General features: G+C 73.2%; 90 protein-coding genes, 2 tRNA genes and 1 pseudogene (2 of these 93 cut by a window edge). 59 read left to right on the top strand and 34 right to left on the bottom strand.

Annotated elements, in window-relative coordinates:
- The 3 genes from ACH4PU_RS17845 to ACH4PU_RS17835 form a co-directional block, all read left to right on the top strand.
- Positions 1–617: the 3' portion of a DeoR/GlpR family DNA-binding transcription regulator gene (locus tag ACH4PU_RS17845; RefSeq protein WP_398272539.1), read on the top strand. It extends 157 nt beyond the left edge of the window; 617 of the gene's 774 nt are visible here — the last part of the coding sequence; the start codon falls outside the window, past its left edge; the stop codon is at positions 615–617.
- The gene (gene pfkB / locus ACH4PU_RS17840) at positions 614–1,567 is read left to right on the top strand and encodes a 1-phosphofructokinase (RefSeq protein ID WP_398272537.1); all 954 of its coding nucleotides are present in this window, start codon (positions 614–616) and stop codon (positions 1,565–1,567) included. Before ACH4PU_RS17845 ends, pfkB begins: the two co-directional genes overlap by 4 nt.
- 75 nt (positions 1,568–1,642) lie before the next feature.
- Positions 1,643–3,631: a fructose-specific PTS transporter subunit EIIC gene (locus ACH4PU_RS17835; RefSeq protein WP_398272534.1), complete on the top strand. Its 1,989-nt coding sequence runs from the start codon at positions 1,643–1,645 to the stop codon at positions 3,629–3,631.
- Here the strand turns inward: ACH4PU_RS17835 and ACH4PU_RS17830 are convergent.
- Both ACH4PU_RS17830 and ACH4PU_RS17825 read right to left on the bottom strand, forming a co-directional pair.
- On the bottom strand, positions 3,628–4,743 hold the full coding sequence (locus ACH4PU_RS17830) for a P1 family peptidase (protein ID WP_398272532.1): 1,116 nt from the start codon (positions 4,741–4,743) through the stop codon (positions 3,628–3,630). The genes ACH4PU_RS17835 and ACH4PU_RS17830 overlap by 4 nt on opposite strands.
- An 87-nt stretch (positions 4,744–4,830) precedes the next feature.
- Positions 4,831–6,075 carry a low temperature requirement protein A gene (locus ACH4PU_RS17825; RefSeq protein WP_398272530.1) on the bottom strand — a complete coding sequence of 415 codons (1,245 nt, stop codon included), beginning with the start codon at positions 6,073–6,075 and terminating at the stop codon, positions 4,831–4,833.
- A 60-nt stretch (positions 6,076–6,135) separates the two neighbouring features.
- Here ACH4PU_RS17825 and ACH4PU_RS17820 point away from each other — a divergent pair, with 60 nt between their 5' ends.
- Complete coding sequence (locus tag ACH4PU_RS17820; RefSeq protein WP_398272528.1) at positions 6,136–6,306, top strand: hypothetical protein; 171 nt, start codon at positions 6,136–6,138, stop codon at positions 6,304–6,306.
- A 35-nt stretch (positions 6,307–6,341) separates the two neighbouring features.
- On the opposite strand, the gene mscL is transcribed toward ACH4PU_RS17820, so the two are convergent.
- The 5 genes from mscL to ACH4PU_RS17795 all read right to left on the bottom strand — a co-directional run bounded on the left by mscL (position 6,342) and on the right by ACH4PU_RS17795 (position 11,878).
- Positions 6,342–6,821, bottom strand: a complete 480-nt coding sequence (gene mscL / locus ACH4PU_RS17815; RefSeq protein ID WP_398272526.1) for a large conductance mechanosensitive channel protein MscL — start codon at positions 6,819–6,821, stop codon at positions 6,342–6,344.
- Between the two features lie 497 nt (positions 6,822–7,318).
- Positions 7,319–8,191 carry an S-methyl-5'-thioadenosine phosphorylase gene (locus ACH4PU_RS17810; protein ID WP_398272524.1) on the bottom strand — a complete coding sequence of 291 codons (873 nt, stop codon included), beginning with the start codon at positions 8,189–8,191 and terminating at the stop codon, positions 7,319–7,321.
- Between the two features lie 121 nt (positions 8,192–8,312).
- On the bottom strand, positions 8,313–8,627 hold the full coding sequence (locus tag ACH4PU_RS17805) for an FmdB family zinc ribbon protein (RefSeq protein WP_398272522.1): 315 nt from the start codon (positions 8,625–8,627) through the stop codon (positions 8,313–8,315).
- Positions 8,628–8,692: 65 nt separating this feature from the next.
- Positions 8,693–9,973, bottom strand: a complete 1,281-nt coding sequence (locus ACH4PU_RS17800; protein ID WP_398272520.1) for an MFS transporter — start codon at positions 9,971–9,973, stop codon at positions 8,693–8,695.
- Between the two features lie 279 nt (positions 9,974–10,252).
- A complete protein-coding gene (locus tag ACH4PU_RS17795) occupies positions 10,253–11,878 on the bottom strand; it encodes a potassium/proton antiporter (RefSeq protein WP_398272518.1) in 1,626 nt (541 codons plus the stop codon).
- Positions 11,879–12,337: 459 nt separating this feature from the next.
- On the opposite strand from ACH4PU_RS17795, the gene ACH4PU_RS17790 reads away from it, so the two are divergent.
- The gene (locus ACH4PU_RS17790) at positions 12,338–15,244 is read left to right on the top strand and encodes a penicillin acylase family protein (RefSeq protein WP_398272516.1); all 2,907 of its coding nucleotides are present in this window, start codon (positions 12,338–12,340) and stop codon (positions 15,242–15,244) included.
- A 37-nt stretch (positions 15,245–15,281) separates the two neighbouring features.
- Here the strand turns inward: ACH4PU_RS17790 and ACH4PU_RS17785 are convergent, their stop codons facing one another.
- Positions 15,282–15,878: a 5-formyltetrahydrofolate cyclo-ligase gene (locus ACH4PU_RS17785; protein WP_398272514.1), complete on the bottom strand. Its 597-nt coding sequence runs from the start codon at positions 15,876–15,878 to the stop codon at positions 15,282–15,284.
- 81 nt (positions 15,879–15,959) lie between these two features.
- On the opposite strand from ACH4PU_RS17785, the gene galU reads away from it, so the two are divergent.
- The 9 genes from galU to ACH4PU_RS17740 all read left to right on the top strand — a co-directional run bounded on the left by galU (position 15,960) and on the right by ACH4PU_RS17740 (position 22,885).
- Positions 15,960–16,862, top strand: coding sequence for a UTP--glucose-1-phosphate uridylyltransferase GalU (gene galU / locus ACH4PU_RS17780; RefSeq protein WP_171166786.1), 903 nt, complete (start codon positions 15,960–15,962; stop codon positions 16,860–16,862).
- Between the two features lie 13 nt (positions 16,863–16,875).
- Positions 16,876–18,216 (top strand): gephyrin-like molybdotransferase Glp, encoded by a 1,341-nt coding sequence (gene glp / locus ACH4PU_RS17775; RefSeq protein ID WP_398272623.1) that lies wholly within the window; start codon positions 16,876–16,878, stop codon positions 18,214–18,216.
- A gap of 63 nt (positions 18,217–18,279) precedes the next feature.
- Positions 18,280–18,771, top strand: a complete 492-nt coding sequence (gene moaC / locus ACH4PU_RS17770) for a cyclic pyranopterin monophosphate synthase MoaC (protein ID WP_398272512.1) — start codon at positions 18,280–18,282, stop codon at positions 18,769–18,771.
- Positions 18,756–19,262: a molybdenum cofactor biosynthesis protein B gene (locus ACH4PU_RS17765; protein WP_398272620.1), complete on the top strand. Its 507-nt coding sequence runs from the start codon at positions 18,756–18,758 to the stop codon at positions 19,260–19,262. Before moaC ends, ACH4PU_RS17765 begins: the two co-directional genes overlap by 16 nt.
- Before the next feature lie 2 nt (positions 19,263–19,264).
- On the top strand, positions 19,265–19,870 hold the full coding sequence (locus tag ACH4PU_RS17760) for a GNAT family N-acetyltransferase (RefSeq protein ID WP_398272618.1): 606 nt from the start codon (positions 19,265–19,267) through the stop codon (positions 19,868–19,870).
- Between the two features lie 151 nt (positions 19,871–20,021).
- A complete protein-coding gene (locus tag ACH4PU_RS17755) occupies positions 20,022–21,083 on the top strand; it encodes a hypothetical protein (protein WP_398272509.1) in 1,062 nt (353 codons plus the stop codon).
- A gap of 131 nt (positions 21,084–21,214) precedes the next feature.
- A tRNA-Ala gene (locus tag ACH4PU_RS17750) sits at positions 21,215–21,288 on the top strand.
- A 929-nt stretch (positions 21,289–22,217) separates the two neighbouring features.
- On the top strand, positions 22,218–22,643 hold the full coding sequence (locus ACH4PU_RS17745; RefSeq protein WP_398272507.1) for a hypothetical protein: 426 nt from the start codon (positions 22,218–22,220) through the stop codon (positions 22,641–22,643).
- The gene (locus tag ACH4PU_RS17740; protein ID WP_398272505.1) at positions 22,640–22,885 is read left to right on the top strand and encodes a hemopexin repeat-containing protein; all 246 of its coding nucleotides are present in this window, start codon (positions 22,640–22,642) and stop codon (positions 22,883–22,885) included. The genes ACH4PU_RS17745 and ACH4PU_RS17740 overlap by 4 nt, the downstream gene beginning before the upstream one ends.
- Positions 22,886–22,979: 94 nt before the next feature.
- Here the strand turns inward: ACH4PU_RS17740 and ACH4PU_RS17735 are convergent, their stop codons facing one another.
- Positions 22,980–23,369 carry a VOC family protein gene (locus ACH4PU_RS17735; RefSeq protein ID WP_398272503.1) on the bottom strand — a complete coding sequence of 130 codons (390 nt, stop codon included), beginning with the start codon at positions 23,367–23,369 and terminating at the stop codon, positions 22,980–22,982.
- Between the two features lie 84 nt (positions 23,370–23,453).
- On the opposite strand from ACH4PU_RS17735, the gene ACH4PU_RS17730 reads away from it, so the two are divergent.
- A complete protein-coding gene (locus ACH4PU_RS17730; protein ID WP_398272501.1) occupies positions 23,454–24,242 on the top strand; it encodes a TetR/AcrR family transcriptional regulator in 789 nt (262 codons plus the stop codon).
- A 54-nt stretch (positions 24,243–24,296) separates the two neighbouring features.
- Here ACH4PU_RS17730 and ACH4PU_RS17725 read toward each other — a convergent pair whose 3' ends face one another.
- Both ACH4PU_RS17725 and ACH4PU_RS17720 read right to left on the bottom strand, forming a co-directional pair.
- A complete protein-coding gene (locus tag ACH4PU_RS17725; protein WP_398272499.1) occupies positions 24,297–25,676 on the bottom strand; it encodes an aldehyde dehydrogenase family protein in 1,380 nt (459 codons plus the stop codon).
- A 2-nt stretch (positions 25,677–25,678) separates the two neighbouring features.
- A complete protein-coding gene (locus ACH4PU_RS17720; RefSeq protein WP_398272497.1) occupies positions 25,679–28,132 on the bottom strand; it encodes an aminotransferase class III-fold pyridoxal phosphate-dependent enzyme in 2,454 nt (817 codons plus the stop codon).
- Between the two features lie 546 nt (positions 28,133–28,678).
- Here ACH4PU_RS17720 and ACH4PU_RS17715 point away from each other — a divergent pair.
- The 6 genes from ACH4PU_RS17715 to ACH4PU_RS17690 all read left to right on the top strand — a co-directional run bounded on the left by ACH4PU_RS17715 (position 28,679) and on the right by ACH4PU_RS17690 (position 34,848).
- Entirely contained in the window at positions 28,679–29,263 is a 585-nt protein-coding gene (locus tag ACH4PU_RS17715) for a dihydrofolate reductase family protein (RefSeq protein WP_398272495.1), read from the top strand.
- Positions 29,264–29,719: 456 nt separating this feature from the next.
- Positions 29,720–30,319 carry a carbonic anhydrase gene (locus tag ACH4PU_RS17710; RefSeq protein ID WP_398272493.1) on the top strand — a complete coding sequence of 200 codons (600 nt, stop codon included), beginning with the start codon at positions 29,720–29,722 and terminating at the stop codon, positions 30,317–30,319.
- A 72-nt stretch (positions 30,320–30,391) separates the two neighbouring features.
- On the top strand, positions 30,392–31,867 hold the full coding sequence (locus ACH4PU_RS17705; protein WP_398272491.1) for a SulP family inorganic anion transporter: 1,476 nt from the start codon (positions 30,392–30,394) through the stop codon (positions 31,865–31,867).
- A 70-nt stretch (positions 31,868–31,937) separates the two neighbouring features.
- Entirely contained in the window at positions 31,938–32,195 is a 258-nt protein-coding gene (locus ACH4PU_RS17700; protein ID WP_398272489.1) for a DUF1963 domain-containing protein, read from the top strand.
- A gap of 138 nt (positions 32,196–32,333) precedes the next feature.
- Positions 32,334–33,197 (top strand): putative RNA methyltransferase, encoded by an 864-nt coding sequence (locus ACH4PU_RS17695; RefSeq protein ID WP_398272487.1) that lies wholly within the window; start codon positions 32,334–32,336, stop codon positions 33,195–33,197.
- A 175-nt stretch (positions 33,198–33,372) separates the two neighbouring features.
- Positions 33,373–34,848: a hypothetical protein gene (locus ACH4PU_RS17690; RefSeq protein ID WP_398272484.1), complete on the top strand. Its 1,476-nt coding sequence runs from the start codon at positions 33,373–33,375 to the stop codon at positions 34,846–34,848.
- A 113-nt stretch (positions 34,849–34,961) separates the two neighbouring features.
- Here ACH4PU_RS17690 and ACH4PU_RS17685 read toward each other — a convergent pair whose 3' ends face one another.
- A complete protein-coding gene (locus ACH4PU_RS17685; RefSeq protein WP_398272482.1) occupies positions 34,962–37,253 on the bottom strand; it encodes an alpha-N-acetylglucosaminidase in 2,292 nt (763 codons plus the stop codon).
- Between the two features lie 352 nt (positions 37,254–37,605).
- Here ACH4PU_RS17685 and ACH4PU_RS17680 point away from each other — a divergent pair, with 352 nt between their 5' ends.
- Both ACH4PU_RS17680 and ACH4PU_RS17675 read left to right on the top strand, forming a co-directional pair.
- Positions 37,606–38,076, top strand: coding sequence for a hypothetical protein (locus ACH4PU_RS17680; protein WP_398272480.1), 471 nt, complete (start codon positions 37,606–37,608; stop codon positions 38,074–38,076).
- 20 nt (positions 38,077–38,096) lie between these two features.
- Complete coding sequence (locus ACH4PU_RS17675) at positions 38,097–39,326, top strand: ATP-binding protein (protein ID WP_398272478.1); 1,230 nt, start codon at positions 38,097–38,099, stop codon at positions 39,324–39,326.
- A gap of 305 nt (positions 39,327–39,631) precedes the next feature.
- Here the strand turns inward: ACH4PU_RS17675 and ACH4PU_RS17670 are convergent, their stop codons facing one another.
- Both ACH4PU_RS17670 and ACH4PU_RS17665 read right to left on the bottom strand, forming a co-directional pair.
- A complete protein-coding gene (locus ACH4PU_RS17670; RefSeq protein WP_398272476.1) occupies positions 39,632–40,609 on the bottom strand; it encodes an alpha/beta fold hydrolase in 978 nt (325 codons plus the stop codon).
- An 83-nt stretch (positions 40,610–40,692) separates the two neighbouring features.
- Entirely contained in the window at positions 40,693–41,253 is a 561-nt protein-coding gene (locus ACH4PU_RS17665; protein ID WP_398272473.1) for a GNAT family N-acetyltransferase, read from the bottom strand.
- Positions 41,254–41,319: 66 nt separating this feature from the next.
- Between ACH4PU_RS17665 and ACH4PU_RS17660 the strand changes: the two genes are divergently transcribed.
- The gene (locus ACH4PU_RS17660) at positions 41,320–42,117 is read left to right on the top strand and encodes an exodeoxyribonuclease III (RefSeq protein WP_398272471.1); all 798 of its coding nucleotides are present in this window, start codon (positions 41,320–41,322) and stop codon (positions 42,115–42,117) included.
- Between the two features lie 146 nt (positions 42,118–42,263).
- Positions 42,264–42,611, top strand: coding sequence for a hypothetical protein (locus ACH4PU_RS17655; RefSeq protein WP_398272469.1), 348 nt, complete (start codon positions 42,264–42,266; stop codon positions 42,609–42,611).
- A gap of 434 nt (positions 42,612–43,045) precedes the next feature.
- On the opposite strand, the gene ACH4PU_RS17650 is transcribed toward ACH4PU_RS17655, so the two are convergent.
- On the bottom strand, positions 43,046–43,867 hold the full coding sequence (locus tag ACH4PU_RS17650) for a MerR family transcriptional regulator (RefSeq protein WP_398272468.1): 822 nt from the start codon (positions 43,865–43,867) through the stop codon (positions 43,046–43,048).
- Between the two features lie 363 nt (positions 43,868–44,230).
- Here ACH4PU_RS17650 and ACH4PU_RS17645 point away from each other — a divergent pair, with 363 nt between their 5' ends.
- From ACH4PU_RS17645 to ACH4PU_RS17635, 3 genes are all read left to right on the top strand, one after another.
- Positions 44,231–45,751 carry a flavin-containing monooxygenase gene (locus tag ACH4PU_RS17645; RefSeq protein ID WP_398272466.1) on the top strand — a complete coding sequence of 507 codons (1,521 nt, stop codon included), beginning with the start codon at positions 44,231–44,233 and terminating at the stop codon, positions 45,749–45,751.
- The gene (locus tag ACH4PU_RS17640; protein WP_398272464.1) at positions 45,748–46,662 is read left to right on the top strand and encodes an SDR family oxidoreductase; all 915 of its coding nucleotides are present in this window, start codon (positions 45,748–45,750) and stop codon (positions 46,660–46,662) included. The genes ACH4PU_RS17645 and ACH4PU_RS17640 overlap by 4 nt, the downstream gene beginning before the upstream one ends.
- A 77-nt stretch (positions 46,663–46,739) precedes the next feature.
- Complete coding sequence (locus tag ACH4PU_RS17635) at positions 46,740–46,916, top strand: hypothetical protein (protein ID WP_398272461.1); 177 nt, start codon at positions 46,740–46,742, stop codon at positions 46,914–46,916.
- 201 nt (positions 46,917–47,117) lie between these two features.
- On the opposite strand, the gene ACH4PU_RS17630 is transcribed toward ACH4PU_RS17635, so the two are convergent.
- Positions 47,118–50,402, bottom strand: a complete 3,285-nt coding sequence (locus ACH4PU_RS17630) for a S41 family peptidase (RefSeq protein ID WP_398272459.1) — start codon at positions 50,400–50,402, stop codon at positions 47,118–47,120.
- 184 nt (positions 50,403–50,586) lie between these two features.
- On the opposite strand from ACH4PU_RS17630, the gene ACH4PU_RS17625 reads away from it, so the two are divergent.
- The 7 genes and pseudogenes from ACH4PU_RS17625 to ACH4PU_RS17595 all read left to right on the top strand — a co-directional run bounded on the left by ACH4PU_RS17625 (position 50,587) and on the right by ACH4PU_RS17595 (position 58,923).
- Positions 50,587–51,189: a TetR/AcrR family transcriptional regulator gene (locus ACH4PU_RS17625; RefSeq protein ID WP_398272457.1), complete on the top strand. Its 603-nt coding sequence runs from the start codon at positions 50,587–50,589 to the stop codon at positions 51,187–51,189.
- Positions 51,190–51,337: 148 nt separating this feature from the next.
- Positions 51,338–53,578, top strand: coding sequence for an MMPL family transporter (locus tag ACH4PU_RS17620; RefSeq protein WP_398272455.1), 2,241 nt, complete (start codon positions 51,338–51,340; stop codon positions 53,576–53,578).
- A 189-nt stretch (positions 53,579–53,767) separates the two neighbouring features.
- Positions 53,768–54,964, top strand: a complete 1,197-nt coding sequence (locus ACH4PU_RS17615; protein ID WP_398272453.1) for a MarP family serine protease — start codon at positions 53,768–53,770, stop codon at positions 54,962–54,964.
- 341 nt (positions 54,965–55,305) lie between these two features.
- Positions 55,306–55,761, top strand: a complete 456-nt coding sequence (locus ACH4PU_RS17610) for a PDGLE domain-containing protein (RefSeq protein WP_398272451.1) — start codon at positions 55,306–55,308, stop codon at positions 55,759–55,761.
- A gap of 1 nt (position 55,762) precedes the next feature.
- Positions 55,763–56,502, top strand: a pseudogene (locus ACH4PU_RS17605) (CbiQ family ECF transporter T component); the annotation flags it as partial.
- A gap of 413 nt (positions 56,503–56,915) precedes the next feature.
- Entirely contained in the window at positions 56,916–58,091 is a 1,176-nt protein-coding gene (locus ACH4PU_RS17600; RefSeq protein ID WP_398272449.1) for a serine hydrolase domain-containing protein, read from the top strand.
- Positions 58,092–58,137: 46 nt separating this feature from the next.
- Positions 58,138–58,923, top strand: coding sequence for an SDR family NAD(P)-dependent oxidoreductase (locus tag ACH4PU_RS17595; protein ID WP_398272446.1), 786 nt, complete (start codon positions 58,138–58,140; stop codon positions 58,921–58,923).
- 179 nt (positions 58,924–59,102) lie between these two features.
- On the opposite strand, the gene ACH4PU_RS17590 is transcribed toward ACH4PU_RS17595, so the two are convergent.
- From ACH4PU_RS17590 to ACH4PU_RS17580, 3 genes are all read right to left on the bottom strand, one after another.
- Positions 59,103–59,954 (bottom strand): EamA family transporter, encoded by an 852-nt coding sequence (locus ACH4PU_RS17590; protein WP_398272444.1) that lies wholly within the window; start codon positions 59,952–59,954, stop codon positions 59,103–59,105.
- 133 nt (positions 59,955–60,087) lie between these two features.
- Positions 60,088–61,725, bottom strand: a complete 1,638-nt coding sequence (locus tag ACH4PU_RS17585) for a penicillin-binding transpeptidase domain-containing protein (protein WP_398272441.1) — start codon at positions 61,723–61,725, stop codon at positions 60,088–60,090.
- Positions 61,726–61,904: 179 nt separating this feature from the next.
- Positions 61,905–63,677, bottom strand: coding sequence for a dolichyl-phosphate-mannose--protein mannosyltransferase (locus ACH4PU_RS17580; RefSeq protein ID WP_398272439.1), 1,773 nt, complete (start codon positions 63,675–63,677; stop codon positions 61,905–61,907).
- Between the two features lie 99 nt (positions 63,678–63,776).
- Here ACH4PU_RS17580 and rsmI point away from each other — a divergent pair, with 99 nt between their 5' ends.
- From rsmI to galK, 13 genes are all read left to right on the top strand, one after another.
- Positions 63,777–64,679: a 16S rRNA (cytidine(1402)-2'-O)-methyltransferase gene (gene rsmI / locus ACH4PU_RS17575; protein ID WP_398272437.1), complete on the top strand. Its 903-nt coding sequence runs from the start codon at positions 63,777–63,779 to the stop codon at positions 64,677–64,679.
- 488 nt (positions 64,680–65,167) lie between these two features.
- Positions 65,168–65,647, top strand: a complete 480-nt coding sequence (locus ACH4PU_RS17570) for a hypothetical protein (protein WP_398272435.1) — start codon at positions 65,168–65,170, stop codon at positions 65,645–65,647.
- A 65-nt stretch (positions 65,648–65,712) separates the two neighbouring features.
- Positions 65,713–66,633 carry a TatD family hydrolase gene (locus tag ACH4PU_RS17565; RefSeq protein WP_398272433.1) on the top strand — a complete coding sequence of 307 codons (921 nt, stop codon included), beginning with the start codon at positions 65,713–65,715 and terminating at the stop codon, positions 66,631–66,633.
- Positions 66,634–66,733: 100 nt separating this feature from the next.
- Positions 66,734–68,341 carry a ubiquitin-like domain-containing protein gene (locus tag ACH4PU_RS17560; protein ID WP_398272431.1) on the top strand — a complete coding sequence of 536 codons (1,608 nt, stop codon included), beginning with the start codon at positions 66,734–66,736 and terminating at the stop codon, positions 68,339–68,341.
- Entirely contained in the window at positions 68,338–69,213 is an 876-nt protein-coding gene (gene rsmA, locus ACH4PU_RS17555; protein WP_398272428.1) for a 16S rRNA (adenine(1518)-N(6)/adenine(1519)-N(6))-dimethyltransferase RsmA, read from the top strand. Before ACH4PU_RS17560 ends, rsmA begins: the two co-directional genes overlap by 4 nt.
- Positions 69,214–69,336: 123 nt before the next feature.
- Positions 69,337–70,254 carry a 4-(cytidine 5'-diphospho)-2-C-methyl-D-erythritol kinase gene (locus tag ACH4PU_RS17550; RefSeq protein ID WP_398272426.1) on the top strand — a complete coding sequence of 306 codons (918 nt, stop codon included), beginning with the start codon at positions 69,337–69,339 and terminating at the stop codon, positions 70,252–70,254.
- 300 nt (positions 70,255–70,554) lie between these two features.
- Positions 70,555–73,086 carry an FtsX-like permease family protein gene (locus tag ACH4PU_RS17545; RefSeq protein ID WP_398272424.1) on the top strand — a complete coding sequence of 844 codons (2,532 nt, stop codon included), beginning with the start codon at positions 70,555–70,557 and terminating at the stop codon, positions 73,084–73,086.
- Positions 73,087–73,183: 97 nt separating this feature from the next.
- Positions 73,184–74,986 (top strand): ABC-F family ATP-binding cassette domain-containing protein, encoded by a 1,803-nt coding sequence (locus ACH4PU_RS17540; RefSeq protein WP_398272422.1) that lies wholly within the window; start codon positions 73,184–73,186, stop codon positions 74,984–74,986.
- Between the two features lie 292 nt (positions 74,987–75,278).
- Positions 75,279–77,240 carry a PQQ-binding-like beta-propeller repeat protein gene (locus tag ACH4PU_RS17535; protein WP_398272420.1) on the top strand — a complete coding sequence of 654 codons (1,962 nt, stop codon included), beginning with the start codon at positions 75,279–75,281 and terminating at the stop codon, positions 77,238–77,240.
- A 293-nt stretch (positions 77,241–77,533) separates the two neighbouring features.
- Positions 77,534–78,253: a response regulator transcription factor gene (locus ACH4PU_RS17530; RefSeq protein ID WP_398272418.1), complete on the top strand. Its 720-nt coding sequence runs from the start codon at positions 77,534–77,536 to the stop codon at positions 78,251–78,253.
- 185 nt (positions 78,254–78,438) lie between these two features.
- Entirely contained in the window at positions 78,439–79,764 is a 1,326-nt protein-coding gene (galT, locus tag ACH4PU_RS17525) for a galactose-1-phosphate uridylyltransferase (RefSeq protein WP_398272416.1), read from the top strand.
- Complete coding sequence (gene galE, locus ACH4PU_RS17520) at positions 79,761–80,738, top strand: UDP-glucose 4-epimerase GalE (protein WP_398272414.1); 978 nt, start codon at positions 79,761–79,763, stop codon at positions 80,736–80,738. The genes galT and galE overlap by 4 nt, the downstream gene beginning before the upstream one ends.
- Positions 80,735–81,874, top strand: a complete 1,140-nt coding sequence (galK, locus tag ACH4PU_RS17515; protein WP_398272411.1) for a galactokinase — start codon at positions 80,735–80,737, stop codon at positions 81,872–81,874. The genes galE and galK overlap by 4 nt, the downstream gene beginning before the upstream one ends.
- A 67-nt stretch (positions 81,875–81,941) precedes the next feature.
- Here the strand turns inward: galK and ACH4PU_RS17510 are convergent, their stop codons facing one another.
- Entirely contained in the window at positions 81,942–82,394 is a 453-nt protein-coding gene (locus ACH4PU_RS17510) for a GNAT family N-acetyltransferase (protein ID WP_398272409.1), read from the bottom strand.
- Between the two features lie 238 nt (positions 82,395–82,632).
- Here ACH4PU_RS17510 and ACH4PU_RS17505 point away from each other — a divergent pair, with 238 nt between their 5' ends.
- Positions 82,633–83,421: a response regulator transcription factor gene (locus tag ACH4PU_RS17505; RefSeq protein WP_224347122.1), complete on the top strand. Its 789-nt coding sequence runs from the start codon at positions 82,633–82,635 to the stop codon at positions 83,419–83,421.
- Here the strand turns inward: ACH4PU_RS17505 and ACH4PU_RS17500 are convergent.
- Positions 83,380–83,877: a MarR family winged helix-turn-helix transcriptional regulator gene (locus tag ACH4PU_RS17500; RefSeq protein ID WP_185942657.1), complete on the bottom strand. Its 498-nt coding sequence runs from the start codon at positions 83,875–83,877 to the stop codon at positions 83,380–83,382. The two genes, ACH4PU_RS17505 and ACH4PU_RS17500, sit on opposite strands and share 42 nt — an antisense overlap.
- Positions 83,878–83,988: 111 nt before the next feature.
- Here ACH4PU_RS17500 and ACH4PU_RS17495 point away from each other — a divergent pair, with 111 nt between their 5' ends.
- Positions 83,989–84,813, top strand: a complete 825-nt coding sequence (locus ACH4PU_RS17495) for a trans-aconitate 2-methyltransferase (RefSeq protein WP_398272405.1) — start codon at positions 83,989–83,991, stop codon at positions 84,811–84,813.
- 132 nt (positions 84,814–84,945) lie between these two features.
- The gene (locus tag ACH4PU_RS17490; protein ID WP_398272403.1) at positions 84,946–85,569 is read left to right on the top strand and encodes a Uma2 family endonuclease; all 624 of its coding nucleotides are present in this window, start codon (positions 84,946–84,948) and stop codon (positions 85,567–85,569) included.
- 48 nt (positions 85,570–85,617) lie between these two features.
- Here ACH4PU_RS17490 and ACH4PU_RS17485 read toward each other — a convergent pair whose 3' ends face one another.
- Both ACH4PU_RS17485 and ACH4PU_RS17480 read right to left on the bottom strand, forming a co-directional pair.
- On the bottom strand, positions 85,618–86,310 hold the full coding sequence (locus ACH4PU_RS17485) for a TetR/AcrR family transcriptional regulator (RefSeq protein WP_185942660.1): 693 nt from the start codon (positions 86,308–86,310) through the stop codon (positions 85,618–85,620).
- Positions 86,307–87,332: an acyl-CoA desaturase gene (locus ACH4PU_RS17480; RefSeq protein WP_398272400.1), complete on the bottom strand. Its 1,026-nt coding sequence runs from the start codon at positions 87,330–87,332 to the stop codon at positions 86,307–86,309. Before ACH4PU_RS17480 ends, ACH4PU_RS17485 begins: the two co-directional genes overlap by 4 nt.
- A 200-nt stretch (positions 87,333–87,532) precedes the next feature.
- Here ACH4PU_RS17480 and ppc point away from each other — a divergent pair, with 200 nt between their 5' ends.
- Entirely contained in the window at positions 87,533–90,274 is a 2,742-nt protein-coding gene (gene ppc, locus ACH4PU_RS17475; protein ID WP_398272398.1) for a phosphoenolpyruvate carboxylase, read from the top strand.
- A gap of 234 nt (positions 90,275–90,508) precedes the next feature.
- Here ppc and pth read toward each other — a convergent pair whose 3' ends face one another.
- The 6 genes from pth to ACH4PU_RS17445 all read right to left on the bottom strand — a co-directional run bounded on the left by pth (position 90,509) and on the right by ACH4PU_RS17445 (position 95,575).
- A complete protein-coding gene (gene pth / locus ACH4PU_RS17470) occupies positions 90,509–91,111 on the bottom strand; it encodes an aminoacyl-tRNA hydrolase (protein ID WP_185942663.1) in 603 nt (200 codons plus the stop codon).
- Between the two features lie 89 nt (positions 91,112–91,200).
- Positions 91,201–91,779 (bottom strand): 50S ribosomal protein L25/general stress protein Ctc, encoded by a 579-nt coding sequence (locus ACH4PU_RS17465; RefSeq protein WP_398272395.1) that lies wholly within the window; start codon positions 91,777–91,779, stop codon positions 91,201–91,203.
- Between the two features lie 181 nt (positions 91,780–91,960).
- Positions 91,961–92,938 (bottom strand): ribose-phosphate diphosphokinase, encoded by a 978-nt coding sequence (locus tag ACH4PU_RS17460; RefSeq protein ID WP_185942665.1) that lies wholly within the window; start codon positions 92,936–92,938, stop codon positions 91,961–91,963.
- 73 nt (positions 92,939–93,011) lie between these two features.
- Entirely contained in the window at positions 93,012–94,469 is a 1,458-nt protein-coding gene (glmU, locus tag ACH4PU_RS17455; RefSeq protein WP_398272392.1) for a bifunctional UDP-N-acetylglucosamine diphosphorylase/glucosamine-1-phosphate N-acetyltransferase GlmU, read from the bottom strand.
- A 116-nt stretch (positions 94,470–94,585) separates the two neighbouring features.
- Positions 94,586–94,657, bottom strand: a tRNA-Gln gene (locus ACH4PU_RS17450).
- Between the two features lie 12 nt (positions 94,658–94,669).
- On the bottom strand, positions 94,670–95,575 hold the full coding sequence (locus tag ACH4PU_RS17445; RefSeq protein ID WP_398272390.1) for a hypothetical protein: 906 nt from the start codon (positions 95,573–95,575) through the stop codon (positions 94,670–94,672).
- 156 nt (positions 95,576–95,731) lie between these two features.
- Here ACH4PU_RS17445 and ACH4PU_RS17440 point away from each other — a divergent pair, with 156 nt between their 5' ends.
- The gene (locus tag ACH4PU_RS17440; RefSeq protein WP_398272388.1) at positions 95,732–97,087 is read left to right on the top strand and encodes a sensor histidine kinase; all 1,356 of its coding nucleotides are present in this window, start codon (positions 95,732–95,734) and stop codon (positions 97,085–97,087) included.
- 161 nt (positions 97,088–97,248) lie between these two features.
- On the opposite strand, the gene ACH4PU_RS17435 is transcribed toward ACH4PU_RS17440, so the two are convergent.
- Positions 97,249–97,749 carry an SUKH-3 domain-containing protein gene (locus tag ACH4PU_RS17435; RefSeq protein ID WP_185942668.1) on the bottom strand — a complete coding sequence of 167 codons (501 nt, stop codon included), beginning with the start codon at positions 97,747–97,749 and terminating at the stop codon, positions 97,249–97,251.
- A gap of 5 nt (positions 97,750–97,754) precedes the next feature.
- Positions 97,755–98,306: a YwqJ-related putative deaminase gene (locus ACH4PU_RS17430; protein WP_398272385.1), complete on the bottom strand. Its 552-nt coding sequence runs from the start codon at positions 98,304–98,306 to the stop codon at positions 97,755–97,757.
- 549 nt (positions 98,307–98,855) lie between these two features.
- Here ACH4PU_RS17430 and ACH4PU_RS17425 point away from each other — a divergent pair.
- The 3 genes from ACH4PU_RS17425 to ACH4PU_RS17415 all read left to right on the top strand — a co-directional run bounded on the left by ACH4PU_RS17425 (position 98,856) and on the right by ACH4PU_RS17415 (position 103,738).
- On the top strand, positions 98,856–99,833 hold the full coding sequence (locus ACH4PU_RS17425) for an SMI1/KNR4 family protein (RefSeq protein WP_004952601.1): 978 nt from the start codon (positions 98,856–98,858) through the stop codon (positions 99,831–99,833).
- Between the two features lie 5 nt (positions 99,834–99,838).
- Entirely contained in the window at positions 99,839–102,640 is a 2,802-nt protein-coding gene (locus tag ACH4PU_RS17420) for an SUKH-4 family immunity protein (RefSeq protein ID WP_398272616.1), read from the top strand.
- Between the two features lie 195 nt (positions 102,641–102,835).
- Complete coding sequence (locus ACH4PU_RS17415) at positions 102,836–103,738, top strand: cellulose-binding protein (RefSeq protein ID WP_398272382.1); 903 nt, start codon at positions 102,836–102,838, stop codon at positions 103,736–103,738.
- A gap of 69 nt (positions 103,739–103,807) precedes the next feature.
- Here the strand turns inward: ACH4PU_RS17415 and ACH4PU_RS17410 are convergent, their stop codons facing one another.
- Positions 103,808–105,646, bottom strand: a complete 1,839-nt coding sequence (locus tag ACH4PU_RS17410) for a lytic murein transglycosylase (RefSeq protein WP_398272380.1) — start codon at positions 105,644–105,646, stop codon at positions 103,808–103,810.
- A 544-nt stretch (positions 105,647–106,190) separates the two neighbouring features.
- On the opposite strand from ACH4PU_RS17410, the gene ACH4PU_RS17405 reads away from it, so the two are divergent.
- From ACH4PU_RS17405 to mfd, 3 genes are all read left to right on the top strand, one after another.
- The gene (locus tag ACH4PU_RS17405; RefSeq protein ID WP_185942671.1) at positions 106,191–106,979 is read left to right on the top strand and encodes an ABC transporter ATP-binding protein; all 789 of its coding nucleotides are present in this window, start codon (positions 106,191–106,193) and stop codon (positions 106,977–106,979) included.
- Positions 106,976–109,540: an ABC transporter permease gene (locus ACH4PU_RS17400; RefSeq protein ID WP_398272377.1), complete on the top strand. Its 2,565-nt coding sequence runs from the start codon at positions 106,976–106,978 to the stop codon at positions 109,538–109,540. The genes ACH4PU_RS17405 and ACH4PU_RS17400 overlap by 4 nt, the downstream gene beginning before the upstream one ends.
- 383 nt (positions 109,541–109,923) lie before the next feature.
- Entirely contained in the window at positions 109,924–113,451 is a 3,528-nt protein-coding gene (gene mfd, locus ACH4PU_RS17395; RefSeq protein ID WP_398272375.1) for a transcription-repair coupling factor, read from the top strand.
- Positions 113,452–113,504: 53 nt separating this feature from the next.
- On the opposite strand, the gene ACH4PU_RS17390 is transcribed toward mfd, so the two are convergent.
- Both ACH4PU_RS17390 and ACH4PU_RS17385 read right to left on the bottom strand, forming a co-directional pair.
- On the bottom strand, positions 113,505–114,977 hold the full coding sequence (locus ACH4PU_RS17390) for a DUF2079 domain-containing protein (RefSeq protein ID WP_398272373.1): 1,473 nt from the start codon (positions 114,975–114,977) through the stop codon (positions 113,505–113,507).
- A 106-nt stretch (positions 114,978–115,083) separates the two neighbouring features.
- Positions 115,084–115,343, bottom strand: the end of a protein-coding gene (locus ACH4PU_RS17385; protein ID WP_398272371.1) for a hypothetical protein. Its footprint extends 451 nt past the window's final position; 260 of the gene's 711 nt are visible here — the last part of the coding sequence; the start codon falls outside the window, past its right edge — the gene reads right to left on this strand; it ends in the stop codon at positions 115,084–115,086.

Here is a 115,343-nt window from a genome sequence, read left to right as displayed (position 1 = left end):
ACGGCGGCGCGATCCCTGTCGGCCGGCTGGACTTCGAACCGGACCTCGCGGAACGCGAGGCCACGGCGGCGGACGAGAAGGACGCCATCGCCAGGGCGGCCCTGGCCGAGCTGCCCGCCGGCGGCAGCGTGATCCTGGACGCCGGGACCACGGTCGCCCGCCTCGCCGCGTTCTTCCCGCTGGACGTCGACCCCGGCGCCGAGCTGACGGTCGTCACGCACGCGCTGCCCGTCGCCGCCCGGCTGGCGGACCACCCGGGCATCGCCCTGCACCTGGTCGGAGGCCGGGTGCGGCACCGCACCCGGGCGGCCGTCGACGCCTGGGCGCTGCGCGCGTACGGCGAGGTCGCGGCGGACGTCGCCTTCGTCGCCACCAACGGCTTCTCGCCGGACGGCGGACTGACCACCCCGGACCTCGCCGAGGCGGCGGTGAAGCGGGCGACGATCGCCGCCGCCCGGCGCGTCGTCCTGCTCGCGGACTCCGGCAAGTTCGGACAGCGGCACTTCGCCCGCTTCAGCGACCTCTCCGACGTCGACCTGCTGATCACCGACACCGGGCTGAGCCCCGAGGACGCCCGGGAGATCGAACGCCGCGGCCCGGCGGTGATCCGCGCGTGATCCTCACCGTCACCCCCAACCCCAGCCTCGACCGCACCTACGAGCTCCCCGCGCTGCGGCGCGGCGCCGTCCTCCGCGCGACGGCCGACCGCGTCGACCCGGGCGGCAAGGGCGTCAACGTCTCGCGCGCGGTCGCGGCGGCCGGGCACGCCACCACGGCCGTGCTGCCGCTCGGCGGCGCGGAGGGCGCCCTGCTGGAACGCCTCCTCCGTGAGCAGGGCATCGACGTCGCGGGCGTCCCCGTCTCCGGCGCGACGCGGGTCAACGTGGCCGTCGCCGAACCCGACGGCACGCTCACCAAGGTCAACGCCGCCGGTCCCGAACTGACGGCCGCCGAGGCCGAGGCGCTGCTGGACAGCGTGGGGGAACGGTCGGCGGGCGCCGGCTGGATCGCCTGCTGCGGCAGCCTGCCGCGCGGACTCGCGCCCGAGTGGTACGGGCGGCTGGTGGCCCGCGCCCATGCCGCCGGGGCCAGGATCGCGCTCGACACCTCGGGCCCGTCCCTCACCGCCGCCCTGCGCGAACGCCCCGACGTCGTCAAGCCCAACACCGAGGAACTGGCCCAGGCCGTCGGCCGCCCGCTGGCGACCGTCGGGGACGCGGCGCGGGCGGCGCGGGAACTGCGCGGCCTCGGCGCGCGGTCCGTCCTCGCCAGCCTCGGCGCGGACGGCCAGCTCCTCGTCGACGGCTCCGGCACGTACTACGGAGCGGCCCCGGCGACGCGCGTCCGCAGCAACGTCGGCGCGGGCGACGCCTCCCTGGCCGGCTTCCTCGCCGCCGGCGGCGAGGGCCCGGCCGCCCTCGCGTCGGCCCTGGCCCACGGCGCGGCGGCCGTCCGGCTGCCCGGCAGCGCGATGCCCACCCCGGGCGACCTCGAACCGTCCACGGTGACGGTCACCCGGGACGTCCCGGGCGACCGCGCCCTGACCGAACCGGCGCCCGGCGTCTGACGCCGGCGGGTCACCGGTTCCTCCCACCCCCACCCGGCAGCCGGCAAGGCGCTACCGCGAGCAAGGGAGCCCGCGATGAGCAATGCGACGAGTGACGCGACGAACGATGCGACGAGTGAACTGATCACGGCGGACCTGGTCGACCTGGACCTGGCCGCCGACACCAAGGAGGCGGCCGCCCGGTCGCTCGCCGTCCGCATGCGAGACCTCGGCCGCGTCACGGACCTGGAGGGTTTCCTGGCCGACGTGGCGGCGCGCGAGGCCCAAATGCCGACCGGCCTGGACGGCGGCATCGGCATCCCCCACTGCCGCAGCGCCCACGTCACCGCGCCGACGCTCGCCTTCGGCCGCTCCGCCGCCCGCGTCGACTTCGGCGCCCCCGACGGTCCGGCCGACCTGATCTTCCTGATCGCCGCCCCGGCCGGGGCGGACAGCGACCATCTCACGATCCTCTCGGGTCTCGCGCGGCGGCTGATGAACGAGGAGTTCACGGGGGCGCTGCGCACGGTGGGGGACGCGGGGGAGGCCGCGGCGCTGATCCGGGGGGACGAACCCGCACCCGCCCCGCCACCTGCCGCCGACCCTGAACGCAAGCTTGAGCCCGCGCCCGAGCCGGAACCGGAACGGAGCCCCGAGCGCGCGTTCCGCATCGTCGCCGTCACCTCCTGCCCCACCGGTATCGCGCACACGTACATGGCCGCCGAGGCCCTGGAGCGCGCCGCGCGGGACGCGGGTGTGGAGATATCCGTGGAGACGCAGGGGTCGGCGGGGTTCACCCGGCTCGATCCGGCCGTGATCACGGCGGCGGACGGCGTGATCCTCGCCCATGACGTCGAGGTCCGCGACCGGGACCGCTTCGCGGGCAAGCCGGTCGTGGACGTCGGCGTCAAGGCGGGCGTGCACCGCGCCGCCGAACTCCTGGCGGAGGTACGGGAGAAGGCCGCCCGCGGGGACGTCCGCGCACACCGGCCCGCCGTGCCCATGGACACCGGCGCCGAGGGCGGTGACGGCTTCGGGACACGGCTCCGCAAGTGGCTGATGACGGGCGTGAGTTACATGGTGCCCTTCGTCGCGGCGGGTGGCCTGCTGATCGCCTTGGGGTTCGCCATCGGCGGCTACGAGGTCGACAAGGCCCCGTCAGTGGCCAAGCACTTCGTCTGGACCGAGTCCGCGAGCTGGGCCGCGCTCCTCTTCCAGACCGGAGGCGTCGCGTTCGGCTTCCTGGTGGCGGTCCTGGCCGGCTTCATCGCGTACGGGATGGCCGACCGCCCGGGGCTCGTCCCCGGATTCGTCGGCGGAGCCATCGCGGTGACGGTCAGCGCCGGCTTCCTGGGAGGACTGATCGCCGGTCTCCTCGCGGGCGGGGTGGTGATGGCCGTCCAGCGGGCGCGGGTGCCGGCCGTGCTGCGCGGGATCATGCCGGTGGTCGTCATCCCGCTGGTGTCCTCGGCGGTCGTCGGTTTCCTGATGTTCCTGGTGGTGGGCAAGCCGCTCGCCGCGCTCCAGTCCGCACTGACGGACTGGCTGAGCGGGCTGAACGGCACCAACGCCGTGCTCCTCGGCGCGCTGCTCGGCCTGATGATGTGCTTCGACCTCGGCGGCCCGCTCAACAAGGTGGCCTACGCCTTCGCCGTCGGCGGCCTCGCCGACCCCAACGACGGCAGCCTCAAGGTGATGGCCGCCGTCATGGCCGCCGGCATGGTGCCCCCGCTCGCCCTGGCCCTCGCGACGACCGTGCGCGGCCGGCTCTTCACCCCGGCCGAACGGGAGAACGGCAAGGCCGCCTGGGTGCTCGGCGCCTCCTTCATCACCGAGGGCGCCATCCCGTTCGCGGCGGCGGACCCGCTGCGCGTCATTCCGTCGGCGATGGCCGGTGGTGCCGTCACCGGCGCCCTCTCCATGGCCTTCGACTGCACCCTCCGCGCGCCCCACGGCGGCGCCTTCGTCGTCCCGCTGATCGGCGCCCCCTTCCTCTACCTCCTCGCCATCGCCGCCGGCACGGCGCTGAGCGCCGGCCTGGTCGTCCTGCTGAAGAGCGCGAACGCGGCAAGCGCCGCGCACTAGTCCCCGTACAGCTCCCGGTACGACGGAAACACCCCGCCCGGACCGTCCACGCTCTCGGCCGCGAGGACGGCCTTGGCCACGGCCCGGGTCAGGGCGTCCGCGCCGGCGGCGAGGATCTCGTTGAGGGCGATGAGGGCGGAGACATCGGCGGGGGCCGCGCCGTGGGCGGCGGGCAGGGGGCGGGCGCCCGTCGCCAAGGTGAAGACCGTGTCGCCGTCGGTGAGGAGGTGGACCGGGCGGACCGCGCGGGCCAGCCCGTCGTGGGCCGTACCGGCGAGCTTCTGCGCCTGGGCGCGGGTGAGGGCGGCGTCGGTGGCGACGACGGCGAGCGTCGTGTTCAGCGGCTGCCGGATCGAGCCCGCCGTCCGCCGGGCCGTCTCCTCCCGGGCGGCGGCCAGGGCGCGCTGGGCCGCCGCGTGGCGCGCGGGATCCGGATAACCGACCCGCTCGCCGGCGTACAGCCGCCCGTACAGCACCCCCGTCGCCGGATCGGCCGCCGAGCCCGCCGCGTTGACGGCCGCGAGCGCCGCGACGGTGACCCCCGAGGGGAGGACGACGCTCGCCGTACCGATGCCTCCCTTCATGCCCCCGACGACGGCACCCCTGCCCGCCCCCACGTTGCCCTGCGCCACCGGCGTTCCGGGGACCGTCCCCGCCGCCGCCTCGATCGCCGCCCGGCCGAGGGCCGCGTCGGGGCGGGCCCGCCAGACGCCACCGCGACCGAGGTCGAAGAGGGCGGCGGCGGGGACGACGGGCACGACCTGGGCCGGGTCGGGGCCGACCGGCACGCCCCGGCCGGCCTCCTCCAGCCAGGCCACCGCGCCGGACGCGGCGTCCAGCCCGAAGGCGCTGCCACCGGTGAGGACGACGGCCTCCACCCGCTGGACGAGGTTCCGGGGATCGAGCGCGTCCGTCTCCCGGGTGCCGGGGCCGCCTCCCCGGACGTCGACGGCCGCGACCGCGCCGCCCGGCTCGGTGAGCACCACCGTCGTTCCGGTGAGGGCACCCGGGCCGGCCATTTCGGCGTGCCCGACCCGGAGCCCGGGTACGTCGGTGAGCGCGTCCAGTGGTCCGGTCCGTACGGCATTCCGTGCGCTGTCGGTGTCGGTCATGGGCCTTGCGTACCACGACCGCCCCGGGCGGTACCCGGCTTTCGCCGGCCTTTTCCCCGTCTTCGGCCTCGTCCTCGTTTCCTCACCTCATCCTCTTTCGCGGCCCCCCTCGCTCCCACCCCCTCGTTCCTCCCCCTGCCCCAGCGCGGTCCCGCCCCGCGCCGTCAGGGTGACGCCCACGGTGACGGTGGCGGTGGCCACCGCCCCGGCCAGCAGGACGGCCCAGCGGCCCGCGAAGGTGCAGGCCAGGACCAGCACCGCCGAGACGGGGAGCACCGCCTGCTGTATCAGGCCGCGTTTCTGGTGCCGGGAGTGGATCAGCCACACCGTGAACAGGAAGAGCGCCACGGCCAGGGTGACCGTCCCGGAGGCCGCGAACGTGGAGACGTGAGCCTTGCCGGTGGCCTCCTCGATCGCCACCTCGATGCCGGCGCCGATCGCCGCGACCGAGCCGAAGACGAGGTAGTGCCCGTAACCCCAGAGGAACGCCTGGCGGTTGGAGATCAGGTGCAGGTGGATGGGGACGGCGAAGTAGATCCAGTAGGCGGCGAAGATGATCAGGAGTCCGCCCGCGGCGATGGGCAACAGGACGCCCAGCGCCTGGTGTTCGTCGACGGCGGACTGGACGGCCACGGTGGCGGCCGACACCGTTTCACCGAGCACGATGATGGTGAACAGACCGTAGCGTTCCGCGATGTGGTGCGGGTGCCAGCCGGTCTGGTAGTCGTGCTCGGCCCAGACCGGGACGGCCATCTCGCATATCGCCATTCCCAGGAACAGCCAGGGCTTCGCGCCGTCGGGCAGGAACAGCAGTCCCAGCCAGCCGACTTGGCAGGCGGACACCCCCGCCGCGTAGCGCAGCGCGGTCCGGCGCTCGTGGCCGGCCGTGGAGAGGCCGGCGCGCAGCCACTGGGCCACCATGGCCAGCCGCATCACCAGGTAGCCGAACCAGATCACCCGGAAGTCGCCGGAGTCGAAGGCGCGCGGGATCCCCGCCGCGAACACCAGCACGCCCGCGATCTGCACCAGCGTCATGCCGCGGAACAGCACGTCGTCCGTGTCGTAGGCGGAGGCGAACCAGGTGAAGTTCATCCAGGCCCACCAGATGGCGAAGAACATCATCAGGTAGCCCTGGACGCCGTGGCCCACGTGCGTCTCGGCCAGCGCGTGCACCAGCTGTCCGCCCGCCTGGGCCACCGCGACCACGAAGCAGAGGTCGAAGAACAGCTCCAGCGGGGTGGCGACGCGGTGTTCCTCGTCCCGGCCCCGGGTGGTCATCCGGCGCAGTACGCCCGAGCCCGCCGCGAGCCGCCGACGCGGCCTATCGCTCATGCGGCGATTGTCACCGCTCGCCGCGGGGACCGCGACCGGGGCCGCCCGTACCCTGGTGTCATGAGCAGCACCGCCCCCGAACCCACGCCCGCGTCCCTGATCTTCGACGATCCGCTGGACCGGCAGTCGACGGACGACACCGACCGCGGCTGGGGCGAGGCCCCCACGGACCGGGACTCCGCCGCCGACCTCGCCCGTTTCCTGGACGAGAAGCCGCCGCACCACATCTGACCGCGGCCGCCGCGCCGTGGGGGAGGCCCGGTGTCCTACCGCTGTGCCGGTACGGAGTCCGATCCGGGGCCGCGCCGCTGCTCGATGAGGGTGTCCCGGATCTGTGCGAGCAGCTCGATCTCGGTCGGCTCGGCCGGGCCGTTGTCCTCCGGGCGGCGGGCCGCCTGGCGCTCCTGCCAGCGCTTCATCGGCAGCAGCATCAGGAAGTAGACCACCGCGGCGGTGATCAGGAAGGTGAGCGAGGCGCTGAGCACCGAGCCCCACTGGATGTAGACGCCCTGGGCCACCTCGCCCGAGGCCTTCCTGACGCACGGGCCCTTGAGGCAGGACGCGTAGCGGTCCAGGTCCTTGGTGCCGAACGCGCCGACGATGGGGTTGATCACGCCCTTGACGACCGAGTTCACGATGTTGGTGAACGCCGCGCCGATGACAACGGCGACCGCCAGGTCGATCACGTTGCCCCGCATCAGGAACGCCTTGAAGCCTCCAAGGATCCCTGTCTTCTTCTCGCTCACCGAACGGCCCTTCTCTGTGCGTCTCTGTACCGGAATGGTGGGTTCCATAACATACGAGACGGTCCGGCCGGTCTGTCCAATCCGCCGCCCCGATCAGCGGCGTCAGCGCAGGCCGCCGTACGCGAGCAGTGCCCAGCACAGGATCACCGCCCCGGCCGTGAGCAGGGCCCGCCCCGCAGTCTTCCCCCACGTCCGCCGCCCCACCCGCACCGGAGCGAAGTGCGGCACCTCACAGGCGGGCGGCGGCGCCCACGACGGCCTGGGCCGGGCACTTCGCGGAACGGGCGGGGAGGGCGAGGACGGGGAGACGGGGGAGGGGGAGTGCGGGGGAGAAGGCATGGCAAGCACCGCCTAGCGTGGGGGAGTTCCAACCACCGACGCCCTCTACGATCCCGGGTTTCCGCACGCCCCGCTGGGGCCTGTGGACAAAACGCGAGGCTGTGGAAAACTTCGGACTCCGTGCGGGGTCGCACCACGCCGCCCGCGCGCCCCGCCCGTCAGGGCAGCGTGATCCCCAGCTCCCACCCGTCGTGCACGCGCACGCACAGGCAGTCCCGCTCCGCGGTCACCGGCAGCCCCCCGACCACGTCGAAGAGCACGCCGCGCAGCCGCTCCACGTTCTCCGCGAAGACCCGCAGCACCTCCTCGTGCGTCACGCCGTCCCCCGTCTCCGCCCCGGCGTCCAGGTCCGTGACCAGCGCCATCGACGTGTAACAGAGGCCCAGCTCACGGGCGAGCGCGGCCTCCGGGTGGCCGGTCATGCCGACGACCGACCAGCCCTGCGCCGCGTGCCAGCGCGACTCCGCCCGGGTGGAGAACCGCGGTCCCTCGATCACGACCATGGTCCCGCCGTCCACCGGCTCCCAGCCCCGGCCGCGCGCCGCCGCGAGCGCCGCCGCGCGTCCGGTGGGGCAGTAGGGGTCGGCGAAGGCGAGGTGGACGACCTCGGGAACGGTGCCGTCGGGGAGCGGCTCCCCGTCGAAGTAGGTCTGCGTCCGGGACTTCGTCCGGTCCACGAGCTGGTCGGGCACCAGCAGGGTGCCGGGCCCGTACGCGGGCCGCAGCCCGCCCACCGCGCAGGGACCCAGGACCTGGCGGACGCCCACGGAGCGCAGGGCCCACAGGTTGGCCCGGTAGTTGATGCGGTGCGGCGGCAGGTGGTGGCCCCGGCCGTGCCGGGGGAGGAAGGCGACCCTGCGGCCCGCGACTTCGCCGAGGAACAGCGAGTCGCTCGGCGGCCCGTAGGGCGTCTCGACGGTGATCTCGGTCACGTCGTCGAGGAAGGAGTAGAACCCCGAACCCCCGATGACCCCTATCTCCGCCCGCGCCCCGCCTGTCTCGCCCGTCTCGGGCATGCTCATGTTGACCATGGCGTCACCCTAGTCGCGCACCCCGCGCGCGCACCGGGCCTGGCGGAACACGACACGGAGCCCGCCGCCCCCTCTGCGGGGGCGACGGGCTCCGTGTGTGCTGTCCGGTTGAGTGAGTGCCTCAGGCGGCGGACGACGTCGTGGTCGTGGAGCCGCTGCCCGACGAGGACGAGCCGCTCGTCGACGACGAAGACGAAGAGGCCGACGAGGACGAGGACGTCTTCGAGGACGACGACGCCAGCGTGCTGCTGGACGACGAGCCGCGGCTGTCGTTCCGGTAGAAGCCGGAGCCCTTGAACACGATGCCGACGGCCGAGAACACCTTCTTCAGGCGTCCGTCGCAGCTGGGGCACACGGTCAACGCGTCGTCGGTGAACTTCTGCACCGCCTCAAGGCCCTCGCCGCACTCGGTGCACTGGTACTGGTAAGTCGGCACTTCTCCTCCTGGCACTCTCACTCAATGAGTGCTAACGATGCTCCATAGTGCAGTATTCCGGCGCCTCAGTCCACCGAGACGGGCTCGCGGTGACCGACCCCACGCCCGACGATCCGCGACGCGGTGGCCTCCGGGGCGAGCCGGGTGCGCAGCACCAGCAGCACCACCAGTGCCAGCGTGGTGCCGCACAACGGGACCAGGAAGCCGGTGCTGGCGCTGTGGGAGTCCACCAGGCGGCCGGCCGCCGTGGAGCCGGCGGCCTGGCCCAGGCCCACGGCGCCGGTCAGCCAGGTGAACGCCTCCGTCCGGGAGCCCGCCGCGACCAGCGACTCGACCAGCGTGTAGCCGGTGATCAGCGCCGGGGCGATGCACAGGCCCACGACCAGGCCCAGCCCGCCCAGCAGCGGCACCGCGTGCACCGCCCACAGGGGCGTCGTGGCCAGGGCCAGCAGCGGGTACGCGGCGAGCAGCCGGCGCTGCGGGGAGCTGCGCCAGACGACGGTGCCGCAGATGATGCCCGCGATCATGTTCCCGGCCGCGAACGCGCCGTAGAGCAGACCGTTGATGCCCGGCTCGCCGATCTCCTTGGTGAAGGCGGTCAGCGACATCTGCATGCCGCCGAAGACCGAGCCGATGCCCAGGAAGACGAAGATCAGCACACGGACGCCCGGCACCGAGAGGGCGGAGGAGCCCTTCTGCCGGCTGCCCGCCGCGGTGCGGTCGGGCTGCGGCTGGGTGCGCCGCTGGGTGGCGAACAGGGCACCGCCGACGACCGTGAGGACCGCCTCGGCGATCAGGCCGGCCGACGGGTGGACGCTGGTGCAGAGCGCGGTGGCCAGCACCGGACCGATCACGAACGTGAACTCGTCCGTCACGGACTCGAAGGCCGCCGAGGTCGCCATCAGCGGCGAGCCCTCCAGCTTGGCCGCCCAGCGGGCCCGCACCATCGGACCGATCTGCGGGGTGGACGCACCGGCGGGCACGGCCGCCGCGTACAGCGCCCACAGCGGCGCGTGGGACAGCGCCAACGTGATGAGCAGCGAGATCGCCGCGGCGTGCACCACGATGCCGGGAAGCAGCACCGCGGCCTGCCCGAAGCGGTCCGCGAGCTTGCCGCCCTGCGGGGCGAACAGCGCCATCGAGACGCCGGCCGTCGCCGAGACGGCACCGGCCGTGGTGTACGAGCCGGTGGTGTTCTGGACGAGCAGCAGGATCCCGATGGTCAGCATCGCGAACGGCTGCCGGGCCAGGAAGCCGGGGAGCAGGAACGTCCAGGCGCCGCGCGTGCGCAGCAGCCGGCCGTACCCGGGACGGGCCCCGGCGGAGTCATTGACCGTGGTCTCCACGGCCCTTGCCTTTCCGCCGCCTGGTAGCACGCCCCGTACGGGGAAAGCCGTCACGGAGCGCGCCGAGAGCTGTCCTCTCGCGCAGGACCGTGGTAGATGCCGATCCGGCCGCCTCGTGAATCGCGGCCACGGCCGCCGTGCGGTCGCGCCAGCTCTGCATCAGGCAGAGATGGTTCGGTGTGTTCAGTAGTGATACGTACGGAAAAGAGCAGGTCCTCCGGCCCGTGGGGGCTTGCCCGCCGGGGCCTCCGGCACCAGCCGGAGGATCGTACGAAGAACCTACTTTCTCCCTACCATACCTGGCGCTCGCTTCCGCACGCTCTTCGCTGAGGAATCGGATCCGCTGACGGCCGTGCCGGGGTCGGGCACCGCTCCCGGGCTCTTCCCGGCGGCCTGGCCGGTGGTCCCGGTCTTTCGGCCGGTCTCCGCCCTCCGCTTTCCCTTCCCGGCGGCCGAAGCGGGGCCCGGCACGGAAGCGGAATCCGTCCCCGTCCCCAGCCACCCGGCCAGCTTGCCGCCCTCGCCGACCGCGCGCAGCCGTTTCTCGGCCGCGTCCCGCACCGGGTCCGTGGCCACGACCAGCAGTTCGTCTCCGTACCGCAGGACGGTCGACGGGGCCGGGACGAAGCTCGTCTCCTCCCGCACCACGAGCGTGACGGCCGAGCCGGCCGGCAACCGGAGCTCGGAGACCTCGACGCCGTGCATCTTCGAGCCCTCGGGCACGGCCACCGACAGCAGGTGCCCGCGCAGCCGCTCCAGGGGAGCGGACTCGATCCCCAGGTCCAGGGCCTCGGCCTCGCCCAGGCCGAGGCGGCGGGCCAGCCAGGGCAGCGTCGGCCCCTGGACCAGGGTGTAGACGATCACCAGCACGAAGACGATGTTGAAGATCCGCCGGCTGTCGGGGACCGCCGCCACCATCGGGATGGTGGCGAGCACGATCGGCACCGCACCGCGCAGCCCGGCCCAGGAGAGAAGTGCCTTCTCCCGCCAGGGAGTGCGGAACGGCGCCGTGCTGAGGAAGACGGAGACCGGCCGCGCGATCACCGTCAGGACCAGGCCGACGACGAGCGCGGGGACGATGTCGTCGCCGAGTTCGTGCGGGGTGATCAGCAGGCCGAGCAGGACGAACATTCCGATCTGGGCGATCCAGCCGAGTCCCTCGGCGAAGCCGCGGGTGGCCGGCCAGTGGGGCAGCTTGGCGTTCCCCAGTATCAGCGCGGCGAGATAGACGGCGAGGAAGCCGGAGCCGTGGGCCAGCGCGCCGCCGGCGTACGCGATGGTGGCGATGGCCATGACGGCGATGGGGTAGAGGCCGGAGGCGGGCAGGGCCACGTGCCGCATGCCGTACGCGCCCAGGAAGCCGATGGCGAGGCCGACGGCCGCGCCGATGGCCAGTTCGAGGGCGATCTCGCCCAGGAGCAGGTACCAGTGCTCGACCGGTCCGGCGGCCGAGAAGGCGACGACGAGGATGACGACGGGTGCGTCGTTGAAGCCGGACTCCGCCTCCAGGACGCCGGTGAGCCGGGCGGGGAGGGGGACGTTCCGCAGGACGGAGAAGACGGCCGCGGCATCCGTCGACGACACCACCGCACCGATGATCAGGGACTGCCGCCAGTCCACTCCGGCGAGGTAGTGGGCGGCGGCCGCGGTGACCCCCACGCTCACCGCGACACCGAAGGTGGAGAGGACGGCGGCGGCGGGCAGGGCGGGTTTGATCTCCTGCCACTTGGTGCCGAGACCGCCCTCGGCCAGGATCACCACGAGGGCCGCGTAACCGATGACCTGGGTCAGGCCGACGTCGTTGAAGGAGACGCCGATGCCGTCCTGTCCTATGGCGACGCCGATGCCGAGATAGACGAGCAGACTGGGCAGCCCGCTCCGGGAGGAGACCCGTACCGCCGCCACCGCTACGAGCAGGACGAGCGAGCAGATGAGCAGGAGTTCGTTGAGGTGGTGGACAGTCAGGGGCCGCTCCCATCACTAGGACTCCGGCCGTTGTCTGAAGGAACGTTCCTGCGAACGCCTTCCTACGAACGACCGGAACTTCATTGCCTCTCCTAATATTTTACGGGTTCTTAACGCGGTCCGGACGGGACGAGGGTGGGCGAACCCCCACGGGACCACCCGCCGACGTCTCACGGGACCATCCGCCGACGCCCCACAGGACCATCCGCCGACGTCTCACGGGATCACTCCCGTACGTCCCACGGGACCACTCCCGCCCCTCCCGTCGAACCACCCCCGACGGCTCGTCGGAACGGCCGCGTCCGGACCCCGCGACGACTCCGCGTCGGGCCGCCGGGTGCCCTGCGCCTATGGTTGCTTCCAGCACTCCAGGACCACCCGGCCCCGCGAAGGACAGCGATGCCCCCCAACAACACCGGCCCTTCCGGCAAGAAAAAGAAGGGACGACGCGCTCGCCTGCTCGTGATCAGCCTCGTGCTGCTGCTCGTGGCAGGTGTCGGATACGGGACGTACTGGGGCGTCAGCACCGTCCGCGCCTCGTTCCCGGAGATGTCCGGAACGCTCGCGCTCAAAGGACTGAAGAGTCAGGTCAAGGTCGAGCGGGACGGCAACGGGATCCCCCAGGTCTACGCGGACAACGCCGAGGACCTCTTCCGCGCCCAGGGCTTCGTCCAGGCGCAGGACCGCTTCTGGGAGATGGACGTCCGGCGGCATCTGACGGCCGGACGGCTCTCCGAGATGTTCGGCTCGGGACAGGTGGAGACCGACGCCTTCGTCCGCACGATGGGCTGGCGCAGGACCGCGCAGAAGGAATACGACACCAAACTGTCGCCGGAGACCAAGAAGTACCTCCAGGCGTACTCGGACGGTGTCAACGCCTATCTCGCCGACCACAAGGGCAAGTCGCTGTCCGTCGAGTACGCGGCCCTGGAGTTCGAGAACGACTACAAGCCGGAGAAGTGGACGCCGGTCGACTCCGTCGCCTGGCTGAAGGCGATGGCCTGGGACCTGCGGGCCAACATGCGCGACGAGATCGACCGCTCGCTCGCCGCCACCCGGCTGAGCCCGCGGCAGATCGAGCAGCTCTACCCGGCGTACCCGTACGACCGGAACAAGCCGATCGTCGAGGGCGGCGCCTATGACGCGGCCGGCAAGAGCTTCGACCCCAAGGGCACGCCGTCCTCGTCGCCGCAGACCGGCGGGCAGGGGACGCAGGGCACGCAGGGGACCCAGGGCACGCCCGGCGGCCGGGGCACGCAGGGCACTCCCGGAACTCAGGGCACGCCCGGCACCCAGGGCAACCGAGGCACGCAGGGAAACCAGGGCACCCAGGGCGTTCCCAACAGTGGCGTCCCCGGCAAGGGCACGGGCGGCGCCTCCACCGGCGGCCTGCGCACCGGCCTGGCCTCGCTGTCGAAGACGCTCGACCAGCTCCCGGCCCTGCTCGGCCCCAACGGCAACGGCATCGGCTCCAACTCGTGGGTGGTCTCGGGGCAGTACACGACCACCGGCAAGCCGCTGCTGGCCAACGACCCGCACCTCGCGCCGCAGCTGCCGTCCGTCTGGTACCAGATGGGTTTGCACTGCACAAAGACGAGCGAGCAGTGCCCGTACGACGTGGCCGGCTACACCTTCGCGGGCATGCCCGGCGTCGTCATCGGCCACAACAAGGACATCGCCTGGGGCATGACGAACCTGGGCGCCGACGTCGCCGACTTCTACCTGGAGAAGGTCACCCCCGACGGGACGTACCAGTTCGGCGGCAAGGAGCTGAAGCTCGACACCCGCAAGGAGACCGTGAAGGTCGCGGGCGGCAAGGACCGCGAGTTCACGATCCGCGAGACCAACAACGGGCCGCTCGTCTCCGACCGCAACGACGAGCTGGGCAAGGTCGGCCAGGACGCGCCGGTCAAGGGCTCGGCCCCCGACCGCGCCGAGGGCTACGCCGTCGCGCTGCGCTGGACCGCCCTGGAGCCGGGCAAGTCGATGGACGCGGTCTTCGAGCTGAACCGGGCCGCGGACTGGGAGTCGTTCCGGAAGGCCGCGTTCGACTTCGCCGTCCCCTCGCAGAACCTGATCTACGCGGACACCAAGGGCAACATCGGCTACCAGGCCCCCGGGCAGATCCCCGTGCGCAACAAGAAGCACGACGGCCGCCTTCCGGCGCCCGGCTGGGACCCGTCCTACAAGTGGAAGGGCTTCGTCCCGTCGGCCGCGCTGCCCTGGGACTACAACCCCAAGCGCGGCTACATCGTGACCGCCAACCAGGCCGTCATCGACCCGAAGTACCCGATTCCGCTCACCTCGGACTGGGGCTACGGCACCCGCAGCCACCGCATCACCGAGCTCATCCAGTCGAAGATCAAGGACGGCGGGAAGATCTCGACCGAGGACATGCAGAAGATGCAGATGGACAACGCCAGCGAGATCGGCAAGCTCCTGACGCCCTACCTGCTCAAGATCAACCTCAAGGGCCCCAACGAGCGCGAGACGAAGTACCTGCGCGAGGCCCAGGACCTGCTGAAGGACTGGGACTACAAGCAGGACGCCGACTCGGCCGCCGCCGCCTACTTCAACGCGGTCTGGCGCAACACCCTCAAGCTCGCCTTCGGCAACAAGCTCCCCAAGGAACTGCGCGTCAAGGGCCAGTGCCTGCGGGTGCCCCCGGCCAACGACTCCGGTCCCAAGGAGGACCTGAACGGCAGGACCCGCCTGGTCACCGAGTGCGGCGAACGCGAGCCGGACGCCGCGCAGCCGGACGGCGGCGACCGCTGGACCGAGGTCGTCCGCTCGATCCTCGACAAGCCGGACGACGGGTGGTGGAAGACCAGCGGGCGCAAGGGCGCGAAGAACCGCGACGACCTGCTGGCCCGCGCCATGAAGGACGCCCGCTGGGAGCTCACCTCCAAGCTCGGCAAGGACGTCTCGTCCTGGAGCTGGGGCCGGTTGCACCAGCTGACCCTGAAGAACCAGACGCTCGGCAAGGAGGGCCCCGCCGTCGTCCGGTGGATGCTCAACCGCGGTCCCTGGAACCTGGCCGGCGGCGAGGCCGCCGTCAACGCGGCCGGCTGGAACGCGGCGGGCGGCTACGACGTGGTCTGGGTGCCGTCGATGCGGATGGTCGTCAACCTGGAGGACCTGGACAAGTCCCGGTGGATCAACCTCACCGGCGCGTCCGGCCACGCCTACCACGCCAACTACTACGACCAGACGGACAAGTGGGCCAAGGGCGAGCTGCTCCCGTGGGCCTTCACCCCGGGGGCGGTGAAGAAGGCGTCGGAGAACACGCTCACGCTCACGCCGTGAGGCGGGTGTCCTCCTCCGCCAGGTGAACGGGCGCCGGTCAGGCCGGCGCGAAGCGGCGCACCCCGCCAGGGGTGACCACCGCGTGCACGGGGTGGTCGTGCGGTTCCTCCGGGACCCGCGCGACCACCTCGTCGTCGTAGAGGAGCACGACGAGGGCGGGCGTCGCGCCCGCGCGCTCCAGGCGCGCCAGCACGCGGTCGTACGAGCCGCCCCCGCGCCCCAGCCGCATGCCCCTGCCGTCCACCGCGAGGCCGGGCAGCAGGACGGCGTCCGCCCCGGTGACGGCGTCGGGGCCGAGCCGGGGCCCGTCCGGCTCCAGCAGGCCGCGGCCGGCCCGAGCCAGGTGGGCGGGGCCGCGGTAAAGGCCCCAGTCGAGATCGTTGTCCGGCAGCAGGACCGGCAGCAGCACCCGGACGCCGCGTTCGCGCAGGGCCTCCAGCAGGGCGCGGGTGCCCGGTTCGCGGCCGACGGAGACGTAGGCGGCGACCGTCCCCGCGTCCGCGAGCTCCGGCAGGCCGAGCGCGCGCCGTCCCAGCGCCTGCTGCGCGAACTCGATCGTTCCGGGGCTCAGGGCCGCCCGTCGGTCCAGGAGAATGCGCCGCAAGTCGGTCTTGTCGCCATCTGCCGTGCCCATTGTTCGTACAAACTCCTTTTCTCGGTTCATACTCGGTGGAGCCGCATCTTCCACTCATTCGCAACGGATAGTGTTCGCCCCATGACTCACGCGCGACCTCGGATCAGCAAGGCTGTCATTCCCGCCGCCGGCCTGGGAACCCGGTTCCTTCCGGCGACGAAGGCCACGCCCAAGGAAATGCTGCCGGTCGTCGACAAGCCGGCCATCCAGTACGTGGTCGAGGAAGCGGTCGCCGCGGGCCTCACGGACGTCTTGATGATCACCGGCCGCAACAAGCGCCCCCTGGAAGATCACTTCGACCGGAACTACGAGCTGGAGGAGGCCCTCCGCCGCAAGGGCGACGCCTCCCGGCTCGCCCGCGTGCAGGAGTCCAGCAACCTGGGGACGATGCACTACGTCCGCCAGGGCGACCCCAAGGGCCTCGGCCACGCCGTCCTCTGCGCCGCGCCGCACGTGGGCAACGAGCCGTTCGCCGTCCTCCTCGGCGACGACCTGATCGACGAGCGGGACGCCCTGCTCTCCCGCATGGTCGACATCCAGCGGCGCTCCGGCGGCAGCGTGATCGCCCTGCTGGAGGTCGACCCGTCCCAGGTCCACCTCTACGGCTGCGCGGCGGTCAAGCCGACCGACGCCGAGGACGTCGTCGAGGTCACCGGGCTCGTCGAGAAGCCCGACCCGGCCGAGGCGCCCAGCAATTACGCCGTCATCGGCCGCTACGTCCTCGACCCCGCGATCTTCGACGTGCTGCGCGAGACCCCGCCCGGACGCGGCGGCGAGATCCAGCTCACCGACGCGCTCCAGGCCCTCGCCGCCGAGCCGGGCCTCGGCGGACCGGTGCACGGCGTGGTGTTCAAGGGACGCCGGTATGACACCGGTGACCGTGGTGACTATCTGCGTGCCATTGTCAGACTGGCATGCGAACGTGAAGACCTGGGGCCGGACTTCCGGGCCTGGCTTCGAAGGTACGTCACCGAGGAGATGTAGCCCTGTGAGCCTTGTGAGCGACGCCGCCGCGGCCGCGCCGGGCGCGGACCGCCTCTGGTCCGTGGACGAGCACCTCGCCGACATCCTGCGCACGGTCCGTCCGTTGGAGCCCATCGAGCTCCAACTGCTCGACGCCCAGGGCTGCGTGCTCGTCGAGGACGTCACGGTCCCGGCCGCCCTGCCGCCCTTCGACAACAGCTCCATGGACGGCTACGCGGTCCGGGCCGCCGACGTCCGGGACGCGAGCGAGAAGTTCCCGGCGGTGCTCACGGTCGTCGGCGACGTCGCGGCGGGCGGCGACGGGACGCTCGTCGCCGTGGGGCCCGGCCAGGCCGCGCGGATCATGACCGGGGCGCCGCTGCCGCCCGGCGCCGAGGCGGTCGTCCCCGTCGAGTGGACCGACGGCGGGCTCGGCGGCGGGCCCGCCACCACCATGTCCGCCGGCGGCATCGCCTCCGGGGCCTCCGGAGCGGGGGACGGGCTCGGCGCGGTGCGCGTGCACCGTCCCGCCACCGCCGGCGCCCATGTGCGCGCCCGCGGCAGCGACGTCGCCGCCGGCGACCTCGCGCTCGCCGCCGGCACCGTCCTCGGCCCCGCCCAGCTCGGGCTGCTGGCCGCCATCGGCCGCGCCACCGTGACCGTCCGCCCGCGCCCGCGCGTCGTCGTCCTCTCCACCGGCAGCGAGCTCGTCCCGCCCGGCGCCGAGCTCGCCCCCGGCCGCATCCACGACTCGAACAGCTACCTCCTCGCCGCCTGCGCCCGCGACGCCGGGGCCCTCGCCTACCGCGTCGGCGCGGTCGAGGACGACGCCGCGACGCTGCGCGCCACCCTGGAGGACCAGATCGTCCGCGCCGACGCCATCGTCACCAGCGGCGGCGTCAGCGTCGGCGCCTACGACGTCGTCAAGGCGGCGCTCACCGGGCTCTCCGGCGACGAGGGCCGGGTCGAGTTCCGCAAGCTGGCCATGCAGCCCGGCAAGCCGCAGGGCTTCGGCCGGCTCGGGCCCGGCCGCACCCCCCTCTTCGCCCTCCCCGGCAATCCGGTCAGCGCCTACGTCTCCTTCGAGCTCTTCGTCCGGCCCGCCGTCCGCGCCATGATGGGCCTCGAACCGCCGGAGCGCCCCGTCGTCCGCGCCGAGTGCGCGGAGCCCGTCGGCCCGTCGCCGAAGGGCCGCCGCCAGTACCTGCGCGGCCGGTACGAGGACGGGCGGGTCACCCCCGTCGGGGGCGCGGGATCGCACCTGGTGGGGGCGCTCGCGCGGGCCGACGCGCTGATCGTCGTGCCGGAGGACGTCACCTCCGTCCCGGCGGGCGCCGAGGTGGACTGCATCCTTCTCGGCGGCCTTCCCGACTGACCGCCGCCGCCTCCGGGTACGGTGGCACCCCACTGACGGCCTTGGCCTTGGACCGGGAGAACGATGAGCAGCACCCAGCCCCCACCCGCCCGGCTGACCCACCTCGACGACGCGGGCGCGGCGCGCATGGTCGACATCACGGCCAAGGACGTCACCGCCCGCACCGCGCGGGCGAGCGGACGGGTGCTGGTCGCGCCGCGCGTGCTGGAACTGCTGCGCGGCGAGGGCCTGCCCAAGGGCGACGTGCTGGCCACCGCCCGGATCGCCGGGATCATGGGCGCCAAGCGCACCCCGGAGATCATTCCGCTCTGTCATCCGCTGGCCCTCTCGGGTGTCACCGTGGACCTCGCGCTGACCGACGACGCCGTCGAGATCACCGCCACCGTCCGCACCACCGGCCGCACCGGTGTCGAGATGGAGGCCCTCACCGCCGTCACCACGGCCGCCCTCACCGTCGTCGACATGGTCAAGGCGGTCGACAAGGCCGCCGTCATCACGGACGTCCGGGTCGAGGAGAAGTCCGGCGGGAAGTCCGGCGACTGGCGGCGCGCGTGAGAGCCCTGGTCGTCACCGCCTCCAACCGGGCCGCCGCCGGCGTCTACCCGGACCGGGGCGGTCCGCTGCTGGTCGCCGGCCTGACCGAGCTCGGCTGCACGGTCGAGGGCCCCCTGGTGGTGCCCGACGGCGACCCGGTCGAGACCGCGCTGCGGTCGGCCGTCGCCGAGGGGTACGACGTGGTGGTGACCACCGGCGGTACGGGCGTCTCGCCCACCGACCGCACCCCCGAGGCCACCCGGGCCGTCCTGGACTACGAGGTGCCCGGCATCGCCGAGGCCGTCCGCGCCGAGGGGCTCGCCAAGGTGCCGACGGCCGCGCTCTCCCGCGGCCTGGCCGGCGTCGCCGGCCGCACGCTGATCGTCAATCTGCCCGGTTCGACGGGCGGGGTGCGGGACGGCCTGGCCGTCCTCGGGCGGCTACTCGCGCACGCCGTGGACCAGTTGCACGGCGGTGATCACCCCGGACCCGCGCCCCGGAACCCGGCATGACCATGTGGCCGGTGGCGCTCCGGGACGGCGACGTCCTGCTCCGTCCCATCCGCATGCGCGACCACCGCGCCTGGCGTGAGGTCAACCGGCGCAACCGCGACTGGCTGCGCCCCTGGGAGGCCACTGTTCCGCCGCCCCCGCCCGGCGGCCCGCCCGCCCGGCGCCCCACCTACCGGCAGATGGTCCGTCACCTGCGGTCCGAGGCGCACGCGGGCCGCATGCTGCCCTTCGTCATCGAGTACCAGGGGCGGCTGTCCGGGCAGTTGACGGTGGCGGGCATCACCTGGGGGTCGATGTGCTCGGCGCACGTCGGCTACTGGGTGGACGAGGCCGTGGCCGGCCGGGGCGTGATGCCGACCGCCGTCGCCCTCGTCACCGACCACTGCTTCCGCACCCTCGGCCTGCACCGCGTCGAGGTGTGCATCCGCCCGGAGAACGCGCCCAGCCGCCGGGTGGTGGAGAAGCTCGGCTTCCGCGAGGAGGGGCTCCGTCCGCGGTACCTGCACATCGACGGCGCCTGGAGGGACCACCTGGTCTACGCGCTCACGGCGGAGGAGGCGGTGGACGGGGTCGTCAGCCGGTGGCACCGGTCCCGGCTGACCAAATGAAATAAACGTTCGAATTTGACTGTCGAATGACGGCCGATGTTCGGTTTCGAACCCAACAATCACAAAAAAAGTTCGAGATATCAGCCGGTTCGTGCGACACACCGCGCCAATTGGCGGAATCCGCCGAGCGGACCCCTCTACCGTGTGCAGTGTGAGCAGCAGCGGCCTGATCTACGCAGTCATCGTCGGGGCCTGGGCCGCCTACTTGGTGCCGATGTGGCTCCGTAGGCAGGACGAGCTCAACGAAGCCCGTCCGACGGAACGCTTCAGCACCGCCATCCGGCTGCTGTCCGGACGGGCGGGGATGGAGCGCCGTTACGCCAAGGAGCTCGAACGCGCCGGCGCCTCCGCCGACGCGCCGGCACCGGACGCGTCGGCACCCGACGTGGCGGCGGACGCCCCGACGGCGCGTCCCCAGCCGGACGCCGCGACCGCACCGGTCGCCGCCCGGTCCTCCGGCATGCCCGCGCCCGACCGGACTCCCCCCACCCCGGCCGAACGCGCCCGCCGCTCCAAGGTCCTCGCGCGCCGCCGCCGCACCACCGTCCTCCTCTTCCTCGCCTTCACCTTCGGCGCGGTCGTCGCGGGCGTCGGCGGCATCGCCTTCCTCTGGGCCCCCGGCGTCCCGGCGCTGCTCCTCAGCTCGTACATCTGCTACCTGCGCGTCCAGGAACGGCGGCGGTTCGCCTTCGTCATGGACCAGCGCCGGGCCGAACTCGCCGCCCAGCGGCTCCGCGAGGGCCGCCCGCGCCCTCAGCAGGCGGCGGACCCCACGACCGTCGCCGCCCCCGCCCCCGCGGACACCGTCCGCCGCCCGGCCCCCGCCCCCGCGGCTGAGCCCGCGAGCGCCCCGCCGGCCACCCCCTCGCCCAGCGCCGGACGCCGCGCCCTGGTCGAGCAGACCGACCACGCCGAGTGGGTGGACCAGCAGCGCGACCGCGGTACCGAGGGCGACGGCTGGGAGCCCGTGCCCGTCCCGCTGCCCACCTACGTCACCGCCCCCGTCGCCCCGCGCGCCGGCGGCTCCGACGACCTCGGCACCCCGGACACCTGGAGCGCCGCCCGCTCCAGCACCGCCGGCCCCTCCCTCGACCGCAAGCCGGCCGACGACCGCCGGGGCGCACGCCCCCGCCGCCGCCCCCGTGAGCGCGGCCGCACCCCGCTGTTCGACCAGTACGCGGACGACGAGCGCCCCCGCGCCGCCAACGAGTGACCTCCGGCTCCGGCCGCCCGCTCGCCCCTCCGTCGCCCTTCGGGCGCCCTCGCGCTGGTCAGCTGCGGGAGGGCCGAGAAGGGCGATTTTCTTCTCGGCCGGTCGGGGTGCTAGAGTTTCACTCGTTGCAAGGGCCTGTGGCGCAGTCCGGTAGCGCACCTCGTTCGCATCGAGGGGGTCAGGGGTTCAAATCCCCTCAGGTCCACAACACGACTGTTCCGGAGCAGTCACGGGAGATCCCGTCCGATCATTCTGATCGGGCGGGATCTTCTCGTTTCCGGTGCGTTCGGCGAGCCCCGGAGGAGACGGCGGCCCCGCCGTCACCCGCAGGCCGGGCCCGGTCGTCCCCTCGCCGGAAGATCGGCTCAACGCGTCATCCGTAAAGGGTGCTTGGGCCGTTAATGTCGCAAATCGTCCATAGCGGCCGGGTATTGGCGTCGGCTACCGGTCCGCAGGGCCGGAGGCATCGTCCTGCCGGCGCCAACCGGCGGTGCGCATCGCCGCCCGCCGCACAGGACACGGTGCCGGGGCGGATATACATGGGGAAGAGAAAGGGCGTTCCGCCGACGCGGAACTCTCCTGACCGGTTCGGCAGGGCGGAATCCCATGCGGCCGGTCAGTCACCGCCGACGGGGGAAGCGTCTCGCCGTCCGGCCCTGAAGCCGTGGATCGGTGTGCGTCATGTGGGATGTCAGGGTCGTCTGGGCCGGTCTTGAGTGCCAAATCCGTCAGGAAAGGAAGACGAGGTCTTCGGCACGATCCAGCTGATGGCCGGAACGAATCCGCAAGCCGTGATCGGTTCCCGGACAGTGGTGGTGGGAGATGCTTCCTCGGGCCTCCGGTGTCCGCGAACTCCCGCCGGCAGGCCCGGTGCCGGCCGGTACGACCCGCGCACTCTGCGGTTCACCGACAGCATCATCCTCACGGCGTGGACGACGCCGGTGACGGGGGGAAGTGCGTCTTCTGCCTGGCCGTCCAGGTCCCCGACCGGCCCGAGTTCGCCGTCGGACGGCAATCGGTACCCCGAGCCGTGTCTGGGGGACAGCTGCCGCAGCAGCGGGCCCGGAGGGGGTCCGAAGCGACAGAACGAGTGGGCCGGCGCGATGACTTGACGCCTTCGAGAGGAGGTGCGTCGTGGGAGCGAAGGTCTACTTCATCAAAGGCGGGGACTACGCGCGCTACGCGCTCGACCCGGATCCCGGAACCGTCGAGTACGTGAAGTCGATCGCCACGAATTGGGGAAGCGTGGCGGACCGGGGATTCGCGAGCGGATTGGACGCGGCCATCAACGATGACGCCGGAGAGGACGTCTCCTTCTACAAGGGCGGCAATCACGTCCGTTACGGCGTCGCGCGGAACGACATCGTCGACTTGGTGGGCGAGCCCCCGTACCCCTGGCCGAACACCAACGGCTGGGCGAGCTTCCTCAGGGCACCGGCTTCGAGGACTACCTCGACGGCGGCTTCGGCGTGGGGGACGGCGGCTCGGGCTGGTTCTTCCACGACAACCGCTGTCTGCGCGGGTCCCCTCCGGGTGGGATTCTTCAGGGACCGGACATGATCTCCTCGCTCGCGCCGAGCCTGGCGTCCGCGGGGTTCGGCTGCGACATCGACGACGGCGTGCGCCTTGCCGACGGCAGGACCTACCTTTTCAAGGGGGACCAGTACGTTCGCCTCGACCCGCTCACGCTCGCGGCCGACGCGGGCTATCCGGTGAAGATCTCGGACGGGTGGATCGGGTTCCCGTCGGCGTTCGGCGCGAACGACTTCGACGCGGTGTGGATCAACCCGAACCACCCGTGAGCCGTATCCCGGGAAGAGCCGTCCGCCACGGTGGACCGTAGCCGTCCCGCAGGCGGGCCGAGCCGCGGATGGCCGCGGCCCGGCCCCGTGCCGCTCAGTGGGCGGTGGTCGCGTTCCAGTCGACGAGCTGGACGATGACGCCGTTGGGGTCGGTGACCTGGAAGGCGCGCTCGCCCCAGGGCTCTTCGCGCAGCGGCATGGTGATCGTGACCCCTTCGGCGGTCAGGCGCGCCAGTTCGGATTCGAGGTCGTCGACGACGAAGGCGAGGATCACGCCGTCGGCGTGGTCGTCACGCTGGTCGTCGGGGAGGGTCGCCAGGCCCCGTCGCAGATAGATGACGTTCATCCCGGCGTCCTCGCGGGACAGCGACGCGAAACCGTCCGCGCTCATCTCCTTCCGGAACCCGAAGTGGTCGGTGAGGAAGGTGCTGGACGCCTCGACGTCGTCGACGTTCAGGGACACGGCGGAAGCGGTGATCGGCAAAAGTCCTCCTCGAACGGATCCATATTCTCTGTACGTCGTACACTGTACCACGTACAGAGAAGCTTCATGGGTCAGAATGTCCCTGTGACTCCCGACCGAAGCGGCTCCGGCGATCCGGCCCGTTCCCTGAAGCTGCTCTGGCGCGTCCCGGTGGACGCGCCACGGCGCGGTCCGCAGCAGCGGCTGAACATCGACACGGTCGTCGCCGTCGCCATCGGCCTGGCGGACGCCGACGGTCTGGACGCGGTCACCATGCGCCGCGTCGCCCAGCAGTTGGGGGTCGTCCCGATGACGCTGTACACCTATGTGCCGGGCAAGGCCGAGCTCCTGGACCTCATGCTGGACACGGCCTACCTGCGGATGCCCCGGACCGACACCGCCGGGCGGCCGTGGCGCGCCCGGCTGACCGCCGTGGCCGAGGAGAACAGGGCGATGTTCGAGGAACACCCCTGGGCCGCGACCGTTTCCACCGGCCGGCCGCCGCTGGGACCGGGCCTGATGGCCAAATACGAGCACGAACTGTCGGCACTGGACGGACTCGGTCTCGACGACGTCGAGATGGACGCCGCTTTGACCTTCCTGCTCACCTTCGTCCAGGCCAACGCCCGCTCGGCGGCGGACGCTCGCGCCGCCCGGCAGGACAGCGCGATGGACGACGAACAGTGGTGGGCGGCCAACGCACCCCTGCTGGAAAAGGCCTTCGACCCGCAGGCCTACCCCACCGCCGCCCGCGTGGGCACGGCGGCGGGCAGCGCACAGGGCGCCGCGTACAGCCCCGAGCACGCCTGGGAGTTCGGCCTCGCCCGCGTCCTCGACGGGCTCGCGGTCCTCATCGACCGCCCCACGGAGTCGGCCGGGCCGGGAGCGCGGTAGTCCCCGGCACCCGCGTCGGTGGCGCGGGTGCCGGGGACTCGGCCGGTTGCCCGGTCAGAGGGCCGGCGACGTGGTGAAGGTCTTGCCGCGCATCAGGAACTCGCCGAAGTAGCCGTCGTGGGGGAGGCCCGGCGTCAGGACGTGGGTGGGGTGGTCGCCCACGTGGAGGTTGCGGATGGTGGGCTCCTCCAGGAGGCGGGAGACCAGGTTCCGGTCGGCGGTGAGGGCGGTGAGGACGAGCGTGTCGCGGAGTGGGGCGAGGCCGTCGGCTCGGCTCCACGGGGCGATCCACGCGCAGGGGAACGGCATTTCCAGGCGGGTCTGCGGCGCGTCGGCGCGGTCCACCTGGAACACCGCGGGGCGGAGTACCGCGGCGCCGTCGCCGAGGTCGTGGACGAGGGTGTCGCCGCCGAGCCGGGCCGTGGCCCCGGCGGCCTCCGAGCGCACGTACTTCTCCAGGGTCCGCGCCTCGTCGAGGCGCTGGACCGGCAGGGCCGCCTCGTCGTCCTCCGGCGGCAGGGAGGGCAGGCGGGCCAGCCGGTCGGCGACGGCCTCGGCCACCGGGGCCGGGTCGCCTTCGACGAAGACGGCGGTGGTGTTCACGCAGGACGCGCCGGCGTGCGCGCCGATCGAGTCGACGATCGTGTCGAGGTGGCGGGTGAAGTCGGTGTCCGCGGTGATGAGGATCTTTGCCCGGCCCGGGCCGTGGGGCAGGACGGTCGTGCCGGAACCGTATTTGTCCACCACCGTGTCGCCGCCGTAGACCAGGGCCAGGTCGCCGCCGGTGACCAGTTCGTCGGCCACACTGTGGTCGGTCGGCAGGAGCGCGACGTGGTCCGTGCCGAAGCCTGCCTCGTGCAGGGCGGTCACCAGCCGGTGCGCGCTCAGCGGCTCGCGCCGGGAGGGGCGTACGGCGACGCGGTAGCCGAGGGCCAGGGCCTCCACCCACTGGGCGTGGATGCCGGGATGGTTGCCGGCGGCGAGGACGGACAGCACGTCACCGCGCCGGATCCACCGCGCGGTGCCGGCGCCGGCCGACACATCGCGGCTGCCGCGTGGCCGGGCCTGGCAGGCGAAGCCGTACGCGCCGGCCAGGCCCGTCGCCAATGTGCCGGTGGCCTGCCGCACGACGGACACGGGCAGGCCGCCGACCCGGGCGACGGTGTGCTCGTACCGTTCGACGGACATCCCGTCGATCGTGGCGGTCGCGAACAGCCGGGCCGCCTCCGCGAGGGCCGCCGTCCGCTCGTCCAGCGGCAGGGTCTCCGCGCGGCGGAGGGCCGCCAGGGCGCGGCGCACGTACAGGCGCGGGACCACGCTCAGTTCCGCGACCGGTCGTCCGGTGACGTCGTGGACGGCCTCCCTGGCCTGGGTGCGGTAGGGGCCGCCGGGGCCGAGGGCGTCGAGGGGGAGGAGCGCCGGGGAGGCGGGCATTCCTAGTACACCCCCTCGATGACCGTGGTGCCGTCGAACGTCCGGACCGGCTGGATGTCGGCCACCGCGTCGCCGCCGGAGTGCTCGGCGGGGGCGATGCGGAGCGCGGTGTCCCGTTCGAGGTTGTTGGGCAGCAGCATGCCGCGGCTGACATGATTCATGACCACCTGGCCGCGCTCGCCGTAGGGCACCGGCTTCCCGGTGTCCGGGTCGACGACCCGCATGCTGATGAACGGGTACGGCGGGTCGAAGACGGACGGCTCGTGCTCGGCGACGCCGTCGCGCTCGTACATGCCGCCGCCGACCATGGTGCTCCCGTAGAAGCCCAGCAGCCGCGCGTCGGGGAACACCTGGGTGCGGAGCAGGGCGCGGGTGTCGACGTTCATGGAGGAGCCGCCCCAGATGAGGGTGTCGACCTTCCGGTTGATGAGCTCGGCCAGCTCGTCGCGGCCGGCCAGCGCCTCCAGCAGCGGGGGCGTGGTGAAGACGACGCCGACGTCCTGGCTCCGCAGGATCGCCGCGACCTGGTCGAGGACATGCTCCACGTACCTCTTCGTCTCCTCCGCCCTGCCCTCGCCGACGCACTTCTTCACCCAGCGCGGGTCGAGGTCCACGGTGAACGGGATGCCGCCCCGCAGATGCGCCAGCGTCCGGCTCGTGGGCGCGAAGAGGTGCGGTCCGCTCGGGCCGATGGTCAGCCAGTTCACCCCGCGGGGGACGCCGCGGTCGTCCAGGACCTGTGAGTGCCACGAGGTCAGCCGCTCGTGGAGGTCGGGCAGCCAGACGACGCGCTTGGGCGCGCCGGTCGTCCCGCCGCTCTCGAAGATGTCCAGCGGGACCGGCTCGTCCCCGTATCCGCGCGGAATGAGGTCTTCGACGCGGGCGTCGCGCAGCTCGTCGACGACGTTGGGGAACAGTGCGAGGTCGGCTTCGGTGCGGACGTCCTTCCGCGGGTCGAAGTCGAGGGTCCTGGCCCGCTCCAGCCAGAAGCGGGAGCCGGTCCTGGGGCCGAAGTGCCATTCCATGGCGGCGGCGAGCAGGTCGGGCATCGAGGGCGGACGGTCCCAGGGGGTGTCGAGGACCGACGGGGCCGGTGCGCGGGGCGTGCGGCGGGTCGCGCGGCGCGTGGTGGCGGCGTACTCGGTGAGGACGTCCGTGACCGCCGCCGCGACCCGGTCGGCCTCCTCGTGGGTCATCACCAGGGGCGGGCTGAGCAGGACGGTGTTCGGGTTGTTGCGGACGACGACCCCGGCGCGCTCCCGGACCAGCGGCGGCACCCAGTCGGCCGACAGGGGTTCACCGGTGGCCGGGTCCTCGGTGAGTTCGATGCCGAGCATGAGCCCGGTCTGCCGCACCTGTCCGACGAAGGGCAGCTCCTCCAGGCGGCGCAGGCGCGCGCCGAGGCGGTCGCCGACCTCGACGGCGGCCGTGAGGAGGTTCTCGCGCTCCAGGATGTCGAGGTTCTTCAGGGCCACCGCGCAGCCGGTCGCGTGGCCGCTGTAGGTGTACCCGCCGAGGAACCCGTCGTCCCGGGTGGCCACGTCGGCCACGTGATCGGCCACCAGGAGCGCGCCCATGGGGAAGTACCCCGAGGTGAGCCCCTTGGCGGTGACGATGAAGTCCGGTGTGACGCCGAGGCGTTCGGACGCGAACCAGTGGCCGGTCCTGCCGAACGCCGTGATGACCTCGTCGAGGATGAGGAGGATGCCGTGGGCCGACAGCAGCTCGCGGACCCGCGGCCAGTAGTCGGCCGGGGGTTCGACGACGCCGGCCACGCCGAGGATCGGTTCCCCGATCATCACGGCGATGTTCTCCGCGCCGATCTCCTCGATGGTCTCCCGGAGTTCGCGCAGGCAGTACGCGGTGGGGTCCTCGCCGCCGTACATCTCCGGATGAAAGGGCAGCGGCGGCGTCAGGTGCCGGACGTTCGGCAGCATGGGGCCGAAGCCCTGGTGGAACATGGGCATTCCGGTGGCCGCGGCGCCGCCGTACGTGACCCCGTGGTAGCCGAAGTGCCGGGCGAGGACCCAGGTCCGCTCGGGCCGGCCGAGCCGGTGGTGGTAGAGCCGGGCCATCCGCAGCGCGGCGTCGACCGCCTCGGCGCCGCCGCTCGTGAAGTACACGCGCTCCATCGGGGCGGGCGCCAGATCGATGAGCCGGTCGGCCAGCTGGATGGAGGGTTCGTTGGAGAACTCGTGGAAGCTGCTGTAGTACTCCAGTTTCGTCATCTGCCCGGCCGCGGCCTCGGCCATTTCCCGCCGCCCGTGCCCGATGTGCGTGAGCATGAGGCCGCCGGTGGCGTCGAGATACTCGCGGCCGTGCGCGTCGCGTAACCGGCAGCCGGAGCCCTCCACCATGATGATCCGATCGGCGGCGGCACCGGGCAGGTGCGGGTGGATCAGCCGGGATCGGTCGGTCTTGACCAGGGCGTCTGCGTTGACCAGCGGTGCCGCCATGTCACCCTCACCATCCGAAAATCGTCGGAAGTTTCTTTCCTGGCCGTTCTGCTGGATGTTTCTCTGAACTTTCTCTGAACTTTCTCTGAACTTTTCTCCGGCTGCTTCTCCGGCTGTTTCCTCGCGGATGCTAGTGGGCGGTGGAGGGGCGGGAAAGCGGAAGGTTCAACTGCACACGGGAATGATCTACGCGCCGTGCGGGCGGAGTTGAAGGATCTTTTCCGCATTCGCGTCGGCCGGGGAATGTGGTGGTGCGTCGCGTCGTGTGGGGGTCGTAAAGCGTGCCGAAGGAAGAGTTCCGATTTTCCGGGTGGTTGACCTCCTCATGGCATCACTTGAACGTTCCGGATGCGTGCGCCGAGGCGGTGCTCGGGGGCCGCGGGCGCCGGGGGCGGTGCGACGCGGTGAGCCGGATCGGGTGCCGGAAAGCCCTTGCGCAACCACTACGCTTGAAGCACTATGTGCGGAGTGGTTCGCCTCCCGGGGCGTCCACCCCGGCGGATCGGCCGCCGGAGCCCCACGCCGTCCATCGAAACGAGGACCCTCTTGCGCAAGCTCACCTACTTCGTCGCCTGCTCGATCGACGGGTTCATCGGCGACCCGAGTGGTGACGCGTCCTCCATGTTCGCCTTCGTCGAAGAGGAGTTCCTGGAGTACCTCAAGACCGAGTACCCCGAGACCATCTCCGCCGAGGGGCGGCGTGTCCTCGGGTTGGAGGGCCTGGAGAACCGGCACTTCGACACCGTCGTCCAGGGGCGCGGAAGCTATCAGCTCGGCCTGGACGCCGGGCTCCCGAGCCCGTACGGGCATCTGCGCGAGTACGTCGCCAGCCGGACGCTGACGGAATCGCCGCACCCGAACGTGCGGCTGTTCTCCGGGGACGTCGTCGCCGCCGTCCGCGAGCTCAAGGCGGAGGACGGGGAGAAGGGCGTCTGGCTCTGCGGCGGTTCGCAGATCGCCGGTGAGCTGGCGGACGAGGTGGACGAGCTGGTCATCAAGACCTATCCGCAGATCTACGGTTCCGGCATGCCGATGTTCGGCTCGGACTTCCGGGTGGCGGACTTCTCGCTGGAGTCGGTGCGCGCCTTCGGCAACGGGGTGCTCGTCAGGAAGTACGTCCGCAAGCGGTGACGGTCTCGGCGGGGGCGCCGTCCGCCGCCGGCCGTGGGATCGACCAAGCCATTCCGGTTTCGGAGTGGCTTGGTCGCGTTTTCCGTGCGGCGGTGCTTGCTTCGACGGCTTGTCGGGGGTGCGCGGAGAATTTTCGCGACGTGGTTGTGCGCCCCCGGTGTGCTGGTCCGCGCCGAGCGCCAATTACCTTTCCTAGGGCAGGATTTGGCGTTTTCTTGACTGGATGCCGCGGGTAACGTGAAGGCCAAGGGCTGCTCCACGGGCCCCGGTTCCCCGGCCGTTCAGGGGCGGCGCGTCGTGCCCTTGCCCGCTCCCTCGTTCTCCGCGTCGGGGACTCATGACGCTGCATGCGCCGGCGATCCCCCTCCGGCGGGGCCGTCGGTATCCGACATCCCAGTGCTGACCTTGACCACACCGCGCCCTGCCCGGAAAGGGGGGCGTGGGAGAAAGGCCACCATGCGGTCCCTGATAGCCAACGCCCGGTCCTTCGCCACCCAAGTGTCCGAGCGAGCGGACGAGTTCCGTGCCCTGCAATCCGGTCGGCGCCCGGAAGCGCTGTTCATCACCTGCTCGGACTCCCGGGTGGTGCCGTCGCTGATCACGGGCGCCCGGCCCGGCGAGCTGTACGAGCTGCGCACGGCCGGCAACGTCGTCCCTCCGTACAGCGCCGACCGGCCCACCGGCGGGACGGCGACCATCGAGTACGCGGTCCGTGTGCTGGGCGTGCGCGACATCGTGGTCTGCGGCCACTCCCACTGCGGCGCCGTACGGGCGCTGGTCGGCGGGGACGACCTGTCCGGTGTGCCGGCCGTGCGGGGCCGGCTGGAGCGGACGGCCGCCGCCCGGCCGTGGGACGGGCCGACGGGGGCCGGGGGTGCCGACCTGGCCGGGCCGGTGCAGCGGCACGCGGTCGCGCAGCTGGAGCGGCTGCGCACCCACCCGTGCGTCGCCGAGCGGATCACCGACGGAAGGGTCGGGCTGCACGCCTGGTACTACGAGGTGCACACGGGTGCCGTCAGGAAGCTCCGGTCCGACGGGCGGTTCCCCGTGCTGTGACCCGCGCGTTCGCCCGCCGCTCGGGCGGCGACCATCGGCCCCGTCCCCTCACAGCGCGAGGAACCCGCAGTCATGGTCTCGACCCTCAAGAACCGTAAACCCCTCAAGTATTCCGCCACGTTGAGGCAGGACGTCCTGGCCTCGCTCGTCGTCTTCCTGGTGGCCCTGCCCCTGTGCGTCGGGGTGGCCGTGGCCTCCGGGGTGCCCGCCGAACTCGGTCTGATCACCGGCATCGTGGGCGGACTGGTCGTCGGCTGCCTGCCCGGCAGCTCCCTCCAGGTCAGCGGTCCGGCCGCCGGGCTCACGGTGCTCGTCTTCGAGGCGGTGCGCGAGTTCGGGCCGGGGGCCCTGGGCGCCCTCGTCCTGGCGGCCGGGCTGGTCCAGATCGTCCTGGGCGCACTGCACTTCGGCCGGCTCTTCCGGGCCGTGTCCGTGGCGGTCGTCCAGGGCATGCTCACCGGCATCGGGCTCGTCCTCCTCTTCGGCCAGCTCTACACCATGGCCGAGGCCCGGCAGCCCCGGTCCGGCGTCGACAAGATCACCGGGATACCGGACCTGATAGCCACCGTGGCGACGGACGGCGACGCCCTCGTCCCCTTCCTCGTGGGCGTCGGCACGATCGCCGTGCTCGTCTTGTGGAAGAAGCTCCCGGCCAGGGCGCGGACGGTGCCCGCGCCCCTCGTGGCGGTGGCCCTCGCCACGGCCGTCTGCGCCCTGGCCGGGCTCCCCGTGGCCACCGTCGAGGTGCGGGGCATCGCCGAGGCCGTCCGGCCGCCGGGCGCCGACGCCTTCGGCTCGCTGGGCAGTGTCGCCGCGCTCGGCACCGTCCTCGCCTTCGCCCTGATCGCCTCCGCGGAAAGCCTGTTCAGCGCCGCGGCGGTGGACCGGATGCACGATGGCCCGCGGACCGCGTACGACAAGGAACTGATGGCCCAGGGCGTGGGCAATACGGTCTGCGGGATGCTGGGCTCGCTGCCCATGACGGCCGTGATCGTGCGGAGTTCGGCCAATGTGCAGGCGGGCGCGCGCACCAAGGCCGCCCGCGTCCTGCACGGGGTGTGGCTGCTGCTGTTCGCCGCGCTGCTGCCGGCCGCGGTCGGGGTCATCCCGACGGCCGCCCTGGCGGGCGTCCTCGTGCACGCCGGCCGCAAGCTTGTCCCGGTCCGGCAGATCGTGTCGCTCTGGCGGCAGCACCGGGGCGAGGCGGTGGTGCTGGCGGTGACCGCCGTGGCCATCATCGGCACCAACATGTTCGAGGGGGTGGTCGTCGGGCTGCTGCTGGCGGTCGTCAAGGCCGCCTGGGAGACGTCGCACATCCACCTCGACGTACGGGAGTCGGCGGACGGCCGGTTCACGGTCACGGCCGGCGGCAACGCGACGTTCCTCCGGCTGCCCCGGATGCTGGAGACGCTGGAGGCGCTCCCGGAGGACCGGCCCGTGGAGCTCGACCTGTCCCGGCTGCGCCACCTCGACCACGCGTGCCGCACGGTCCTGGAGGCGTGGGCCGAGCAGCGGGGTGCGACGGTCGAGATGGTGGCGGAGGCCTGATCGCGAGGTAAGGCGGTGGGGGCCGAGTGACCGGAGGGGCGTTGTCAGTGGTGCCCGGCATCATCGGAGCATGACGCAGTCCACCGCAGACACGGTGCGGGCCATCGCCCGCGCCCACCGTCCGTCCGACGCCGCCGAGCGCCGGCTGGCGCTGCTGCGGCCCAGTGCCCGGCTGGTCCCGGCGGCCGGGGGCGACGAGCCGGCCGCCGTGCTCGGCGGGCTGCCCCGGCTTCCCGACGGTGTGGAGTGGCCCGAGTGGGAGGAGCACGGACCGCTGGCCTTCATCGCCTCCGTGGACTGCGCGGCGCTGCCCGTGGGCGAGTGTTAGCCTCGTGACCATGGCGTTCTCCAGCTGTCCGCACGTCTTCGGCTGAGGCGGGGTCACGCCCGGGGCGCCGGCCCGGGCCGCCGACGATCCCGACCGTTCGACTGCTGACACGCGGCCCATCGCTGCGGAGGACCACGCATGCCCGCCCTTCCCGTCGCGCCCGAGGCGCGGCTCCGCCTTCTCGACGTCCTGGCCTGTCCGCACTGCGGTGAGCGGCTCTCCTTGGCCGACGGTTCCGTGCGCTGCGCGGGGCGGCACTCGTTCGACGTCGCGCGCCAGGGGTACGTCGGCCTGCTGACCGGCAACATGCGGGCCGGCAGCGCCGACACGGCCGACATGGTGCGGGCCCGGACGGCGTTCCTGGGCGCCGGGCACTACGCCCCGCTGGCCGCGGCCCTGGCCGGTGCCGTGGCGCCGCACTGCCCGGGCGGCGGCACGCTGCTCGACGCCGGCGCCGGCACCGGGTACTACCTCGTCGCCGTGCTGGACGCGCTGCCGGACGCCGTCGGGCTTGGGCTCGACGCCTCCAAGTACGCGCTGCGGCAGGCGGCCCGGGCGCACCCGCGGGCCTGGGCGGCCACGTGGGACGTCTGGCGCCCGCTGCCGGTGCGCGGCGGATCCGTGGACGTCGTGCTGAACGTCTTCGCGCCGCGCAACGGCGAGGAGTTCCACCGGGTGCTGCGCCCCGGCGGCGCGCTCGTGGTCGTGACGCCGACCGTCCGCCACCTGGCCGGGCTGCGCGAGAGCCTCGGGCTGCTCGCGGTGGACGCGGACAAGGAGGACCGGCTGAGGCGGACGCTCGGCGACCGCTTCGAGGCCGTCGGCGCGGAGACGCACGAGCACACCGTCGTCCTCTCGGCCGAGGACGTGATGAACCTGGTGCTGATGGGGCCCAGTGCGCGGCATGTGACGCCGGACGAACTGCGGGACCGTGTGGGCGCGTTGGAGCTGCCACTGCCGGTCACCGTCTCCTGCCTGGTGTCGGTGTACCGCGCCGTGTGACGGAACGTTCGCCCAGGGGGTTGGCCCACCCTCGGCGCTGTGACGGAGATCATCCGGCGAACACCGTCCGACGGATCCCCGGGTCGTGGCGTGCATGACACGATCATGCGGTTCCTTACCAGTGAGTAATCGCAGTTTGTCCCGCTGCCGCGCGGCACGCCCCTGAGGATCCCCATTGCGCAAGCGCCACAAGAGAGTGCTGTTCCCCGCCCTGACCGCCATGTCCCTGGCGGTGGCGGGGTGTTCGTCGTCCGGCTCCGAGGCCGCCGACCAGCCGGACGACCGGACCGCGGCGCCTGCCGCCGCCCCGGCCGCGCCGCACGAGCAGGAGCTCGCGGTCGCCGCGGCCCCCCTCGGGTCGCGCGCCGCCGCGGTCGCCCCCGGCACGCCGACGGACCGCCCCTCGGCGGCCCCCCGGCAGCAGCAGGCGCGGACGTCGACGCTCAAGGTGGCCTCCTACGACCGCGCCACCGGACGCGCCGTCATCTCCGGTGTCACCACCGCCAAGCCGGGCACCAAGCCCACCGGCAAGCCCGGCGACCACCCGAGCGCGAAGCCGAGCGGCAAGCCCGGCACCGGCCCGGCGGCCCCCGCGAAGACCGTCGCCGTCGGTGACGTCTTCGCCAGCGCGCCCACCCCCGGCGCCCCCAACGGCGTCCTGGCCAAGGTCACGAAGGTCGTCGGGACGACGGACAAGGGCCTGGAGGTGCGCACCGCCCCCGCCACCCTCCCGGCACTCCTCGGCGACGCCAAGGCCAACGGCACCGTGGCCGTCGACCCGTCCGCCGTCCAGGTCAAGCCGCTCGTCCCGGGCGTCAAGGTGTCCTGGGCCAAGCGCGGGAACCTCCACTTCGGGCCGCAGGGCGCGAAGCTGCCCCTGGGCAACCTGCGCGTGGACGTGTCCGCCGCCGTCGCCACCGCGAAGGGCGCCCCCGCCTCGGCCAAGGCGTCGGTCGACGGCTTCGTGCAGCTCGCCCCCGAGGTCGACTTCGCGTACGACGGCCGCGGCACCGACGGCCGCGCGCCCGGTACGGCGTCCCTCGCCCTGGCCGGCGACTGGTCGGCGCGGTGGGCGCTGAAGGGGCAGGCCGCCGCGTCGACGGAGGGCAAGCCGCTGCGCCTGCCGTTCGCCAAGCTGCACGCCGCCCCCGTCGTCCAGGTCGGGCCCGTCCCGGTCGTGGTCAACGCCGACCTCACCTGCTACCTCCAGGTGGACGCCGACGGGAAGATCTCCGTCGATGTGAAGCAGGACGTCAAGGGCGACTTCCGGGTCGGCGGCTCGTACAGCAGGGCCAAGGGCTGGGCTCCCGTCAGCAAGTCGTCGATGAAGGGTTCCCCGGTGCGCGCCACGGTGGCGGCCGGCGGCCGGGTGCGGTCCGCGCTGGGCGCGGAGGCGTCCGTCGGCCTGTACGGCACGGTCGGCGTGACGGGCGACCTGTCGCCGTATCTGCGGGCCGAGGGCGAGGTCACCGCGAAGGCGTCGAGCGACGGGAAGAAGTCGCTGAAGGGGAAGTGGGGCGCCTTCGGCGGCGTCGACCTCAACGGTGCGCTCCAGCTCCAGCTGCGGATCTTCGGCACGCCGGTGTTCGAGCGGAAGCTGCCGTTGCCGGGGCTGCACCGGGAGTGGAAGCTCGCCGGGTCCAAGGGCTGACCCGGGTGGGGCCGGGGGTTGTGCCCCGGCCCCACCCTTTCGCCGTTTCCTGGGGGCAAGCCCCCGGACCCCCTTTTCGCGGCTTCGCCGCTCGTCCTCAAACGCCGGACGGGCTATGTCAGCCGCGCCGCCACCCTTCTGGCCACCGCCACGATGTCTCCCGACGGCTTCGCCGGGTACGCCGGCCGCTTGCGCGTCCAGCGGTCCTCCAACGCGTACCAGTCGATGGGCTTGGGCTTTCGCCGGGCCGCGAGTGCCGCCTCCAGTTCCGTGAAGTACGTCTTCCAGCGCAGCCGGTACAGGCCGCCGACCAGCCCCGCCCACTCGCGGTTGGCGTAGTCGTGCAGCTTGCCGCCGTCCGCCGAGGCGCGCGGGCCCCAGACGGTGAGCAGGGAGACGGCGTCGTGCTCCAGCCGGTCGCGTTCGGCGGCCGTGCCGCCCCAGGCGCGGGCTTCGGCGGTCCAGCGGCCGAGCAGGTGGCGCTCGCTGGTGGCGACGGTCTCCTCCAGCAGGTCCGTCCAGTCCAGCCACTGCCGGGTCAGCGTCCGGAAACGGGTCCGGTCGCCCGCGTCGTAGGCGGCCTTGATCCGGGGGAGCAGCAGCCGGCTCCGGTTGCTGACGCACTGCCGGGCGACGTCCATCAGGTCGTACCGGTACGCCGAACTGCCGCGCAGCGCGGGCGCGACGGCCAGCAGCGCGGGCAGCGCCTCGTCGAAGGCTGCGGCGTCGTAGCGCAGCTGCCGGGGCGACCAGGCGGCGGCGCGGTTGACGGCCAGGTCGGGGCGGGCGCCGAAGAGGCCGTCGGCCGCCTCGCTCCAGCCGTCGGCGCGGGTGGTGCCGTAGGCGGTGCGGCGCAGGACGTCCCAGGCACGGCGGGCGTTCGGGTCGGCGGCACCGTACCGCTGGACGGACCAGCGCGCGAACCAGTCCTCGAGGTCGATCCGCCCCTCGGTCCAGGCCAGGTCGGAGAAGAGGGCGAGCCCGGCGGGGTTGTTGTCGGCCGCCTCCGGCATCAGGGCGATGCCGCGCAGCGCGCTGCCCTTCTTGGTGCGCCAGCGGTGGAAGAGGGAGACCCAGTCCTGGGTGTTGGCGCCGAGGGCGGTGTGCCCGCCGAAGTTCCAGATGGTGCCGAAGGCGTACGGGGTGCCACCCCAGTCCTTCTCGCGGTCGGTGACGCGCGGGTAGTGGTCCGGGATGCCGTCGAGGACGAGCATCTTGGCGCGGTCGACGGCGTCGAGGATCTCCCGCCGGGGGTTGGTCTGCCAGCCGAGGATCGCCCAGGTGGCGCCGGGGTGCGCGGTGCGCAGCGCCTTCTCGACGGCCTGGGCGGCGGCGCCGACGGGGACGGGCCCGGGGGTGCCGCCCTCGTGCAGCAGGTCGATCTTGTACATCGAGGAGGCGCCGTAGAGCTCCTGCTGCACCCGGTAGTACGTGCGGGCGACGCGCGCGAAGTGGGCGGTGCGCGGATCGAGCCAGTCGGGCCGGGGGAAACCGGCCCAGTCGCCCTGCGGGACGGTACGGGCGCCCTTGTTGCGGCGGGTGAAGTCGGGCGGGACGGTGCCGGCGTAGCCGGGCAGGACGGGGGTGATGCCGAGCTCGCGCAGCCGGTGCGTGATCCGCTGCGCCAGGGCGGTCCGGCCGTCGAGGAGGGCGCGGGAGACGGGGCCGCCGAAGGCGCTCATGTTCTGCATGAGCCACCAGGGCTGGTGGGCGGGGCCGGGAACCCAATTCCGGACTTCCGCGTCGGTGTAACCGTGTTCGATGAACGTTCGACGGTAGACCGCGTCGGCGCCCGCGTAGACCAGGACCTCGTTGAAGCCGTGCAGGGCGAGGACGTCGATCTCGCGTTCCCAGTAGGCCCAGTCGCGGTAGGGCCCGGTGTAGCCGTCGTTCGTGTCGTTGAGCGCGAAGCGGTGGCGGACGTTCGCCTCGGCGGCGATGGCGCCGCGGACGGCGGGGAGCGTGGCGGGCAGGGCGGTCCGCTCGCCGCTCCAGGAGAAGTGCGCGTGGGCGACGTCCCGCAGGTAGCGGTGGAAGCCGGTGAGCTGGACGGCCGGGGTGCTGCCCTCGACGAGGATGTGCCCGGCCCGGCCGGTGACCCGGTAGACGTCTGCGCCGGAGCGGCGGGGCACGGTGCGGAACGTGACCTGGCGGTGGTGGCGGGGGAGGAGGCGGGCCAGCGCGGTGGCGGCGGCGTTTGCGCTGCCGGCGGCGGGAGCCTCGTCCGGTCTGTCCGGCCCGCCTGGTCTGTCCGGTCCATCCGGTCTGTTCGGTGCGGCCGGGGCTCCCGGGGTGTCGGGGGGCGGCTGGGCGGCCGCCGCTGCCTCCCCCGAGGAGGCGCCGAGGGCGCCGAGCGCGGCGGAGCCGGCCAGGGCGCCGAGGACCGAGCGACGGGCGATGTGCATGAGTGACCTCCGAGGCAGCTGCGGCTACCGGCCTGGACCACTTGAGCGCCGAGATCCTATGAGCCCACGGCTGCCGAACGTCAAGAGCGCCCAGGGCGAATCAGTCACACCGGTAATATTTACTGCGAATGGCCTCTTTCGGGTCGGCGGCCCGTCCCCCGTTCGGCGCTTTCCGGCGGCCGCCCCGATCGCTGCGGCTGCCGTGTCCGTGCCGTCCATGCCCTCCCTGTCTTCCCTGACCTCCCTGCCGTCCCTGCCGTCCCTGCCGTCCCTGCCGTCCCTGCCGTCCCTGTCCGTGTCGTCCCCGAGGATCCTCCCGCCCCCGGGCCCCCTCCCGTACCCGAGGAACAGCGTGCGACGACTCGGTGCCGTCTCCGGCATCCTCACCCTCCTCGTCACGGGCCTGTCCGGCGGACTGCTCACCGGCTGCTCGGAGCCCGGCGGGCTGGAGGTGAGCGGTCCGGCGCGGACGCCGGCGCCCGTCGCGCTGCCCGTGCACGTCAGCGAGGGTCCCGGCCGGCCCGGGCTGAGCCGCCCGGCGACGTTCGAGATCGCCGGGGTCGTACGGCTCACCCGGCTGCGCTGGCGGTCCTGGGGCGGGCCGGTCGCCGAGGCGGCCGGCACGGTCACCGGCCCGTGGTGCGCCGCGGCCTGCGGAGACGGGCCACGCGAGGCCCGTGTCCGGTTCTCCGGACGCGTAGGGCAGGATCGTCACTCCTACTACAGCCGGGTCTCCGTCCTCGTCGACGGGTTCCCGCCCGAGCAGCACAACGGGCTGCGTGATCTGCGGCTCTTCGTACCGGAGCGTCAGCCGCGAGCGTAGCCGTCGAGGAGCCTTGACCCATGGGACTGCGAACGAAGATCGGCGCGGCGATCACCGTCACCGCCGCGCTGGTCTCCGTCCTCATCGGGTTCGTCGTGCACCACCGCACGGGCGTCAACCAGCTCGCGACGGCCCGCGAGTCCATCGAGGCGCGGCTGGCCAACGCCGTCGAGGACCATGCGGCGGGCATCGACCGGCAGCACACCCTCGTCAACCCGGACGGCATGCCGGCCCCGCTGCGCGCGGCGGCGGAGGACGGCAAACGCGCCACCTACCTGGACCGGAGCGGCCAGGAGCCGGTGCTGTGGGCGGCCACCCGGCTCGGCGACGACATGATCGTCCTCAAGCGGCCCTACCGCCGGGAGACCCGCAACCTGGAGGACCTCGACGACGTCCTGTGGGCGGCCGGCGGTCTGGGCACCGCCTTCTCCGGCATCGTCGGCGTCGGCCTGGCGACGTTCGCCGGACGCCGGCTGAACGCCTCCGCCCGCATCGCCGAGCGCATCGCCGACGGCGACCTCACGGCCCGGCTCCGGCCGCGCGGCGGCAAGGACGAGATCGCCCGGCTGACCATCGCCGTCAACACCATGGCCGACGCGCTCGCCGCCCGGCTCCAGGCCGAGCGCGAGGTGACCGCCAACATCGCGCACGAGCTGCGCACTCCCGTCGCCGGACTGGTCGCCGCGGCGGCCCTGCTGCCGCCCGGCCGGCCCGCCGAGATGGTCCAGGAACGGGCCCGGCGGGTGCACACCCTGATGGAGGACGTCCTGGAGGTGGCCCGGCTCGACGCGGACACCGAACGGGTCGAGACCGACGTCCGTGCCCTCGGCGACCTCGCCCGCCGCGCGGCCGGCGCCGCGGCCGGGCCGGGCGGTACGGCGGCGGAGGTACGGGTGGTGCGCGACTGCCTGGTGGAGACGGACGCGCGGCGCGTCGAACGCATACTGACCAACCTCGTCACCAACGCCTACCGGCACGGCGCCGAACCCGTCGTCGCCGAGGTGGACGGCGGCGTCATCCGCGTCCGCGACGGCGGCCCCGGCTTCCCCGAGCCCCTCCTGGCCCACGGCCCCCAGCGCTTCCGTACGGAGTCCGGGGCCGGGCTCGGCCTCGGACTGACCATCGCCGCGGGCCAGGCGCGGGTGCTGGGCGCTCCGCTGACCTTCGCCAACCGGCCGGAGGGCGGGGCGGAGGCGGTGCTGGACCTGCGGGGGGCGGTGCGGGGGCCGGCAGAGCCGGGGCCGGGGTAGCGGGGGCGGGGCCGGCCCTCATGGCACGGGCTCAGGTTGCCTCCCGGGCCCCGGCCGCTCGCCGACTCCGGACGTCGGATTCCGATCCGGACTTCAGGCCGGGCCGGTGGCTGCCCCGACGGCCGACGGCGACGACCGCTGCCCGGCGGCTCAGGGGTGCCCGTAAGGGGCGACGGCGGCCGCGTCATGCGGAGCTGCCGCGCCACGCCTGGCCGTCCGTCCGCCTTCCGTTCGTCCGCCGTCCGTCCGGCTGGACGGATGGACGGACGGATGAACGGCCGGGGCCCGTCGGGCGCCCCCGGCCGTCACGAGTCCTCGGGCAGGCTCCCCAGGAAGTCCAGCAGCGCCGAGTTGACCTCATCCGGCCGCTCCTGCTGGGTCCAGTGGCCGCAGCCGGGGAGGATCAGGCTGCGGTGCAGACCGGGCAGGACCTCGGGCAGCGCGGGCAGCAGTTCGTCCATGCCGGGGAAGGCCATCACCAGGTCGCGGTCGCCCGCCACATAGAGCGCCGGAACCTCGATGACCCGGCTGTCGAAGGCGGCCAGCAGCTCCCAGCTGCGGTCGATGTTGCGGTACCAGTTGAGGCCGCCGGTGAAGGCCCGCTCGCCGTGCCGGGCGTACTCGCCGGCGAAGACCTCGATGTCCGCCTCGGTCAGCCAGCCGGGCAACCGCTCGGGCCGCGGCAGGGCGGCCGTGGAGGACCCGCCCCCGGCCACCACGCCCATGGGGGTGGGGCTGTCGCCGGAGGCGGCGGTCAGAAGCCCGCGGAAGGTGCCGGCGATGTCGGCGGCGTACTCGGCGTCGGCGACGCCCGGTTCCTGGAAGTGCACCTGGTAGAAGTCGTCGCCCAGCTTCGCGCGCATCTCGCTCAGCGGCCGGAGCGTGCCGCGCGGGGTCGGCGGGACGCTCAGCCCGGCCACGCCGCGTACGACGTCCGGGCGCAGCAGGGCCGTGCTCCAGGCGACCGGTGCGCCCCAGTCGTGCCCGACCACCACCGCCTGCCGCTCGCCCAGGGCGTGGATCAGACCGACCACGTCGCCGGTCAGATGCAGCATGGTGTAGGCGTCGATCCGCTCCGGCTGGTCGCTTCGGGCGTAGCCGCGCTGGTCGGGGGCCACCACCCGGTAGCCGGCCGCGGCCAGCGGCCCGAACTGGTGCCGCCAGGAGTACCAGCACTCGGGGAAGCCGTGCAGCAGCAGGACCAGTGGCCCCTCGCCCTGTTCCGCGATGTGCAGTCTGACGCCGTTCACCTCGACGTAGCGGTGGCTGACCGCGTTGCTCATGCGTACCTCCTGGCGGCTGCGGGCCGGATGCCGTACGCCGTCCACCCTAGGGCGGCCGGAACGCCGGGGTGCCGAGGCCCCCGTTACCGCCGGGAGCGGGAAGGGGACCCCTGTGGGACGGCGCCGCCGGTGGCCGCCCCGACGGCCGAGGGAACGGTCCCGCGCCGCAGTGGCTTGGCGAAGCAGCGGCTCGACTCGTACTCGCGGTAGATGCCGAACTTCTGCTCCGCCGGCGCGTAACCGCTCGACGCGTAGAGGGTGATCGCCTCCGGCTGCTTCGTCCCGGTCTCCAGGACCATCCGCACCCGGCCCGCCGCCCGCGCGTCCTCCTCCAGCAGCGCCAGGATCCGCCGCGCCAGCCCGCGCCCCCGCGCGGCCGGCACCACGTACATCCGCTTGAGCTCGGCGTCGCCGTCCGCGTACCCCTCGTCGTCGCGGTCCTGCGCGCGCCAGCCGCCGGAGGCGACGGGGGTGCCGTCGTCCTCGTACGCGATGAGATATAGGCCACGCGGCGGGGCGAAGTGCGCGGGCTCCAGGGGGGTCATGTCGCCCTCGTCGCCGTAGCGCTCCTGGTACTCCAGCTGCACTTCATCGTTGAGTTTCACGGCGTCCGGATGGTCGAAGGACACAGGCAGAATCCGCATCCCGTGATCGTACGATCAGCCGACCGGAGGCGACAGGGGCGCCCGCAAAGTCGGTATCGTGCCGGAATGCTCACCCTGACTGTGTCGTCCGTGAACGTGAACGGCCTGCGCGCCGCCGCCAAGAAGGGCTTCGTGGAGTGGCTGGCGGCGACCGACGCCGACGTCGTCTGCCTCCAGGAAGTCCGCGCCGAGCCGCAGCAGCTCCCCGACGAGGTGCGCGAGCCCGAGGGCTGGCACGCCTTCCACGCCCCCGCCGCGGCCAAGGGCCGGGCCGGCGTCTCCGTCTACTCCCGGCGCGAGCCCGACGCGGTGCGGGTCGGGTTCGGCTCCGCCGAGTTCGACGGCAGCGGGCGCTACCTGGAGATCGACCTCCCGGGCGTCACCGTCGCCAGCCTCTACCTGCCCTCGGGCGAGGTGGGCACCGAGCGGCAGGACGAGAAGGAGCGCTTCATGGACGCGTTCCTCCCCTACCTCGTCTCCCTGAAGGCCCGCGCCGCGGCGGACGGCCGCGAGGTCCTCGTCTGCGGCGACTGGAACATCGCCCACCAGGAGGCCGACCTCAAGAACTGGAAGGCCAACAGGAAGAGCGCCGGCTTCCTCCCCGAGGAGCGTGCCTGGCTCACCAAGGTCTTCGAGGAGTACGCCGACGTCGTCCGCGCCCAGCACCCCGACGTCGCCGGCCCCTACTCCTGGTGGTCCTACCGCGGCCGCGCCTTCGACAACGACTCCGGCTGGCGCATCGACTACCACGTCGCGACCCCGGGCCTCGCGGGGCGGGCCCTGAAGGCGTACGTGGAGCGGGCGGCTTCGCACGGGGAGCGGTGGAGCGATCACGCGCCGGTGACGGTGGTGTACGGGGCCTAGGCGCGGCGGGGCAGCGCGGGCTTGCGACCTGCGCCGCGCGCCGGACGACTCGATTCGCCGGTGCGCCCTCGGCGCGGGTTTCGCGGCTATAGGCTGCGCAGGCGGTTCCACACCAGGAAGCAAGAGCCGACGGAGGTAGGGACGCGATGACCACAGCCGCAGCGGACGACCCGGGCATCCCGCCCATGCCGGAGAGGACCCCGAGGGCCCTCCGTGAGGCCATCGTCCAGCACGCTCCGCAGCTTCTGCCTGACTTTGACGCGCACTGGAAGCGGTATGTGGCCGACACGTACGACATCGGCACCGTGCCCGCCTTCATGGCCCGTTGGTGGGGCGAGTACGCGATCGCCCGCGATCCGCGGCCCGACGTCCACGTCAGGGACTTGGAACACCGCGCCGCCTACGAGTGCACCGATTCGGCCGAAGCAAGAGCGCTCCTGGAAGAAGCGTCCAACATCCGATACATGGCGGCCCGCACGGAGCCCGGCCGGTGACCGAAGGATTCATGGGGCCGCCGTGGCAGATGGACTGGACGCTCAAGGCCCAGGCCGCACGTGACACCCTGCCCGAGGGTGTGCGGAAGGCGATCGACGCAGCCCGCGCTGACTGTTCACGGCGGATGACCCGTACTTCCGCGGGATCGACGCGGGAGACACGCTCCCCGAGGGCATGTTCGTAGAGCCCGCTCGGTCCAGCGATCCGAAAGGCCCTCGCGTTCTCTACTTCGACAGCGGACATGGCTGGCTGAGGTACACGTTCGTGCGGCGGACCGATGACCCGCAGCTCGTCGTGGAAGAGGTCTTCTGGCAGTGACCAGGCCCTTTCCGGTTTGAGCGGGTGCGGCACCATGGCTGCCGGAGGCGGTATACCGCACCTCCGTCCGGGCGTCTCCTTTTCTTCGGGCGGTTTTGGAGGCGCTGGGAGGATTTCAGGTGGACGTCGTGCTGCGGTGATTTCCGGTCTCGTCCGGGTTGGTTTCGGGCACGGGCGCCTGTGCCCACGCCTCCGCTCTTATGTGGCGGTCCATGGCCATGGAGACCTCCGCGTCGACCACGGCCTGGGAGACCGGGCGGAGGTGTGCCAGGATGCGGGCCACCTGGTCGGTCTCGGTGTGGGGGGTGGCCTGGAGGAGATGGTCGCGGATGAGGGTGGTGAAGATCTCGGCGAGGGCGTCGGCGTGGGCGCGGACGCGGCGGCCCGCTTCCAGGACGGCGGACAAGGGGACGCCGGCGCGGACGAGTTCGGTGGACGCGTCCAGGAGGCGGCGGCTGACGTGGACGAACTCCTCGCCGTCCACGGCGAGGTAGCCGATGTCGAGGGCCGCGGCGAGGTTCTCGGCCGTGACCTGCCCCGCGAAGGTGTCCGCCAGTTCTTCCGCGCTCAGGCGGGCTGGGGCCTCTCCGGACCAGGGGGTGGACAACGCTCCGTCGAGGCCCAGGAGTTCGGCTACGTTCCGGCCGCTTTCGAAGGTGGCCAGCAGGTCCGCGATGCCGTTCAGGGTGTGGCCGCGCTCCAGGAGGGCGGTGATGGTGCGGAGGCGGGCGAGGTGGGTGTCGTCGTACCAGGCGATGCGGCCTTCGCGGCGCGGGGGTGGGAGGAGTTTGCGTTCGCGGTAGAAGCGGAGGGTTCTGAGGGGGATGCCGACGGCTTCCGCCAGTTCTGCCGTGCGGTATTCGCGTTTTCCGGGGGTGGTGGGGGTGGTCTTGTCGCTGGTCGGGGTGGCCGGGTCGGCGGGGGTGTCGGTGGTCACGCGGGCAGCGTAAGGGCGTGGGTGGAGGGTGGTTGCCCCCGTCCCGCCCTTTCACCGTTTCTTGCGGCGCACGCCCCCGCGCCCCGAAGCACGCTGCGCGCGCTGTTCTCAAGCGCCGGACGGGCTGGGGCGGGGGCCGGGGGGAGTGCTTCGCGTGCTGCTCGCGGACGTCGGACGGGATGGGGGCTGGGGTGGGTGGGTGAGTGCCGCGCGGCGCGGCGCGATGGACGCGCGGCGGGTCGGGGGTGCAACCGGCGGTAACTTCCTTGTGCCACACCCCTACCGCTCAGTACGGCGCCCCCCTACGCTCACACCGTGCCAGCAATCACTGGCGCGATGCGTGGCGATCCGGGAGGCAGAGGTATGGCCGAGCACGTGCGCGTGGCGGTGATCGGGTCCGGGTTCGGGGGGCTGGGAGCGGCCGTACGGCTCCGGCGGGAGGGGGTGACGGATTTCGTCGTCCTCGAACGGGCCGGGGCGGTCGGCGGGACGTGGCGGGACAACACTTATCCGGGGTGCGCCTGCGATGTCCCGTCGCACCTCTATTCCTTCTCCTTCGCGCCCCACCCCGGGTGGCCGCGCAACTTTTCCGGGCAGCCGCACATACGGGCCTACCTGGAGCATGTCACCGACACGTTCGGGCTCCGGCCGCATCTGCGGCTGAACTCCGAGGTGAGATCGGCGCGGTGGGACGCCGGGCGGATGTGCTGGGAGCTGGACACCGCCTCCGGCGCGTACACCGCCGACGTCGTCGTCTCCGCCACCGGGCCGCTCTCCGACCCGCGGCTGCCGGACATCCCCGGGCTGAACGCGTTCCCCGGGCCCGTCTTCCACTCCGCCCGCTGGGACCACGACGCCGACCTGCGCGGCAAGCGCGTCGCCGTCGTCGGCACCGGGGCGTCGGCGATCCAGATCGTCCCCGCGATCCAGCCGGACGTCTCCCGGCTCACCCTCTTCCAGCGCACCCCGGCCTGGGTGCTGCCGCGGGCCGACCGGCGGATCACCGGAGTCGAGCGGTGGCTGCACGGGAAGGTGCCGGCGACGCGGGCCGTGCGGCGCGGGGTGCTGTGGGGCATACGCGAGGCGCAGGTGGGGGCGTTCACCAAACGGCCCGAGCGGCTCGGCTTCGTGGAGGCGCTGGCCAAGGCCCATCTGCGCCGTGCCGTGAAGGACCCCGGGCTGCGGGCGCGGCTCACCCCCGACTACCGCATCGGCTGCAAGCGCATCCTGCTCTCCAACGACTACTACCCGGCGCTGACCAGGGCGAACGTCGATGTCGTGGCATCCGGGCTGGCCGAGGTGCGCGGGTCCGGGCTGGTCGCCGCCGACGGGACGCGCGTCGAAGCCGACGTGCTCGTCTTCGGCACCGGGTTCCGGGTGACCGACATGCCGATCGCCCGGCGGATCACCGGCGCCGACGGCACGACGCTCGCCGAGACGTGGAAGGACGGCATGGCCGCGCTGCGCGGCACCACCGCCGCCGGCTTCCCCAACCTCCTCTTCATCATCGGGCCCAACACCGGCCTCGGAAACAGCTCGATGATCCTGATGATCGAGTCGCAGCTCAACTACCTGGCCGACTACCTGCGTCAACTCGACGTCCTCGGCGGCCGGACCGCGCTCGTCGCCCGGCCGTCCGCCGTCAACGCCTGGAACCGCGGCCTCCAGCGGCGCATGGAGCGGACCGTGTGGAACACCGGTGGCTGCGACAGCTGGTACCTCGACTCCGAGGGCCGGAACACCACCGCCTGGCCGGGGACGACGGCCGAGTTCCGCCGGGTCACCCGGCGGGTGGATCTTCAGGAGTACCAGGTGCTGCGGGAGCCCCGGCGGCGTCGTACGGGCGCCGCGGCAGGGCGGGGCGAAGGGGTGGTGGCACGATGAGTGCGGCGTACCGCCGGAACGGCCTCGGCGGGCAGGTCGTCGTCGTGACCGGAGCGGCCCGCGGGGTGGGGGAGTCGCTGGCCCGCAAGCTGTCGGCGCGCGGCGCCCGGCTGGCCCTCGTCGGTCTGGAACCGGACGAACTGCGGCGGGTGGCCGGGGGGTTGCGGACCGACGTGGGGTGCTGGACCGCCGACGTCACCGATCAGGAGGCCATGGAGCGGGTCGCCCACGAGGTCGGCGAGCGCTTCGGGCGGATCGACGTCGTCGTCGCCAATGCCGGTGTCGCCGGTGGCGGCCCCTTCGACGGCTGCGACTTCGCCGTCTGGCGGCGGGTCGTCGAGGTCAACCTGATCGGCTCCGCCGTCACCGGCCGCGCCTTCCTGCCGGCCCTCCTCGAAAGCCGCGGATATCTGCTGCAGATCGCCTCGTTCGCCGCGGTCGCGCCCGCGCCGATGATGACCGCGTACTGCGCGTCCAAGGCGGGCGTGGAGGCGTACGCGCACGGGCTGCGCGCCGAGGTCGGACACCGGGGCGTACGCGTCGGTGTGGGGTACTTGAGCTGGACGGAGACCGACATGGTGCGCGGTGCCGACGAGAACGCCGTGATGCGGGAGATGCGGCAGCGGCTGCCGTGGCCCGCGAACCGGACGTACCCGCTCGACCCCGCCGTCGAGCGGCTCGTGGCGGGCATCGAACGGCGCTCGGCGCACGTGTACGCCCAGCGGTGGCTGCGCGGCGCCCAGCCCGTGCGGGCGGCGCTGCCCGCGCTGATCGTGCTCGGGGCGCGGCGCGAGATGCGGCGGTTCGGGCCCCGGCTCGCCTCGGTGAAGGTGTCGGGGCTGCTGGGGGCCGGCGGGGCCGCTGATGCCCGGGCCGGCGGTCCGGCGCAGGCGAATACGGAGCGTCACTGATCGAAATGCGCGGTTTGTTCCGGCGTGTGAGGCTGGTCGCGGCCCGATCAGACGATCTCCCGGAGGAGTGAACACGCATGGGTATGAAGGACGAGATGCAGGACAAGGCCCAGAAGGCGAAGCAGAAGATGCAGGACGCCAAGGAGCAGGCGCAGCAGCGGGGGAAGCAGGGGCAGGACCGGCTGCGGGAGAAGGGGGAGCAGGGGCGGCAGGCGTCGTTCGACGACGTCCGGGATGAGATCGACGATCGCTGACGGCGAGCCGGTCCTGCCCGTTGTGTGAGGGCGCGCCCTGGTTCCAGGGCGCGCCCTTTGGGTTTGCTTCCCCAGCACCGCCCCTTCCCGTTTCTTTCGGGGGCTTTGCCCCCGCACGCTTCGCGCTCCCCCAGAGGGGGTGCCCCCAGTCCTCAAACGCCGGACGGGCTGGGGGTCTGGCGTCCTCAAGCGCCGGACGGGCTAACCGCGTGGCGGGAGTTGCGGGCGGGCGCGGTTCGGGACGTCGCTGTAGTCCGGCGGGGTGGTCGCGCCGTGGCGTTCCAAAAGGTCCAGGGCCAGGCGGACCGCGTCGTCGAGTTGCTTGTGGCGGCCCTCGGCCCAGTCCACCGGCGTCCGGTCCACCTCGATGTCCGGCTCCACGCCGTGGTTCTCGACGCCCCAGCCGTACGCGTCGAACCACGCCGCGTTCATCGGCACGGTGATCGCCGTCCCGTCGCCGAGCCGGTGCCGGCCCGTCATGCCGATGACGCCGCCCCAGGTGCGCAGGCCCACGACGGGCCCGATGCCCTGGAGCTTGAACGCGGCGGTGATCATGTCGCCGTCGGAGGACGTCATCTCGTCGGCGATGGCGACGACCGGTCCGCGCGGCGCGTTGGAGGCGTAGCTCACCGGCTGCGCGCCCCGGGTGAGGTCCCAGCCGATGATCGTGCGGGTGAGCTTCTCCACGACCAGTTCGCTGATGTTGCCGCCCGCGTTGCCGCGGACGTCCACGATGAGGGCGGGGCGGGACATCTCCATCCGCAGGTCGCGGTTGAACTGGGCCCAGCCGGAGCCGCCCATGTCGGGGATGTGCAGGTAGCCGCATTTTCCGCCGCTCAGTTCGCGGACGACCGCGCGGCGTTTCGCCACCCAGTCCTGGTAGCGGAGCGGGCGTTCGTCGATCAGCGGGACGATCGCCACCCGGCGGGCGGGGCCGTCGCCCTCCGCCGGGGCGAAGGCGAGCTCGACGGTGGTGCCGCCGGCGGCGGCCAGCAGCGGGTACGGGCCGGTGACCGGGTCGACCGGCCGGCCGTCCACATGGGTGAGGACGGCGCCCTCCCGGATGCCCGAACCGGCCAGCGGGGAACGGGCCTTGGAGTCCGACGAGTCGCCGGGCAGGATGCGGCGCACCGCCCAGCGGCCGTCCTTGAGCCGGACGAGGTTGGCGCCGAGCAGCCCGATGGCGCGCTGGTAGTGGGGCGGGCCCTCGTTGCGGCGGGAACCGATGACGTACGCGTGGGAGGTGCCGAGTTCACCCAGCACCTCGCGCAGGAGGTCGGCGAAGTCGTCGGGGGAGGCGACGCGTTCGACCAGCGGACGGTACTGCTCCAGGATCGCGTCCCAGTCGACGCCGCCCATGCCGGGCTCCCAGAAGTAGGCGCGGACGATCCGGCCCGCCTCCGCGTACGCCTGCCGCCACTCGGCGGCCGGGTCCACCTCGTGCAGGATGCGGCGCATGTCGATATGGACGACGGAGTCGGCGTCGCCGCCCTCCGTCGCGGGCGCGGCCCGCAGCTCGCCCTCGTCGTTGACGACGAGCCGGGTGCCGTCGCCGCTGACCTCGAACCAGTCGAGGGACGCGGTGAGTTCGGTGCGCTTGGCCTTGAACAGGTCGAAGTGTTCGAGCGTCGGGCGGCCGGAGGTGTCGGCCGGGTTGGCGAAGGTCTCGCCGAGCGCGCCGGAGATGGGCCAGCGCAGCCACACCAGTCCGCCGCCGTGCACCGGGCGGAGGTGCGAGTACTTGGAGGCGGCCACCGGGAACGGCGTCACGCGGCTCTCCAGCCCCTCCGTCTCCACGGTCAACGGACCGCCGCCCTCGCCGCCCGCTGTGCCGTCGACGTCCAGCCCGCCCCCGGCCGGCCGGCCCTCCGCCGTCAGCGCGAACGGCGAGGGCGTCGCGGAGGAGAGCGGGACGAGGTAGGGGCGGCAGCCCAGCGGGAACGACAGGTCGCCGGTGTGGACGTCGTACACCGGGTCGAAGCCGCGCCAGGAGAGGAAGGCGAGGTAGCGGCCGTCGCGGGTGAAGACCGGCTGCTCGTCCTCGAAGCGGCCGTTGGTGACGTCCACGACCATCCGGTCGGAGAGGCGCGCGATCCTGATCTGCCGCAGGGAGCGGCCGACGCCCGGATGCGACCAGGCCAGCCAGCCGGAGTCGGGGGAGAACGCCAGGTCGCGGACCGGGCCGTTGTCGGAGCGGACGAGCTCGCTCACCTCGCCGTCGCCCTCCGGGGAGGTGTCCACCAGCAGCAGCCGCCCGTCGTGCGCGGCGATCGCCAGCCGTGAGCCGTCCGGCGACGACAGCGTCTCGTGCACCCGCCCGATCCGCCCCGCCGCCAGCCGCCGGTGCTCCCCCGTCCCCGCCGCGCTCGGCAGCCGGGCGATCTCGACGGCGTCCTCGCCCTCCGCGTCGGTGATGTACGCGACCCGGCCCGTCGAGCCGAGCATCTCGGGCAGCCGGACGCGGACGCCCGGCGTGTCGGCGATGGCCCGCGCGGGGCCGTCGCGGTGGGTCAGCCAGTAGAGGCTGCCGCGCACCTGGACGGCGCTGGCCCGGCCCGTGGTGTCGACGGCCAGCGCGTCGACGTGCGAGGCGGCTTGGACCTGGTACGTGCGCCGCCCGGCGCGCGGACCGCCGAGCCGGAGGTCCAGCCGGCGCGGTACGGCGCCCGGGCCGAGGTCGTCCACCAGCCACAGGTCGCCCGCGCACTGGTAGACAACCCGGCTGCCGTCGGTGGAGGCGTGCCGGGCGTAGAAGTCGGCGTGGTCGGTGTGGCGGCGGAGGTCCGTGCCGTCGGGGCGGCAGGAGTAGAGGTTGGCGACGCCCTCGTGGTCGGAGAGGAACGCGATCCGGTCGCCGACGAACATCACCGCGTCCAGGTGCCCGCCCAGCTCCGGCACCAGCCGCTTCTCCATCAGCCACAGCCGTCCCGTCGCCCCGCCCCGGTACCGCTTCCAGGAGGCGGGCTCGTGCGGCGGCTTTCCGGTGAGCAGCAGGGTCTCGCCGGGCGCGTCGCCGGGGCCGTGCCCGCCGCCGCGCATCGCGATGTCGGACACCGGGCCCCACGGCAGGCGGAGGCCGGGACTGCCGTCGGTGGGCAGCCGGTAGGCCCAGGAGAAGTACGAGAAGGGCTGGCCGTGCGAGGAGACGGCGAGGATGTCGCTGCCGCCGTCCCGGCCCGGCGGCGTCCAGCCGCAGACCCGGGCATCCGTGCTGCCCCAGAACGTCAGTCTGCGGGCCGGGCCGCCGTCGGCGGGGACGAGGTGCACCTCGGGGTCGAGGCTGCGCCAGCTGGTGAAGGCGATCCGGGTGCCGTCGGGGGAGAACCGCGGGTGGCCCAGCCGGGTGCGGTCGACGGTCAGCCGCCACGCGCGGTCCTTGCCGCCGTCCGTCTCCGGCAGCGGGGACAGCCACAGGTCGTCCTCCGCGACGAAACAGAGCAGATCACCGTGGAGATGGGGGTACCTCAGGTAGGCATCGCTCACCACTTCATGGTTTCCACCGTTCGGCGCACCGGCAACCCGGGCCGTGACGCGCACCACGCGTGACGCACACCACGGTCGAAACGGCGTCGTTTCGTTAGGGGCGGTCGTACCCTCGTACTGTACGAAACCGTTTCGTTCAGTCGAGCCTCGTCGAGGCTCGCCCGAGACCCGTTCGAGGAGGTGCGGCATGCCCGAGGAACCCGCGGCGCAGCCGGTCCGCCGCACCCGGCTCACGCCGGAACGCGAGGCGGAGCTCTACGAGGCCGTCCTCGAGATCCTCCGCGAGGTCGGGTACGAGGCGCTGACCATGGACGCCGTGGCGGCCCGCACCCGGTCCAGCAAGGCCACCCTCTACCGCCAGTGGAAGGGCAAGCCGGAACTGGTCGCGAGCGCGCTGCGGCACACCAAGCCGCTCAAGGTCGACGACATCGACACCGGGAGCCTGCGCGGCGACCTGGTGGCGCTGACGGCCTGCGCGGACCCCGCGCAGATGGAGCGGGACGCGGCCCTCATGCGGGGGCTCGGACACGCCGTCCACTGCAATCCCGACCTCCACCGCGCCCTGCGGGAGCTGCTGGTCGAGCCCGAGAAGGCGGCCCTGCGGCGGCTGCTGGACCGGGCCGTGGCACGCGGCGAGCTCGCGCCGGACACCCCTGCCATGGAGTTCGTCGCGCACGTCCTGCTCGGCGCCTTCACCACCCGCCCGCTGGTCGAGGACCGGCCGGCGGACGCCGCCTACCTCGCCCGCTTCATCGACGCCGTGGTGCTCCCCGCCCTCGGCCGCCGCTGAGCCCCGGCTCGTCCCGGACCCCCATCGCGACGAGCCGGTATATCCCGATATCTCCCCACTGATCCACCTGGCGCGCCGCTCTCGTCGTCGGGCTGGTTCCCCACTGCCAGTTGCTCGTTTCTCCGACCCGACGGGAGTAGACCTCCTCGTGGCCACCTTCCTCTACAAACTCGGCCGGCTCGCCTTCCGGCGCCGCTGGTACGTAGCCCTCATATGGGTGCTGCTGCTCGGCCTCGCCGGCGCCGGCGCCGCCACCGCCTCCAAGTCCACCGACGACAGCTTCTCCATACCCGGCACGGAGGCGCAGACCGCCTTCGACCTGCTGGGTCAGCGGTACCCCGGCAAGAAGGCCGACGCCGCGTCCGCGCGCGTCGTCTTCCAGGCCCCCGACGGCCAGAAGATCACCGAGCCGAAGAACAAGGCCGCCGTCGAGAAGGTCGTCGGCGAGCTGGCCGGCCCCCAGGTCGCGTCGGCGCCCAGCCCGTTCCAGGCGCACACCGTCAGCAAGGACGGCAGCACCGCGTACGTCCTGGTGACCTACAAGGAAGCCTCCAACAAGCTCACCGACGCCTCCCGCGACACCCTCGACGCGGCGCAGAAGCACGGGCGGGAGAGCGGGCTCACCGTCGAGATGGGCGGCAGCGCCCTGCAGAAGATGCCGGAGACCGGGTCCACCGAGATCATCGGCATCATCGTCTCCGCGGTCGTCCTGGTGATCACCTTCGGTTCGCTGATCGCGGCCGGACTCCCGCTGCTCACCGCGCTCATCGGGGTGGGCATCGGCGTCTCGTCCATCGCCGCGCTCGCGTCCACGCTGAACCTCTCGGGCAACACCTCGACGCTCGCCATGATGATCGGCCTCGCGGTCGGCATCGACTACGCGCTGTTCATCGTCTCCCGGTACCGGGCCGAGCTCGCCGAGGGCAGGGAACGGGAGGAGGCCGCGGGCCGTGCGGTCGGAACCGCCGGCTCCGCGGTGGTCTTCGCCGGTCTCACCGTCGTCATCGCCCTGGTCGGCCTCGCGGTCGTCAACATCCCGATGCTCACCAAGATGGGCATGGCCGCGGCCGGCACGGTCGTCGTCGCCGTCCTCGTCGCGCTCACCCTCATCCCCGCGCTGCTGGGCTTCGCCGGACGCCAGGTGCTGGCCCGCAAGGTCCGCAAGGCCAAGCCCGCGGACGGCGACGCGGCCCCGGCCGCCGAGAAGCCCAACATGGGCACCCGCTGGGCCCGCTTCGTGCTGCGCCGCCCGGTGTGGGTGCTGGTGGCGGGCATCGCCGGCCTCGGCGCGCTCGCCGCACCCGCCGCGTCCCTCCAGCTCGGCCTGCCGGACGACAGCTCGCAGCCGGTGAAGACCACCCAGCGCAAGGCGTACGACATGATCGCCGAGGGCTTCGGCCCCGGCTACAACGGGCCGCTGATGGTCGTCGTGGACGCCAAGGGCGCCAAGGACCGGAACGCCGCGCAGACCGTGGTCAAGACCGTGAGCGGCATGAAGGACGTCGCCGCGGTCACCCCGCCGATGCCGAACAAGGACGGCGACACGGCCGTCTTCAACGTCGTCCCCACGTCGAAGCCGAGCGGTGAGCGGACCGAGGACCTCGTCCACGCGATCCGGGCCGAGGGCGCGGACCTGAAGGCGAAGACCGGCGCGACCGTGCTGGTCACCGGCACGACGGCGATGAACATCGACGTCTCGCAGAAGCTGAACGACGCGTTGCTGCCCTACCTGGCACTGGTCGTCGGCCTCGCCTTCCTGCTGCTGATCGTGGTCTTCCGGTCGGTGCTCGTGCCGCTCAAGGCGGCCCTGGGCTTCCTGCTCTCCGTGGTGGCGGCGCTCGGCGCGGTCGTGGCCGTCTTCCAGTGGGGCTGGCTCAGCGGGGTGTTCGGCGTCGAGGAGACCGGCCCGATCATGAGCATGATGCCGATCTTCATGGTCGGCGTGGTCTTCGGCCTGGCCATGGACTACGAGGTCTTCCTCGTGACCCGGATGCGCGAGGCGTTCGTCCACGGCGAGAGCCCGGGCGACGCCGTGGTGACCGGCTTCCGGCACGGCGCGCGGGTGGTCACGGCCGCCGCCGTCATCATGATCAGCGTCTTCGCCGGGTTCATCGGCTCCTCCGAGTCGATGATCAAGATGATCGGCTTCGGCCTCGCCATCGCCGTCTTCTTCGACGCGTTCATCGTCCGCATGGCCATCGTCCCGGCGGTCCTCGCGCTGCTCGGCAAGGCGGCCTGGTGGCTGCCGTCCTGGCTGGACAAGGCGCTGCCGAACGTGGACGTCGAGGGCGAGGGGCTGCAGAAGCAGCTGGCCGCTCCCTCGGGTGCCGTCGAGGACCGGGCCGGCGACCCGGACCCGGACGCCGACCCGCGTCTGACCCGCGTCTGACGTTCGCGCGGGGTGCCTCGGGCCCGTCCTGCCGCCTCGGCGGGGGGACGGGCCCGTTCCGTATTTCCCGACGTGGCGAAGCCCACCTCGGGGAACCGTTCGTGCGGGAACGCGCGTTTTCCCTAGTCCACGGGGGCATGTGACCGTGGCCGCGGTCGGGGGCGCGGGTGAAGGGAAAGGGCTCCACTGGTGAACCTGCTCGATGTGCTTCTGCTCCTGGTCGTCCTCGGCTACGCCGTCTCCGGCTTCCGGCGCGGCCTCGTCGCGAGCGTCGTCCTGCTCGCCGGCTTCCTGGGCGGTGCCGTCTTGGGCGTCTGGGTGCTGCCCTCCGTCGTCGGCCACTTCGAACCCGGCTCGTCGTCGGCCGCCGTGGTGGCGGTCCTCGTCGTCCTCGTCCCGGCCGTGCTCGGGCATGCCCTGGCCGGGCGGCTCGCCTGGAGCCTGCGCCGGCGGCTGACCTGGGCACCCGTGCGCGGGGTGGACGGCGCCGGCGGCGCGGTCGTCAACGGGCTGGCCGTCCTGCTGGTGGCCTGGGTCGCCGCCAGCGTCCTCGTCTCGGCGAACTCCACCCTGCTCACCGGGCAGATACGCGACTCGCGGGTGCTCGGCGCGGTCCAGGACGCGATGCCGGAACAGGCCCCGACGTGGTTCAGCCGGACCACCGACGCCCTCACCGGCGCCGGCTTCCCCCAGGTCTTCAACCCGTTCGAGAACGAGCCCGCCACCAGCGTCGCCAAGCCCTCCGGCGACGCCGTCACCGTCGCCGCCAACCGGGCCGCCCGGACGTCCGTCGTCAAGGTCGAGGGCGTCGCCGACGTCGACGGCGGCCGGCGGGGGCAGGAGGGCAGCGGCTTCGTCTACGCCGCGCGGCACGTGATGACCAACGCGCACGTCGTCGCCGGCGTCACCGACCCGACCGTGCGCGTCGGCGGCGTCGGCCGCCCGCACCGCGCCAAGGTCGTCCTCTTCGACCCCGAGACGGATGTCGCCGTCCTCGATGTGCCCGGGCTGGACGCGCCGGTGCTGCCCTTCGACAAGACCGCCAAGCGGGGCGACGCCGCGGTCGTCGCGGGCTTCCCGGAGAACGGCGGCCTCGATCTGCGGGCGGCGACCGTCGCCAACGAGCTGCGGGCCAAGGGGCAGGACATCTACGGGGACGGGCTCGCGACGCGGCAGGTGTATTCCGTGCGCTCGACGGTTCGGCCCGGCAACTCGGGCGGCCCGCTGCTGACCCCTGCGGGGAAGGTGTACGGGGTGGTGTTCGCCCGGTCCACGGCGAACGCGGAGACGGGGTACGTGCTGACTGCGGCGCAGGTGGCGGAGGACGCGCGGTTGGGGGCTACGGCTACGCAGGCGGTGAGCACGGGGAGCAGGGCGGCGCTGTAGGGGGAGGTGCCCCGGTCCCGCCCCTTCGCCGATTCCTGGGGGCGAGCCCCCAGCCCCCTGAAACCGCGCTCCGCGCGCTCGTCCTCAAACGCCGGACGGGCTGAAAGTGCCACCTCAGGCACACTTCAGCCCGTCCGGCGTTTGAGGACGAGCGGCGAGGCCGCGAAAAGGGGGTCTGGGGCGCAGCCCCAGGAATCGGCGAAGGGGCGGGACCGGGGCACGGCCCCCCGCAGGGGGCGCGCAAGCGCGCGCCGCACGCTCTTGCGAGAGCTCCGCAACGCGCCCATCATGCGAGCGGTTCACCCCTGCACGATCGGCACGGACCGAAAAGTGGGCACTGCATGCACGTACCCGACGGATACCTCGACCCACCCGTCTCCCTCGCCGCGGGAGCCATCGCCGCCACCGCCGTGGCCCTGGCCCTGCGCGGCGCCCGCCTCGCGACCCGCGCCCCCCGCCCGCGTCGCCGCTTCGCCGTCGTCGTCATGGCCGTCACCGTCCTCCTCGCCGGATTCGTCAGCTACTACGCGGCGAGCACCCCCGACGGGCTGGAGAAGGCCGCCCGGGACAAAGGCATCGACCGCAAGGCCCGGGAGACCGCCACCGAGGGCTCGCCACTGGCGGATGACCGGGTGAAGGACGTCTCGGACACCCGCGCGTCCGGCGCGCTCGCCGGGGTCGTAGGCGTCGGGGTCACCCTGGCGGCCGGCACAGGCGTCCTCGTGGTGCTGCGCCGCCGCCGGGCCCGGCCGGCCGCGCCGCCGGTGGCGGAGGCGCGGCGGACCGAGGCCGTCTGACGTGGGGGCCGCGCACGCGGCGGCCGTCCACGGATCGCTGTACCGGCCGGGCGGCTCGCCCGCGCACACGCTGCCCGCGCGGTGCGAGACCGTGTCGGCGTGCGGCTTCATGCTCGTCGTGGCCGCCACCCCGGCCCCGCCGCCGGGGCGTTCGCGTGCCACGCGGCGCTGCTCGCCGCCGGCAAGGCCGTCGCCCGGCTGCCCGCCGGGACCGTCCCGCGCCGGCCGGCGACCGAGCCGCCGTTCGTGGCGCGGGGGCCGTGGGCGGACGTGCCGGGGCTGCCGCTGAGCGAGTCCGGCCTCCGGGACGCCGGAACGCTGCCGCCCAAGGGCGCCCGGGGCGTCGCCGCGTCCGTGCTGCTCGCCTCGGCCACCGGCCTGCGGGACCTGCCGCTCGGCCCGCGCCGGCTGCGGGTGCCCGCCCTGCCGGTGCGGATCGCCGCGTTCACGATCCGGTACGGGGACGTGGTCGCCGACGAGGTGCGGCGCATGCGTGTCGCCCGCGAGTCCCGGGGCCACACCGCGCGGGGCGTGCGCCACTGGCGGGTACCGGCCGCGTCCGCCGGGGCGCTGCTCATCCGCGCCTGCGAACGCGGCGAACGCGCCCACCTCGCCATGGTCAGCCGTGGTCGCACCGGCACCCTGCCCGACACCGGGGGCGTGCCGGGCGCGGCCGGCAAGAGCCGCGCGCAGTGGGCGAGCGCCGCCGCCCTGCCGCCGGCCGCGCCGGCGGTCCGCCTGACGTCGGGGGGTGCCGCTGTGACGGTTCCGTTCTCGCCGGAGGCCGCGGGGCCGGCCTTCGCCTGTCCGGGCGGTCATCAGGCGCTCCACGGCGTGGACTTGGCGCTACGTCAGGGCGAGCGCGCGGCCCTGCTTGGCGACGGGGAGCCGCTGCGTTCGCACCGGCCGGAACTCCCCTTCGGCTCCGACCCACGGGCGGTCGCGGCGCGGCCCGGGCCGTGATCCGCGTCACGTCCGGGGATGGTCGCGGCGGACCGGGCAAGGCGTCAGGAAGCCGCAGCGGAGCCGCCGGGGAGCGGGGGCGCCCGGCCGTCCGCGTGACGGCGGCGGGCGACCCGGTCGCCGGGGGATGCCGAACGCGATGCACCATGGAACGACACGTACGGCGAACGGACCGGTGGGAGCGGAAGAGAGTGACGGACGTCCAGGGCACGGTGGCGGACGGTTTCGAACCGGTCCGGGACGCCTTCGCCGACAACTTCGCGCGCCGCGGCGAGCGCGGCGCCGCCGTGGTCGTCCACCAGGGCGGCCGGAAGGTCGTCGACCTGTGGGGCGGCACCCGGGACGTCGACGGCGACGCGCCGTGGACGCCGGACACCGCGCAGATCGTGCGCTCCGCCACCAAGGGCGTCGCGGCGGCCGTGCCGCTGCTGCTGCACCAGCGCGGGCAGGTGGACCTCGACGCGCCCGTCGGCACCTACTGGCCCGAGTTCAAGGCCGCCGGCAAGGAGCGCGTCCTCGTCCGGCACCTCCTCGCGCACCGCGCGGGCGTGCCGGTCCTCGACACCCCGCTCACCCCCGAGCAGGCCCGCGACGGCGTCAGCGGCCCGCGCGCCGTCGCCGCGCAGGCGCCGGCCTGGGAGCCGGGCACCGACCACGGCTACCACGCCCAGACCTACAGCTGGACGGTCGGCGAACTCGTCCGGCGCGTCACCGGGCGTGACATCGGCGCGTGGATCGCCGACGAGATCGCCGCGCCCCTCGGGCTCGACCTGTGGCTCGGGCTGCCGGAGGCCGAACAGCACCGCGCCGGGCGCATCGGCGACGTCGAGCCGCCCGCCGGGACCGGCACGCCCGGCCTGCGTGTCCGCCCCAAGCAGGCGGTCTCCGACGCCTACCGCGACCCCGCGTCACTCACCCGGCGCGCCTTCGCGGCCATCGACCCGATGCCCGACGAGAACGACCCGGCCTACCGGGCCGCCGTGCTCCCCGCCTCGGCGGGCGTCGCCACGGCGGAGGCGCTGTCGCGGTTCTACGCGGCGCTCATCGGCGACGTGGAGGACGGCGGACGCAGACTGTTCGCGCCCGCCACGCTCACCCTGGCCCGCAGCGAGGAGTCCGCCGGGCCCGACCGCGTCCTCATAGCCAACACCCGTTTCGGACTGGGCTACATGCTGCACGGACCCGCCTCGCCGCTGCTGGCCGCGGGCTCCTTCGGGCACCCCGGCCGCGGCGGCTCCCTGGCCTTCGCCGACCCCGAGTCCGGCATCTCCTTCGGCTACGTCACCAACGGCATGCAGAAGAACGTGACGGCCGACCCGCGTGCGCAGGCCCTGGTCCGGGCGGTTGCCCGCGCGTTGGCGGGGTAGGGAACAGCCCCCGGACGGTGTGACCGGTGGTGCGAGAGGGGCTCCCATGACGCGACGGTTCGACGGCTGGTCCGTCCTGATCACGGGCGCCGGGCGCGGCATCGGCGCCGCCACCGCCCTGCGGCTCGCCGGCGAGGGCGCCCGCGTCCTCGTCACGGACGTGGACGGCGACCGCGCCGAACGCACCGCCCACGCCATCCGCGAGGCCGGCCTCATCGCCGAGGCGCACGTCTGCGACGTCACGGACCGGGAAGCCGTGGAAGCGGCCGTCGCCCACGCGGCCGACCGCTTCGGCGGCCTCGACGTCCTCGTCAACAACGCCCTTTCCTGCGGCCGCGACCCCGAGCACTTCGAGGACCACTCCGACGAGCTCTGGCACCGCGACCTCGACGTCACACTCGGCGGCGCCTTCCGCTGCGCCCGCGCGGCCCTGCCGCACCTGGCCGCCGCCGGCGGGCGCGGCGCGATCGTCAACATCGGCTCCGTCAACGGCGAGCAGGACTTCGGCAACCACGCCTACAGCGCGGCCAAGGCGGGCCTCGCGAGCCTCACCCGCACCCTCGCCGGCGAGGCCGCCCCGCGCGGCGTCCGCGTCAACCTCATCGCGCCCGGGACCGTGCACACGCCCAACTGGGATGGGCGGGAGGATGCTTTGCGGCGGGCCGCCGCGCATTATCCGCTGGGGCGCGTCGGGCGGCCCGAGGATGTCGCCGCCGCCGTCGCCTTCCTCGCCTCGCGCGACGCGTCGTGGATTACCGGTGTCACGCTGCCGGTCGACGGGGGGATCCTTGTCGCGAATCTCGGCTTGCGGAGGGCGCTTCGGGGGCGGTGAGGGGTGGGTTTGCCCCGGTCCCGCCCTTTCACCGTTTCCTGGGGGCAAGCCCCCAGACCCCCCTTTTCGCGGCTCCGCCGCTCGTCCTCAACCGCGCAGAGCGCGGTTTCGGGGGTGTGGGGGCCGGCCCCCGCAAGAAACGGTGAAAGGGCGGGACCGGGGCCCCACAACCACCGCCCTCAGCCGGCGTGCAGCATCAGCCCTATCCCCGCCACCACCAAAGCCGCCGCGGCAACCCGCGCCGCACCGAACCGCTCCTTGAAGAGCAAAGTGCCGATCGCCGCACCGGCGATGATCGACGACTCCCGCAACGCCGCGATCGGCGCCAGCCGCCCCCGCGTCTGGGCCCACAGGACCAGCCCGTACGCCAGCATCGACATCAACCCCCCGAGCAGGCCACGCACCGCGTACGGCCGCGCCGCGGCGAAAGCGTCCCGCTTCCGGACCGCCAGGGCGTACAGCGGGACCGGCAGCCCCTCCAGCACCATCAGCCAGGCGGTGAAGCCCAGTGAGGAGCCGGAGACGCGCACGCCCATGCCGTCGACGACCGTGTATCCGGCGATGGCCAGGCCCGTGGCCGCCGCCGCGCCGATCGCCGGCCACTGCGGGGGAGCGCCCGAGCCCCTGATGCCCCACAGGGCGACGCCGACCAGGCCGGTGGAGGCCACGGCCACCCCGGCCAGCTGCCAGCCGTCCGGCAGTTCGCCGGCGAGGACGGCCGCCAGGACGGTGACCGCCAGGGGAGCGGTGCCCCGGGCGATCGGGTACGCCTGGCCGAAGTCGCCGAGGGAGAACGAGCGCATCAGCAGGGCCATGTAGAGCACGTGCAGCACGCCGGACACGGCCAGATACGGCCAGGAGTCCGCGTCCGGTGCCGGGACGAACGGCAGCATCGCCAGCCCGCCGAGGCAGTTGCCCGCCCCGACCAGGGTGAAGGCCGTCAACTGGTCGCGGATCCCGTGGGCGATGGCGTTCCACCCGGCATGGGTGACCGCCGCGGCCAGGACGGCGGCGATGACCAGCGGGGTCACGAGGCGGGGCCGTACGGGGAGTCGTGAGTGCGCATACCCGCGACGCTAGTGCGGTCCGGCCGCCTTCTGCTGTCACCTCCGTCACTGTGCGCGGGGCCGGCCGGGCCCCGCGGCCGCCGGACGGGCCGGTCGGTCACCCCGCCCGCAGCACCGCCGCCACCACCGGCCCCGCCGAGTCGCCGCCGTGGCCGCCCCGGGGGACGACCGCCGCCGCGGCCATGTCGTCGTGGTAGGCGGCGAACCAGCCGTTGGGCCGCGGCTGTTGGTCGATCTCGGCGGATCCCGTCTTGGCGCCTATGTCACCGCCGAGGCCGGACATCGCCGTCCGCCCGGTCCCGGAGACGGCGGTCAGCCGCATCATTCCGCGCAGCTCGCGGGCCACCGCCGTGGGCAACGGGCGTGCCGAGCGGGCCGGTTGCAGGCCGAAGCGCCCGGGGTCCACCAGGTGCGGCTGGCGGAAGGTGCCGTCGCGGACGGTGGCCGCGACCGAGGCCATGGTGAGCGGGTTCATCTGGACCGTGCCCTGGCCTATCATCGCCGCCGCCTTCCCCGCGCCGGTGTCGGGCGGTATCCGGCCGTCGAACGTGGTGACCCCGGTCTGCCAGTCCTCCCCGCCGATGCCGAACACGTCCCGCGCCTCGGCGGCGAGGTCGCCGTCGGCGATGTGGCCGGCGAGCGAGACGAAGGCGGTGTTGCAGGAGGCGGCGAAGTCTTGGGCGAAGGTGGCCCCGGGGTTCTCGCTCCGCTCCACGTTGTGGAACCGCTTGCCGTATGTCACGTATTGAGGGCAGGGGAGCGGCAGGCCCGGCCGCGCCTTGCCGCGCTCCAGCAGCAGCGCGGCGGTGACCATCTTCATCGTCGAGCCGGGGGCGGTCCGGCCCAGCAGCGCCGCGTTGAAGCCGGCCCGCCGTGCCCCGGTGTCCGCGACGGCCAGGATCTCTCCGGTGCTCGGCCGGACGGCCACCACCGACGCCTCGTCCCGGGCGGCCACGGCCGCCTCGGCGGCCCGCTGCGCCCCCGCGTCCAGGGTCGTCCGGATCTCGGCCCGGCCGCCGTCGGCGACCACGTGCAGGACCTTCTCCGCCCCCTGACCGGCCGGCCCGGCACCGCTCCCCGGCCCCTCGGCCCGTACCTCCACCCGCGGCCGGCCGTCGACCGCCTTCTCCCCGAACCGCTTGCGCAGCTCCGGCAGGACGCCCGCCAGCGAGGGGTACGTCCGGGCGTCCAGCGGCTTGCCCGCGCGGTCGGTGACCGTCACCGTGGACCCCTGGGCGGGCCCGGTGGTCAGCGTCTCGCCGGCGGTCAGCCGGGGGTGCAGGACGGCCGGCCGCCAGTCGACGACGGCCCGCCCGCTCGTCCGGCCGCGCACCACGCCCAGCTTGGAGGGGTACGTCCAGGTGGTGGCGCGGCCCTTGTAGGCGATCTCGGCGGTGACGGTGAACGGCACCTCCGTCCCCGTGGCCGCGCCCTGCCGAAACGTCGCCTTCCGGATGTGCGCGTCGTCGCGGTAGCCGGTCAGCGCGGCCGAGGCGGCCGGCGCGTTGTCGGTGAGGCCCGCGGCCTCCTCCACGTCACCGCGGGACCAGGCGGCCAGGAAGTCCCGTGCCGCCCGCTCCACTTCGGGCGCCGTCGGCGGACCCGTCCGGACGGGCGCCGCCTCCCTGTGCGTACTCCGGTCCACGTCGTCCACCAAGGCGTACGCCGCGTACCCGGCGCCCCCCAGCGCCGCCGCGGCGACGACCGCCACCACGGCCTTCGCTCCCGTGCCCATCGTCCGCCTCCCTCCCCGGCCGCGGCCCGGACGTCCGCGGTCCCGTCACGGCTCAGCACATTACGGGAGGCCACTGACAACGCACCCGCGGTGACGGCGTGAGACGGACCACGGGCGAGTGCTCAAGACGCTTGTACAGCACGGGAGATCGGCAGACCGGAGAGGCGGAAGCCCGAGCGTCAGATCCAGGTGTCCAGCCACATCCGGTTCCGCCAGGCGTCCATCGGGATCGGCTGCCCGGTGTAGATCGGGAAGAAGTAGACGAAGTTCCAGACGATGAGCAGGAACAGCGCCCCCGCGCCGACCACCCCCGTCACCCTCCGGCGTTCCGACGCCCCCCGTGGCCCGCTGATCGCCCCGATCATCATGGCCACCGCCAGGCACAGGAACGGCACGAAGACCACGGTGTAGAAGTCGAAGATGGTCCGGTCCTGCCACTGGAACCACGGCAGCAGGCCCGCGGCCGTCCCGCACAGGATCGCGCCGGCCCGCCAGTCCCGCCGGAAGAACCAGCGGAAGAGCAGGTAGGCGAGGGCGAAGCAGGCGGTCCACCACAGCAGGGGCGTGCCCAGCGCCAGCACCTCGCGCGCGCACTTCCCCCCGGCGTCGGACGGGCAGCCGTCGATGCCCGCGGCGGGCGAGTCGTAGAAGTAGGAGACGGGACGGCCCTGGACCAGCCAGCTCCACGGGTTGGACTGGTAGGTGTGCGGCGAGTTGAGGGTGGTGTTGAACCTCCACACCTCCTGCTCGTAGTGCCAGAGGCTGCGCAGCGGGTTGAGGACGCCGGCGAGGAAGCCGTCCGTCCCGTAGCCGCCCTCGGTCTCCGCCCAGTGCCGGTAGTAGCCGCTGTGCTGCCAGCCCTGCGTCCGGCTGTAGCTGCCGCTGTTGGCGAACCAGCCCGTCCAGGTGGCCAGATAGGTCGCGATCGCCACCGGCACCAGCGCCACGAACGCCCAGGGCGCGTCCCGCCGCAGCACCGTGCGCCACGGGCGGCGGGCCCCGGCGAGGCGGCGCGAGCCGACGTCCCACAGCACGACGAGCACCACGAACGCCGCCAGATAGACCGCGCCGTTCCACTTCGTCGCCGCCGCCAGCCCGAGGAACACCCCGGCGGCGATCCGCCACGGCCGCCATCCGAGCCGCAGGGTCCGCGCGGTCTCCGCGTCGGGGCGGACGTCGCCGGTCGCCGGGTCGCCGGGCAGCGCGGCGGCCAGCCGGGCCCGCGTCCGGTCCCGGTCGACCAGGACGCAGCCGAACGCCGCCAGCACGAAGAACATCAGCACCAGGTCGAGCAGCGAGGTGCGGCTCATCACGAACTGCATGCCGTCCACGGCCATCAGCGCGCCCGCGACGCAGCCCAGCAGCGTGGAGCGGAAGAGCCGCCGGCCGATGCGGCACAGCATCAGCACGGAGAGCGTGCCGAGCAGCGCGACCATGAAGCGCCAGCCGAAGGGCGTCAGTCCGAAGAACTGCTCGCCCAGACCGATGACCCACTTGCCGGCCGGCGGGTGGACCACGTACGACGGCACATCGGCGATGTGGTCGTACCCGTCGACGATCCGCTGGTTGAGGTCCTTGTCCTCCGGCCACTTGGCCTCGTAGCCGAACTTCCAGAGCGCCCAGGCGTCCTTGGCGTAGTACGTCTCGTCGAATATCACCGCCCGCGGGCTGCCCAGGTTGTGGAACCGCGCCAGCCCGGCGACCAGGGTGACGAGCAGCGGACCCAGCCAGCCGAGGGAGCGCGCCAGCAGCCGCGCGGGTCCCGGCCGCACGCCGAGCGCCTCCCACACGCCGGTGCCCGGCTCCCGGTACGGCGGCACGAGCCGCTCCCGCACGCCCGTCGGGCGCTCGGGCGCCGCGTATCCGAAGCGGCGCAGCCGGGTCTGCCACGGAGGCGGCTGTCCGGCCGCCGCGCGGCTCGGCCGGCCCTGGGTCGCGGTGTCACTGGTCACCGCGCCATCGTAGGGAACCGGCCGCCGTGGGCGCCGGGGAGCGCGCGGTCCCGGCCCGGCGCCCCGGGAGGCCCCGGGCGCGCCTGCGAGGATGGGGGCGTGACTGGAACGCTCGTACTCGCAGGAACCCCCATCGGCGACGTCGCCGACGCGCCGCCCCGGCTGGCCGCCGAGCTCGCCGCCGCCGAGGTGATCGCCGCGGAGGACACCCGGCGGCTGCGCCGGCTCACCCAGGCGCTGGGGGTGCACACCACCGGCCGGGTCGTCTCCTACTTCGAGGGCAACGAGTCGTCCCGCACGCCGGAGCTCGTCGAGGCGCTGACCGGCGGGGCGCGGGTGCTGCTGGTCACGGACGCCGGGATGCCGTCGGTCTCCGACCCCGGCTACCGGCTGGTGGCCGCCGCCGTGGAGCACGGGGTGAAGGTGACGGCCGTCCCGGGGCCGTCCGCGGTGCTGACCGCGCTGGCCGTCTCCGGGCTGCCGGTGGACCGGTTCTGCTTCGAGGGCTTCCTGCCGCGCAAGGCCGGGGAGCGGCTCGGGCGGCTGCGCGAGGTGGCGGACGAGCGCCGCACCCTCGTCTACTTCGAGGCGCCGCACCGGCTGGACGACACCCTCGCCGCGATGGCCGAGGTGTTCGGCGGCGAGCGGCGGGCCGCGGTCTGCCGCGAGCTGACCAAGACCTACGAGGAGGTCCGGCGCGGCCCGCTGGCCGAGCTGGCCGCCTGGGCCGCGGAGGGCGTCCGCGGCGAGATCACCGTCGTCGTGGAGGGCGCCCCCGAGAAGGGCCCGGAGGAGGCCGACGCGGCCGAACTGGTCCGCCGCGTCCGGGTCCGGGAGGAGGCGGGCGAGCGCCGCAAGGAGGCCATCGCCGCGGTCGCGGCCGAGGCCGGGCTGCCCAAGCGCGAGGTGTTCGACGCGGTCGTGGCGGCGAAAACCGCGGCGAAATCCGGGGGAGCCGGGAGATCCGGGGGAACCGGAGAGGGCGGGCCGGAAGCCCGTTAGCGCCGGACCGGAAGCGGTAACGGAATGATTCTCGCCGGTAACCGGAGGTGTTCTTCCCGAAGCCGGACGGGGACCGCTCCGGAACTGCCGGAACGCCCGGAAGCGCCCCCTCCGGGAAACCGGAAGCCGGCCCCCGGCCGGTTTACCGGGGGGCACCCCTTCGGAACTGCGGAAACGGTCCGCCGACCCCCTGCGGGCGCCCGGAGCCGCAGGTACCGGCGCCGAAATGGCCTGGACCGGAGCCCCTGGCCGCGCCCCTCACGAAATGCCGGCCGCCGCGCCTCGCCGTAAAGTAAAGGGCTGGAGCGAAAAGCAAAGGTCAGACCTCGCTCCCGGGCTCTTCGGGCATGTAGCGGTTAAGTTTGCCCCAATTCGAGGAATGGGCTGCTGCGTCGGCGCGGGAATGGGCGTTCCCTGGTTGTGGGACGTCCGATCCCGATGAACGTCCGAACGGACCGGGAAATGTCCGGAGGACAAGAGGAGCTGCCATGAGCGAGACCGCAGGGACCTCACGAGGCGTGGAGTCCGGCACCGCCATCCGCACCGCGACGGAAACCGGTGCGCCGGCCGTCCGGACGGTTCGCGACACGGTGCACGAGTCCTACGCCTTCGCCTGCATGAGGTGCGCGCACAGCTGGGAACAGTCGTACGAAATAGAGCACCACGTGGACCACGAGGGCCGGCCCTTCGTCACGTACCACACGGACGGCGACCGCGTCCCGTCCCCGCTCACCCGCCCCACCTGCCCCAACTGCGGGGAGCACCTGGTCCGCATCATGCGCTCGGGGCAGGTCTCCCAGATCGCGGACGCCCTGCACATGGCCTCCCGGACGACGGTGTCGCCGGCCTCCCCCTCCGGGCCGTTCATGAGCGGCGGCATCCCGGTCGGCAACGAGCAGCCGCGCGCCCCCCGGGAACCGCGGCACTGGCACCTCTCCGACCTGCTGCACCCCTTCCACCGCAAGTAGGCGGGTCGGCGGGACGGGGAACCCGCCCCGGGCACGGCCCGGGAGCGGTCCCTAGAATCCCGACCATGGCGGCGAATGCATCGAACAGCGGCACGGCGGACGGCGGGCGGAAGAAGAACGACGAAAAGGACGTCCCTCCGCCCCCGCCGGCGCCGCTGAACGTGCCCGTGGCCGACTCGCACACCCATCTGGACATGCAGGACGGCACGGTCGCCGAAGCGCTGGCCAAGGCCGCCGCCGTCGGGGTCACGACGGTGATCCAGGTGGGGTGCGACCTGGCCGGTTCGCGCTGGGCGGCCGAGACGGCCGCCGCCCACGACGCCGTCTGGGCCACCGTGGCCCTGCACCCCAACGAAGCGCCCCGGATCGTCCTGGGGGACCCCGACGGCTGGTCCCGGCAGGGCGCCCGCGAGCCCGGCGGTGACGCCGCCCTCGACGCGGCCCTGGACGAGATCGACGCCCTGGCCGCCCTGGACCAGGTCCGCGGCGTGGGGGAGACCGGCCTCGACTTCTTCCGCACCGGCCCGGAGGGCGTCGCCGCGCAGGAGCGCTCGTTCCGCCGGCACATCGCCATCGCCAAGCGGCACGGCAAGGCCCTCGTCATCCACGACCGGGACGCGCACGACGACGTCCTGCGGGTGCTCGCCGAGGAGGGAGCGCCCGAGACGGTCGTCTTCCACTGTTTCTCCGGCGACGCGGCGATGGCCAAGGTCTGCGCCGAGGCCGGGTACTACCTCTCCTTCGCCGGGAACGTCACCTTCAAGAACGCGCAACCGCTGCGCGACGCCCTGGCCGTCGCCCCGCTCGACCGGATCCTCGTCGAGACCGACGCGCCGTTCCTCACCCCCGTCCCGTATCGCGGACGGCCCAACGCGCCGTACCTCATTCCGGTCACTCTCCGGGCGATGGCCGCGGTGAAGGGCGTGGACGAGGACGCCCTGGCCACGGCGGTCGCGGCGAATACCGCACGCGCGTTCCGGTACTGACCCCCGGATCCCGACGACACAGGGTGACGGGCGGGCTTGGGAGAGTCACCCCGGCTCCGCTACAGTCCCGGTCCCGTCAGTCCGGACCCAGTGGAGTGTCGTGAGCCATCCGCAGGGCAGCCCCCACGCCGCGCGCCGCGGTGCGGCCGAGCCGCCGCCGTACGGGCCGTACGCGCCCGACGGCGATTACGGCCAGTCCGACCCGTACGGGCCCCACGGGGGCCTGGGCGGGCACGGGCTGGGGAGCCGGCCAGGCCAGGGCCAGGGCCAGGGCGGCTCCGGGACGTACGCCGGCTACGAGGCGTACGTGCCCCGGCAGACCTCCGCGCCGCCCGGGACGGCCGCGCCGCCGCCCTCCGCCACCGTGCTCACCGGCGTCGTCCACCCCTCGTACGACGGTCACCCGTACGAGGGGTGCGCACCCGCCGTCGCCGTCCCCTCCGAGGAGGAAGAGCCGGAGGACACCTTCCGGAGCGGCCCGTTCAGCGCCCTCGACGACGAGCCCGACGGCGAGCCCCCCGACGGCCTCCACGGCGAGGCGCCCCCACCCGGCCGGGCGGGCGCCCGCAGGGCCGGGCGCCGCAAGCGGGCCGCGCGGGCGGCGCCCCGGCAGGGCGGGGACCCGCTGCGCCGGCTGCTCCCGCAGGCCCTGGTGGTCGCCTTCCTGGCCGGCGGCACCTCCGCGTTCGTCGCCGGCGACAAGGCCGTCCAGCTCAGCGTCGACGGCCGGCCGCGCACCCTGCACACCTTCGCCGACGACGTCGAGGAGCTGCTGGCCGACGAGGGCATGGCGGTCGGCGAGCACGACATCGTCGCCCCCGGCCGCCACCACGACCTCGCCTCCGGCGACCAGGTCATCGTCCGCTACGGCCGCCCGGTCACCCTCACCCTCGACGGGGAGCGCCGCCAGGTGTGGACCACCGCCCGGACCGTGGACGGCGCCCTGCGCCAGCTCGGCGTCCGGGCCGAGGGTGCCTACCTGTCCGCCTCCCGCTCCGCGCCCATCGGCCGGCACGGCCTGAACCTGGACGTCCGCACCGAGCGGACCCTCACCTTCATGGCCGACGGCCGCACCCGCACCATCCGCACCAACGCCGCGACCGTCCGCGAGGCCATCGCCCAGGCCGGGATCACCCTCGACGGCGAGGACACCGCCTCCGTCGACCCCGACAGCTTCCCGCGCGACGGCCAGACCGTCTCGATCATGCGCATCACCGGCGGCCGGGAGGTCCGCGAGGTGCCCATCGACTTCACCACCGAGCGCCACGACGACCCCCACCTCGCCAAGGGCACCGAGGTCGTCGCCCAGCGCGGCGAGAAGGGCGTCGAACGCATCACCTACGCGCTCCGGACCGTCAACGGCGTCCGGCAGAAACCCCGCCGGGTGTCCTCCGAGATCGTCCGCAGGCCCCGCACCCAGATCATCAAGGTGGGCACCAAGAAGATGCCCACCAGCGTGCAGGGCGCCGACGGCCTGAACTGGCACGGACTCGCCCAGTGCGAGGCCGGCGGGCGGCCCGACGCGGTGGACCCGTCGGGCACCTATGGCGGGCTGTACCAGTTCGACGTCGGCACCTGGCAGTCCCTCGGCGGCAGCGGACGACCGCAGGAGGCCAGCGCCGAGGAACAGACGCTGCGCGCCAAGAAGCTGTACGTGCGCCGGGGGGCGAGCCCGTGGCCCGTGTGCGGCCGTAAACTTCACGGGTGAGCTCCAGCCCCAGCACAGACGAGTCCGGCGCCCTGCTCGGCCCCGCCGACATCCGCGAACTGGCCGCCGCCCTCGGGGTGCGCCCCACCAAGCAGCGCGGTCAGAACTTCGTGATCGACGCCAACACGGTCCGGCGCATCGTCCGCACCGCCGCGGTGCGCCCCGACGACGTGGTCGTCGAGGTCGGCCCCGGCCTGGGGTCGCTGACGCTCGCCCTGCTGGAGGCCGCCGACCGGGTCACCGCCGTCGAGATCGACGACGTGCTGGCCGCGGCCCTGCCGTCGACCATCGCCGCCCGGCTCCCCGACCGCGCCGACCGCTTCGCACTCGTGCACAGCGACGCCATGCGCGTCACCGAACTGCCCGGCCCGCCGCCCACCGCGCTGGTCGCCAACCTCCCGTACAACGTCGCCGTGCCTGTGCTGCTGCACATGCTGGAGCGGTTCCCCAGCATCGAGCGCACCCTCGTCATGGTCCAGGCCGAGGTCGCCGACCGGCTCGCCGCCCCGCCCGGCTCCAAGGTGTACGGCGTCCCCTCGGTCAAGGCCGCCTGGTACGCGGAGGTCAAGCGGGCCGGCGCCATCGGCCGCAACGTCTTCTGGCCCGCCCCGAACGTCGACTCCGGCCTCGTCTCCCTCGTCCGCCGCGCCGAGCCCATCGCCACCACGGCCAGCAGGGAAGAGGTCTTCGCGGTCGTCGACGCGGCCTTCGCCCAGCGGCGCAAGACGCTGCGCGCGGCCCTCGCCGGCTGGGCGGGGTCCGCGGCGGCGGCGGAGGCGGCGCTGGTCGCCGCGGGGGTCTCGCCGCAGGCGCGCGGCGAATCGCTGACGGTGGACGAGTTCGTGGCCATCGCCGAGCACAAGGCGGGCTGAGGCCGCTTTTCCGCGGCCGGTCGCGGGCGGGGGCGCGTCGACGGTACGGGCAGGCCCGCTCCCCGGCCGCCTCCGCCGTACGATCCGCCCTACCGCCGTTTCCGACCCGAGGAGCCGTCCCCCGTGACCGCGCAGTCCGTCACCGTCCGCGTCCCCGCCAAGGTCAACGTCCAACTGGCCGTCGCGGGTCCGCGCCCGGACGGCTTTCACAACCTCGCCAACGTCTTCCTCGCCGTCTCCCTGTACGACCGTGTCACCGCCACCCCGGCCGACGAGCTGCGGATCACCTGCTCCGGCCCCGACGCCGGCCAGGTGCCCCTCGACACCTCCAACCTCGCCGCCCGCGCGGCCCTCGCCCTCGCCGAGAGGTACGGGCGCGACGCGCGCGTCCACCTCCACATCGACAAGGACATCCCCGTCGCCGGCGGCATGGCCGGCGGCAGCGCGGACGGCGCCGGTGCGCTGCTCGCCTGCGACGCGCTGTGGGGGACGGGTGCCTCACGAGATGAATTCCTGGCCATCTGCGCGGAGTTGGGCAGCGACGTGCCGTTCAGCCTGCTCGGCGGGGCGGCGCTCGGCGTCGGGAGGGGCGAGCGGCTGACGCCGCTGGAGGCGGGTGGGACGTTCCACTGGGTCTTCGGTGTCGCGGACGGCGGGCTGTCCACGCCGGCCGTGTACGCGGAGTGCGACCGGCTGCGGGCCGAGGCGGGGACGGATCCCGGGCCCGAGCAGCCCTCCGCTTCCGCCGCGCTGCTTGACGCTCTGCGGGTCGGGGACGCGGGGGCGCTGGCCGCTGCCGTCTCCAACGACCTTCAGGCTGCGGCGGTTTCGCTGCGGCCGTCGCTCGCGGAGACGCTTTCGGCCGGGTCGGCGGCCGGGGCGCTCGCGGCGATGGTGTCCGGGTCGGGTCCGACGACCGCTTTCCTCACGAAGAACGCGGAGGAGGCGGAGACGGTCGCCTCGGCGTTGCGGGCGTCGGGGACGTGCCGGGCGGTGCGGGTGGCGTCGGGGCCGGTGGTCGGGGCCACCGTGGTGGGGTGAGCCCCGGCCCCGCCCTTTCACCGTTTCTTGCGGGGGCGAGCCCCCGCACCCCCGAAACCGCGCTCCGCGCGGTTGTCCTCAAGCGCCGGACGGGCTGAATCGTGCGCCCGGGCGAGCTATCCAGCCCGTCCGGCGTTTGAGGACGAGCGGCGGAGCCGCGAAAAGGGGGTCTGGGGCGTAGCCCCAGGAAACGGTGAAGTGGGGGTGCCCCCTCTGGGGGAGGGACTGGGGAAAACCCCACCCCCAACCCACCCGCTGCTCCCATGGGCCGCGCCCGTCGCGAAACCTACCGTTGCGGGAATGATCGGCAAGCTCGCCCTCCGCTCCCTCCGCCTCAGAACCCCCGCCTTCCTCGCCACCTTCCTGGCCCTCCTCATCGGCGCCACGATCGTGATGGCCTGCGGCGGCCTGATGGAGACGGGCATCCGCAACAACGTCCCGCCGCAGCGCCTGGCCGGGGCGCGGATCCTGGTCACGGGTGACCGGATCCACCACCAGCCAGGAGAGAAGAAGCAGCGGGTGCTCGCGGAGCGCGTGGAACTGCCGGCCGGGCTGACCGGCAAGGTGGAGGCCGTGCCGGGGGTCCGGACGGCCGTCGGGGAGCGGACGTTCGACGTCGCGCTGCCGGACGGGGGCGGGACGGCGGAGGCGCACGGGTGGGAGTCCGCGGCCCTCACCCCGTACGCCCTCGCGGAGGGCGCCGCGCCCCGCCGCGGCGAGGTCGTCCTCGACGTGGCCCTCGCCCGGCGCGCCCGGGCCGGGGCGGGCGACCGCGTCCGCGTCCTGGCGCACGGCGGCGTGGCCGAGTACCGGGTGAGCGGTGTGGCCCGGCCCGCCGCCGGGCGGGACGTGCCGCGACGGACGCTGTTCTTCTCGGCGCCGGACGCCGAGCGGCTGTCCGCCCACCCGGGCACCGTCGCCGACATCGCGGTCGTCACCGAGCCCGGCGCGGACGCCGGCGCCGTCCGCAAGGGCGTCAAGACGGCGCTCGACGGGCAGCCGGTCACCCTGCTGACCGGTGACGACCGGGGCGCGGTCGAGCACCCCGAGGTGCTCGCGGGCGGTGAGGACCTGGTCGCGATCTCCGGCGTCTTCGGCGGACTGGGCATCACCGTCGCGATGTTCGTCGTGGCCGGCACGGTCGGGCTGTCGGCCCGGCAGCGGTTCCGCGAACTGGCCCTGCTGCGGGCCGTCGGCGCCACGACGGGCCAGATCCGCCGGCTGCTGCTCGGCGAGACCCTGCTGATCGCCGTGTTCGCCGGGGCGGCCGCGTGGCCGGCGGGTCCCGCGCTGGGCCGGTGGCTGTTCGGGCGGATGACCGACACGGGCATGGTGGCGGAGACCGTCGAGTTCAGCCAGGGCTGGATCCCGGCCCTGCCCGCGTACGGCTCCCTCCTGCTGACGTCCGTCGTCGGCACGCTCGTCGGCACCCTGCGGGCCGTGCGCGCCAAGCCGGTCGAGGCGCTGGGCGAGGCCGCCGCGCCGCAGCGGTGGTTCCACCCCGTGCGGCTGGGGCTCGGGCTGCTGTTCCTGGCCGGCGCCACCGCCCTCGCGCTGGTCACCGCGCTCGTCCTGCGCGGCCCGGTGGCGGCGAGCACGGCCGGGCCGACGGTGATGTGCTGCGTCGTCGGCCTGGCGCTGCTGGGGCCGTGGTTCGTGAAGCTCGTGAGTGTCCTGCTGCACTGGCCCGTGCGCCTGCTGACCGGCGCGTCCGGCCGGCTGGCCGCCCTCAACTGCCGGGCGAGCGCGCTCCGTACGGCCGCCGTCGCCACCCCGGTGATGCTGGCGACGGCGATCACCACCGGCATGCTCTACCTCCAGACCAGCGTGGCCGCCGCCACCGACCGGGAGTTCAACGGGAACCTGCGGGCCGACGCGGTGCTCACCTCGGCGGCCGGCGGCATCGACCCCGCGCTGGTGGCCACCGTGCGCGGGCTGCCCGGCGTCGCCGCCGCGAGCGCGTCCGTCACCGGCACCGTGTTCACCGAACGCCCGCACGACGGCGGGGAGAACAAGCGCGGCACGACCGTCCAGGGCGTGGACGCCGAGGGCGCCGGGCAGGTCCTCGCGACCCGGCCGACCGCCGGCCGGCTGGCCGACCTCACGGGGAACGCCGTCGCGCTCCCCGAGGCCGCCGCCCGCCGTATGCACCGCGGGGTCGGCGACACCATCGGGCTGCGGATGGGCGACGGCGCCTCGGTGGACGTCCGGATCGTGGCGCTCTTCCCGGCCCGCGAGGGCTTCGAGACGGCCCTCACCAGCACCACGCTGCTCGCCCGGCACACCACCACCGGGCTGCCGACGCAGATCCTGGTCAAGGCCGCGCCCGGTGTCCCCGTCGAGCGGCTTACGGACGAGCTCGGCCGGCTGGCGGCCCGGCACCCCGGGCTGAAGGTCAGCGACCGGGACGAGGTGACGGCCCGGCGTGCGGAGAACACCCGCACCCAGATGTGGGCGAACTACCTCATCGTGGGCATGCTCGTGGCCTACACCACCCTCGCCGTCGTCAACTCGACGGTCGTCGCGGTCGGCGCCCGCCGCCGGGAGTTCGCCCTCCAGCGGCTCACCGGTGCCACCAAGGGCCAGGTGCTGCGGATGATGGCGGTCGAGAGCCTGTACGTCGCCGCCGTCGGGCTGATCCTCGGCACCCTCGCGGCGGCCACCACGCTCGTCCCGTTCAGCCTGTCCGTCTCCGACACCTGGCGGCCGTCCGGGCCCGCCTCGATCTACCTCGCGGTGGTGGCCGCCGCCGGGGCCGTCACGCTCGTCTCGACGCTCCTCCCCACCTGGGCCGCGCTGCGCGCCCGGCCCGTGGAAGCCGCGAAGGCGTGACGGGGGAGACTCCCCGGCCGGGGTTCCCCGCGGGCGTGGGATCCTGAAGGGAGGACCACAGGGCTCCTGAAGGGGAGACCGCGGAGCGAGGAGCGGAATGGCAGCCAACCTGGTCAATCTGGAAGCCGTCGACAAGGTGTACGGCACCCGTGCGCTGCTCGACGGCGTCTCCCTCGGCGTCAACGAGGGCGACCGGATCGGCGTGGTCGGCCGCAACGGCGACGGCAAGACCACCCTGATCCGCATCCTCGCCAAGCTGGAGGACGCCGACAAGGGCCGCGTCACCCACGCGGGCCACGTGCGTCTCGGCGTCCTCACCCAGCACGACTCCCTCGACCCCGAGGCCACCGTCCGGCACGAGGTCATCGGTGACCTCGCCGACCACGAGTGGGCGGGCAACGCCAAGATCCGCGACGTCCTCACCGGCCTCTTCGGCGGTCTCGACCTCCCCGGCTTCCCGCAGGGGCTGGACACCGTCATCGGCCCGCTCTCCGGCGGCGAGCGGCGCCGGATCGCGCTGGCCAAGCTGCTGATCGCCGACCAGGACCTCGTCGTCCTCGACGAGCCCACCAACCACTTGGACGTCGAGGGCATCTCCTGGCTGGCGAGCCACCTGCGGGCGCGCCGCTCGGCGCTCGTCTGCGTCACGCACGACCGCTGGTTCCTCGACCAGGTGTGCACCCGCATGTGGGACGTCCAGCGCGGCACCGTCCACGAGTACGAGGGCGGCTACAGCGACTACGTCTTCGCCCGCGCCGAGCGCGAGCGGATCGCCGCCACCGAGGAGGCCAAGCGGCAGAACCTGATGCGCAAGGAGCTCGCCTGGCTGCGCCGCGGCGCCCCGGCCCGCACCAGCAAGCCGCGCTTCCGCATCGAGGCCGCCAACGAGCTGATCGCCGACGTGCCGCCGCCGCGCGACAACGCCGAACTGATGAAGTTCGCGAGCTCCCGGCTGGGCAAGACCGTCTTCGACCTGGAGAACGTGACCGTCCAGGCCGGCCCCAAGGTCCTCATCGAGCACCTGACCTGGCAGCTCGGCCCCGGCGACCGGATCGGCCTCGTCGGCGTCAACGGTGCCGGCAAGACCTCGCTGCTGCGCACCCTCGCCGAGGCCGCCCGGACGGAGGGCGAGAAGCAGCCCGCGGCCGGCAAGGTCGTGGTCGGCAAGACGGTCAAGCTCGCCTACCTCTCCCAGGAGGTCGCCGAACTCAACCCCGCCCTGCGGGTGCTGGAGGCCGTCCAGCAGGTGCGCGACCGCGTCGACCTCGGCAAGGGCCGGGAGATGACCGCGGGGCAGCTGTGCGAGAAGTTCGGCTTCACCAAGGAGAAGCAGTGGACGCCCGTCGGCGACCTCTCCGGTGGTGAGCGCCGCCGCCTCCAGCTGCTGCGGCTGCTGATGGACGAGCCCAACGTCCTCTTCCTCGACGAGCCCACCAACGATCTCGACATCGAGACCCTGACCCAGCTGGAGGACCTGCTCGACGGCTGGCCCGGCTCGATGGTCGTCATCAGTCACGACCGGTACTTCGTCGAGCGCACCACCGACCGGGTGTTCGCGCTGCTCGGCGACCGCTTCCTGCGGATGCTGCCGCGCGGCCTCGACGAGTACCTGGAGCGGCGGCAGGCCGTCCTCGACGCGGCGGCGCCCGCGGCCCCCGCCGCTGCCGCCCCCGCCAGGCAGAAGAGCGCGGGCGACGCCCGGGCCGCCAAGAAGGAGCTCCAGAAGATCGAGCGCCGGCTCGACAAGGTGAGCGAGCTGGAGGCGAAGCTGCACGAGCGCATCGCCGAACAGGCCACCGACTTCGAGGCGGTGGCCAAGCTCGACGCCGAACTGCGCGAACTCGCCGCGGAGCGCGAGGAACTGGAGATGCGCTGGCTGGAACTGGCCGACGACGTGTGACGGGTGGGGCGGGTGGTGAGGCGGGCGCGAGGCGGCGCCCGCCCTCCGCCGACGCCACACACGTCCTCCATCGAAGCCACAACGGTCTCGTCACAGCCCGGTATCGGTGGCTCCGCACCTCAGGCGGCCCTCCCTGCCCCGGCGGCGCAGAGTGATACAAAGAACCCCCGCTCGCCTGCCGCTCACTGGCGGGATCCGCACCCGATGCGCTCCTTCCCGATGGCCGCCCGCCACCGGGATCGCGGGGGAGGCCGGTCGGGCCGCGGCTTCCCGCGCGTAAAGAGGAAAGCCGATGTCACAGCCGCCCAAGCCGCCTCAGCCACCGCAGGGGGTGCCCCCGGAGCAGCCGGCCGGAGGCTTCGGCGCGCCCCAGGACCCCACCCCGACGGCCGCGGCGCCCCAGGACCGTCCCGGGCCCACGCCCACGGTCTTCGCACCCGGTGTGCCGGCGCCCGCGGCGCCGGGCTTCGGCGCCCCGCAGGGCACCGCGCCCGGGTTCGGTGCCCCGCCGGCCATGCCGCCGCGGCCGCAGGACCAGCCGCCGGCCGCGCCGCCGCAGGCCCAGCCCGCGTACGGCTACCCGCAGGCGCCCCCACCGCCGCCGGGTGCCCCCCAGGCTCCGCCCGCGCCCCCCGGCGCGCCGCTCGCTCCGCCGCCGGGCGCTCCCCAGCCGCCGCCCCCGCCGGGGGCGCCGCACACCCCGCCGTTCCCGGCGGGCGGTTACGGCTACCCGGGCCCGGCCGGGCCGGGCGCCCCCACGCCCGTCCAGCCGTTCCCGCAGTACGGGGGCGGTGGTTACCCGCCGCCGCCCGCGCCGTCCGGCGGCGGCTCCAAGAAGCGGATGACGGTCATCGTCAGCGCCGTGACCGCGCTGGTGCTCGCCGTCGGCGGTGGCGTCTGGTACGCCACCCAGGGCGGTGACGACAAGGACGACAAGCACACCAACTCCGCCGACAAGGGCGGGAAGCAGGGGCAGGGCAAGGAGACCGGCGGCAAGGGCGGGTCCGAGGACCAGAAGCCGAAGGACGGCAAGCTCCTCTTCGGCGCCGACCAGCCGATGGTCGACGACAGCCGGTCGGCGGCCGGCATGTGGGTCACCGACAAGGTCTTCGCCAAGAGCGACCTCGACAAGGTCGTCGGCTACGGCCTGTCCGGCGGCAAGCAGTGGGAGATCCCGCTGCCCGGCGACATCTGCTCGGCACCGAAGCACGTCACCGAGGACGGCAAGACGGCCGTGGTCGTCGAGGAGGAGCCGCCGTCCTCCACCAAGCCCTACGGCGGCCCGTGCAATCAGGTCGTGGCCCTGGACCTGAACAACGGGAAGAAGCTGTGGCAGAAGTCGGTCAAGATCGGTGACCGAACGGTCGCGTTCCAGGACGTCACCGTCGGCGGCGGGACCATCGCGGCGGGCAGCCTCCAGGGCGGCGCCGCCTGGACGATGGACGGCAAGGAGCTGTGGAAGCCCAAGCCGGAGGACCTCTGCAAGGACGACGGCTACGGCGGCGGCGGCAAGCTCGTGGCGGTCCGGCGCTGCGGCGACTACGAGCGCCCGCAGATGAAGATCCAGACGCTCGACCCGGCGTCCGGTAAGACCAAGTCCACCTTCAACCTGCCGAACGGCGTCGACGACGCGCACGTGGTGTCGACCGACCCGCTGGTCATCGGCGTCAAGGTGGGCGATCACAGCGGCACCGGCGTCTCGGACTTCATGGCCATCGACGACAGCGGTTCCGAGGGCAAGCTGCGCAGCAAGATCTCCACGGAGAACGGCAAGTACCAGCCGCGCTGCCAGTCGAGCGGCGTCGAGTCCTGCTACAAGCTGGCCGTCGACAAGGACAAGCTCTACCTGCCCACCGACGACCACCAGACCGGCAAGTCGGGCGAGGTCGGCCGTATCAACGAGATCGTCGCGTTCGACCTGGCCAGCGGGCAGACGAAGGGCAAGGTCGACGGCCGCGTGAGCTCCACGCTGGTGCCGCTGGGCGTGGAGAAGGACGGCGCGGTCATCGGCTACCAGACGGCGGGCTGGCGCAATGGCGGCACGGTGGTGAGCATCGACCCGCAGACCTTCGCCACCAGGGTGCTGCTGAAGAACCCGGTCGCCACCCAGCAGACCGAGAATCAGATCTCGCCCCTCTTCGAGCAGGCGATCTGGGCGCAGGGCCGGCTCTACCTGGGCCGCAAGTACCTGCACAAGCCGAGCCCGTTCGCGGGCGGCAAGGAGTACGTCGCCATGATCTGGGGGGCCGAGTGAGAGGCTGGGGCCCGCCGCAGAACGGTCACGTGCACGGTCGTTCAGGCGATCGTGTGAACGGTCACTTCCGCTACGGGAGTTGATCACTTAGCGAGCACTCCACGCCATATCCCTGTCCATCACGCGTACATGCCTGAACGATCCGTTTCAGACGCGAAGTACACGTGATTGACAGGGATTTCGGCATTCCGGGGGACTTCTCACGAGTAGGGGGCGCGGAACGTCGAACAAGCGTGTAGCTTCCGGGGGCAGAGGGCGACGAGAGACGTACGCGGGCGACAGGGGGGCAGCGCATGGGCGTGCGGCTCATGGTGGTCGACGACCACCGGCTGCTGGCCGAGGCGCTCGCCTCGGCGCTGAAGCTGCGGGGGCACCGGGTGCTGGCCGCGGCGGCGCCGAGCGCGGGAGCGGCCGATCTGGTGGTGAGCCGGGCACCCGAGGTGTGCCTGCTCGGGACCGCCGCCCCGGCGGAGCCCGGGGCCTTCGACCCCGTGGTCCGGATCAAACGCGAGCGCCCGCAGGTCGCCGTCGTGGTGCTCGGCCCGGTGCCCAGCCCGCTCGGCATCGCCGCCGCCTTCGCCGCCGGCGCCTCCGGCTACGTACGGCACAACGAGCGCATCGAGGGCGTCGAGCGCGCCATGATGAAGGCCCGCGCCGGCGAGGCCGCGGTGGAGCCCCAGCTCCTCCAGGGCGCCTTCGCCGAACTGCTCAACCCGGCCGCCCAGCCCGACGACGAGGGCGCCCGGCTGCTCCAGCTGCTGACCCCGCGCGAGGTCGAGGTGCTGGTCCGGGTGGCCGAGGGCGAGGACACCCGGCTGATCGCGGCCGGGATGGGCATAGCGCCCAGCACCGCTCGGACGCATGTGCAGCGCGTGCTGATGAAGCTCGGCGTGGGCTCCCGGCTGGAGGCCGCCGCCCTGGCGGCCCGCACGGGCCTCCTCGACCGCGCGGCCGGCGGCCGGACGTCCGCCCCGGCCGTCGCCCGGGGCGCGGTGGGACGCCAGGGCCCGTAGGGGCGCGGCGGTACGGGCGGGAGTCCGCTCGCCGTGTCCTGGCGGACGCCGGGCCGGGGGCGGCCGGTGGTGCCAAGGCGGTACGGGCGGGAGCCCGACCCGCGTCCGTGGCACGGCGGGCCGCCGGACCGGCCGTGGCCGGCGGGACCGGTGTGCCGGACGGTACGAGCGGGCAGAGTGCGGACATGAAGAGAACGGCCACCCGGCTCGCCGACGGCCGCGAGCTGTTCTATTACGACGCGCGGGACGGCACGGTCCGCGACGCAGTGGACCGGCGGGGCCCCGGTCCGGGTGGTCGGGGTCCAGAGGGGGACGCGCCGAGCGACCCGAGGCCCGGTGGCGAGGCGGCGGCCCGGGCCGGCGACGCTCCGGGCGGTGCCTGGTTCGGTGGTCCGCCGGAGCCGCACCCGCCCGGTCCCGCTCCGGACGGTGCCGCGCCGGCTGCCTCCCACCGGGCCGACGGCGTACGACCGGATCCCGAAGCGGCGGCCACCGCTCGGTCACGTGCCCCCGAACCGGCCGGCCGGCGCGGGCCCGGGGATGGCACGGAGCCGCCCTTCCCCGCCGAGACCCGCGCGAGCGACCTGCGCGCCGATCCACTGCTCGGCGACACCGTCGTCATCGCCGCCCACCGCCAGGGCCGCACCCACCACCCGCCGCCCGACGCCTGCCCGCTCTGCCCCTCCCGGCCCGGCCGGCCCACCGAGATCCCCGACGCCGACTACGAGGTCGTGGTCTTCGAGAACCGCTTCCCGGCCCTCGCCGGGCCCGCGGCCGGCCGCTGCGAGGTGGTCTGCTTCACCGCCGACCACCACGGCTCGGCCGCCGCGCTGGACGACGAACGCGCCGCCCTCGTCCTCGACGCCTGGACCGACCGCACGGCCGAGCTGTCCGCCCGCCCCGGCACCGCCCAGGTCTACTGCTTTGAGAACCGCGGCGCGGAGATAGGCGTCACCCTCGCCCACCCGCACGGCCAGATCTACGCGTACCCCTTCGTCACCCCGCGCACCGAGCGCGCCCTCGCCTCCCTCGCCGCGCACCGCGAGCGCACGGGCGGCCGGAACCTCTACGACGACGTCGTGGCCCGCGAGGAGGCCGACGGGCGCCGCGTCGTCCTCGCCGGGGAGCACTGGACGGCGTTCGTCCCGTACGCCGCCCGCTGGCCGTACGAGGTGCACCTGTACCCGCGGCGCCGGGTGCCCGACCTGCCCGCCCTCGGCCCGGCCGCCCGGGCCGAGCTGCCGGGCGTCCACCGGGAGCTGCTGCGCCGCTTCGACCGCCTGTTCGGGCCGGACGCGCCGCCCACCCCGTATATCTCCGGCTGGCACCAGGCGCCCGTGCGCCACCCCCTCAGGAGTGAATTCGCGCTCCACGCCGAGCTCTTCACCATCCGCCGGGCTCCCGGCAAGCTCAAATTCCTCGCGGGTTCCGAGTCCGGCATGAACGTGTTCATCAACGACGTGCCGCCGGAGACCGCGGCGGAGCGACTGCGAGAGGCGGCATTCCCATGAGCATCACCACGCGCACGTGCCTGGTCACGGGGGGCGCCGGCTATATCGGCAGCGTCGTCGCGGCCCATCTGCTGGCCGCCGGGCACCGCGTGACCGTGCTCGACGACCTGTCCACCGGCCACCGCGACGCCGTCCCGCAGGGCGCGCGCTTCATCGAAGGGCGTGTGCAGGACGCCGCGCGCTGGCTGGACGGCTCGTACGACGCCGTCCTGCACTTCGCCGCCTGCTCCCAGGTCGGGGAGTCCGTCGCGGCCCCCGAGAAGTACTGGCGCAACAACGTCGGCGGCAGCCTCGACCTGCTCGACGCCATGCGGGAGGCGGACGTCCGCACCCTCGTCTTCTCCTCCACCGCCGCCACCTACGGCGACCCGCGGGACCCCGTCCCGCTGACCGAGACGGACACCACCGCCCCCACCAACCCCTACGGTGCCTCGAAGCTCGCCGTCGACCACATGATCGCCGGGGAGTGCGCGGCGCACGGCCTCGCCGCCGTATCGCTGCGCTACTTCAACGTCGCGGGTGCGCACGGCCGGTACGGCGAGCGGCACGCCCCCGAGACGCATCTGATCCCGCTCGTCCTCCAGGCGGCCCTCGGCGCGCGTGCGGAGATCACGGTGCACGGGGACGACTACCCCACCCCGGACGGCACCTGCGTCCGCGACTACCTGCACGTGAGCGACCTGGCCGAGGCGCACCTGCTGGCCCTGGACGCCGCCCGCCCCGGCGAGCACCTGATCTGCAACCTCGGCAACGGCAACGGCTTCTCCGTCCGCCAGGTCGTCGAGACCGCCCGCGAGGTCACCGGCCGGCCGCTCCCGTGCCGTACGGGCCCCCGCCGCCCCGGCGACCCCGCCGTCCTGGTCGCGTCCGCCGAGCGCGCCCGCGAGGTGCTCGGCTGGAAGCCGCGACGGCCCGAGCTGGCCGGGATCATCGCGGACGCCTGGGAGTTCGCCCGCCGCGCGGAGCCGCGGTGAACCCCACGGCGGGGTTCCGGGCGGTCTACGGCCGCGCGCCGGACGGCGTCTGGTCGGCGCCCGGCCGCGTCAACCTCATCGGCGAGCACACCGACTACAACGACGGCCTGGTGCTGCCGGCGGCCCTGTCCCGGCGCACCCGGGTGGCCGCCGCCGCGCGGCCGGACGGGCTGCTGCGGCTGCACTCCGCGCGGGCCGACGGCGGGGTGGTGACGCTGGAGCCGGCCGCGCTCGTCCCGGGGCGGGTCCGGGGCTGGGCCGCCTACCCGGCGGGCGTCGTCTGGGCGCTGCGCACGGCGGGTCTGGCCGTGGGCGGGGCGGACCTGCACGTGGAGAGCGACGTGCCGCAGGGGGCCGGCCTCTCCTCGTCCGCCGCCCTGGAGGTCGCGACGGCGCTGGCCGTCACCGGCGTCCACGGCCTCGTGCCGGAACCGGCCGAACTGGCCCGGCTGGCGCGCCACGCGGAGCACGCCTTCGTCGGCGTCCCCTGCGGGATCATGGACCAGACCGCCGCGGCCCGCTGCCGCGCCGGGCACGCGCTCCACCTCGACACCCGCGATCTCACCGTCCGCCACCTGCCGTTCGATCCGGCCGCGCACGGGCTGCGGCTGCTCGTCGTCGACGTCGGCGTCCGGCACGCGCTCGCGGACGGCGCCTACGCGGCGCGCCGCGCCGCGTGCGAGGCGGGCGCGCGGGCGCTCGGCGTACGCGCCCTGCGGGACGTCGCACCCGCGCAACTCCCGGACGTACTGGGCGCCTTGTCCGCCGAGCTGCGGCCGGTGGTCCGGCACGTCGTCACGGAGAACGAGCGCGTGGCGCGGGTGGCCGCGCTGCTGGCGGCCGGGGATCTCCGGGCGGCCGGGCCGCTGCTCACGGCCGGGCACGCCTCGCTCCGCGACGACTTCGCCGTCTCCTGCCCGGAGCTGGACCTGGCGGTCGACACCGCCTGTGCGGCGGGCGCGCTGGGCGCCCGGATGACCGGCGGGGGCTTCGGCGGGTCGGCCGTCGCGCTGGTGGCGGAGGAGCGGGCGGAGGCGGTGGCCCGGGCCGTCACGGCGGCCTTCGCGTCCGCCGGGTTCGGGGCGCCGGCCGTCTTCGCGGTGACGGCGGGGGAGGGGGCGCGGCGGGACGCCTGACCGGGATGCCTGACCGGGGCGCACGACCGGGACGCCTGACGGGAGACGCCTGACCGGGGCGGCCCGATCACCCGTCCGTGGCAAGGGACTTGATCAATGTGTACTCGGTGACGCCCGGCGGGTAGTCCTCCACCGTGGCCACCACCCGGTAGCCCTGCTTGCGGTAGAAGTCCGGGGCCTGGAAGTCCCAGGTCTCCACGCGGCTGCCGACGCAGCCGTGCCGCCGGCGGGCGCTCTCCTCGGCAGCGGTCACGAGCCGCCCGCCGAGTCCCGTGCCGCGGTGCCGTGCGTCGACCCAGAGGAGGCCGACGTGCAGCCACCGGTACTGGACGTGTCCGGTGAGGCCACCCGCCAACTCTCCGTCCACGCCCATGGCGTAGACCTCGAGGGGGACGCTGTCATCGGCGGGGGTGCCGCGCAAGGAGCGCAGTACGGCGGACCGTTCGGAGTTGGTCTCGGTGAGGCGCTGCTCGACCACATCGCGTCGTTCCGCGTCGTTCACTACCTCAATACTGAACATAAAGCTCACGATAAACATCTGGGTCAAGCAGTTTTGCGAATCGGCTTCCGTTGTCGGACCCCGGCCGTACGCTGAGCACAGCGTCGGTGGGGGCCGACGCCGATCAGGGGGCGAGACAGGCAGGTACGTCGCCCGGGGTGGGGTAGTTGTCAGGGCACGGCGGCGGCCGTGCGCGTGCGACGGCTCCGTACCGGGCGCCGTACCCGCACTGCACGCCTCCCCGGATTTGGGGGTGGTTGTGGCACGTATTCGGGTATTGGTGGTCGACGACCACCGTATCTTCGCCGAGTCGCTCGCCGCCGCCCTCGCGGCCGAGCAGGACGTGGACGTCTCGGCGGCCGGCAGTGGGCCGGCGGCGCTGCGCGCTCTGGAGCGCGCGGCGGCGGAAGGGCGGCGTTACGACGTCCTGTTGATCGACGCCGATCTGGGCGCGTCGGCCGTGGAAGCGGCCCGGGTCCCGGAGCAGCGCCGGCCTCCGGGGCGGCCGCCGACGGGTCAGCCCGAGGGTGTGGTGGACGGGATTTCCCTGGTGGCCGGGGTGCGCTCCGGGCATCCGGGGGTGCGCACGGTGGTGCTCGCGGAGCGGGACGACCCGCGCCGGGCGGCGGCGGCGCTCCAGGCCGGGGCCGGCGGCTGGGTGGCGAAGGACTGTTCGCTCTCCCGCCTGCTCGCGGTGATACGAGGTGTGCTGCGGGATGAGACGCATCTGCCGCCCGCCCTGCTGACGGGCGTCCTGCGGGAGCTGACGGCCGCGCGCAAGCACCGCACGGAGAGCGAGCGCCTGGTGGAGTCCCTGACCCCGCGCGAGCGGGAGGTGCTGCGCTGCATGGTGGCCGGGCTCGGCCGGAAGGCCGTGGCCGAACGGCTCTTCCTCTCCCCGCACACGGTGCGGACGCACATGCAGAACGTCCTGGGCAAGCTGGGCGTGCACTCCACGCTCGCCGCCGTCGCGCTGGCCCGCCGGGCCGGGGTCGGCCCGGTCGACCTAGCCGGGGACGTTGTCGAACGGGGCGGTCAACTGGCGTAGCAGGGCCGCAAGTTCCACGCGCTGCGCGGTGGAGAGCTCGGCCAGGATCGCCCGCTCCTGGGCGAGCAGCCCGGCGAGCGCCTCGTCCGCGCGGTCCCGCCCCTCCTCCGTCAGCCGCACCAGGACGCCGCGCCGGTCGTTGGGGTCGGGCTCCCGCCGGACCAGGCCCTTCTTGGCCAGCCGGTCGATGCGGTTGGTCATGGTGCCCGAGGTGACCAGCGTCTGGGTCAGCAACTGCCCGGGGGACAACTGGTACGGCGCGCCCGCGCGCCGCAGCGACGTCAGGACGTCGAACTCCCAGGGTTCCAACTGGTGCTCGGTAAAGGCGATGCGCCGCGCCCGGTCGAGGTGCCGGGCGAGCCTGCTGACCCGGCTCAGGACCTCCAGCGGCTCCACGTCGAGGTCCGGGCGCTCCCGGCGCCACGCTGCGACCAGCCGATCGACCTCGTCCTCCATGAGATCAGTGTAGTGGGTCTGTCGACATGAAGTCTCTTGACATCAAGATACCGGCGGAAGGATGCTGGACGCAGCAGAGTCCTCCACCCTCCTCACCCCCAGGAGGCCCTCATGCCCCACACCCCGACCTGGGACCCACGGCAGTACCTCCGCCACTCGGGCCCCCGCACCCGCCCCTTCCACGATCTGCTGGCCCGCGTCCCCGACCCGCCCGGCCCCGGCCCGGCCCGGATCACCGACCTCGGCTGCGGCCCCGGCAACGCCACCGCGCTGCTCGCCGACCGCTGGCCGGACGCCCTGATCACCGGGCTCGACAACTCCCCCGAGATGCTCCGCGCGGCCGCCGCGCACGCCGGTCCCACCAGCGGCGGCGGCCGGATCTCCTTCGCCGCCGCCGACGCGGCCCACTGGACCCCCGACGGCCCGCTCGACCTGATCATCGCGAACGCCCTGCTCCAGTGGGTGCCGGACCACCCCGCGTCCTTCCCCGCCTGGGCCGGGGCGCTCACCCCCGGAGGCGCCCTCGCCTTCCAGGTGCCCGGAAACCAGAACGCGCCCTCGCACACCCTGATGCGCCGCCTCTGCGACACCCCACGCTGGCGCGGCCGCCTCGCCGGCGCCGCCCGAGGCCCCGTCCACGTCCTCGACCCGGCCGCCTACCTCACCGTGCTCACCGACCTGGGCCTCACCGTCGACGCCTGGGAGACCACCTACACCCACCTGCTCCCCGGCCCCGACCCCGTCCTCGACTGGCTCAAGGGCACCGGCCTCCGCCCCGTCCTCACCGCCCTCGCCGACACCCCCGAGGAGCGGGAGGAGTTCCTCGCCGAGTACGCGGCCCTCCTCCGCGAAGCGTACCCGCCGGGCCCGCACGGGACGGTCTTCCCGTTCCGGCGGATCTTCGTGGTGGCGCGGAAACCGGGGGGTGAGAGGTGATCGTGTGATCACCCTTTCGCGTGAAGAACGCATGGACCGGCCGTGCGGGTCGTTCGGGAGCTCGTAGCGTCCGTGGCGTCGCTTGTGCCGCAATGGAACCCGCGCCCAGACTGAAGGAGGAGGTGCTTCACGATGACCGCACTCGCGCACGAGGTGATCCCGGTGGCGGATGACGAACCGGTGGCCGATCTGGACACGTTTCTGTGGGAGACGTGGAAGGCCATGGATCTCCCCGAGGGCTACCGCGCTGAGATCATCGAGGGGTCCATCGAGGTGTCGCCCACCGGCCGTGTCCGTCACGGCGTTCTGATCAACCGTCTCCGACGCCGCCTTGAGAGCCACCTGGAAGGCGGTGAGCACGCGGTTCACCACGACCTCAACCTCATTCATCAGGGCAAGGTCTGGATCCCCGATCTTTTCATCGCGTCGGCTGATGCAGTGGAGGACTTGGGCCCGACGGAGCTGGGCGTCGCCGTAGCCACTGTCGAAGCCGCTGTCGAGGTCGTATCACCAGGGCGGCGGAATCTGGAGCGCGACCGTGTCCGCAAGCGCCGCGAGTACGCCCGGGCCGAGATCCCGCTCTACATCCTCATCGACGACTTCGACGGCGACGGCGCCGTCGTTCTGCTGACGCAGCCGAACCCCGACAAGGCCGTCTACGAGGACGAGCACCGTGTCCCCTACGGAACCGACGCCGTCATCCCCTCCGGCCCGGCAAAAGGCTTCGCCATCGGCGCGGCGATCACCGCGCCCTGACCGCCCGTCCGCGCTGCCCTCCCGCGCCACTCCGCGGGAGGAGGCGGCTCAGCTCTTGCGGTGGCCCACCAGGCGGGGGCGCTGCTCCAGGCCGTCGAGGCCGTGCCAGGCGAGGTTGACCAGGTGGGCCGCGACCTCGGCCTTCTTGGGCTTGCGGACGTCGAGCCACCACTGGCCCGTCAGGGCCACCATGCCGACCAGGGCCTGCGCGTACAGCGGGGCGAGCTTCTGGTCGAAGCCGCGGGTCTTGAACTCCAGCCCCAGGATGTCCTCCACCTGCGTGGCGATGTCGCTGATCAGCGAGGCGAAGGTGCCCGTCGACTGGGCGACGGGGGAGTCGCGGACGAGGATGCGGAAGCCGTCCGTATACGTCTCGATGTAGTCGAGCAGGGCGAACGCGGCCTGCTCCAGGAGTTCGCGCGGGTGGCCCGCGGTGAGGGCGCCCGTCACCATGTCGAGGAGCTGCCGCATCTCGCGGTCGACGACCACCGCGTACAGCCCCTCCTTGCCGCCGAAGTGCTCGTACACCACCGGCTTGGAGACCCCGGCCTTGGCCGCGATCTCCTCCACCGACGTGCCCTCGAACCCCCGCTCGGCGAAGAGTGTGCGACCGATGTCCAGCAACTGCTCCCGGCGCTCCGCGCCGGTCATCCGCACCCGGCGGGTGCGTCTGGCCCCCTGCGCGGGGGTCAGATCCTTCTTACCGGAGGTTTTGCTGTCGATCGCCACGCCGTCCATCATGCCGCCTGAGCGGCGTCCTTCTGTTCGCCGTCGGCCGCGCGGGCGCTCTCCTCACCGGGCCGCGGCTTGCGCCGCGCCGCGACGCGGCCCGCGCTCGGCCAGCGCACGTCGTACGCCCAGCCGGCCAGCTCGAACCAGCGGATGAGGCGGGCGCTGGAGTCCAGCTGGCCCCGCAGCACCCCGTGCCGCGCCGAGGTCGGGTCGGCGTGGTGCAGGTTGTGCCAGGACTCGCCGCAGGACAGGATCGCCAGCCACCACACGTTCCCGGAGCGGTCCCGGGACTTGAACGGCCGCTTGCCGACCGCGTGGCAGATCGAGTTGATCGACCAGGTCACATGGTGCAGCAGCGCCACCCGGACCAGTGAACCCCAGAAGAACGCCGTCACCGCCCCCTGCCAGGACCACGTCACCAGCCCGCCGACCAGCGGCGGGATCAGCAGGGAGATCGTCGTCCACAGGACGAACGTACGGGAGACCCACCGGATCGCCGGGTCCTTGATGAGGTCCGGCGCGTACTTGTGCTGCGGTGTCTGCTCCTCGTCGAACATCCAGGCGACGTGCGCCCACCACAGGCCCTTCATCAAGGCCGGCACGGTCTCGCCGTAGCGCCACGGGGAGTGCGGGTCCCCCTCGGCGTCGGAGAACTTGTGGTGCTTGCGGTGGTCCGCCACCCAGCGCACCACCGGCCCCTCCACCGCCAGCGAACCCATGATCGCCAGGGCGACGCGCAGCGGCCGTTTGGCCTTGAACGAGCCATGGGTGAAGTAACGGTGGTAACCGATGGTGATGCCGTGGCAGCCGATGAAGTACATCGCCGTCATCAGCCCCAGATCGAGCCAGCTGACCCCCCACCCCCAGGCCAGGGGGACCGCGGCGAGCAGGGCGACGAAGGGGACGGTGATGAACAGCAGCAGCGTGATCTGTTCGATCGAACGCTTGCTGTCACCACCCAGCGTGGCGACGGGGAGCGGGGCCTCCTGGGCCTTCGGCACATCCTCGATCAGGTCGGGGCTTGCAGTCATGGATTCCCTCGTGGGGGTCGGGAGCTGGCTACGGTTCCGTAACCTACGGCAACGTAAGTATGGCAGGGCCCCGGCGGGGGGCAAGAGGGCTGTCGGCCGCCACCGGGCGCGCCGGGTGGCGACCTATGCTGGTGGGCGTCGGACAGCGCGGTCCGCCACCCCTCCAGACGTGCTCGGAAACACCGCTAGGAGCAGCACCTGTGAGCAGTGCCGACCCCACCAGCCTCGAAGCACAAAGCGGCGCCGCACTCCGCGCCGACATCCGCCGCCTGGGCGACCTCCTCGGCGCGACCCTCGTCCGCCAGGAGGGCGAAGAGCTCCTCGCCCTGGTCGAACGGGTCCGGGCGCTCACCCGGACCGACGGCGAGGCCGCCGCCCGCCTGCTGGGGGAGACCGACCCCGAGACCGCCGCCAAGCTGGTCCGCGCCTTCTCCACCTACTTCCACCTGGCCAACGTCACCGAGCAGGTGCACCGTGCCCACGAGCTCGGCGCCCGCCGCGACGCCGAGGGCTCGATCCTGGCCCGTACCGCGGACCAGCTGAAGGACGCCGACCCCGAGCACCTCAAGGAAGCCGTCGAGCACCTCGGCGTCCGCCCCGTCTTCACCGCGCACCCCACCGAAGCCGCCCGCCGCAGTGTCCTCAACAAGCTCCTGCGCATCGCCGAACTCCTGGGCCACCAGGCCACCGGCGAAGGCGAGAAGCGCCGCACCGACCTCCGCCTCGCCGAGAACATCGACCTGCTCTGGCAGACCGACGAACTCCGCGTCGCCCGCCCGGAGCCCACCGACGAGGCCCGCAACGCCATCTACTACCTGGACGAGCTCCACACCGGCGCCGTCGGCGACGTCCTGGAGGACCTGGCCGCCGAGCTCGACCGGGTCGGCGTCCCGCTGCCCGCCACCACCCGCCCGCTCACCTTCGGCACCTGGATCGGCGGCGACCGCGACGGCAACCCCAACGTCACCCCCCAGGTCACCTGGGACGTGCTGATCCTCCAGCACGAGCACGGCATCACCGACGCCGTCGAGCTCGTCGACAAGCTCCGCGTCGCCCTCTCCAACTCCATCCGCAACAGCGGCGCCACCGAGGAACTGCTCGCCTCCCTCCAGCGCGACCTCGAACTCCTCCCGGAGATCAGCCCCCGCTACAAGCGCCTCAACGCCGAGGAGCCCTACCGGCTCAAGGCCACCTGCATCCGCCAGAAGCTCCTCAACACCCGCGAGCGCCTGGCCCACAACACCCCCCACCAGGAAGGCCGCGACTACCTCGGCACCGCCGACCTCCTCGCCGACCTCCAGCTCATCCAGGACTCGCTGCGCGCCCACCGCGGCGGCCTCATCGCCGACGGCCGGCTGGAGCGCGCCCTGCGCACCCTCGCCGCGTTCGGCCTCCACCTCGCCACCATGGACGTCCGCGAGCACGCCGACGCCCACCACCACGCCCTCGGCCAGCTCTTCGACCGGCTCGGCGAGGAGTCCTGGCGCTACGCCGACATGCCGCGCGAGTACCGCCGCAAGCTCCTCGCCAAGGAACTGCGCTCCCGCCGCCCGCTCGCCCCCAGCCCGGCCCCGCTCGACGCGGCCGGCGCCAAGACCCTCGGCGTCTTCCACACCGTCCGCGAGGCCCTGGACCGCTTCGGCCCCGAGGTCGTCGAGTCGTACATCATCTCCATGTGCCAGGGCGCCGACGACGTCTTCGCCGCCGCCGTCCTCGCCCGCGAAGCCGGGCTGATGGACCTGCACGGCGGCTGGGCGAAGATCGGCATCGTCCCGCTGCTGGAGACCACCGACGAGCTCCGCGAAGCCGACCGGATCCTCGACGACATGCTCGCCGACCCCTCCTACCGGCGGCTCGTCGCCCTCCGCGGCGACGTCCAGGAGGTCATGCTCGGCTACTCGGACTCCTCCAAGTTCGGCGGCATCACCACCAGCCAGTGGGAGATCCACCGCGCCCAGCGCCGGCTGCGCGACGTCGCCCACCGCTACGGCGTCCGGCTGCGGCTCTTCCACGGCCGCGGCGGCACCGTCGGCCGCGGCGGCGGCCCCACCCACGACGCGATCCTCGCCCAGCCCTGGGGCACCCTCGACGGCGAGATCAAGGTCACCGAGCAGGGCGAGGTCATCTCCGACAAGTACCTGATCCCGGCCCTCGCCCGGGAGAACCTCGAACTGACCGTCGCCGCCACCCTCCAGGCGTCCGCCCTGCACACCGCGCCCCGCCAGTCCGACGAGGCGCTCGCCCGCTGGGACGCGGCCATGGACACGGTCTCGGACGCGGCACACGGCGCGTACCGGCGGCTCGTCGAGGACCCCGACCTGCCCGCCTACTTCTTCGCCTCCACCCCCGTGGACCAGCTCGCCGAACTCCACCTCGGCTCCCGCCCGTCCCGCCGCCCCGACTCCGGCGCCGGCCTCGACGGACTTCGGGCCATCCCCTGGGTCTTCGGCTGGACCCAGTCCCGGCAGATCGTCCCCGGCTGGTACGGCGTCGGCTCCGGCCTCAAGGCCGCCCGCGAGGCCGGGCTCGACACGGTCCTGGAGGAGATGCACGAGCGCTGGCACTTCTTCCGCAACTTCCTCTCCAACGTGGAGATGACGCTCGCGAAGACCGATCTGCGCATCGCGCGGCACTACGTCGACACGCTCGTGCCCGACGAGCTCAAGCACGTCTTCGAGACGATCGAGGCCGAGCACGAGCTGACCGTGCAGGAGGTGCTGCGCATCACGGGCGAGCGCGAACTCCTCGACTCCAACCCCGTGTTGCGGCAGACGTTCCACATCCGCGACGCCTACCTCGACCCGATCTCCTACCTCCAGGTGACGCTGCTGCACCGGCAGCGGGAGGCGGCGGCCCGGGGGGAGGAGCCCGATCCGCTGCTGGCCCGGGCGTTGCTGCTCACGGTGAATGGTGTGGCGGCGGGGTTGCGCAACACGGGGTGAGGCCGTGGCGGGGCGCCTGCGGCGGGCGGCGCCCCGGTCCCACCCCTTCGCCGATTCCTGGGGGCAAGCCCCCAGACCCCCTTTTCGCGGCTTCGCCGCTCGTCCTCGAACTCCCCCAGAGGGGGCACCCCCTCTGGGGGAGTTCGAGGACAACCGCGCGGAGCGCGGTTTCGGGGATGCGGGGGCGCAGCCCCCGCAAGAAACGGTGAAAGGGCGGGACCGGGGCACATCCCCCTACGAGTTGTACGTGCTCTGAGCCCGCTCCAGCCCATCCACGATCAGTGACTCGACCGCGTCCGCGGCCCGGTCCACCTCGAAGGCGAGATCCTTCCGCTCGGCGGAAGAAAAATCCTTCAGCACGAAGTCGGCGACCTGCATCCGCCCCGGCGGCCGCCCGATCCCGAACCGCACCCGGCAGTAGTCGGCCCCCATCGCCTTGGTGATCGACTTCAGACCGTTGTGCCCGTTGTCGCCCCCGCCCAGCTTCAGCCGCAACTGCCCGAAGTCGATGTCCAGCTCGTCGTGCACCGCGACGATCCGCTCGACCGGCACCTTGTAGAAGTCGCGCAGCGCGGCCGTCGGCCCGCCGGACAGGTTCATGAAGGACATCGGCTTGGCGATCACGACGCGGCGGCTCGACGGGCCGGGCGGGCCGAGCCGCCCCTCCACGACCTGGGCGCGAGCCTTGTGCGCCTTGAACTTCGCGCCGATCCGCTCCGCGAGCAGGTCGGCGACCATGAAGCCCACGTTGTGCCGGTTGCCCGCGTACTCGCCGCCGGGGTTGCCCAGGCCCACGATCAGCCAGGGGCCCGTGCTCGTGGCGTCCGTCGTCGTCATCCGCATAACTCCTTCATACACAGACCGCCGCCCCGCTCCGGGTCAGGAGCGGGGCGGCGGCCGGAGGAAAGTGAGGCTCAGCGCGAGGCTCAGGCCTCGGCGCCCTCGGCGGCCTCGTCCGCCGGAGCGGCCTGGCCGGCGACGACGTGCAGGACGACCGCGTCGGCGTCCACGGCCAGCTCGACACCGGCCGGCAGGACGACGTCCTTGGCGAGGACGGAGGCACCGGCCTCCAGGCCCGCGATGGAGACGACGACGGCCTCGGGGATGTGGGTGGCCTCGGCCAGGACCGGCAGGGCGGTCAGGGTGTGCTCGAGCAGGTTGCCGCCGGGGGCCAGGTCACCCTCGGTCTGGACCGGAATCTCGACGGTGACCTTCTCGCCGCGCTCGACGACCAGCAGGTCGACGTGCTCCAGGAAGCCCTTCAGCGGGTCACGCTGGACCTGCTTGGGGATGACGAGCTCGTCGCGGCCCTCGATGTCCAGGGAGAGCAGGACGTTGGGGGTCTTGAGCGCCATCATCAGGTCGTGGCCCGGGAGGGACACGTGGACGGGCTCGCCACCGTGGCCGTAGATGACGGCGGGAACCTGGTTGGCGCGGCGGATGCGGCGGGCGGAGCCCTTGCCGAACTCGGTGCGGACGGCGGCGGCGAGCTTGATCTCGGCCATGGTGCACTCCTCGGAGGTCGTGTGCGGACAGGGTCACCCGGCCCACGAACGGCCTGCTACGAAGAGCGCGTCGATAACGGACCGCCACACCGAGACGAAAACGGTGCGGCCTCCCTCGCCGAGCAACTCCAGGAGTCTACCCGGCGCGGGAGGCCGCACCGAAATCGATCTACGACGACCGTCAGGCCTGCTCGTCGAAGAGGCTCGTCACCGAACCGTCCTCGAAGACCTCGCGGACGGCGCGGGCGATCGTCGGGGCGATCGACAGCACCGTGATCTTGTCGAGCTCCAGCTCGTCCGGGGTCGGCAGGGTGTTGGTGAACACGAACTCGCTGACCTTGGAGTTCTTCAGCCGGTCCGCGGCCGGGCCGGAGAGCACACCGTGGGTGGCGGTGACGATGACATCCGCGGCACCGTGGGCGAACAGGGCGTCCGCCGCGGCGCAGATGGTGCCACCGGTGTCGATCATGTCGTCCACCAGTACGCAGACACGATCCTTCACGTCACCGACGACCTCGTGCACCGTGACCTGGTTGGCGACATCCTTGTCGCGGCGCTTGTGGACGATCGCCAGCGGGGCGCCGAGCCGGTCGCACCAGCGGTCGGCGACGCGCACGCGGCCGGCGTCCGGGGAGACGACGGTCAGCTTGTCGCGGTCGACCTTGGCGCCCACGTAGTCCGCCAGGATCGGCAGCGCGAACAGGTGGTCCACCGGGCCGTCGAAGAAGCCCTGGATCTGGTCGGTGTGCAGGTCGACCGTGAGGAGACGGTCGGCACCGGCCGTCTTCATCAGGTCGGCGATGAGGCGGGCCGAGATGGGCTCGCGGCCGCGGTGCTTCTTGTCCTGACGGGCGTAGCCGTAGAACGGCAGGATCACGGTGATGCTCCGCGCGGAGGCCCGCTTCAGAGCGTCGATCATGATCAGCTGTTCCATGACCCACTTGTTGATGGGAGCCGTGTGGCTCTGCATCAGGAAGCAGTCGGCGCCGCGCGCGGACTCCTGGAAGCGGACGTAGATCTCACCGTTGGCGAAGTCGAAGGCCTTGGTCGGGACCAGGCCGACGCCCAGCTGATGCGCGACCTCCTCGGCAAGCTCGGGGTGGGCGCGGCCGGAGAAGAGCATCAGCTTCTTCTCGCCGGTCGTCTTGATCCCGGTCACAGCACAGTCTCCTTGGATGTCGCATTGTGTGCGCTTATCACGGTACGCCCCGTTCGGCGCTGCCGTTGTCAGGTCACTGCTCCCCGTCGTGCTCCTGGAGAGCGGCGGAAGCGGCCTGTGCGGCGGCGCTTCCCGGGCGCTTTCGAGCCACCCAGCCCTCGATATTCCGCTGCTGACCGCGTGCGACAGCGAGCGAACCCGGGGGCACATCCTTGGTGATGACGGAGCCGGCGGCGGTGTACACGCCGTCCCCGATCGTGACCGGAGCCACAAACATGTTGTCGCTGCCGGTGCGGCAGTGCGAGCCGATCGTCGTGTGGTGCTTGTTCACACCGTCGTAGTTCACGAAGACGCTCGCGGCGCCGATGTTGGTGTGGTCGCCGATCGTCGCGTCGCCCACATAGGAGAGATGCGGCACCTTCGTGCCCTCGCCGACCTCGGCGTTCTTCATCTCCACATACGCGCCGGCCTTCGACTTGCGGCCGAGCCTCGTCCCGGGCCGCAGATAGGCGTACGGGCCGACCAGGGCCCCCTCGCCGACCACCGCGCCGTCGGCCACCGAGTTGTCCACCCGGGCGCCGGCCGCGACCGTGGTGTCCGTCAGCCGCGTGTTCGGCCCGACCTCCGCACCGGTGGCCACATGCGAGGCACCCAGCAGCTGCGTCCCCGGGTGCACCAGCGCGTCCGCCTCGAACGTCACCGTGACGTCCACCCACGTCGTCGCCGGGTCCACGACCGTCACACCGGCCATCATCGCGTCGTGCAGCAGCCGCTCGTTGAGCAGCCGGCGGGCCTCCGCCAGCTGGACGCGGTTGTTGATGCCCAGGATCTCCCGGTGGTCGCCGGCGACCGCCGCGCCCACCCGGTGCCCGGCCTCGCGCAGGATCCCCAGCACGTCGGTGAGGTACTCCTCGCCCTGGCTGTTGTCCGTCCGCACCTTGCCCAGCGCGTCCGCCAGCAGCCGGCCGTCGAACGCGAACACCCCGGAGTTGATCTCGCGGATCGCCCGCTGCTCCTCGGTGGCGTCCTTGTGCTCGACGATCTCGGTCACCGCACCCGTCGCGGCGTCCCGGACGATCCGCCCGTACCCCGTCGAGTCCGGCACCTCGGCCGACAGCACGGTCACCGCGTTGCCGTCGGCGGCGTGCGTCTCGGCCAGGCGCCGCAGGGTGGCGCCGGTGAGCAGCGGGGTGTCACCGCAGACGACGATCACGGTGCCGTCGGGGCGGATGCCCTCGCGGGACAGCTCCTCCAGGCCCATGCGCACCGCATGCCCGGTGCCGTTCTGCTCCAGCTGGACGGCGGTGCGGACGCCGGGGTCGATCTCGCCGAGGTGCGCCGACACCTGCTCCCTGGCGTGCCCGACGATCACGACGAGCTGCTCCGGCTCCAGCTCGCGCGCGGCGGCGACGACGTGCCCGACGAGGGACCGGCCGCAGATCGAGTGCAGGACCTTGGGGGTCGCCGACTTCATGCGGGTGCCCTCACCCGCTGCGAGAACGACGACGGCTGCCGGGCGGTTGGCGCTCACGGGTGTGCCCTTCGGCTTCGGGGTTACGAGGGGGTGACACCCGCAGGATACCGGTGCGTAGAAGGGCCGGAACGCGGACGGGTCCTGACCTGGGCGGTCAGGACCCGTGATGAATGCTCCCCCGCCAGGACTCGAACCTGGACAAGCGACTCCAAAGGTCGCCGTGCTGCCGATTACACCACAGGGGACAGCTAACAGGATCAAAACGGACTGTTCGCCAGGTGATCCTGTTTGACCCCCAACACTATGCCGTACCACCAGCCCTCGATGCGACGGTATAGGTCGGCGCCCTGGAGGACCTGCACCACGAGGCAGCCGCGGTAGTCGGAGCCTGTGTTCTTGCGGACGGTTTTCGGGTTGTGCCGCTTCAGGGTCGTCTTGCACAGGCTCGGTACGTCGACCCCCACCAGCTTCGCCCAGTACGCCTCCGCGGCCGCCACATCAGCGGACTCATGAATCATCACGCGGTATTGGACGCGGTCCGGTCCGATCCCCAGGAGGGCGAGCCATGCCCGGTAGACCTGGATCACGCCCGGATCGCTGTTGACGAAGTGGACGGCCTCCCGCACCTGGTACGGCTTGCTCTTGGCACCCTCGGCCCAGTAGAGCCCGATTCCGATGAGGAACAGCTCGCGCTCCGTCATCTGCCCGATCTCGCAGGCGGCGTCCAGCCTCGTCCGGATGCGCTTGGCTGCGACCTCCCGCCGATGAGGCTCCCACCTGGCCTCCCGCATCGCGTGCAGTTGTTCCGCAGTCTTCCGGGGCTTGGGGAGGTCCCGCACCCACAAAGACACCGAACTCTTCGCGACCCCTAGCTCTGCCGTGATCTCGTCGTACGTCTTTCCGGCGAGCCTCAAGGCTCTGGCCTCCTCCCGGAGCGCGTCCTTCGCCCGGGGCCGCTTGGTCCACTCCGGTGCCGGCTCGCCACGCAGCAGCCTGGTGAGCAGGTCGTGACTTCCGATGCCGAGCCTTTCGCCGATGCGGCGTGTACTGAGCCCCTCCCGGCGCAGGGCGACTGCTCGCGAGCGCAACTCTTCGAACGTCGCGTCACCGCCCCGGGGGCCGTCGGTCGTCGCGCTGTCACCATCGTCCGGTGCCTCTGTCATGTGAGCAGAGTGCCGTCATCGTCGGCCGGTTCCGGCGAATGTCTGAGCGATTCACCAGTTCGAGCGAAATGGGCGGATATTCGCTTCCGCTTCTGTCGTTTGCGTGCTGCTGTCATTTTTCGAAAACCGTTGGCCTGCCCCCGTAGTCTGGGTGGTATGACCACAACGGGGGCAATCACGGAGGCGGGCGCCCGGGGCGCGCCCGCGGGGCCGTGGTGGTGGGCCAGGCGGCGGGGCATGGTGCTGGACGTCGTCCTGGCGTTGATGTCGGTGATCGAGTGCGCCTTCGAGGGGCTCTCGTTCGCGCACGAGGTGGGGGCTCCGGGGGTGCTCGGAGCGCTGGCGGGGATACCGGTCGGCGGCGCGCTGCTGGTGCGCCGGAAGTGGCCGGCGGCGGTGGTGCTGGTGTCGATCGCCGTCACCCCGGCCGAGATGGGCCTTCTGCTCGGGATCGTCGGGCTCTACACCCTCGCCGCGGCGGACGTGCCGCGGCGGATCGTCGTCGTCCTCACGGTGGCCTCCATGGCCGGGACGCTGCTCGTCTCCGCCGCCCGGTTCCACCGCGACGCCACGGCCTCGGGCCTGCAGTCGAGCCTGGTCACGGCGGTCCTCTTCTCCTCCGTCATGGCCCTGGGGCTGACGGCGCCGCCGTTGCTCCTCGGCCTGTACGTGGGTGCCCGCCGCAGGCTGGTGGAGAGCCTGCGCGAACGGGCCGACGGACTGGAGCGGGAGCTGTCGCTGCTGGCCGAACGGGCCGAGGAGCGCGCCGAATGGGCCCGCAGCGAGGAGCGGACGCGGATCGCCCGTGAGATGCACGACGTGGTGGCGCACCGGGTCTCCCTGATGGTGGTGCACGCGGCGGCGCTCCAGGCGGTGGCTCTGAAGGACCCGGAGAAGGCGTCCCGGAACGCCGAGCTCGTCGGCGACATGGGCCGGCAGGCGCTGACCGAACTGCGCGAGATGCTCGGCGTGCTGCGTGCCAAACCCGACGGCGCGGCCGAACCGGCGGCGGCGCAGGAGCCCGAGCGGCTCGCGGCGGTGGCAGCGGCGGCCTCGGCGCGGGTGCGGCGGTCCGCCGACGCCCTGGCCACCGGCGGCGCGGGCGGGCCGCGCCTCGTCCAACTCGCGGATCTGGTGGGGCAGTCGCGGCAGGCGGGGATGGCCGTCGAGTTCTCGATCGAGGGCGAGCACCGCACGTACGCCGCCCGGGTGGAGAGCACCGCGTACCGCGTGGTGCAGGAGGCCCTGACCAACGTCCACAAGCACGCGCCCGGGGCCGCGGCCCGGGTGCGCGTCGCGCACCGGGAGGGCGAGGTGGCCCTCCAGGTGGAGAACGGGCCGTCGGGCGGCGGGACGGACGCCGGGCTGCCGAGCGGCGGCAACGGCCTCGTGGGCATGCGGGAGCGGGTGACGGCGCTGGGCGGCGTGTTCGTCTCCGGGCCCACGGACCGGGGCGGGTTCCGCGTCTCGGCCGTGATCCCGGACGCGGTGGAGGCGGCGGACGCGGCGTGACCATCAGCCCGTCCGGCGTCTGAGGATCTGGGGGCGCAGCCGCGATGCGGGGGTCCGGGGGCTCTGCCCCGGGAAACGGCGAAGGGGCGGGGCTGGGGCACAGCCGCCCGCAGGGTGCGCCCCTGCGTCGCCGCTCAGCCGCCTCAGCCGCCTCAGCCGCTTCAGCCGCCGAACGTGAGCCGAGCCGGTCGCGTCCCCGTCACCAGCGCCCCGATCGCGTGATCGATGTCGGAGCCGAGGAACCAGTCACCGGTGTGGTCCAGGCTGTACACCCGCCCGTGGGCGTCGATGGTGAGGAGCGCCTGCCCGTCGAGTTCCTGCCCGAGCGGGCAGACCTCGGTGCCGAGCGCGCGGCCGAGGTCGGCGACGGTCCGGGCGAGGTGCAGGCCGTGCAGCGGGTCGATGTGGAACGGGGTCGGCGCGATGTGCTTGCCCGCGCCCGGCCCCGCGACGCGCAGTCCGCCGAACTCGGCCCACGCCTCGACGGCGGCGGGGAAGACGGTGTGCCGGTGTCCGGCGGGCGACACATGGGCGCGGAGGGCGTCGGCCCACTTCTCGGCGGCCTTGATGTCCCAGCGGCCGGGCTGCCAGCCCGCCTCGCGCAGGGCGGCGTCGACGGCGACGGGGAACCGGGTGGCTGCGGTGCGGTCGAAAGCGCGCATGGAGGTCAGGGCCTGCCTCGTTCCGTGGTGGTGGGGTCGATGGCGCGGACGCCGAAGTGGGCGAGGAGCGCGGTACAGGACCGGCAGGGCGGGGCGTAGGCGCCGTGCCGGGGATCGCCGTCCTCGCGGATGTGCCGGGCGGTGATCTTCGACTGCTTGAGCGCGCGGCGGGCCTCGCCGTGGGTGAGCGGTTTGCGGGAGGCACGTTTGCCGCGGCCCGCCTCGTGGGTGGTGAGGAAGCGGGTGAGGAGCAGCGCCTCGGGGCAGCGGCCGGTGAAGCGCTCGCGGCGGTCGCTGGTGAGCGTGTCCAGGAAGTCCTGCACCAGGGGGTGCAGGGCGGGCGGCTGTTCGGCCTTGCCCGCGGTGCAGGTCAGCGTGGTGCCGCGGACGGAGAGTGCGGCGGCGACGGCGGGCAGGATGCCGTCGCGGCGATGGAGCAGTACGGGTGGACGGTCGGCGTCCTCGGTGGTGCTCCAGCTGAGCCGGGGGTCGCCGGGCGCGGCGGTCCGTCCGTCGGCGCTCCCGGTCAGGGGTTGGTGGTCCTGCGTCGTGTGCATGGTGGTTCTTCCCTCCCTGCAATCCCCCTGTTGCGGGGATCAGCCTGCCAAACGGGGTGGTGGGAGTGGAAGGCAGGGCGGTGTTGCGCGTGCCTGGTGTGACGGAATAGGTGAGAGGGACGCGAGTCGTGGCACGGGGGTGAGGCGGTCGCGGTGTGGGGGTTTGCCGGGGCGTGAGGGGTTTCTGCGGTTCTCCCGGGTCCGGTGCGGTCGGTCGTGTTCCGGCCGGGCGTCTTCGGGCCTGACGTCTTCGGGCCTGACGTCTTCGGCGGGCGTACGCGTCCGGGGCCGGCGTGCGCTCCGGCCGCGTACGCGTACGCCCGGGCGCTCCGTCGCGTACGGCGGCCCTCCCCGGCGGAGGCCGGAACCCGGGCCGGTGGCGCGGGCGTTCTCCGGCGGGGAACGTCCTCCCCACCCACGGGCGAGGAGCCGTCTTGCGGCACCGCATAGGCTGTCCGTCACGAGGCCGTCCCGGCCGTGGGATCCGTCACCCCGCCGCCGGGACCGCGAACGTCGCAGAACACGCCAGCCAAGCAGGGGGCATCCGCCATGACGACAGGTCGGCTCGGGCAGCAGGCCGCGCCACCGAACACGGCCTACGCCGGGCAGGTCGTGCACTTCCCGGACCCCGTCCGGCACGGCCGTTACCCCCAGGGTGTGCGGGTGGACGAGGACGGGTACCCCGACTTCTCCCCGTACGCCCGGGCCGCCGCCGAGATCGCGGACCCGCCGGAGGGCTTCGGCGTGGACGAACTGCGGCTGACCGACTACGTCTCCGCCAACGCCGCGCTGCACGCGGAGGGCCACGAACTCTGGGCGAGCCTGCACCCGGTGGCCACCCCGCACGGCTGGACCTGGCACCACGTGGCCGGAACGCGCCGGCTGGAGCTGGTGCCGGCCGAGGTGAAGGCGCTGCTGCGGCACCACGGCGGGCTGGCGACGGCCGCCGTGGACCAGGAGAAGCGCGGCACCCGGCCGCTCCAGGAGACCCGGCCGGTGCACTTCGCGCTCCCGCAGCGGGAACTGGCCGTGACGGAGGAGCAGGTGCAGGGCGTCGAGGAGGACCTCGGCTACCGGCTGCCCGGCGCCTACCGGGCGTTCCTCAAGGCGGCCGGCGGCTGCGCCCCGGTGGGCGCCGCGCTCGACGCGGAGCTCGGACTGCTGCTGGACCAGCCGTTCTTCACCGTCCGCGAGGAGGCGGCGGTCAATGACCTCGTCTACGTCAACAAGTGCCTGCGCGACCACTTCACCAAGGACTACCTCGGGGTGGCCTTCGTGCAGGGCGGTGTGCTGGCGGTCAAGGTGAAGGGCGAGGCGACGGGTTCGGTCTGGTTCTGCCCGTACGACGACGCCCGCGACCAGGACGGCTGGACGGTGCAGGAGCGGGTGGAGCGGCTGCTGCTGCCCTGTGGTGAGGACTTCGACGCCTTCCTGTCCCGGCTGGCGGGCGGACCGCCCGAGCTGGAGACGGTGGCGAACCTGATGGTCGACGGCGGCTTCGCGTACGCCGTCCCGGTGGAGGGATGAGCGCGGTGGTGACCTTCGCGCAGGCTCAGGAGCGCGCGGAGCGCTGGGTCAACGGCGACGTTCCGGCGTATCTGCACCGCGAGGTGAAGGTGCGCGAGTTCGACCTGGGCTTCGTCGCCTGGGCCGAGGACCGCGAGGGCGTGGCCTCCACGGACAGCGCCCGCTCGCGGCTGGTGATCGCGCGCGACAGCGGGGAGACCACGCTGTGGCCCGGGCTGCCGGTCGGCGAGGTGATCCGGCGGTACGAGGAGGAGTACGGCACCGCGGCCGAGCCGGCGCCGGTGGCGGACGAGCCGCCGCGGCGGGTGGACCTGAACGCGACGTCGTTCCTGCTGAGCCCGCCGCAGTGGCTCCAGGACGCGGCCGACGCGATGGGCATCCCGGACCGCAAGCGCGAGCGGGAGCCGGAGCGGGACTCCGCGGTGGGGCGGGACGGGGAGGGCGTGCCGGCGCCGCGGTCCGGCGTCGCCGGCTCGAATGACACGTCGGGCGGGGCGAGCGGGCCGGGCGTGACGGCTGCGTCGGGCGTGCCGGGTGCGCCGGGCACGTCCGGTGTGCCGGGTGCTTCCGGCGGTACGTCCGGCGGGGGCTCCGCCGGTGCTACGGGCCCGGACGGGCCGGCGTCGAGCGCGTCCGGAGGGACGGGCTCCGGGGCGGCCGCTCCCGCTTCTGCTCCTCCTCCTGCTTCCGCTTCCGTGTCGGGCGGTACGTCTGAGGCGCTCGGTGCATCCGGTGCATCCGGTGCTCCCAGGGCGGACGAGGCCCCGGGCCGGACAGCGCCCGCCTCCACCCCCTCTCCTTCCCCTTCTCAGGCGCCGGCCCCCGAGCCCGTCTGGGCGGGTGCCGACGTCTCGACGCGTACGGACGACGACACCGGGAACCTGCCGGCGACCGTCCTCGCGCCGGCGCTGTCCGGTTCGGACGCCGACGACGCGCCTCCGCCGGGCGTGCGGCCGGACGCGAAGACCGAGCTGATGCCCGGGGGCAGTTCGCTGCCGCGAACGCGGCTCGCCCCCGCGATCGAGGAGCCCGGCGGCCCGCGTCCGGCGCCGGGCGCCCCGGCCGTACCGCCGGCCGCGCCCGGCCCCGTCGTCCCGCCGCAGGCACCGCATGTGCCGCCCACGGGCCCGGCCGCGCCGCCGCCCGCTCCGCCGGTCGCTCCCAACGCGCCTGCGGGCGATGGTGGTTCAGGCCGTCAGGCGCCCGCGGGTGGGTCGGCCGCCTACGCGGCGACGATGCTCGCGACGCCGGGCACGCCCGGGATGCCGGGTGCGCCCGGTGGCCCGGCGGGTCCTGGCGCCGCGCCGGCCGCGTCCACCCCGTCCGGCCCTGGAGCGGGCCCGTCCGCCTCGGGCGTCCCGCCCGTACCGGCCGCGCCTGCGGCCCCCGGCGTACCCCCTGCGCAGCCGGGGACGCCGCCGGGTGGTGTGCACGCCGCCGCGACGATGCTCGCCGGGGCCAACGTGCCGGGGGCCCCGAACGTACCCGCCGCACCGGGAGCCCCCGGAGCCCTGGCCGCACCGAACTCCCCCGGCGCACCGGGTGGTTCCACGCCCCCGGGAGCCCCCGGAGGTCCCGGCGTGCACCCGCCGGCCGCCCCCGGCACCCCGGGCGCCGCCCCCGGCACCCCGGGCGCCGCCCCCGGCGCCGTCGCGCCGGCCCCGCACGCGCCCGGCGCGCCCGGAGCCCCGGGCGCCCCGGCGGGCGGCGTGCACGCCGCGGCGACGATGCTCGCGAGCCCCGGCGCGCCGGGTGTCCCGCCGGTGCCCAACGCCCCGCGGCAGCCCGGTGGTTACGGTTATCCGCAGTCGCCGGCCGGCGTCCCGACCGTCGGCCCCGGCTATATGGCCGTCCTCCGCTACCGCGCCCAGGACGGCTCGGAGCAGCAGGTCATCCGGCGCAGCGCGCCGGGCACCCCGCACCCGGAGTGGCAGATCCTGCACGAGCTGCGGTCGATGAACGTGCCGCCGCAGCAGGTGCTGGAGCTCCACACCGAGCTGGAGTCCTGCGACCTGCCGGGCGGTTACTGCGCGCGGATGGTTCGCGAGACCTGGCCGCAGGTGCGCGTCAGCCACACCGCGGCGTACGGCAGCGACCACGCCGGCCGCCAGCAGGGCGTACGCCACCTGCTGGAGCACCAGGGCGAGCTGCATCAGGTCGCCGGCGCCCCCGCCCGTCCGGCCCCGAACCGGGTGCCGCTGCCGCAGCCGCACCAGGTGCGCCCGGCCCCGCCGGCCGCGGTCGAGGCCATCGCGCAGGAACTGCTGGAATCGTTCGGTCCGCAGGGCGTCTTCCGCTTCGACCAGCGCGCCGTGTCCCGGCAGGGCGTGCCGGACGTGGTGGCGCAGACGCTGGTGTGGGCGGGGCTGCCGGCCGACTTCGGGCCGTTCTTCTGGGCGCAGGCCCAGCCGGGCCGCCCGGTGCCGACGCTCGCGGAACTGGCGGTCGAGCGCGGGGTCCAGCCGGCGTCGGACGCCGGTTCGTACCTGGTGATGGGCAGCGACTTCGGACGGCAGCTCTGCGTCCAGTACGGTACGGCGCACATCGTGGCCGTCCCGCTGGAGGCGGGCCCCGACGGGCGCCCGGCCGCGCCGCAGTTCGTCAACACGAGCCTTCCCCAGTTCGTACGCTCTTTGGCGTTGCTCGGGCGCATGTGGCGCTGGCGCTACGGCTTGACGCCGGAGCAGGCGGGGCGCTGGACCGTGGACTTCCAGGACCAGATCGCCGCGCTGGACCCGGTGGCCTTCTCGTCGCCGGAGAACTGGTGGGCGGTGCTGCTGGAGCAGATGTGGGACGGTCTCTTCTAGCGGCCGGCCGGGATTCGACGGCGGCAGGGCGCTCGGCCCCGCGCACGGGGGACCGGGCGCTCTGCGCTGTCGGTCGGCGCATCCTTGACAGAACAACCAGGCGGAGTGTCGTGTTTTGGGCACTTCCCTCGTGCGGGAATGATGTGCGCCTGACCGCGTCGCAGACCGGGTTTCCGGATATAAGGGGCTACAAGCATGAGTGCATCGGTGTCACCTGACGGTTTCACTGTCGTACGAGGCCGCGGCTACCGGCCTGACCAGGTTGAGCGCGCCCTCGCCGAGTTCGCGCGGCAGCGCGACACCTCCTGGGAGCGCGCGGCGCGGCTCACCGTCCTCGCGCGGGAGATGGAGGACGAGGTCCAGCGCCTCCGGCAGGTGGTGGCGCAGTTGCCCCCGCAGACGTACGAGACGCTGGGGCCGCGCGCCCAGGGCCTGATCGCCACCGCTGAGGCGGAGGCGCTCGGCCTGAAGGAGCGGACCGACGCCGAGGCCGCCGAGATGCACGACGCGGCGGGCGCCTACGCCCGTAAGGTCCGCGACGCCGCCCACGAGTATCAGGTCGAGGTGCGGGCCGAGGCCGAGGAGTGGGCCCGGCAGGCGCAACTCGCGGCCCAGACGGTCGCGGACGAGCTCCGCGCGACGGCCCGCCAGGACGCCAAGCAGTGGCGCGCCGACGCCGAGGCGGCCCTTCAGGAGATGCGCGAGCGCGCCGCCACGATGCTCGCCGACCAGGAGAAGGAGCACGCCGAGCGCTGGGACGCGGCGGGCCGCGAGGACGCCGAGCGCGAGGCCGCGATGGACGCGCGGGTGGCCGCGATGGAGGAGTACGCGCGGTCGACGCTCAACGAGGCGCAGCGCCGCTACGCGGACGCCGAGGAGGCGGCGCGGCACGGCCAGGAGGACGCGGAGGCGCAGGCCGCGTCGCTGATCGCACAGGCCCGGGTGCGGGAGGAGCGGATCGCCCGGGAGACAGAGCGGGTGCTCCGGGAGCACGAGGAGCGGCGCGAGGAATTGCGATCGCACATGGCCCATGTGCGGCACAGCCTCGCCGCCCTGACGGGCAAGCCGGTGGCCGAGGACCCGGCGCTCGGGGACTGAGCGGCCGTACGTCCCGTCCTCCGCGGGATGGGGTGGACGGGACGTACGGGGTGGTGGCCCGGCCTCGGGTCAGCCGGTGGTGCGGGTGGCCCTGGGGCTCGGGGAGGCGGAGGCGGGTGCGCCCTTCTTGCCGCTGCCCTTGGTGTCCTTCTTGTCGCCCTTGCCGGTGTCCTTGCCCTTGTCGCCGGGCTGGCCGGACTCGGTGGGCTCGCCGGGCTTGGGGGTGACGGTCAGGGGCAGGGAGAGCCGGACGTTGTCGCCGGTGGTGAGGAGAAGGGTGAAGCTGCCCTTCCGGTCGTCGGCGAAGAGCGGCGGCAGATCCACCTGGCCGTCGTCGCCTGTGGTGACCGTCCACGTCCGGAGTCGATTGCCGCCGTCCTTGAAGTACGGACCGGTCTTCGCCACCTTGTCGTCCGCGAAAACGGTCGCCGTGATCTTCACCTTGGCCAGCGGTTTGCGGTCGGCGTTGGCCTGGATGCGGATTTGCCCGAAGGAGGCACCCGCGTGGGCCGACAGGGGCGTGTTGCCGGGCCGGACGATCTCGTCGGCCTTGGGCGTCGTCGGTGGCGTGACGACCGCGGTGAAGCCGACGGCCGTACTGCCCCGGTCGCCGATGGTCGCGCGGACCATGTACTTCCCGGGGTTGTCGCCCGCGGCCAGGCCCGTCACGGTGGCCAGGCCGTCCTTGCCGGTGGTGGCGTTGATGATCGGGCCGTCGGGGAAGTGCGGGCCGTCGTCTCCGATGACCTCGAACTGCACCCGGGTGCCCGTGACGGGCTTCCCGTCGGCGGTGAGCGCGCGCACCGTCAGGGGACCGAAGTCCTTGCCGGCTTCGGCCGTCAGTTCCTTGTCGCCCTTGCGCTCCAGGCGGGACGCTGTGGCCGGCGGCTTCGGCTTGTGGTCCCCGGGCTTGTCCTTGTCCCCGCCGGGCTTGTCCTTGTCACCCGGCTTGTTCTGGTCAGGCTTCGGCTTGGGCGTGCTCGGTGTCGTGTTCCCCGACGTGGGCCGGGACGGCGTGGTGCCAGACGTGCCGGGAGTGGTGGGCACGGTCGGCACGGACGGCGTCGTCGGAATCGTCGGCAGCGTGCTGCCACCCGACGGCGACCCGACGGGCACATCGGCCACCGCACCCCCGCCGCCGTTCTGGTACGTCCGCATCCAGGCGAGCACCGTGTTGAGGTAGTCGCGGGAGGAGTTGTAGCGCAGGACCGCCTTCTCGACGTCGCCCTGCTTGCTCAGGTCGAGGCCGCCGGCACACAGGTAACGGGCGGTGCCGGCCGCCGCGTCGAAGATGTTGTTGGGGTCCTTCTGGCCGGTGCCGCGCCCGTCGGCCGCGTATGCCTGCCAGGTGGACGGGATGAACTGCATCGGCCCGACGGCGTGGTCGAACTGCCGGTCACCGTCGTACCGGCCGCCGTCCGTGTCGCGGACGAGCGCGAACTTCTCACCCGTCAGGGGCGGACCGATGATGGGCTTCGCGCTGGAGCCGTCGGCGCGGAGGCCGCCGCCCATGCCGCCGTGGTCGGACTCCACCTTGCCGATGCCCGCGATGAGTTCCCAGGGCACGTGGCAGTTCGGCCACTGCTCTCCGGCGAGCTTCTCGGCGTTCTTGTAGGCGGCCAGGGCGGTCGCGGGGATGCCGGTGGCCTTGTCCGGGCCGGGGTCGGGAGTGCCGCTGCCCGGCGCTCCCGGGGTGCCCGGCGGGGGGACGAGGTCGGGCAGGGCGAGGTTGGGGGAGCCATGCGGCAGTCTCTGCGGGTTGCCGGGCCCGGGGGCGGGGTCGCCGGCGTCCGCCGCGGTGTGCGGCGGGCTGGCGCCCACCGCCGCGGTGGTGAGGCTGGCGACGAGCAGAGCAGTGCACAGTCCCTGTCGGGAGACGCTGGCAGCGCGCGTACGAAGTATCTTCACTGAGGCTGCTTCCTTGGGAGACCGGCGGCCGGGCGCAGGGGAGGCTGTCGGACGCCCCCCTCGGCCATAAACCCGAACACTAATTCCCTCAAGCCCCAATTGTCTTGCCCCCGGACGGGCTTCACGGTTTCTTCGCGACGCGTTCCCCCGGAAGGGACGGCGGTTCGGCCGTTTCCCCCGCGCACCGTCGGCTCACGGCGCCCGGAAGAAAGCATTCCGATTCTGCACGACCCTGAGAAGGGGCCCGCTTTGGGGGGTGCATCCCCTAGGGGTCGGCCCCTACGTCCCCACCGGTGGCGCTCGTCCCACAGCAGGAGGAGTGGCGGTCCTTCCACTCCCTAGGCTCGTCATGCGACGGCAGGCACAGGCAGGCAGGCCGGAGGACCGGGGTGGGGTCAGCCCCACCATCGGAACACCCCCGTGCCCCATCGCGGCGTCCGCCGTGGGACAGCAGGCTGGTGCGAGTCCGGAGAGACCCGCCGGACGGCCCTCCGGGCGCAGCAGAAGCAGTAGCGGAAACAGCAGCAGAATCAGGAGACCCACCGTGAAGACGGCTGTATCGATTCCCGTGACCGGGAGCGGCGGAGGACGGACGGCCGTCGCGGCGAGGGCGCGTCAGGTCCTCAAGGCGTACGGGTCGGGGGAGACCCGCGTCACCGCGCTGGACCACGTCGACGTGGACATCGCCCGCGGGCAGTTCACGGCCATCATGGGCCCGTCCGGCTCCGGCAAGTCGACCCTGATGCACTGCCTCGCGGGGCTCGACACGGTCACCTCCGGCGAGATCTGGATCGACGAGACCGAGATAACCCGGCTCAAGGACAAGAAGCTCACCCAGCTCCGCCGCGACCGGATCGGCTTTATCTTCCAGGCGTTCAACCTGCTGCCGACCCTCAACGCCCTTGAGAACATCACGCTCCCCATGGACATCGCGGGCCGCAAGCCCGACCGGGACTGGCTGAACCGGGTGGTGGAGACCGTCGGCCTGGCGGGACGCCTCAAGCACCGGCCCAACCAGCTCTCCGGCGGTCAGCAGCAGCGCGTCGCCGTGGCCCGCGCGCTCGCCGCCCGGCCCGAGATCATCTTCGGTGACGAGCCGACCGGCAACCTCGACTCCCGGGCCGGCGCCGAGGTGCTGGGCTTCCTCCGCCGCTCGGTGGACGAACTCGGCCAGACCATCGTGATGGTCACCCACGACGCCGTCGCCGCCTCCTACGCCGACCGCGTGCTCTACCTGGCGGACGGGCGGATCGTCGACGAGATGCACCAGCCCACCGCCGACATGGTCCTGGAGCGGATGAAGCACTTCGACGCCCGCGGGCGGGTGTCGTGACCGTCTTCAAGACCTCCCTGCGCAACCTCCTGGCCCACAAGGGCCGGATGGCGCTGTCCGCCGTGGCCGTGCTGCTGTCGGTGGCGTTCGTCTGCGGCACGCTGGTGTTCACGGACACCATGAACGCGACGTTCGACAAGCTCTTCGCGGCCACCGCCTCGGACGTCTCGGTCACGCCCGAGAAGAAGGACGACGTCCAGCAGACCGGGACGCCGCGGACCGTGCCCGCCTCCCTCCAGGGCACGCTGGCCGCCGTGCCCGGCGTCGCCAAGGTCGAGCCCGAGGCGAGCAGCCAGCAGATCACCGTCGCCGACGCCCGCAACAAGGACATCGGCCCCGACTCCGGCGCCCCCACCGTGGGCACCAACTGGAGCGAGCGGCAGAAGAAGTCCGTCGAGATCACCAGCGGCCACGAGCCGCGCGGGGGCGCCGAGGCCGTCCTCGACTCCGACACCGCCGACAAGCGCGGCGTGCGGATCGGCGACACCCTCCGTGTCATCGCGGCCCCGGGCGACTTCCGCGTCCGTGTCGTCGGCCTCGCCACGTACAAGACCACCAACCCGGGCGCCGCGGTCGTCTACCTCGACACCCGCACCGCCCAGACCCGGCTGCTCGGCACCACCGGCGGATACAGCGGCTTCGGGCTGACCGCCGCCTCCGGCGTCAGCGACGAGCAGCTCAAGGAACGTGTCACCGCGGCCGTCGGCCCGCGCCTGGCCGTGCACACCGCCGCCGAGACGAAGAAGGAGAACAAGAAGGACTTCGGCTCCTTCCTCGACGTCATGAAGTACGCGCTGCTGGGCTTCGCCGGCATCGCCGTCCTCGTGGGCATCTTCCTGATCGTCAACACCTTCTCCATGCTCGTCGCCCAGCGCACCCGCGAGATCGGCCTGATGCGGGCCATCGGCGCCGGCCGCCGCCAGGTCAACCGGTCGGTGCTCGTCGAGGCGCTGATGCTCGGTGTCATCGGCTCGGTGCTGGGCATCGGCGGCGGCATCGGACTGGCCGTCGGCCTGATGGGGTTGATGGAGGCCGTCGGCATGAACCTGGACACCGGCGAACTGACGATCAAGGCCACCACGCCGCTCGTCGGCCTGGCCATCGGCGTGCTCGTCACCGTGCTCGCCGCCTACCTGCCCGCCCGCCGGGCCGGGAAGATCTCGCCGATGGCCGCCCTGCGCGACGCCGGCACCCCCGCCGACGGCCGCGCCGGCCGGGTGCGGGCCGGCATCGGGCTGGCGCTGACCGCCGCCGGAGCCGCCGCGCTGCTCGCCGCGGGCAACGCGGACCAGGCGTCCGCCGGGTCGGGCCTCCTCGGCATCGGCGTCCTGCTGACGCTCATCGGGTTCGTGGTCGTCGGACCGCTGCTCGCCGGCTTCGTCGTCCGCGCCCTCGCCGCCGTGGTGCTCCGCGTCTTCGGCCCGGTCGGGCGGCTGGCCGAGCGCAACGCGCTCCGCAACCCCCGGCGCACCGGCGCCACCGGTTCCGCCCTGATGATCGGCCTCGCGCTGGTCGCCGCCCTGTCCGTGGTCGGCTCCTCGATGGTCGCCTCGGCCACCGACCAGCTGGACAAGTCCGTCGGAGCGGACTTCATCATCCAGGACGGCGGCGACAAGGCCCTGAGCCCGGCCGTGGAGAAGGCCGTCCTGTCGGCTCACGACATCGAGCACTTCAGCCGCTACACCCGCGTCATGGCCAAGGTCACCACCCCCGACGGCAAGACCGCCACCCAGAAGCTCACCGCCACCGACCCCACCTACGCCGACGATGTCCGGTCCGAGACCGTCCAGGGGCGGCTGAAGGACGCCTACGCCAAGGACGCCATGTCCGTGCCCGAGGGCTTCGCCAAGGACCACGGCATCCGGCGCGGCGACCGGCTGACCGTCACCATGATCGACGGCCGGACCGCCCGGCTCCGGGTCACCGCCCTCACCTCGGACGACACGGCGCTGGACAAGGGCGCGATGTACCTGAACGTCGCCACCGCCCGGGCCTACCTGCCGGCGGGCGCGATGCCGCTGACCGGCATGATCCTCGCCAAGGCGAAGGACGGCCGGGCCACGGAGGCGGCCGCCTCCCTCAAGGCCGCCGTCGCCGAGTACCCGCAGGTCAAGGTCCGGGACCAGGCCGACTACAAGGCTATGATCAAGGATCAGGTCGGGCAGCTGCTCAACATCATCTACGGGCTGCTGGCCCTCGCGATCATCGTCGCGATCCTCGGCGTCGTGAACACCCTCGCCCTGTCGGTCGTCGAGCGGACCCGCGAGATCGGCCTGATGCGCGCCATCGGCCTCTCCCGCCGCCAGCTGCGTCGCATGATCCGCCTGGAGTCGGTGGTCATCGCCCTCTTCGGCGCCCTGCTGGGCCTCGGACTCGGCATGGGCTGGGGAACGACGGCCCAGAAGCTGCTGGCCCTGGAGGGGCTGGGCGTCCTGGACATCCCCTGGTCCACGATCATCGCCGTCTTCCTCGGCTCCGCGGTGGTGGGCCTCCTCGCCGCCCTGGTTCCGGCCTTCCGGGCCGGCCGGATGAACGTCCTCAACGCCATCGCCACCGACTGATCCCGTCAGGGGACCAGCCCACGGCCCGGCCGCGCCACGGGGGTGCGCGGCCGGGCCGTTCAGCCCGTCCGGCGCTTGAGGACAACCGCGCGTGGCGCGGTTTCGGGGGTGCGGGGGCTTGCCCCCGCAAGAAACGGTGAAAGGGCGGGGTCGGGGAAAGTCCTGCGCCCGGGGTGGCACCGGGCCGCAGCCGCCCGGGGCGCCCGCACCACGCGCCGGGCGCGGGCCGGAAGGTGCCCGCCGGGCCGCGCCGCCGCTGCCGCCGCGGCGCCCAGGACGCCCACCCCCACCCCACCACCGCGTCGTACGCTGGAGACACACCCGGCTCGTCCCCCACGCGTCGGGCGATTCGTGTTGTCACCCTCCCGGGACGGAAGCCCCTCATGAGCCTGCACGGTCTGCTCGACGCCGTCGTCAACGATCCGGCGCTCGCCGAAGCGGTGAAGGCCGCGGGCGACGGCAACCGGCCGCACATCGACCTCGTCGGACCGCCCGCCGCCCGGCCGTTCACCATCGCCGCCCTGGCCCGCGCCGGCCGGCCCGTCCTGGCCGTCACCGCCACCGGGCGGGAGGCCGAGGACCTGGCCGCCGCGCTGCGCTCGCTGCTGCCGCCGGACGGCGTCGTCGAGTACCCGTCCTGGGAGACGCTGCCGCACGAGCGTCTCTCCCCGCGCTCCGACACTGTCGGCCGCCGGCTGGCCGTGCTCCGCCGGCTCGCCCACCCCAGCCCCGACGACCCGGCCGCCGGGCCCGTCAGCGTCGTCGTCGCGCCCATCCGGTCGGTGCTCCAGCCGCAGGTCAAGGGGCTCGGCGACCTGGAGCCCGTCAGCCTGCGCAGTGGGCGGAGCGCCGATCTCGGCGAGGTCACCGAGGCGCTGGCCGCCGCCGCGTACGCCCGGGTCGAGCTGGTGGAGAAGCGCGGCGAGTTCGCCGTCCGCGGCGGCATCCTCGACGTCTTCCCGCCCACCGAGGAACACCCGCTGCGGGTGGAGTTCTGGGGCGACGACGTGGAGGAGATCCGCTACTTCAAGGTGGCGGACCAGCGGTCGCTGGAGGTCGCCGAGCACGGGCTCTGGGCGCCGCCCTGCCGGGAGCTGCTGCTCACCGACGCCGTCCGGGAGCGGGCCGCCGCGCTCGCCGAGGACCACCCGGAGCTCGGCGAACTCCTCGGGAAGATCGCCGAGGGCATCGCGGTCGAGGGCATGGAGTCCCTGGCGCCGGTGCTGGTGGACGACATGGAGCTGCTGCTCGACGTCCTCCCGGCCGGCAGCATGGCGGTCGTCTGCGACCCGGAGCGGGTGCGGACCCGCGCCGCGGACCTCGTCGCCACCTCGCAGGAGTTCCTCCAGGCGTCGTGGGCCGCCACCGCGGGCGGCGGCGAGGCGCCCATCGACGTGGACGCCGCCTCGCTGTGGAGCATCGCCGACGTCCGCGACCGGGCCCGTGAACTGGGCGTGATGTGGTGGTCCGTCAGCCCGTTCGCCGCCGACGAGGACCTGGACAGCGACACCCTCACCCTGGGCATGCACGCCCCCGAGGCCTACCGCGGCGACACCGCCCGCGCCCTGGCCGACACCAAGGGCTGGCTGGCCGACGGCTGGCGGACGCTGTTCCTCACCGAGGGGCACGGCCCGGCCGCGCGGACGGTGGAGGTGCTGGGCAACGAGGGCATCCCGGCCCGGCTCGACGCCGCGCTCGACGACTTCTCCCCGTCCCTGGTGCACGTCTCCTGCGCGAGCCTGGACAGCGGCTTCGTCCACCCGGGACTGAAGATCGCCGTCCTCACCGAGACCGACCTCTCCGGCCAGAAGTCGGCGAGCAAGGACATGGGCCGGATGCCGGCCCGCCGCCGCAAGTCCATCGACCCGCTGACCCTTCAGGCGGGCGACTACATCGTCCACGAGCAGCACGGCGTCGGCCGCTACATCGAGATGGTGCAGCGCACCGTCCAGGGCGCCACCCGTGAGTACCTGCTCGTCGAGTACGCGCCCGCCAAGCGCGGCCAGCCCGGCGACCGCCTCTACATCCCCACCGACCAGCTGGAGCAGGTCACCAAGTACGTGGGCGGCGAGGCGCCGACGCTGCACCGGCTGGGCGGCGCCGACTGGACCAAGACCAAGGCGCGCGCCAAGAAGGCCGTCAAGGAGATCGCCGCCGACCTGATCAAGCTCTACTCGGCGCGGATGGCCGCCCCCGGCCACTCCTTCGGCCCGGACACGCCCTGGCAGCGGGAGCTGGAGGACGCCTTCCCGTACGCGGAGACCCCGGACCAGCTCACCACCATCGCCGAGGTCAAGGAGGACATGGAGAAGTCCGTCCCCATGGACCGCCTGGTCTGCGGCGACGTCGGCTACGGCAAGACGGAGATCGCGGTGCGCGCCGCCTTCAAGGCGGTGCAGGACGGCAAGCAGGTGGCGGTACTGGTGCCGACCACGCTCCTCGTGCAGCAGCACTTCGGCACCTTCTCGGAGCGGTACGCCCAGTTCCCCGTGGTGGTGAAGGCGCTCTCCCGTTTCCAGACGGACACCGAGGCGAAGGCGGTGCTGGAGGGGCTGCGCGAGGGGTCCGTCGACATCGTCATCGGCACCCACCGGCTGTTCTCGTCCGAGACGAAGTTCAAGGACCTGGGCCTGGTCATCGTCGACGAGGAGCAGCGCTTCGGCGTCGAGCACAAGGAGCAGCTGAAGAAGCTGCGCGCCAACGTGGATGTCCTCACCATGTCCGCGACGCCGATCCCGCGGACGCTGGAGATGGCCGTCACCGGCATCCGCGAGATGTCCACGATCACCACTCCGCCCGAGGAGCGCCATCCGGTCCTCACCTTCGTCGGGCCCTACGACCCGAAGCAGATCGGCGCCGCCATCCGGCGCGAACTGCTCCGCGAGGGGCAGGTCTTCTACATCCACAACCGTGTCGAGTCCATCGACCGGGCCGCCGCCCGGCTGCGCGAGATCGTGCCCGAGGCGCGGATCGCCACCGCGCACGGGCAGATGTCGGAGACCGCGCTGGAGCAGGTCGTGGTCGACTTCTGGGAGAAGAAGTTCGACGTGCTGGTCTCCACGACGATCGTGGAGTCCGGCATCGACATCTCCAACGCCAACACCCTCATCGTCGAGCGCGGCGACAACTTCGGTCTCTCCCAGCTCCACCAGTTGCGCGGCCGCGTCGGCCGCAGCCGCGAGCGCGGGTACGCCTACTTCCTGTATCCGCCGGAGAAGCCGCTCACCGAGACCGCGCACGAGCGGCTGGCCACCATCGCCCAGCACACCGAGATGGGCGCCGGCATGTACGTGGCGATGAAGGACCTGGAGATCCGCGGCGCCGGCAACCTGCTGGGCGGCGAGCAGTCCGGGCACATCGCCGGCGTCGGTTTCGACCTCTACATCCGCATGGTCGGCGAGGCGGTGGCGGACTACCGCGCCTCCCTGGAGGCCGGCGGCGCGGAGGAGCCGCCGCCGCTCGAGGTCAAGATCGAACTGCCGGTGGACGCGCACGTCCCGCACGACTACGCGCCGGGCGAGCGGCTGCGCCTCCAGGCGTACCGCGCCATCGCCTCCGCCAACAGCGAGGAGGACATCAAGGCCGTCCGCGAGGAGCTGACCGACCGCTACGGCAAGCTCCCCGAGCCGGTGGAGAACCTGTTGCTGGTCGCGGGCCTGCGGATGCTCGCCCGGGCCTGCGGGGTCACGGACATCACCCTGCAGGGCTCCAACGTCCGCTTCGGCCCGGTCGAGTTGCGTGAGTCGCAGGAGCTGCGGCTCAAGCGGCTCTACCCGCGCACGGTCATGAAGCCCGCCAACCGGCAGATCCTGGTGCCCCGGCCCGCCACCCGCCCCATCGGCGGGAAGCCGCTGGTCGGACGGGAACTGCTGGCCTGGACCGGGGAGTTCCTCACGACCATCCTCGGCTGACCGGCTGACCGGCTGACCGGCTGACCGGCTGACCGGCTTCCCGGGGCGGCGGGTCAGGCGACGCGCTTGAGCACCACGGTCGTGCCCTCCACGCCCACCAGGTCGTACCGGGCCCCCGGATGCATCCGGGCCGCGTCGGCGACGAGGTCCTTGACGGGCCTGCCGTCGTCGACGCGCTGGGTTATGTAGGCGGGCGTGATCCCCTGGGTGTCCCCGAACCAGAAGACGCGGCAGCGGCCGGTCAGCCGGCTTATGGCGGCGACGTCCGACGCCTCGACGGTGGCGCCGTCCGGTATGCGCGCCAGCAGCCGCTCGGTGGCCTTGACGCTCGCGGGTATCTCGTAGGTGGCGGGCTCGGTCAGGGTGTAGAGGGGGAGGGACGCGCTGAGGGCCAGGGCCGCGCCGGCCACGGCGGCGGGCAGCTGCCGGGCGTACCGGCGCAGCCAGTCCCGCCGGCTGCGGTGGGCGGTGGCGAGGGCGTCGGTCAGCGCGATGAGGACGATGGGCATCAGGACGGCGCTGTAGTGCCAGTCCGTTCCCCAGTAGTGGTCGTCGTGGGAGACGAACCGCCAGGCGAGCGTCGGCAGGGCGACGATCGCCACCGGTGACCGGAGGGCCAGCAGGCCGGTGGTCGGCAGCAGTATCCACAGCAGGGTGCGGGCGGCGGTCAGCGGCGGGATGGTGGCGGTGGAACCGCCGTCGATCTTGTTCCAGTAGCCGTAGGAGCCGGTGTCGCTGAAGGACGGGATCGCGACGCCGAGGGCGAGGGCGCTGGCGGCGAGACCGAAGGCGACGAGGATGCCGCCGGCCGTCGTGGCCGTGGTGTCACGCGGGGCCCCGTCCGGGCCGTGGCGCCGGTCCCGGCGCTCCAGCAGCAGGATCGCCGCGCCGATCGCGGCGACCGTGACGCCCAGGTCCTCCTTCACCAGGACCAGGGGCAGCGCCCACCACAGCGCCGTCCGCCACCGTCGGCCGACCACGGCTTCCAGGGAGAAGGCCAGGAGCGGCATGGCGAAGGCGATCTCGTGGAAGTCGAAGTCGACCGCGCGCTGTATGCCCCAGGAGAAGCCGTAGGCGATGCCTATCGCCAGCCCGCGGGCGCGCCCCAGTTTTCCGGCGGCGAGCCGGACGACGGGCACGGCGGACAGCGCGAACAGCGCGGCCTGGACGACGAGCAGGGTGACGGGGCTGGGGAAGAGCCGGTAGAAGGGGGCGACCAGGGCGGTGATGGGGCTGAAGTGGTCGCCGAGGATGTTGGCGCCGGGACCCTTGAGGTCGGCGACGGGGGCCTGGAGGTGGGAGTAGGTCCGGATGGCCTGCTCGAAGATGCCGATGTCCCAGGACATGGTGAGCATCCGGCGGTGCCGGGTCACCGAGAGAGCGGTATAGAGGACGAACAGCGCCCCGGCCACCCAGTAGGGGTCGAGCCGCGGTGCCCGCAGGGTGCCGGTCCACGCCCGGCCCCCGGCCGGTGCGGCGGCCGTGTCCGGGCCCGGCGCCGAGACGGCGGCTGCGGCCGAGTCCATGGGGGTCCTCTCCTCCTGCTGGCTTTCCGGTTCGGCTGACGACTGTCGAAAAGATACGCGGAACCGCCGGACGCCGTGGCGGGCGCGGTCGTCACCCGGTGCCGGATCAGCCGGTCTTCTTCCACTCGGCACAGCCGCTGGTCTTGAAGTAGGCGTCCTGCGCGGTGATCGTCACGAGGCCGTTGCCGGTGACGTTCTCGTTGGCCGCGATCGAGTCCATGCCGTGCAGCGCGTCCTTGGCGCGCTCCCAGTAGCAGTTGCCATCCGCCTTGTTGCCGGTGGACCGGTAGGTGCCGGGGGCTATGTCGGCCCCCACCCGGTACATGCCGTCGCCGGACACCGACGTGGTCTTCGGGGCGCCGCCCG

Source organism: Streptomyces sp. NPDC021100 (genome assembly GCF_044333095.1).
Classification (GTDB): Bacteria; Actinomycetota; Actinomycetes; order Streptomycetales; family Streptomycetaceae; genus Streptomyces.
The sequence above is the reverse complement of the archived record's forward strand: the minus strand, read 5'-3'. Positions and strand labels throughout refer to the sequence as shown.

Excerpts from the sequence above, each read along its gene's own strand:
- ACH4PU_RS17445 (WP_398272390.1), bottom strand. The coding sequence starts at position 95,575 with ATGACAGAGGCACCGGACGATGGTGACAGCGCGACGACCGACGGCCCC.
- ACH4PU_RS17675 (WP_398272478.1), top strand. The coding sequence starts at position 38,097 with ATGGGACTGCGAACGAAGATCGGCGCGGCGATCACCGTCACCGCCGCG.
- ACH4PU_RS17415 (WP_398272382.1), top strand. The coding sequence starts at position 102,836 with ATGAGTGCATCGGTGTCACCTGACGGTTTCACTGTCGTACGAGGCCGC.
- ACH4PU_RS17830 (WP_398272532.1), bottom strand. The coding sequence starts at position 4,743 with ATGACCGACACCGACAGCGCACGGAATGCCGTACGGACCGGACCACTG.
- galU (WP_171166786.1), top strand. The coding sequence starts at position 15,960 with ATGACTCACGCGCGACCTCGGATCAGCAAGGCTGTCATTCCCGCCGCC.
- ACH4PU_RS17570 (WP_398272435.1), top strand. The coding sequence starts at position 65,168 with ATGAGCGAGACCGCAGGGACCTCACGAGGCGTGGAGTCCGGCACCGCC.
- ACH4PU_RS17725 (WP_398272499.1), bottom strand. The coding sequence starts at position 25,676 with ATGCCCGCCTCCCCGGCGCTCCTCCCCCTCGACGCCCTCGGCCCCGGC.
- ACH4PU_RS17670 (WP_398272476.1), bottom strand. The coding sequence starts at position 40,609 with ATGAGCAACGCGGTCAGCCACCGCTACGTCGAGGTGAACGGCGTCAGA.
- ACH4PU_RS17595 (WP_398272446.1), top strand. The coding sequence starts at position 58,138 with ATGACGCGACGGTTCGACGGCTGGTCCGTCCTGATCACGGGCGCCGGG.
- ACH4PU_RS17585 (WP_398272441.1), bottom strand. The coding sequence starts at position 61,725 with ATGGGCACGGGAGCGAAGGCCGTGGTGGCGGTCGTCGCCGCGGCGGCG.
- ACH4PU_RS17820 (WP_398272528.1), top strand. The coding sequence starts at position 6,136 with ATGAGCAGCACCGCCCCCGAACCCACGCCCGCGTCCCTGATCTTCGAC.
- ACH4PU_RS17685 (WP_398272482.1), bottom strand. The coding sequence starts at position 37,253 with ATGCACATCGCCCGTCGCTCGGTCCTCGGCGCCCTGGCCGGCTCCGCC.
- ACH4PU_RS17695 (WP_398272487.1), top strand. The coding sequence starts at position 32,334 with ATGCCCGCCCTTCCCGTCGCGCCCGAGGCGCGGCTCCGCCTTCTCGAC.
- ACH4PU_RS17740 (WP_398272505.1), top strand. The coding sequence starts at position 22,640 with ATGATCTCCTCGCTCGCGCCGAGCCTGGCGTCCGCGGGGTTCGGCTGC.
- ACH4PU_RS17480 (WP_398272400.1), bottom strand. The coding sequence starts at position 87,332 with ATGACTGCAAGCCCCGACCTGATCGAGGATGTGCCGAAGGCCCAGGAG.
- ACH4PU_RS17700 (WP_398272489.1), top strand. The coding sequence starts at position 31,938 with ATGACGCAGTCCACCGCAGACACGGTGCGGGCCATCGCCCGCGCCCAC.
- ACH4PU_RS17490 (WP_398272403.1), top strand. The coding sequence starts at position 84,946 with ATGACCGCACTCGCGCACGAGGTGATCCCGGTGGCGGATGACGAACCG.
- ACH4PU_RS17440 (WP_398272388.1), top strand. The coding sequence starts at position 95,732 with ATGACCACAACGGGGGCAATCACGGAGGCGGGCGCCCGGGGCGCGCCC.
- ACH4PU_RS17635 (WP_398272461.1), top strand. The coding sequence starts at position 46,740 with ATGGGTATGAAGGACGAGATGCAGGACAAGGCCCAGAAGGCGAAGCAG.
- moaC (WP_398272512.1), top strand. The coding sequence starts at position 18,280 with ATGAGCAGCACCCAGCCCCCACCCGCCCGGCTGACCCACCTCGACGAC.
- ACH4PU_RS17465 (WP_398272395.1), bottom strand. The coding sequence starts at position 91,779 with ATGGCCGAGATCAAGCTCGCCGCCGCCGTCCGCACCGAGTTCGGCAAG.
- ACH4PU_RS17545 (WP_398272424.1), top strand. The coding sequence starts at position 70,555 with ATGATCGGCAAGCTCGCCCTCCGCTCCCTCCGCCTCAGAACCCCCGCC.
- ACH4PU_RS17535 (WP_398272420.1), top strand. The coding sequence starts at position 75,279 with ATGTCACAGCCGCCCAAGCCGCCTCAGCCACCGCAGGGGGTGCCCCCG.
- ACH4PU_RS17665 (WP_398272473.1), bottom strand. The coding sequence starts at position 41,253 with ATGCGGATTCTGCCTGTGTCCTTCGACCATCCGGACGCCGTGAAACTC.
- ACH4PU_RS17485 (WP_185942660.1), bottom strand. The coding sequence starts at position 86,310 with ATGATGGACGGCGTGGCGATCGACAGCAAAACCTCCGGTAAGAAGGAT.
- ACH4PU_RS17640 (WP_398272464.1), top strand. The coding sequence starts at position 45,748 with ATGAGTGCGGCGTACCGCCGGAACGGCCTCGGCGGGCAGGTCGTCGTC.
- ACH4PU_RS17835 (WP_398272534.1), top strand. The coding sequence starts at position 1,643 with ATGAGCAATGCGACGAGTGACGCGACGAACGATGCGACGAGTGAACTG.
- ACH4PU_RS17655 (WP_398272469.1), top strand. The coding sequence starts at position 42,264 with ATGACCACAGCCGCAGCGGACGACCCGGGCATCCCGCCCATGCCGGAG.
- ACH4PU_RS17530 (WP_398272418.1), top strand. The coding sequence starts at position 77,534 with ATGGGCGTGCGGCTCATGGTGGTCGACGACCACCGGCTGCTGGCCGAG.
- galT (WP_398272416.1), top strand. The coding sequence starts at position 78,439 with ATGAAGAGAACGGCCACCCGGCTCGCCGACGGCCGCGAGCTGTTCTAT.
- ACH4PU_RS17610 (WP_398272451.1), top strand. The coding sequence starts at position 55,306 with ATGCACGTACCCGACGGATACCTCGACCCACCCGTCTCCCTCGCCGCG.
- ACH4PU_RS17430 (WP_398272385.1), bottom strand. The coding sequence starts at position 98,306 with ATGCACACGACGCAGGACCACCAACCCCTGACCGGGAGCGCCGACGGA.
- pth (WP_185942663.1), bottom strand. The coding sequence starts at position 91,111 with ATGACGACGACGGACGCCACGAGCACGGGCCCCTGGCTGATCGTGGGC.
- ACH4PU_RS17390 (WP_398272373.1), bottom strand. The coding sequence starts at position 114,977 with ATGGACTCGGCCGCAGCCGCCGTCTCGGCGCCGGGCCCGGACACGGCC.
- galE (WP_398272414.1), top strand. The coding sequence starts at position 79,761 with ATGAGCATCACCACGCGCACGTGCCTGGTCACGGGGGGCGCCGGCTAT.
- ACH4PU_RS17495 (WP_398272405.1), top strand. The coding sequence starts at position 83,989 with ATGCCCCACACCCCGACCTGGGACCCACGGCAGTACCTCCGCCACTCG.
- ACH4PU_RS17625 (WP_398272457.1), top strand. The coding sequence starts at position 50,587 with ATGCCCGAGGAACCCGCGGCGCAGCCGGTCCGCCGCACCCGGCTCACG.
- ACH4PU_RS17710 (WP_398272493.1), top strand. The coding sequence starts at position 29,720 with ATGCGGTCCCTGATAGCCAACGCCCGGTCCTTCGCCACCCAAGTGTCC.
- ACH4PU_RS17760 (WP_398272618.1), top strand. The coding sequence starts at position 19,265 with ATGTGGCCGGTGGCGCTCCGGGACGGCGACGTCCTGCTCCGTCCCATC.
- ACH4PU_RS17790 (WP_398272516.1), top strand. The coding sequence starts at position 12,338 with ATGCCCCCCAACAACACCGGCCCTTCCGGCAAGAAAAAGAAGGGACGA.
- ACH4PU_RS17645 (WP_398272466.1), top strand. The coding sequence starts at position 44,231 with ATGGCCGAGCACGTGCGCGTGGCGGTGATCGGGTCCGGGTTCGGGGGG.
- mfd (WP_398272375.1), top strand. The coding sequence starts at position 109,924 with ATGAGCCTGCACGGTCTGCTCGACGCCGTCGTCAACGATCCGGCGCTC.
- ACH4PU_RS17425 (WP_004952601.1), top strand. The coding sequence starts at position 98,856 with ATGACGACAGGTCGGCTCGGGCAGCAGGCCGCGCCACCGAACACGGCC.
- ACH4PU_RS17540 (WP_398272422.1), top strand. The coding sequence starts at position 73,184 with ATGGCAGCCAACCTGGTCAATCTGGAAGCCGTCGACAAGGTGTACGGC.
- ACH4PU_RS17660 (WP_398272471.1), top strand. The coding sequence starts at position 41,320 with ATGCTCACCCTGACTGTGTCGTCCGTGAACGTGAACGGCCTGCGCGCC.
- ACH4PU_RS17720 (WP_398272497.1), bottom strand. The coding sequence starts at position 28,132 with ATGGCGGCACCGCTGGTCAACGCAGACGCCCTGGTCAAGACCGACCGA.
- ACH4PU_RS17810 (WP_398272524.1), bottom strand. The coding sequence starts at position 8,191 with ATGGTCAACATGAGCATGCCCGAGACGGGCGAGACAGGCGGGGCGCGG.
- ACH4PU_RS17785 (WP_398272514.1), bottom strand. The coding sequence starts at position 15,878 with ATGGGCACGGCAGATGGCGACAAGACCGACTTGCGGCGCATTCTCCTG.
- ACH4PU_RS17565 (WP_398272433.1), top strand. The coding sequence starts at position 65,713 with ATGGCGGCGAATGCATCGAACAGCGGCACGGCGGACGGCGGGCGGAAG.
- ACH4PU_RS17435 (WP_185942668.1), bottom strand. The coding sequence starts at position 97,749 with ATGCGCGCTTTCGACCGCACCGCAGCCACCCGGTTCCCCGTCGCCGTC.
- ACH4PU_RS17500 (WP_185942657.1), bottom strand. The coding sequence starts at position 83,877 with ATGGAGGACGAGGTCGATCGGCTGGTCGCAGCGTGGCGCCGGGAGCGC.
- ACH4PU_RS17825 (WP_398272530.1), bottom strand. The coding sequence starts at position 6,075 with ATGAGCGATAGGCCGCGTCGGCGGCTCGCGGCGGGCTCGGGCGTACTG.
- ACH4PU_RS17510 (WP_398272409.1), bottom strand. The coding sequence starts at position 82,394 with ATGTTCAGTATTGAGGTAGTGAACGACGCGGAACGACGCGATGTGGTC.
- ACH4PU_RS17705 (WP_398272491.1), top strand. The coding sequence starts at position 30,392 with ATGGTCTCGACCCTCAAGAACCGTAAACCCCTCAAGTATTCCGCCACG.